Source organism: Acidovorax sp. LjRoot74, from assembly GCF_964254355.1.
Taxonomy (GTDB): Bacteria; Pseudomonadota; Gammaproteobacteria; order Burkholderiales; family Burkholderiaceae_C; genus Acidovorax.
In genome coordinates, this window is sequence record NZ_CAXUTI020000001.1 from 167,686 (window position 1) to 278,523 (window position 110,838).

Consider the following 110,838-nt stretch of genomic DNA (forward strand, 5'->3'; position numbering starts at 1 on the left):
GCGGCTGAGCGGGTTGAAAAGCTACAAAATCCATAGCTATCCAGGCATGCTGGACGCGCGGTAACGGCCATTTTGTTTGATTTTTTGCATGGCCGCACTGCTGGATCAGGCCCAAACCACTTGAGCACCAGCGGCGCTGCGGTGTGACTCCCTCTCCCCCCGTGGGAGAGGGGGGGAGAGGGGGCCTGTGCCAAGGGGCTGTGCCTTATCACCCCCTCTCCCCGGCCCTCTCCCGCGAGGGGAGAGGGAGTGTTCGGGGGCGCCATGAAGGAAGCGGGATGCACCAAGCAGCCCGCCCCTCCACCCGTCAGTCCAGCTTCGCCCCCGACGCCTTGATCAGCCGCTCCCACACCGGCCGCTCCTTGGCAATCGCGGCGGAGAACAGCGCGGGCGAGCTGTTCTGCACATCAAAGCCCATGGCCGCAATGCGCTGCGCCACGTCGGGCAGCTGCGTGGCCTTGCGCACCTCCTCGGCAATGCGTTCCTGGATGGCGGGCGGCGTGCCTGCGGGCGCACCAAACGCCAGCCAGCCCGCCACGCGGTAGGCCTCGTCGTTCAGGCCCTGCTCGGCCAGGCTGGGCACATTGGGCAGCGTGCCCATGCGGCGTTCGCCACTCACGCCGATGGCCTTGAGCTTGCCCGCCTCGATGTGGGGCTTGGCCTGCAGCGCGCTCGCAAACGCGATCTGGATCTGGCCGCCCAGCAGGTCCTGCACCATGGGTGCTTCGCCCCGGTAGGCCACGTGGCTCATGTCGGCGTTCTGCGTGAGGCTCATGTAGGCCCCGGCCAGGTGCGGATACGCGCCGGTGCCATACGAACCATAGGCCACCTTGCCCTTGTTGGCGGCCACGTACTTCAGCAGCTCGGGGCCGGTGGCCACGGGCACGCTGGGGTGGGCCACCAGCACCAGGGGCGCGATGGCGATCTGGTAGATGGGCGCAATGTCCTTCTCGGGGCTGTAGGGCAGCTTGGTGTAGAGGAACTGGTTGGTGAGCATGGAGTTGCTCAGGCCCAGCAGCAGGGTGTAGCCGTCGGGTGCCGCCTTGGCCACCGCGTCGGTGCCGATGATGCCGGCCGCGCCGGGTTTGTTGTCGATGACCATGGGCTGGCCCAGGCCCACGGCCATCTTCTCGGCCAGCACGCGCGCCAGCACGTCGGTGGCGCCGCCGGGGGCAAAGGGCACGACGATCTTGATGGGCTTGTTCGGGTAGGCCTGCGCGAGGGCAGAGGTGCCGGTGCAGGCGGCGGCCAGGGCGGCTGCGCCCAGCCAGGTGCGGCGGTTCATCAGGCGGGAAAAGGGCATGGTTTGTCTCCTGTCATGGTTATCAAAATTCGCTCAGCGGCTGCGCCATGCATGGTGGCGGGCCGGGGCCTGGCTGTCACGCCATGGGCTTATGGGGTGGCGGGGCTCCCTGCGGCGGGGCCGGTGGTGGTGTGGACGGTGAGGGGCAGGGGCGCGAGCAGTTCGCGCAGGCGGGCAGCCAGCGCGTCAGCGCCCGGGCCGGGGGCCACGGTCACCCGCACTGCGTTGTCGCCCTCGGGCTGCACCTGCGGCCGGGGCTGGCCCAGGGCGTCGGCGGCGCACGCGCCATCGACCAGCGCCTGCACCGTGTGGCAGGCGGCGCGCTGGCGCAGCTCGGGCTTGTAGATCTTGCCCACGTTGGTCACGGGCATGGTCTCGATCACCTGTACCCAGCGCGGGCGGGCCACGGCCTCGTCCACGCGCTCGGCGGTGAAGGCCAGCAGCTCGGCCTCGGTCACCGGGGCGGCACCGGGCACCAGCGTGGCATAGATCATGGGCAGCTCGCCCGCATAGGCATCGGGCGCGCCCACGGCGGCGCACAGCTGCACGGCGGGGTGGGCGCCCAGTGCGTCCTCGATCACCTTGGGGTCGATGTTGTGGCCGCTGCGGATGATCAGGTCCTTGGAGCGGCCGCTCAGGTGCAGGCGGCCCTGCTCGTCCACAAAGCCCAGGTCGCCCGTGGCCAGCCAGCCGTCGTGCGTGAAGGCCTTGGCCGTGTCGGCTGCGTCCAGGAAGCCCGAGAACAGGTTGGGCGATTGGAAAAGCACCATGCCCGGCTGGCCGGGCGGCATGTCTTGGTCGGATGCATTGCCATGCGCATCCAGCGCCACTACGCGCAGTTGTGTGTAGGGCAGCCGCCAGCCCACGCAGCCTGCGGGCGCGTTCACGCCGGGTGGGGTGATGGTGGAGATGCCCGCCATCTCCGTCATGCCCAGGCTTTCGTGGATGTGCAGGCCAAACAGGCGTTCGAACCGCGCCGCCAGCTCAGGCGCCAGGATGGCCGCGCCCGTGCGGCAGTAGCGCAGGGTGGAAATGTCGGCGCCGTCCAGCGGCACATTGGCCAGCGCGGCCAGCACCGTGGGCACGGCCGAGAGGTAGGTGCAGCGGTAGCGCTCCACCAGGCGCCAGTAGTTGGCAATCACCTCGCGGTTGCGGAACAGGCCGGTGGTGGGGATGAGGGTCTCCACCCCCGCCGACAGCGCCGCCAGCGAGCCCGGCAGCACGCCCGCCACATGGAACAGCGGGTAGCCGTTGATGCCCACGTCGCCCGGCGCGATGCCCTGCATCTGCACGCTGCCCCAGGCGGTGAACACCTGCGCACCATGGCTGTGGCGCGCCAGCTTGGGCGCGCCCGTGGTGCCACCGGTGTGGAAGTACGCGGCGATGTCGCTGGCCACAATGCGGCGGCCGCTCACCAGGTGGTCGCCAGGGTACTGGTGGCGCGTGGCCAGGTCCTGCACGCCTGCGGGCAACGGGCCTGCCGCACCGGGGCTTGCGTTGTGCGGGGCCACGCGCAGCACAGTGGTCAGTGTGGGCACCAGGGCGCGCAGACGCAGGGCCTTGCTCCAGTAGCCCAGGTCGCCCTCGCCGCCATAGGCAATCAGCACCTTGGCGCGGGCCAGGGTCATCATGGCCGCGATCTTTTCGTCGGTGAGCATGGGGTTGAGCGGCTGCACAATGCCCGCCGCCTCGCCGCCCCACAGGGCCAGGTGGTATTCCAGGCAGCCGGGCAGCAGCACGGCCACGGCGTCTTCAGGCCCCACGCCCAGGTGGTGCAGCAGGTTGGCCGTCTGGTGAATGCCGGTGAGCAGCTGCGCGTACGACCAGCGGATGGGCTCGGCCGCCGGGTCGGCCGTGGGCAGAAAGGCAAGCGCCGTCTTGTCGCCAAACGCCGCCGCCGCGTTCACAAAAATTTCGTAGGTGCTCTGCACCGGCAACGCCTCGGCCAGGGGGCGGGCTTCGAGCCGCTGCACGTCCTGCAGGCTGCGGATGGGGGCGGACCGGGTGAACGGGGGGTGGAGAGGGGGGAGCGATTGCAAAGCAGGGGTCGTGGCCATGGACGCATCAGGGGGAGCAGAACACCCATTGTTGTGGCGACAGGATTTCTTGACAATCCCATGAAGCATTGACACTCTGTATGAAAAATTTTGACAAACCACCGGCTGCCGACCGCCTGGACCTCTCTGCCCTGACCCTGCTGGTGGAGATCCTGGACGCGGGCAACCTCAGCCTGGCGGCGCGCAAGCTCAAGATGAGCCGCGCGAATGTGAGCTACCACCTCGCCCAGCTCGAAAAGTCGGTGGGCGTGCAGCTGGTGCGCCGCACCACGCGGCGCGTGGAGCCCACCGAGGTGGGGCTGCGCCTGTATGACCATGGCCGCAGCATCGTCAACGAGATCCTGGCGGCGCAGGAGACCATCGCCACCCTGGGCAAGAGCCTGCAGGGCCGCGTGGGGCTGAGCATGCCCGTGGGCTACGGCCAGGTGGTCATGGCCAGGTGGCTGATCGAGTTCAAGCGCCTGTACCCCGGCATCCTGCTGGAGGTGGTGTTCGAAAACCGCGTGAGCGACCTGGTGCGCGAGGACGTGGACATCGCCATCCGCATCATGACCGAGCCCCCGCCCACGCTGGTGGCCCGCCCGCTGGGGGCCGTGCGGTATGTGGTCTGCGCCTCGCAGGCGTATGCCAGGGCCCAGGGCCTGCCCCGGCAGCTCAGCGACCTGGGCGCGGTGCCGCTCATCTCCGCAGGTTTTATCGGCCGCGAGCTGCGCGTGGCCGCCTACCGCAACGGCCAGCGCGAAGAGGTGCTGCCCCGGTCCACGCTGCTGTCCGAAAACATGCTCTTCCTGCGCGATGCGGTGCTGGAGGGCCTGGGCATGGGCCTGATGCCCGACTACGTGGTGCAGGACCTGGTGGACCAGGGCGACCTGGTGACCGCGCTCGATGACTACCGCCTGAGCGTGTTTGGCACGCAGATGTTTCTGCTCTACATGCCCAACCGCTACCAGACCAGCTCGGTGCGCACGCTGATCGATTTCATCCTGGCCAAGGTGGGCGAAGGCGGCGTGGCCCCCCCGGCGGCGCGCCCATAATGCCGTTGATGTCCACTGCGCGCACCACAGCGCCCCTTTCATGAACACACCCAACCCCCCCAAGCGTTTTTCGATGATCCGTGAGTTCCACCTGGCGGACTGGTTCACGCTGGGCAACGCGTTCTGTGGCGTGGGGGCGTTGTTCTCGGTGATGTCGTACCTGGAGACGGGCGACATCGTGCACATCTACTTTGCCTGCGCCCTGGTGTTGGCCGCGCTGGTGTTTGACGTGCTGGACGGCCGCATCGCCCGCTGGCGCCAGAAAAGCTCGGCCATGGGCCGCGAGCTGGACTCGCTGGCCGACGTGATCTCGTTCGGCGTCGCCCCGGCCATCATTGCCTACGGCTGCGGCATGCAGGGCATGTACGACCGCATCGTGCTGGCCTACTTCGTGGCCTGCGGCGTGTCGCGCCTGGCGCGCTACAACGTCACGGCCGAAACGCTGTCGGAAGGCACGGGCAAGGTGAAGTATTTCGAGGGCACCCCCATCCCCACCTCCATCGTGCTGGTGGGCCTGATGGCGCTGGCGGGTGCAATGGGCGCGGTGCGCGAGCACCTGTGGTTTGGCAAGGTGCTGATCGGCGGCTTCACGCTGCACCCGCTGGTGCTGGTGTTTGCGGTATCGGGGTCGCTGATGATCAGCCGGATCCGGATTCCGAAGCTGTGAGCCGATCGGAGCTTGGCACGATGCTTGTCGAGCACATTTCTTGTGGTGATTACCCATGAAGCCGACCGCTGACAAAGCCAAGCATGTTCCCAATCGCTTTCGCCGTGAGCACTTGGTCGGGAATGTTGCGCTGGCTATTTGTCTTGTCGTATTTGGTGTGGCGGCGGTGTATTCCAACCAGTTAAAGCTATCGGCAGGCAGGGGCCGCTCGCTGGTTGTGTTGAGCGATGGGCCCCTGTGGCTTGCGCTTGGAGCAATGGCTTGCGGCGTGCTCGGGCTCCTGTCGGTGGTCGTGGACCACCTTGATCGCCGGGACAACGAGCCCTTGTATGCGGCGTTTCGATGGATCGCGTTGCGGTTGGGTGGGGTTCTGCTGGCCTCCGCGCTCATTGTTCATTTTTGCGTCACGCTGCTGCGGTGATTTCTGTTGCAGCGACTGTGCTGTGTGACAGCCCTCTCCCCTCCTCCTTCTTTTTTCGTCAAAACCATGGCACTCCAGAAGATTGCTGCGTTCTCCGACGGCACCCAGGGCGGCAACCCCGCCGGCGTGTGGATCGGTGACCAGCTCCCCACACCCGCCGACATGCAGCGCATCGCTGCCGAGGTCGGTTTTTCTGAAACCGCGTTTGCCGCCCCGCTGGGTGGCGCCCGCTGGTTGGTGCGCTATTTCTCGCCCGAGAGCGAGGTGCCCTTTTGTGGCCACGCCACGATTGCCCTGGGCGCCGCACTCGCGCAGCGCGAGGGCGACGGCGTGTTTGCGCTGTCGCTGAGCCAGGCCGAGATCACGGTCGAAGGCCGCCGCGCGGGCGATCTGGTGCAGGCGGCGCTGCAGTCGCCTCCCACGCGCAGCGGGCCCGCGCCTGCAGGGCTGCTGGCCGATGCGCTGGCTTTGTTTGGGCTCGGCGCAGCCGATCTGGACCCGCGCATTCCGCCCGCGCTCATCCACGGCGGGGCCGACCATCTGGTGCTGGCCCTGCGCAGCCGCGCGGCGCTGGCGGCCATGCGCTACGCGCTGGACGCGGGCCGCACGCTGATGGTGAACGCCAAGCTCGTCACCATCGTGCTGGTGTGGGTGGAGTCTGACCGGCTGCTGCACACCCGCAACGCTTTTGCCTCGGGCGGAGTGCTGGAAGACCCGGCCACCGGCGCCGCCACGGCCGCGCTGGCGGGCTACCTGCGCGACCTGGGCTGGCCGCACGGTGGTGCCATTGACGTGGTGCAGGGCGAGGACATGGGCATGCGCTCGCGCCTGCGGGCCGAGATCGGGCCGCAGGCGGGCAGCTCCATCCGCGTGTCGGGCACGGCGCGGTGGATGGGTGACGGTGAGTGATTTGCGTTTGCTATTAAAAATATAGCTAATAACGCATACTGAATGCGCGAAGAGGGCAGTTTTATGCTTGAACGGTGCGTGCGGGGTTGGGTGCGGAAGGCCCCGGGGCGTTCATGGCGTCCTTGAGCCATTGCACCAAACGCAGCGTCTCCGGCGACGGGTCCGGGGCCGTGCCGAAGTAGTGCCGCGTGAGCGGCAGCCGCAAGCCGGGCAGCGGCGACACCAGCCGCCCCGAGGCCAGGTCGTGGGTGATCAGCGACACCGGCGCCACGGCAAAACCCAGCCCATCCACGGCGGCTTGCAGCACAAAGTGCAGGTGGTCAAACTGCAGGCAGCTGGCGGGCTGCAGCGCGGGCGCGTTCACCAGTTTCTTCCAGCTCTCCCAGTCCTTGCTGCGCGACTTGGACAGCAGCAGCACGTGGGCCGACAGTGCCTCGGGCTGCGCCACCGGGCGCTGGGCGAACAGGGCGGGTGCGCCCACCACCAGCGCCTCGTCCTCCAGAAACGGCTGCACCTGCATGCCCGGCGGCCACCCGCGCGGGCCGCGCCGCAGGGCCAGGTCGAAGGTTTCGGTGGCATGGTCTGGCGCCAACGTACTGGTGATGACCTGGGGTTCGATGTCCGGGTGCTGGGCCACAAAACCCGGCAGCCGGGGGATCAGCCAGCGCACCGCAAAGCTGGGCCGCACATTGATCTTCACGCTGCGCAGCCCGGCATCGCCGCGCAGCGCCTGGGCGGCGGCGCCGATCTGCGCGAGCGCAGGGCCCACCTGTGCGTGGAACTGGTGCCCCGCCGCCGTGAGCAGCACCTGCCGCGTCTTGCGCTCGAACAGGTCCACGCCCAGGTGCTCCTCCAGCGCCTTGATCTGGCGGCTGATGGCGCTGTGGGTGACATGCAGCTCCAGCGCAGCGCGCGTAAAGCTCTGGTGGCGCGCCGCCGCCGCAAAGGCGCGGACGGCGTTGAGCGGGGGCAGACGGGGTGACATGCGTGCAATTTTGTCACGCATGGGGCGCAGCAATATCGTTTGTCGCCACTGTTGCCGCCGCGCACCATGCGGGCCATGCCACAGCCCTCAGCCAACACCTCAGCCTCAGACCACCACTCACGCCGTGCTGCCCTGGCGCTGGGCCTGGCACTCCCCGGCGACACGGTGCTCTACCTGCTGCTGCCCATGTTTGCCCCGGCGTTTGGCGTCACCCTGTTCGAGGCGGGCCTCCTGCTCGCGGCCAACCGCCTGGTGCGCATCGCGGGCTACGGGGCGGTGGCGCGGTTCTATGCCCGCCATGGCGAGCGGCTCACCTGCTCGCTGGCGGTGCTGGTGGCCGCCGGGTGCGCGCTGGGGTATGCCACCCTCAGCGGGTTCATCGCCCTGTTGGGCCTGCGGCTGTTGTGGGGCCTGGCCTTTGCGGCGCTCAACCTCGCCACCCAGGCGCTGGCCACGGCCGAGCCCATGGGCGCTGCGCGCCGCGCCGGGCAGTCGCGCGCGTTTGCCGCGCTGGGGCCCATGCTGGCCCTGCCTGCGGGGGGAGTCTGTGCGCTGTGGTTGGGGCCCCGGGCCATCTTCTGGGTGTTTGCGGTCGTCGCGGTGTGCGCGCTGCTGGCCACGCGGCACCTGCCCGCCCAGCCACATGCCTTACCGCCGCCACCGCCCAAGCGTTGGGGCAGGCTGCCGGGCCGCCTGGACCGTTTTTCGTTTGTCGAGGGGCTGGTGCTGGACGGCCTGTTCATCATCGGCCTGTCCTACCTGGGGCGCGATGTGCTGCCGGGCCATCCGGTGGTCGTGGCGGGGCTGTTGCTGTCGGTGCGCTACCTCGCCGAGATCGTGCTGAGCGCGGTGGGCGGCGACCTGGCCGAGCGCTACGGGGCCGAAGTGCTGCTGGTGGGTTTTGCGGTGCTCACGTCGGTGGCGCTGGTGGGCTTTGGCCTGGGGTGGCTGTGGAGCAGCGCGCTTGCCATCGTGGTCTTGCGGGCCCTGCTGCTGCCACTGCTGCCGCCCCTGGTCGCGCGCCGCACACCGGGGCCGGGGCGCATCCAGGCGCTGGCCACGCGCTCGGTGTGGCGCGACCTGGGCGCGGGTGCGGGCCCGGTGCTGGCGGGTGTGCTGCTGCCACTGGCACCGTCGGCCTGGGTCTATGGCGGGGCGGCGCTGCTGCTGTCGGCCACGGCCATCGCCTGCTGGGCGCCGCGCCGCGATGGATGACGTGCGCCCCGGCTATGCCCCCGTTTCACCCGCCTTTCCATCCGTTCGGAGAACTCCCTTGAACATCCACACCACCCTGATCCGCTGTGCCGGTGGCACGGTAGACCTGCCCGCGCTGCCCATGAACCACCGCAGCGATGGCGGGCATGTGCTGGTCCACCCGCCGCGCCCCGTCTGGGAACGCAGCGAGCTGACGCCCCAAGAGCTGGCGCATTGGTCCTGCCTGGTGGCGGCCACGGGCCGGGCCATGCTCGACACCCTGCCGCAGCTCGCCGGTGGCTGCCTGAACTACTGGGAGGCGGGCAACAACGCGCTGAACCCGCTGGCCCATCCCTAGAGCCTGTTCAAAGTCTTTTTGGAGATCGCATTGGAGTGCAATCGGGAGGAGTGGATGCTTCGGACGCGCCGCATGGGCTCATGCCCATGCAAGCAGTCGAGGCGTCCAATCGCCCGATTTCACTCCAACCCTTCGGGCAAGTGCCTTGTCGGGCGGTCTGCGGCGTTGCGGCGCTTGTGGATAGCCGGGCTATCCACTGCGCACCGCGCCTTGCATCCCATCCCGACAAGGTACTTGTGCGACTCCAAAAAGACTTTGAACAGGCTCTGAGGCCCAAAACCCCCGCGCTGCACCGCAAGATGCACCTGCATGTGTTCGGCCGAAGTCCCCGGGCCACCCACCCGGACTGGCTGTGGGGCGAGCCGCCCCGGTTTCCGGCATTTGTGCAGTCCGAGGCCTGGACCCGGCAGTTCACGCGGCTGGAGGACGGTGAAGGTGTGGCGCTGGGTGCGCGCATTCAGGAGCTGCTGGGCACGCGGTACGCGCTGGGTTTGCTGGGCTGATGGTGCGCGCCACCGGGCTGTGCAGCGGTTTACTATCAAATAAATAGCTTAAAACGCATGCTGATAAGGCGGTAAGTGCCTTTTTTATGCTGATATTTCTTGCGCGAAGGTCACGCCGCTGCAGGCCGCCGGTTCACCAGCACAATGCCCGCCGCCACCAGCACCAGCGCCGCCACCAGCCCGGGCGTGACCGGTTCGCCCAGCCACAGCGCACCAAACAGCAGCGCAAACACGGGCGTGAGAAAAACGAACACTGAGATCTTGGTGGCTGGGTAGTGCGCCAGCATCCACATCCAGGCCAGGTAGCTCACAAACGCGCCCACCAGTGCCTGCACCAGCAGCGAGCCCCAGGCAAACGCGCTGAACTGCCAGACCCAGGCTTCGCCCAGGCCCAGCGACAGCACCGGCAACACCGCAGTGCTCACCGCCACTTGATAGAAAAGTTGCTTGGCAGGCGCCACGCGCGCCAGCGGGGTGGTGCGGATGACCACCGTGGTCAGCGCCCACATCAGGCCCGCCGCCAGCCCCAGCAGGTCGCCCAGCCAGGCCTGGGGCAGGGCGGCATTGGCGGGGCCCAGCAGCCCGTCACCCAACGCCAGCCCCACGCCCACAAAGGCAGCGCCCAGGCCCAGCCACTGCCAGCCCTGCAGGCGCTCGCCAGGGACAAAGCGCGGCAGCAGCAGCGCCACCCAGAAAGGCGATGCATACAGGAAGACGGTCAGCCGCGAGGCACTGGTGTACTGCAGGCCCAGGTAGATGCACGCAAACTCGCCCGCAAACAGCGCCCCCGCCAGCAGCCCGGCGCGTGCCGCCCCGGCGGGCTCGCCCGCTGCCGACAGCCGCACGCCCCGCCACAGGCACCAGGCGGCCACCGCCACCGTGGCCAGCGCAAAGCGCACAAAGGCCTGGAACACCGGCGCCACCTCGGCCACCGTGGCCTTGACCAGCACCTGCTGGAAGCCCCAGAACATGCAGCAGGCAAGCAGCAGGGACACAGCCAGGGCATCGAGGTGGGGCTTGCGGGCAATCACCATGGGGGCGTGGGGGGCAAACCTGGTGATCAGGCGCAAACCAAGGTGCCGTTGGTGCGTGCGAACATGGTGCCGCCGTACACCAAGGCATTCCCGTCGCTGGCCAACGCCCAAGGAGCCCAACCCCCCACCAGGCCGTCGAGGGCGATCGCTGCCTGGCCTTGGCGCTGCCAGGCACCGTTGTCGCGGGCATACAGAGCGATGCCGTACACGCTGGAGGCCGCGGCCACGCTGCACAACATGAGGTTCTGCCCATTGGAGGCGTGGACTGCCAGCGTGTTGCCGTCGCTGGACAGGGCCATGGTTCCGTATTGAACCGCGCCCGAGAAGGGCTGATACACGGCCAGCTTGGCGGGCAGGCGATCTTGCAGGACCCAGGTGCCATTGCCGTTCTGGGCCAGAACCAGTACCGGGGGCGTCGCCGTAGTCAGCTGCGGATCGCGGGCGCTGACGGCGAGGGTGCTTCCATTGCCGGACAGGGCCATGGCGGCAATGACAGGGCCCTCCGCATTCAATGACGCCTGGGGCGCCCAGCCGGTCCCCGTGCGGGTGTATGTGAACACTTCGCTGGATGCTGCCGCGCCACCTTGGGCGGATGGAGTCGTTGCAGAAAGGGCCAGCAGGCCGCCATCAGCAGACAGCGCCATGTGCTCGGCCAGCTCGGCCTGGCAGGGTTGGGTGCATGCCGTGGGTGGGTTGCTCGTGTCCAGGCGGGCCTGCTGGGTCCAGCTGTTGCCGGTGCGCTGATAGACGAGCACAGCGTCCGTGACAACACGGGTGCCCTGTTGCCCCGAGATCTGCTTCATCGCGCGCGCGGCCAAGGTGCTGCCATCGGACGAGAGGACAAAATGGTCTACCGCATAGTCACTGGCGCGCAGCGAAGCCTGCTGCACCCAAGGTTGGGTTGCGCTGCTGCGGCCAAACACCAGCACGGTCGAGTTCGCGCCCCCCGTGACAGCGCGGATGGCCAAGGTGAGGCCGTCCCGGGAGACCACGGGTTGGAGGCGATAGGCCTCCGAGTTGGTTGTAAGCGGGCTGTATCCCGAAGCAAACCCATAGCTTATGCCTTGGGTGATGTCGAAGGCCTGTGGATTCGTGAAGGCGCCGCACCCCGTGCTGTCGCACGCGCGCAGGCGGTAGGTGGCGTTGAGTCGTACAGACGGCTCTGTATAGGTATTGAGAATACTGCCGGTGAACCCGCCGGAATCGTCCTGCACATATCTGAAGCCGCGTGGGGACGCGTTGGTGTAGTCGTCCAGCTTGGCTTCGGGCAGAGGACCCTGGCCGTCCGGGTCTGCGTACAGCTCGTAACGTGTGGCGCCCGGCGTGGTGCTCCAGCGCAGAGCTTCGACGCCCCCATACACGGCCGTGACCTTGAAATTGGAGGGGGCCGCGAGTTGAGGGGCTGGCGCCGGTGCGGGAGCCGGAGCCGGAGCCGGAGCGGGTGCATCGGCCGAGTCGCTCCCGCCGCATCCTGCCAACAGCAGCGCGGTGCAATACGCGGCCCAAGCCGCGCGCAAAGGCATCCGTGTGCGCAACTGTCCTGGGGGGGTTGGGATGGGGGCATTCAAGGCATTCAACATTAGTGCTCGTCCTTGCAGTTGAGGAGGTTGGAGAAATCGTGCGTGTCACGCCCGTGAAGGCTGCCCGGGTGGTGTGGGCGCCACGAGCATGGCCTGCTGCTTTGCGCGAAGCATTATCAGAGGTCACCGCCGCGCAGGAAGCCAGGTATGGCATTTGTCCTACACAAGCAGGTTGCGGGCATATGTCATCGGGCTGTCAGATCGTGGTGGCTAAGGATGTGCCCTGGTGGGTGAAGAGGCACGGGCCCGGGTTGCGTGGGCCACTGAATACCGAACTGCTGTACCACCACCTCGTTTGCCCGGCGGCCTGGGCCTTTCTCGATGTCGCGCTTCTCGCCGAAATTCGGCCCGGCACCCTGCCCGGGGCAAGCCGTGATGCAAGGTAGGCAGGCATCGCGATGGAGCTGCTACCGTTGGGTACTGTCCCTGCGCTACCTGTGGTCTGGTGTGAAGTCCTCACGCCGTGTGCAGCGGCAGGCTGTCCAGGACAGCCTGAGACAACCTCATTGCCTTGTCCTGGCGTGGCGCAATCGGCCCCGGCGCAGGCCCACGGTACACTTTGCGGCTTCTAAGTTCGGTACCGCGCTTCTTCCCGCACTCCCCTTCCATCCATGGCCCTTACGACGGCGGCCCAGGCCCGCACCAGCTTTGACCTCAAGAGCGCTTCGCTGCCCGTGGTGGCTGTGCTGCTCAAGACCACCGACGCCGCGCAGTTCGCGGCCGACCTGGCGGAACGTGTGGCCGACGCCCCGGGCTTCTTTGACAACGACCCGGTGCTGATCGACCTGGCCCCCGTGCGCGAGTCCGAAGACACCATTGACTTTGCCTCCATCGTGGCCGAACTGCGCCGCCACAGCACCCTGCCCGTGGCCGTGCGCGGTGGCAGCCCCGCCCAGATGGACGCTGCGCGTGCTGCAGGCCTGGCCGCCGCGCCCGATGCGCCCCCCGCGCGTGCCGAGGCACCCGCGCCAGTGCAGGAAGTGGTGCGCGAGGTGATCCGCGAGGTCGAGGTCGAAGTGGTGCGCGAAGTGCAGGTGCCCATGCCCGGCCCCGGCACGGTGGTGGTGGACAAGCCCTTGCGCTCCGGCCAGCAGGTGTATGCGCGCGGCGCCGACCTGGTGGTGATGGCGGTGGTGAGCTTTGGCGCAGAGGTGATTGCCGACGGCAACATCCACGTCTATGCCCCGCTGCGCGGCCGCGCGATTGCCGGTGCGCGGGGCAACACCGAAGCCCGCATCTTTTCGACCTGCCTGGAGCCCCAGCTGGTTTCCATCGCAGGCATCTACCGCACCACCGAGACCGAGCTGCCCGCCGAGGTGCGCGGCAAGCCCGCCCAGGTGCGGCTGGAGGGCGAGAAGCTCCTCATCGAGCCGCTGGCCTGATCCCTTCATTCCCCATTCGTATCAACCCACAGAGAATCAGCAACACATGGCCAAAATCGTCGTCGTGACCTCCGGCAAGGGTGGCGTGGGCAAGACCACCACCAGTGCCAGCTTTGCCACCGGCCTCGCCCTGCGCGGCCACAAGACCGCCGTGATCGACTTTGACGTCGGCCTGCGCAACCTGGACCTCATCATGGGCTGCGAACGCCGCGTGGTGTATGACCTGATCAACGTGATCCAGGGCGAGGCCAATCTGAACCAGGCCCTCATCAAGGACAAGCAGTGCGACAACCTGTTCGTGCTGGCCGCCAGCCAGACGCGCGACAAGGACGCCCTGACCCAGGACGGCGTGGAGAAGATCCTCAAGGACCTGGCCGAGATGGGTTTTGAGTACATCGTGTGTGACTCGCCCGCCGGCATCGAAAGCGGCGCCCTCATGGCCATGCATTTTGCCGACGAGGCGCTGCTGGTGACCAACCCCGAGGTGTCCAGCGTGCGCGACTCCGATCGCATCCTGGGCATGCTGGGCAGCAAGACCAAGCGTGCGATTGAAGGCGGCGAGCCGATCAAGGAGCACCTGCTCATCACGCGCTACAACCCGAGCCGGGTGGAAGATGGCCAGATGCTGAGCCTGGAGGACATCCAGGACATCCTGCGCATCAAGCTCATTGGCGTGATCCCGGAGTCGGAAGTGGTGCTGCAATCGTCCAACCAGGGCACGCCCGCCATCCATGCGCAGGGCACCGATGTGTCCGAGGCCTACAAGGACGTGATCGACCGCTTCCTGGGCCAGGACAAGCCGTTGCGCTTCATCGAGGCGGAAAAACCTGGTTTCTTCAAACGCCTGTTCGGGAGCAAATAAGCCATGGCTTCTTTCCTCTCCTTTCTCCTCGGCGAAAAGAAAAAAACGGCCAGCGTGGCCAAAGAACGCCTGCAAATCATCCTGGCGCACGAACGCAACGGCCGCAATGCTGCCGAGCCTGACTACCTGCCCGCGCTGCAACGCGAGCTGGTGGCCGTGATCTCCAAGTACGTGAAGATCAACCCCGACGACCTCAAGGTGCACCTGGAGCGCCAGGACAATCTGGAAGTGCTCGAAGTCAAGATCGAGCTGCCCGATACGGTGCGTTGAAGCGCGGCGAGTGACGCGTCGTGCGAAAGGCCCTGCCATGCTGTCCCATGTGTTCATCGGCGTGAACGACTTTGACCGGGCGATGGCGTTCTACAGCCCCGTGCTGGAACGCCTTGGGCTGGTGCTGCGTTTTACCGAGCCCGCCCGCCCCTGGGCCGGGTGGCAGACCGCTGGGGTGGCGCGCCCGCTGTTTCTTGTTGGCCGGCCTTTTGACGGCCAGCCTGCCGTGCCGGGCAATGGGGCCATGAATGCGCTGCTGGCCGCCGATCGCGCCACGGTGGCCGCCGTGCACGCGCTGGCTCTGCAGCACGGCGGCCGTTGCGAAGGCCCGCCCGGCCTGCGGCCCGAGTACCACGCGAACTACTACGGCGCGTACTTTCGCGACCCCGAGGGCAACAAGCTCTGCGTCTGCTGCCACGGTGACGCCTGAGCCTTCCCGGCAGCTGTTGTCCTCAGCGTGCGTGTTTGGCGAACTTGCCCGCAAACGCCTGCGCAATGCTCAGTCCGCGCTGCCCGGGCACCACGGTCCCAGTCTGTCCGGCGGCAAGGGTGCCGGGCCGGTCCACCGCCAGGTAGTAGCCGCAGCAGCCCGCCACCGCCATCGCGCGGCCCGCCTGCGCAAACCCCATCACGGCGGTGAATTTGAAGCAGGGCTCGCGCGGCGCGGTGACGCGCAGCACGCAGTCGGGGAAATGCCACTCGTCGCCCACAAACACCTCGTGCTCCAGCGGTCCGTCGATGGTGAGGTTCTCGCCCAGAAAACCCGGAGGCAGTGCTTCGTCGAACAGGCTCACGCCCCGTTCGCGGCGCTGCGCCTGCCAGAACGCGTAGTGCGCGGCGGGGTAGGCGTACACCGCCTTGGCCAGGCCACCGTGCACGCTCAGGTCAGCCTGCTCGTCACCCGCCAGGCCCAGCGGGCCCACGGCCACGGGGCCGGTGGCGGGCGTCTTGCCAATGGCGCTGAGGATGGAGCGTTCGCCCATCTTCAGGCGCCGGGCCGCGCCGATGTTCACGTGGCGCACGGCCACGGTGGCGGTGGTCACAACGGGTGCTCGGTGTAGAACTTGCCGCCGTGGTACAGCAGGGGCGGTGCGCCCTCGCGGTGCTCGCAGCGTTCGACCTCACCCACAAAGATGGTGTGGTCACCCTCCTTGTACTGGCTGCGGTTGAAGCACTCGAAGGTGGCAGCGGCACCGGCCAGCAGCGGGGCGCCGCTGATGCCGGGGCGGTGTTCCAGCCCGGCCCAGCGGTCGATGCCGCGTGTGGCAAACCGCTCGGCCAGGGCTTTCTGGTCGGCGGCCAGCACATGGATGGCGTAGTGCGAGCCATCAGCAAAAGCGGGCAGGCTGCTGGCGCCATGCGACAGGCTCCACAGCACCAGCGGGGGTTCCAGCGAGACCGAGTTGAACGAGCTGGCCGTGAGCCCCACCAGCTCACCCGCCGCATTGCGGGCGGTGACGATGGTCACGCCCGTGGCGAACATGCCCAGCGCATTGCGGAACTCGCGCGTGGAAAAGCTCGGGGGCAGGGCGAGGGCGGGGCGGGGAGGCGAGGGGTTCACGAAGAGCGGCGCCCGCAGGGGCAGCAATGGGGGCAATGGAAGGGAGCAACTATTATCAGGCGGCTCCCACCACCGCGCTGTTGCGGGGTTTACTGGTTCCACACCGCATGGCCGTCCTTCCTACCTTCACCAGCCTGGGCTCGGGCCCCACCGTGCTCATGCTGCACGACGCCGATGGCGACCACCTCACGTTTGCTCCGCAGGTGGAGACCCTGGCCACCGCTGGTTACCGCGCCGTGGCCTGGGACATGCCCGGCTATGGCCGCAGTGCCCCTGTGGAGCCCTACACCTTCAAGGCGCTGGCGCAGAGTTGCCTGGCCCTGATCGATGCGCTGCAGGGTGGCCCCGTGACGCTGGTCGGGCACGGCATGGGTGCCATGGTGGCGCTGGAGGCGGCCGTGCGCGACCCCTCCAAGGTGCGCCGCATGGTGCTGTGCGCGGGCGGCCCTGCGCTGGATGCGCAGGCGGTGGAAGACTGGGTGGCACCCCGGCTGCGCGCCCTCGCGGCACTGGACACCGGCGGCAGCATGGAGCAACTGGCGCAGACGCTGGTGCCGCAGTTCATCGGCACCGGCGCGCTGCCCGAGGGCGTGCGGCTGGCCAGCCACGCGCTGGCCCAGGTCTACCCGGGGGCCTATCGGCGCGCGCTGGAGGCCTTGCCCATGTTTGACCGGGGCGCGGCCGCCTTGGCGCAGCTGGCCATGCCGGTGCTGCTGGTGGGCGGCGATCTGGACCGGTGCACCCCGCCGGTGGCCCTGCAGGCGCTGGCCCAGGTGCTGCCCGATGCAACAACACTGCAGCTGCCCCATGTCGGGCACTGGCCGCAGCTGGAAGACCCCGAAGGGTTTGACGCTGCACTGCTGGACTTTCTGGCCCAGCGCCGCTGGCTGCACTGACCGGCGGGAGGCGGCAGCCCCGGCCGGTACCGGCCGCTGCGTGCTGGCATGATCGCCGCCTCGGATGTGACCCCTATGCTGTTTGCCCTCAAAAAAATCCTGTCCGCGCTGCTGATGCCGCCGGTGTTCAGCATCCTGCTCGCGTTTGTGGGCCTGTGGCTGGCACGTTTTCACCGCCGAACGGGCCTGGCCGTGGTGGTGCTGTCGCTGCTGTCTGTGCTGGCGCTGTCGTGGCCGCCCGTGGCCGATGCGCTGGTGCGCAGCCTGGAGCGTCACCCTGCCGTGGTGCCCCAGCAGCTGCCCCAGGCGAAAGTCCAGGCGATTGTGGTGCTGGGGGGCGGGGCCGACACGGTGGCCCCCGAGTACGGTGTGGACGTGCTCAGCCGGGGTGCTCGCGAGCGCGTGCGTTACGCCGTCTACCTGCAGCAGCAGACGGGGCTGCCCATCCTGGCCACCGGCGGATCGACGGGGGGCTTGCGCGCCGAGGCGCTGGTGATGAAAGACGTGGTGGAGCGCGAGTTCAAAGGCAAGGTGCGCTGGACCGAGGTGGAATCGCTCGACACCCGCAACAACGCCGAAAAATCAGCGCTGCAGCTCAAGGCCGCAGGCATCGAGCGCATTGCGCTGGTCACCCACGCCTGGCACATGGTGCGCGCGACCCGGGATTTTGAGCGCGCCGGGCTGCAGGTGCTGCCCGCACCCACGGGCTTCAAGGGCGGGCAGGCGCGCAAGCTGTACCGGTTGCTGCCCCGGGCCTCCGCGCTGGCCGACAGCAGCCTGGCGCTGCACGAATGGCTGGGCATCCTGGCCCAGCACTGGTCGCTGGATGCCTGAGCGGGCTATGCGGCGGATGGGGCACTGAAAAAATCGCTGACCGCTGCGACGGCCTGCGCATCGGCCTGCACCGCCCCCGGTGGCCCGCCCTTGCCCCACAGGGCGCCGCCCCAGGTCATCGACAAAAACTGCGCGCACAGCGCCACCGAATCGATCATGGGCTGGGCCTTGGTGCGGTCGCCGCTGGTGGTGATGAGCGCCAGCGTCTTGGCGCCCATGGGCTCCTTGAAGGCCAGGCCCGGCACACGCATCCAGGCGCTCCAGTGGTCCAGGTAGGTCTTGAGGGGCGAGGGGATGCTGTACCAGTAGACCGGAGCGACAAACACAATGTGCGTGGCCGCCAGGGTGGCATCGAGCAGTGTTTTCATGTCGCCCTCGGGCGGCGCATAGGTGCCTGTGGTGTGGCGCTGGTCCACAAAAGGCGGCAGGTCCATGCGCGCCAGGTGGTGCCAGGTCTGCTGGGTGCCTGCAGGCAACGCGGCGGCGGCCTGGCGGGCCAGCCACTCGGTGTTGCCGACATGGCCCGGTTCGCGGGTGGAGGTGGTGAGGAACAGGTAGTGGGGTGCGGTGGGCGTGGTCATGGTCCCATCGTAGCGCTGGCCTGCACGGGCTGCAGGTACACCAGGCACAACGCGACCAGTGCATCTTCAAACTCTGCACTGTCCAGCAGCGGTGACTGTTCCAGCGATGCGGCCCGCACTGACACCAGAATGGTCGCGCGGTAGTCCCGCTTCCACGATAGGCGGGCCAGGGCCCGCAGCTCTTGCGGCCCGCTGCCAAACGCCTGCAGGTAGTGCCGCACATAGCGGCGTACCTGCTGCTCGGGGGCCAGCCCCCGGCGCCGGCCTGGGTGGCGGCCCTGGTGCTGGGGGTGTTGGCAGGGGGCTTTCGGCGCCTCGAAGTCCTGTTGGCCACCAGGCCCGGTGTTGCACCGGGGGCTGGCTGAGGGAGGCTTGCTACCGGTGGCACCCCGGACGCCGGGGCGCCAGCGCGGATGTCGCTCAAGCCACCTTGGCCGTCAAGGTGCGGTTGCCTTGTTCCATGCCGCAGAACCCGAAGTTCATCGCAGGCACCTGCCCGCTGATCAGCTCCGCCAGCGCCTTGCCCGAGCCCGCACCGTGCGTCCAGCCCAGCGTGCCGTGGCCCGCGTTGACCCACAGCTTGCCCACGCGCGTGCGGCCGATGAAGGGGATGTTGGTGGGCGTGGCGGGGCGCAGGCCGGTCCAGTACTGGGGGTTGCCGCCTTCCTCGGGCGTGCGGGTGTCGCACACGCCGGGCAGGATGGCCTCGATGCGGCGCGAGAGCATGTGGCAGCGGGCTCGGGCCAGGCTGCTGTCGAGTGTCAGGTCCCAGCCGTTGAGCTCGATGGTGCCTGCCACGCGCAGGTGGTTGCCCAGGCGGCTCATGGCGATCTTCTTGCCGTCGTCGATGGTGGAGACCATGGGCGCGCCCTCGGGCTTGAGCAGCGGGAAGGTCGCGCTGTAGCCCTTGCCGGGGTAGATCGGCAGGTCTACGCCCACGCTGCGCAGCAGTGGCGCGCTGTAGGAACCACAGGCCACCACGATGGCATCGGCCTTCAATATGAAGTCTTTTTTGCCGTTTCCGCCCGACTGGCGTGCCATGACAGCTACTGAATCAATAGCATTGCCAATCTTGTTGAGGCGCAGCACATCGTGGCCGTACAGGAACTGCGCACCCCGTGCGATGCAGCGGCGCGCCAGCTCTTGCGTGAAGACGCGCGCATCGCCGCTTTCGTCGGTGCTGGTGTAGGTGCCACCGGTGATCTTGTCGCCGTAGGCCTTGAAGGCGGGTTCGATCTGCAGCAGCTCGTCGCGGCTCACCAGGCGGCGTTGCACGCCGTGCTTGCGCATCAGCTCCACGGCGTGGCCTGCGGCGTCAAACGACTTCTGGTCGGTGTAGAAGTGGGCAATGCCACGTTCGAGCCGGTTGTATTCGATGCCGGTGGTGCTGACCAGGTCCTTCAGCGCTGCGTGGCTGTAGGCGCCCAGCGCCACGATCTGCGCCACATTGCGCTCGAAGGCCGCGTCGTTGCACTGCGCGAGGAACTGCAGGCCCCAGCGCCATTGCTGCCAGTCCATCTGTGGGCGAAACAGCAGCGGCGCCTCTTTGTCGAACATCCACTTGAGCGCCTTGAGCGGCGCCTCGCGGTTGGCCCAGGGCTCGCAGTAGCTCACCGAGATCTGCGCCGCGTTGGCAAAACTGGTTTCGAGCGCCGCATCGGGCTGGCGGTCGATCACGATGACATCATGGCCGCGTTCCAGCAGGTGCCAGGCCGTGCTGATGCCGATGATGCCGGCGCCGAGAACAATGGTTTTCATATGCGGAATGCCTTGTGAGCCTTTGCGTGCCACACGCCCCAGTGCAGGACACGATGGGGCGCAGTGTGCGCGACATTGCATTCAACTAAAAGCAAAATTAAACTTACTCCAAAAACATCAGAATGCCTAATAAAGTACGCACTCTGGCACCGCCTTGTTGGAGACTTGAACCATGAGCACCTACGACCCTGCCGCTCTCGAATGCCTTGCCGCCATCGTTGAAGAGGGCGGCTTCGAGCGCGCCGCGCAGCGCCTCAACGTCACGCAGTCCGCCGTGTCGCAGCGCCTGCGCGCGCTGGAGGCGCAGGTGGGCTCGGTGCTCATCGTGCGCAGCCGCCCGCTGCGGCCTACGTCGGCCGGGCAGCTGCTGCTCAAGCACACCAAGCAGATGCGCCTGCTGCGCGCCGACCTGGAGCGCGACCTGCAGGAGCTGGCGCCCAGCGCGCCCGGTGGCACGCGCGAGGACGAGCGCATCTCGATTGCCATCAACGCCGACAGCATCGCCACCTGGGCCATGGGCGCCTTGCACGACCTGGTGCGCGAGCGCCTGCCGCTGGAAATCATCGTGGACGACCAGGATTTCACGCAGGAATGGCTGCGTTCGGGCCAGGTGCTGGGCTGCGTGACCACGCTCAAGCAGGCGCTGCGCGGCTGCAAGATGGTGCCGCTCGGGGCCATGCACTACGTGGCCGTGGCCTCGGCCAGTTACGCAGAGCAGCATCTGCCGCAGGGGCTCACGCCACACAACTTCCGCGATGTGTCGTTTTTGTCGTTCAACCGCAAGGACGACATGGCGGCCGAGTTTGTGGCGCGGGCCTTCGGGCTCAAGCGCGTTGCGCTGAACCACCTGTTTGTGCCCGGCTCCGAGGCCCAGATGCGTGCCGTGGCCGCAGGCTGGGCCGTGGGCGTGGTGCCCGAGCTGCTGGCGCGGGGCCCGATTGCCGACGGCAGCATGGTGGATTTGGCGCCCGGTCGCTCCCTGCCCATCCAGCTCTACTGGCATTGCTGGAACCTGGAATCCGAGCTGCTTGATGCGCTGTCGGCCGCGCTGACGGGTGCTGCAGCCCAGTCGCTGGTGTCCTGAACGTACCTCCGCGTGCACTCCCTAGGCGCACGGCGGACGGCACGCTTTGTGCTGGCTAAAACGTGAACGACGTAGTTGCATTACAACTTAGTCATTTATTTTTTTACTGCAATGTATAAAATATAGGCCATGCAAACCCAGCCCCCCAAAGTTTCGTTCAAGGAGCAGATGCACCAGGCGCGCGAGGAGGCCATCCTCCAGTCGGCCTGCCGTCTGCTGGGCGAAAAGGCCTTTGACGCCATGACCATGGACGATGTCGCCAATGCCGTGGGCATTGCGAAGGCCAGCCTGTACAAGCACTTCTGCAGCAAGGAAGAACTGTGCAGCGCCGCCATGGTGCAGATCCTGGGGCGTGTGCAGGCCTATCTGGCGGGCTTGCCCGCCGACATGCCGCCGCTGGACAAGCTGCGCTCGCTGGTGCGCTGGTCGCTGGAGCGCCTGCTGACCAACGAAATGCCGCTGCTGCCCAGCCGCAACTCCACGCTGCGTGCGGTGCTGATGGCCAACAAGGACTACCTCAACGGCCTGGTGGGCGTGAGCGACCAGATCGGCGAATGGATCACCGAAGCCCAGGCCCAGGGCGTGATCAGCTCCAGCCTGCCACCCATCGTGGTGCTCTACACCCTCTATGCACGCGCCTGCGATCCGGTCGTGAGTTTTCTCAAGGAAAGCGGCCAGTATTCAGACGCGGAGATCGTGGACCTGGTGGTGCGCACCTGCTTTGACGGACTGGCGGCACGCTAAGAAGTCCCCCGGGGTTTTTTCCCGGACCCGACCAAAAAGAAAGCCCGGCATGCCGGGCTTTTTTGCGTGGAGGCCATCGCCCCGGGGATCACTTGGGCAGGATCACCTTGTCCACCACATGGATCACGCCGTTGCTGGTGAACACGTCTGCCGCCGTGATGTTGCTGGTGCGCATGTTCTGGTCGGTGATCACCAGGCTGGTGCTCACGGTGAAACTCTGGCCCTGCACCGTGGTGATGGCTGTGTTGGTGGGCACCTCGGCCTTGAGCACGCGCGCAGGCACAACGTGGTAGGTCAGCACCTTGGTCAACAGGGCGGTGTTGGCCAGCAGGTCGGCCTTGCTCACGCCCAGCTCGGTCAACAGCGCAGCAAAGGCGGCGTTGGTGGGGGCGAACACGGTGAACGGGCCGGTGCCCTGCAAAGTGCTCACCAGCCCTGCGGCCACCACGGCCTCGACCAGGATGCTGAAGTCCGGCAGGGCCGAGGCCGTGGCCACGATGTCCTTGTCGGCGGGCAGCAGCACCTTGTCTACCAGGTGCACCACGCCGTTGCTGGCCTGGATGTCGGTGCTGGTGATGGTGCTCACGCGGTTGCGGCCGTCGGTGATCTTGAGGCCGTTGTTGGATTCGATCTTGAAGAAGCCGCCCGACACCGGCGTGATCGCCTTGCCCAGTGGCACATCGGCCCGCATCACCTTGGCGCCCAGCACGTGGTAGGTCAACACGGCGGTCAGCAGCGGCTTGTTGGCCAGCAATGCGTCCTTGGTCACGCCCAGCTCGGTCAGCAGCGCAGCGAAGGCGGCATTGGTGGGTGCGAACACGGTGAGCGTGCCGGTGCTCAGTGTGTTGGCCAGCCCGGCGGCCGTGACGGCCTCGACCAGGATGCTCAGGTCGGGGGTGTTCTGCGCCAGCTCGACGATGTTGCGCTGGGGCTCGTCGTCGCTGCCCCCACAGGCTTGCAGCAGGGTGGTGCTCGCGCCCAGGGCGGCGGCCATCAGGACGGTGCGGCGGTTGAATGTGGTGTTCATGGGTCGCTCCTCTCGGTTTCGATGGAAATGACACGCCAGGATGGGCGTGGCGCGAATGTATAACCAAATGGTATTAAAGTAAACCAATTGGTCATTCAGAAACCATACGGTAATCATGGGCGAAAAAAAAGCCCCGCAGACGCAGGGCTTGGCGGGATGGCGCCCGAAGGCGCCGGTGGGTTAACGCACGATCAGCAGCGGCACCTTGCTGTAGGCCAGCACCTGGGTGGTGACCGAACCCATCACCAGGGTGGCGATCGCGCCGTGGCCGTGTGAGCCCATGACCAGCAGGTCGAACTTGCCGGTGTCGGCCACCTTGGCAATGGTTTCGCCCACCGTGCCCACTTTGACGCTGCGCTTGGCGTCCACGCCATGGCGGCCCAGGAATTTGCACACGGGCGCGAGGATCTTTTCGGCTTCTTCGGCGTGGTAGGTGTCCACCACTTCCTTGCCCAATGCCGCACGCGCGCGCGCGGGCAGCGGAGCCTGCACGGTCAGCACGGTGTAGGTATGGGTGCCGCCCAGCAGTTCTTCGTGGGTGGCCAGGTAGGCCAGCATTTTCTTGGTGTAGGCGCTGCCATCGACAGCAAGCAGGATGTTCATGGTGTTCTCCGAGAAGGGATAAGGCAGACTACTCTGCGCAGGTGCCTGTTGTCTTGACCTGGGTCATGCTTTTTTGCCTGGCGCGTGGCGAATTCACAAGAACCGCGTGTTGATCATACGGTGACCGTCCAGCAAGGCCGGAAGGTGGCCTGCTCCCCCTTGCGCGCATAACCCAGCGGGTTGGCCACCACGCGGCACTTCCAGGCAGAACCATCGCCATGCAGGCCTTCTGCGATGTAGTCGCTGGGCGCATGCAGGTGGCCATGCAGCCACAGCTGCGCATGGGCCAGCAGATGGTCCAGCGCGTTGCAAAACCCGGCCGTGCCGGGCACCAGGCCGTAGCGTGGGTCGGCGCTTTTCAGGCTGGGCGCAAAGTGGGTGACGGCCACCGTGGGGCCGTCAAAGCGCTGCTGCAGTGCAGCGGCCAGCCATTCCTGGCAGGCCAGGGCCTGTTCGCGCAATGGCTCGGCCAGGAACGGCTCGCCAAACCGCGTGCCACCGGTTTTGCGCAGGTAAAAGTTGGCGGCGCGGAATGCCTTGTCGCGCAGCTTTAGCCGCCGGGCCAGGTCGGTGCTGCCCTCATGGTCTGCCAGGGCATCGAAGTCGCTCCAGAGTGTGGTGCCCACAAAGCGGGTGCCCTGCAGCACCAGGGTTTCGCGCTCCAGCCAGGCAATGCCCAGGCGGTCGCAGGTCTGGCGCAGGCGCAGGTGCGCGGCGTCGAAGTCCTGCGCATCGTATTCGTGGTTGCCGGGCACAAACAGCACCGGGGTGGGCCAGCCAGCGTGCTGGGGCAGGGGAGAAAAGCGCACCAGGCCGAAGTCGTCGTCGGCCAGCTGTGAGCCGCTCTGGTAAGAGCCCACGTCCCCTGCCAGCACCAGCACATCGGCACCGGGGGCGGGTTCAGGAGCAAAGTGGGGATGGGCCTCCAGGTGGAGGTCGGACAGGAGCTGGATGTTCATCGACTGCGCAGTCTACGGTGTCTGCTGCGTGTCCTGCTCCGGGAAGGTGCGCCGGGCCGAGCGCGCCAGCGCATTCAGCAACCAAGTCATGGCCGCCTGCTGGGGGCCGCGCCTGCGCCACAACGCATCCACGTGCACGGCCGGCACATCCAGTGGCAAGGCCCTTTGCACCAGCACATCGGCAATACCAGTCACCGGCACAAAGTGGCGTGGCAGCACGGTGAGCAGGTCCGAGCCCGACACCACCCGCCCGGCCGTGAAGAACTGGTTGACCGTGATCACCACCTTGCGCTCGCGCCCGAGCGATGCCAGCGCTTCGTCGATGAAGCCAAATGGACGGCCCGAAAAACTGACCAACATGTGCCGGGCCGCGCAATAGGCGTCCAGCGTGAGGGGCGCGCTGGCCAGCGGGTGCCCCTGGCGCATCACACATACATATTCGCCGTCATACAGGCGGCGGCTCTCAAAGGCCACCACACCGCCCGACTGGGCGCGGGCCGTGAGGTCGGCCAGCGCCGCCGGAAAGTAGCCCACGGCCATGTCGGCGGCTTCTTCGTCCAGCAGGCGGCGGGGGTCGCGCGTGGTCAGCGGCAGCACCCGGATGGAAATGCCGGGCGCCTCGCGCTCGATGATCTCGACCAGGGCGGGCACCAGGGTGGCGGCCGTGGCATCGGCCATGGCCAGCACAAAGGTGGACTCTGCCGTTGCGGGCTCGAAGTGCCCGGGGGCCAGGGACTCCTGCAGGTGGGCCAAGGCCTCGCGCACCGGGGGCCACAGCGCCAGCGCCCGGGGGGTGGGCTCCACCCCCTGGCCGCTGCGCACCAGCAGTTCGTCCCCCAGCACCTCGCGCAGACGCCGCATGGCGTTGCTCACCGCAGGCTGGGTGATGGAGAGCTTGTGCGCCGCACGGGTGAGACTGCGCTCCGCCATCACCTCGTCAAAAACGCGCAGCAGGTTCAGGTCCAGGGAGCGGAAGTTCAAGGGAGTCACGGCGGCCTCAGGGTGTATTTATCACCATTGTGAATATCCATGATTCAAAATATAAACTTGAATGCGCAAAGGGTAAACCCTAATATCACCCCATCGCCCGGCAATCTCGCCACAAGCGTTAGAAAAGGGAAACCGAAATGACCGCCTTTGCACACGTTGAATACCCCACCGAACACCCCGGCGTTGTCCGCGCCGAAAACGCCGCTGCAGCGCTTAAGGGCGTTGCTGCCCGCTTTGATGGCGCCCGTGGCGCTGCGTCCCTCCTGCTGGCGGCCGTGGTGTCCGCACTGCTGGTGGTGGCCAACCAGGTGATCGACACCTGGAGCGAAGGCCACCTGCTGGCCGCCTGGATGGTGCTGTGGCTGGTGGCGTTTGCTGCCCTGGCCCTGCTCACCGCCCCCGCACGCCGCGCTGGCGTGGCCCTGCGCAGTGGCGCACAGGCCTGGGCCGAGAGCCGCCGCCGCACCGCTGAAGACGAGCGCACCTGGCAAGTGGCTATGAAGGACCCCCGCATCATGGCCGAACTGAACCACGCAATGGGCATCCCCACCGTGGACAGCATCCGCAAGTACTACTGACCGCTGAACCCGTCGCGCTGGTGTGCGGCGGGGAACAAGTCGATTGAAAGCCGTGGCCAGCCACGGCTTTTTTTATGCCCGTCTTTGCAGCTGCCGGGGCTGGCCGCTCATGCAAGCCCTTGCCGCACATGAAAAAAAGCCGCCCTGCCAAACGGCAGGACGGCTTTGAGGGGGAAGCTTTCGATCTCAGGACGGGAGCAGCATCAGGCCGCGAGGCGCTTTTCGAGCGCAGCCTTGGTGTCCAGCAGGGCCTTGGGCAGGTGGTAGGCCAGTTGCTCGAAGTGTGCGTCGTGCAGCTTGAACTCTTCGGCCCATGCGGCCTTGTCGATGCTGGTCACGGCGTCGAACTTCTGGGCACTGAAGTCCAGGCCCGTCCAGTTGATTTCGGCGTACTGCGGGGCCACACCGAACATGGTTTCCTGGCCTTGGGCCTGGCCTTCAATGCGGTCGATCATCCACTTGAGCACGCGCATGTTGTCGCCGTAGCCGGGCCAGACGAACTTGCCTGCTTCGTCCTTGCGGAACCAGTTCACGCAGAACACCTTGGGCACGGCCTTGCCGGTGGCGGCGATCTTGTCTTCCATGCTGAGCCAGTGCTGGAAGTAGTCGCTCATGTTGTAGCCGCAGAACGGCAGCATGGCGAAGGGATCACGGCGCACCACGCCTTGGGCGCCGAAGGCGGCAGCTGTGGTTTCCGAACCCATGGTCGCTGCCATGTACACGCCTTCCGTCCAGGTGCGGGCTTCGGTCACCAGCGGTACGGTGGTCGAGCGGCGGCCGCCGAAGATGAACGCGTCGATCGCGACGCCGTTGGCGTCATCCCATTGCGCATCGAGCGCGGGGTTGTTGCCTGCGGCCACGGTGAAGCGCGAGTTGGGGTGGGCGGCCTTGGCGCCGGTTTCCTTGGCGATCTGGGGCGTCCAGTCCTTGCCTTGCCAGTCGATCAGGTGGTCCGGCAGCTTGCCGGTGTCCTTTTCCATGCCTTCCCACCACACGTCGCCGTCGTCCGTCAGGGCGACGTTGGTGAAGATCACGTCCCTGTCCAGGCTCTTCATGCAGTTGGGGTTGGTGTGCATGTTGGTGCCGGGGGCCACGCCAAAGTAGCCGGCTTCGGGGTTGATGGCGACCATCTTGCCGTCGGCGTTGGGCTTGATCCAGGCGATGTCGTCACCGATGGTGGTGACCTTCCAGCCGGCAAAACCTGCTTCGGGCGGCACCAGCATCGAGAAATTGGTCTTGCCGCAGGCGCTGGGGAAGGCCGCTGCCACGTGGTACTTCTTGCCGGCGGGGTTGGTCACGCCCAGGATGAGCATGTGCTCGGCCAGCCAGCCCTGGTCGCGGCCCATGGTGGAGGCGATGCGCAGGGCCAGGCACTTCTTGCCCAGCAGCGCATTGCCGCCGTAGCCCGAGCCGTACGACCAGATCTCGCGCGTTTCGGGGTAGTGCACGATGTACTTGACCTTGGGGTTGCAGGGCCAGCTGGTGGTGTCCTTCTCGCCTTCGGCCAGGGGCGCGCCCACGGTGTGCATGCAGGGCACGAACTCGCCTTCCACGCCCAGCACGTCGTAAACGGCCTTGCCCATGCGGGTCATCAGGCGCTGGTTCACGGCCACGTAGGCGCTGTCGGTCAGCTCCACGCCGATGTGGGCGATGTGGCTGCCCAGCGGGCCCATGCTGAAGGGCACCACGTACATGGTGCGGCCCTTCATGCAGCCGTCGAACAGGGGCTGCAGCGTGGCGCGCATTTCAGCGGGGGCCATCCAGTTGTTGGTGGGGCCTGCGTCTTCCTTGGCGGCCGAGCAGATGTAGGTGCGGTCTTCCACGCGGGCCACGTCCGATGGGTCGGACCAGGCCAGGAAGCTGCCGGGGCGCTTGGCGGGGTTGAGCTTCTTGAAGGTGCCGGCATCGACCAGTTGCTGGCACAGGCGGTCGTACTCTTCCTTCGTGCCATCGCACCAGTAGATGCTCTCTGGCTTGCACAGGGCAGCCATGTCGGCCACCCAGGCGAGCAGCCGGGCATTCTTGACGTAGGTGGGGGCGTTGAGATTCAGGCCCTGCATGGTGGGTGCGTTCATCGGGGGAGCTTCCTAAGTTGAAAAACAGTTTTTTCAAAGGAAGCGGACCGGGCGGAACGCGGCAAGGCCTGGCGCAGTTGCGGTGCTGAGCGCTGCCTTTGAAAAAACGGCTTTCGTGCTCAGTCGGCGGGCGGGTGCGTGTGTCAGCCCCACGGTATGGAGGCTATTCCACGGATTCCGCGGGTCGGCTGGGATTTCAATTTTATGAATCTGCCGCCGGTTTGTCTGTCAGACAGGGGTCAAAACCATGCAAAAAAAACATGAGGTTATGCATAGGGTCCGGTGCCCTTCGCCCCCTTTGGACCTTGGGGGCTAGGTGCCCGCGCCGCTCCAGCGCTCAAAGCCCGCCTTGCGCAATGCGCAGGCCGGGCAGGTGCCACAGCCATAGCCCCAGGCATGCAGCGCATCGCGCACGCCGTGGTAGCAGGTGTGCGAGTCGTTCACGATCAGATCGACCAGCGCCTGCCCGCCCAGGGTCCGTGCCAGCTCCCAGGTGTCGGCCTTGTCCAGCCACATCAGCGGCGTATCGAACGTGAAGCGCTGGCCCATGCCCAGCGACACCGCCACCTGCAGCGCCTTCAGCGTGTCGTCGCGGCAGTCGGGGTAGCCCGAGAAGTCGGTTTCGCACATGCCGCCCACCAGCGTGTGCAGCCCCCGCCGGTAGCCTACGGCGGCGGCAAGCTGGAAGAACAGCAGGTTGCGTCCCGGCACAAAGGTGTTGGGCAGGCCGGCGGCGGTCATCTGGATCTCGGTGTCGCTGGTCAGCGCCGTGTCGCTGATGTGGCCCAGCACGGCCAGGTCGAGCATGTGGTCCTCGCCCAGGCGTGCATTCCACTGCGGAAACTGCGCGCGCAGCGACGCCAGCACTGTTTGCCGTGCCTGCAGCTCGATGTGGTGGCGCTGGCCGTAGTCAAAGCCGATGGTTTCCACGTGGGCGAAGTGTTCAAGCGCCCAGGCCAGGCAGGTGGTGGAGTCCTGGCCTCCAGAAAAAAGAACAAGGGCGTGTCCGGGTCGCATGGGGACTCCTGGTCGGAAGGGGAAAGGGGGAGGGCGGATAGAAAGGACAAAAAAAAGCCCCGCAGCGCGGGGCGTTTTGTTTGCCTTGCGGGCAGATCAGGCCATGAACACGGCGATGAAGGCCAGCAGGAAGATCAGGACGCCACCGACCACGGGGAGCACCATGGGCATCATGGGCACGATGTTTTCCACTGGGTCGTGCGATGCGGTCTGAGGGGCGTGCGAAGTGTTGTGGTCGGACATGGTGGGGCTCCAGATGCTGAAAACTTGCGCAATTCTAGCCGCCTGCGCGCCGAGGCGGCCAGCAGGGCATGGTGCTCACATCAGCGCGGCCTCCATGCCGGCCGCGCGCAGCCGCTCCAGCACCTCGTCCACATGGGCCTTGCTGCGGGTCTGCAGCACCAGTTCGATCTCCACGTTCTGCGCGGCCAGCATGGTGAAGGCGCGCTGGTGGTGCACCTCGCCGATGTTGGCGCCCGCGTCGGCCACGGTGGCGGTGATGCGTGCCAGCACCCCCGGCACATCGCGTGCGCTGACCTTGATGCGGGCCAGGCGCCCCGAGCGCACCATGCCCCGTTCGATGATGGCCGCCAGCAGCAGCGGGTCGATGTTGCCGCCGCACAGCACCAGGCCCACGCGCTTGCCCTTGAAGCGTTCGGGGTAGCGCACCAGCGCGGCCAGCCCAGCGGCGCCCGCGCCTTCGACCAGGGTTTTTTCAATCTCCAACAGCATCAGCACGGCCTGCTCGATATCGCCTTCGTCCACCAGCACCAGGTCATCCACCAGGCGCTTGACGATCTCTTGTGTGATCTTGCCCGGCGTGCCCACGGCAATGCCCTCGGCGATGGTGGAGGTGCCCTGCGGGTGGTGCGTGCCCTTCACCGCGTTGACCATGGCCGGGAAGCGTGTGGTCTGCACACCCACGATTTCGATGCCCGGCTTGATGGCCTTGGCGGCCGTGGCCACGCCCGAGATCAGCCCGCCGCCGCCCACGGCAATCACCAGCGTGTCCAGGTCGGGCACGGCCTGCAGCATCTCCAGGCCCAGCGTGCCCTGGCCCGCAGCCACGCCCTCGTCGTCATAGGGGTGGACAAAAGTCAGGCCCTGCGCGTCGGCCAGGGCATAGGCGTGGGCGCGGGCTTCTTCCAGCGTGTCGCCGTGCAGCACCACCTCGGCGCCAAAGCCACGGGTGCGCTCCACCTTCACGGCGGGCGTGAAGCGCGGCATCACGATCACCGCGCGCAGGCCCAGGCGCTGTGCGTGGTAGGCCACGCCCTGGGCATGGTTGCCCGCGCTCATCGCCACCACGCCCCGGGCGCGTTCGGCGTCCGACAGCAGCGTGAGCCGGTTGCAGGCGCCGCGTTCCTTGAACGAGGCGGTGAACTGCAGGTTCTCGAATTTGAGGAACACCTGCGCGCCCACGATCTGCGAGAGCGTCTTGGATTCGACACAGGGGGTGTCCAGCACCTGGCCTTGTAGGCGGGTGGCGGCGTCGCGGATGTCTTGGAGGGTCAGCATGGCGCCATTGTGGCGCACGCTGGTGGCGGGCTGCCACAGCGGTTGTACGGGGGGCGTGGCGCGGCGCCGGGGCTGCGGTGTCGTCAGTTTCTAAGACTAAAAACGGTTTCTCCGCGCGGTGGTATTACCTTTATTGCAATCAAAATTGCAGCATATTCTGCTTAAACAGTGCGGTGGCCGTGTGGCGGTCTCTGGCACGCGCCGAGTCAACCAACTGCCCGTGCACGCCTGTAATGGCTACCCCGCGCGCGCCACGCGCAGCACATCCGCCCCGTATGCCTCCAGCTTCTTCGCCCCCATGCCGCTGATGCCCTGCAGGTCGTCCAGCGTGCCGGGGTTGCGTTCGGCAATGGCGGCCAGCGTGGCGTCGTGGAAGATCACGTAGGCCGGCAGGTTGTGCTCGCGCGCCACCTCGGCGCGCCAGGACTTGAGGTTGATGAAGCGCACCTGTGCATCCGGGCCCAGGTTGGCGGCGGCGGCGGGTGGCGCGCTGCCCGTGCCCTTGCGGGTGCGCGCGCGTTTGGCGGGTGCGGCGGCGGTCGATTCGCGCAGCTGCACCGGCACCTCGCCCTTGAGCACGGCGCGCGAGCCTTCGGTGAGGCTCAGTGTGTCAAAGCTGTGGCCGCTCTCCAGCATCACCTTGTGCAGGCCCACGGCGCCTGTGGCCAGCAGCTGGCGCAGCACGCCGCGCAGCTGCGCTTCGGAATACTCCTTGCCCACGCCAAAGGTCGAGAGCTTGTCGTGCCCGAACTGCTGGACTTTCTCGGTGTCCTTGCCGCGCACGATGTCCATGATGTGGCCCGTGCCAAAGGTCAAGCCGCTGGCCACGTGCACGCGGTAGATGGTGGACAGCAGCTTGCGCGCGGCGTCCGTGCCATCCCACACAGCGGGCGGGTTCAGACAGTTGTCGCAATTGCCGCAGGGCGTGGACTGCTCGCCAAAGTAGGCCAGCAGGCGCACGCGGCGGCAGTCGGTGGCCTCGGCCAGGGCCAGAAGCGCGTCCAGCTTGCCGCGCAGCGCCTGCTTGAATTCTTCGCCCGCTGGGCTCTCGTCGATCATGCGGCGCTGGTTGACCACGTCGTTCAGGCCGTAGGCCATCCAGGCGTCGGCGTTCAGGCCGTCGCGGCCCGCGCGGCCGGTCTCCTGGTAGTAGCCCTCGATGTTCTTGGGCATGTCCACATGCGCCACAAAACGAACATCGGGCTTGTCGATGCCCATGCCGAAGGCGATGGTGGCCACCATCACGATGCCTTCCTCGCGCAGAAAGCGGTCCTGGTTCTTCTGGCGCACCTTGGTGTCCAGCCCCGCGTGGTAGGGCAGGGCGGTAAGGCCCGCATCGCACAGCGTGGCCGCCAGTTCTTCCACCCGCTTGCGCGACTGGCAGTACACCACGCCCGCCTCGCCCGCATGCTCGCGCTCGATGAAGCGCAGCAGCTGGGTGGTGGCGTCCTTCTTTTCTTCGATGCGGTAGCGGATGTTGGGCCGGTCGAAGCTGCTGATGAACAGCCGCGCGTCTTCCAGCTGCAGCCGCTCGACGATGTCCTCGCGCGTGAGCGCATCGGCTGTGGCCGTGAGCGCGATGCGCGGCACCTGCGGGTAGCGCTCGTGCAGCAGCGTGAGCGCGCGGTACTCGGGGCGGAAGTCGTGGCCCCACTGGCTCACGCAATGCGCCTCGTCAATCGCAAACAGACTCAGGTGGCCGCCGCTGTACAGGCTGTCCAGCAGGCCCAGAAAACGCGGTGTGTTCAGCCGCTCAGGGGCGGCGTACAGCAGCGTGATGTCGCCGGTCTGCAGGCGCAGCTCCACATCCTGCGTTTCTTCATAGCTGAGGGTGGAGTTGAGAAACGCTGCGCTGACCCCCGCCTCGTGCAGCGCGCCCACCTGGTCGTGCATCAGCGCAATCAGTGGCGAGATCACGATGCTCACCCCGCGCCCCTGCTGCTGGCGCACGATGGCGGGCACCTGGTAGCACAGGCTTTTGCCGCCCCCGGTGGGCATCAGCACCAGCGCGTCGCCGCCATTGCTCACATGCGTGACGATGTCCGCCTGCGCACCCCGGAAGGCCTTGTAACCGAAGACTTCGTGCAAAACGGCAGAGCAGGCCGACAGTGTCTCGCCTGGGGCAGAAATTTCGATCACATTCATCCCCGGTATTGTCCATGAGTGCGAATGCGGCCCAGGGTGCGCGCGGCATCATCGATGGCATCGGGCGTGAGGGCCGCAAAGCCCAGGCGCCAGCCCGCGATGGCCGGTTCCGTGTGGTACAGCGCGCTCAGGCTGGGGGTGGCAATGCCCAGGTCTGCGGCCTGGCGGGTATGGGCCTGCTCGCTCCCTTCGGGCAGGCGCACGGCCATTTGCAGGCCGCCCCGGCTGTCCAGGGGCGTGGCCCAGGGCAGGTGGCTGTGCAGCGCCTGCAGCAGGGCGTCGCGGCGGCTGCGGTAGAGCTGCCGCATCAGCCGCAGGTGGGCCGCAAAATGCCCCTGGTCCATGAAGTCCGCCGCCACCGCCTGCATGGGCTGCGAAGGGTGGCCGTCGTAAATGGTGCGCGCCGTCACCAGCGGTGCGACCAGCGCCTCGGGCAGCACCATGTAGGCCAGCCGCACCGACGGGAACAGCGATTTGGAAAACGTGCCGATGTAGATCACCTGGCCCGGGTCGTCCAGCCCCTGCAGCGCCGGGGTGGGCTGGTGGTCGTACAGGAACTCGCTGTCGTAGTCGTCCTCGATGAGCCAGGCCCCCGTGGCCCGCGCGTGGGCGATGAAGGCCAGCCGCCGCGCCAGCGACATGGCCTGGCCCGTGGGGAACTGGTGGGAGGGCGTGAGGTAGATCAGCCGGGGGGTGGGGCGTGCCGCGTCCAGCGTGGCGCCTTCGCCGTCCAGGGGCATGTCCACCAGGCGGGCGCCGCTGGCGCTGAAGGCCGTGCGGGCGCCAGCGTAGCCCGGGTCTTCCATCCAGACGGCGTCGCCGTCGTCGAGCAGCGTGGCCGACAGCAGCTGCAGCGCCTGCTGCGAACTTGTCAGCACCAGCACCTGCCCGGCGTGGCAACGCACCCCGCGCGATGGGCCCAGGTAGCGCGCAATCGCCTCGCGCAGCGCGGGCAGGCCCTGAGGGGCGCCATAAAACATCAGCTCCGCCGCATCTTGCCGCAGCCGCCGCTGCAGCAACTGGCGCCACAGGCTGGTGGGAAACGCCTGCAGGTCGGGGCTGCCCGCCACAAAGGCGCGTGGGCGATCCGGCTCATGGCAGCCCCCGGTGTCCACCATGCGCTGGCCCCGGGCCGACAGCCGCTGGTGCGCCCCCACAGCGTCCGCCGGGCGGAGCGCGCCGCTGGCCCCGCGCGGCGCGGCGGAACCCATGTCGATCGCCACAAAGCTGCCCTGGCCCACCTGGCGGCGCAGGTAGCCCTCGGTTTCCAGCTGGGCATAGGCCGCCTCTACCGTTACGCGCGACAGGCCCAGGTCTTGCGCGAGGTGGCGGCTCGACGGCAACCGCTCGCCCAGCGTCGCCTGGCCGCTGCGCACCGCCTCGCGCAGGGCGGCACACAGGCGCGCCCGCCGCCCGCCGGTGGCCTGGGTCTCCATCAGTGCGAGCAGAAGGCGGGGCTTGATGGTGGCCATGGAATTGGATTGGTCTTATTTGAGTGAAGAAATTGGACTTATTTATAAGGCCAAAACAGCCCACACTGGCATGGCATCTGCCGCACCACCCCAAGGAACCCCATGACCCATCCCGCCCCCACCTCCAGCGTTCTGGCCTTTCCCGCCCCCACCCCCGCGCAGTCGTGCGACTACATGGCCGCCAAGCTCAGCTTTCATGCCGATGCCTGGGATGTAGCCGAAGACCTGCGCAACGGCGTCGATGCCATCGTGGTGATCGACACCCGCTCGCCCGCGCACTACGAACAAGGCCATGTGCCTGGCGCCGTGAGTTTTCCCCACCGCACCATGGACGCGGACAGCACGGCCCACCTGGACCGCAGCAAGGTCTATGTGACCTATTGCGACGGCATCGGCTGCAACGGCTCGACCAAGGGCGCCTACAAGCTCGCGCGCCTGGGCTTCACGGTCAAGGAGATGCTGGGCGGCCTGGACTTCTGGATCCGCGACGGCCAGCCCGTGGCCACCGGGCCCGAGCGCGGCACCATGCCTGCCGCCCGGCCCGCCATCGAATGCGCATGCTGACCCCTCCCGTGCGCCGCCTGCCACCGGCGGGTTGGGTCTTGCGGCCCGCACTGGCCGCCGATGCCGGGGAGCTGGCCCGCCTGTGCGCAGCGCATGCTGCCTACGAGCAGATTCCCCATGGCGCCGACGGCCACGCCGAGCGGCTGGCGCAGGCGCTCGAAGCCGGGCGGCTGAATGCCTGGCTGGGTTATCTGCATGGGCATGCGGTGGGCTACGCCAGTGCCACCCTGGACTACGCCACCCTGACCGCGCGGCCCTTCTTGCACCTGGACTGTCTGTACCTCGACCCGACGGCGCGCGGCCTGGGGCTGGGCCCCGCGTTGCTGGATGCCGCCGTGTGCCGGGCGCGCGCCCTGGGCTGCGAGCACTTGCAGTGGCAAACCCCCGTGTGGAACGAAGGCGCGATCCGCTTCTACGACCGGCTGGGCGCCACACGGCTGGCCAAGCAGCGTTACACCCTGGCGTGTGCCGAATGGGCCGAAACCCCTTTGGGGCTTCGCTGCTGACCGAGTTTCTACAATCGGGGGATGAAAACGCCTGCCTACACGCGCGCCGCGCAACTCCCCGACATTCTTGCCCAACGCATCGTCATCCTCGACGGGGCCATGGGCACCATGATCCAGCGCTTCAAGCTGGGCGAGGCGCAGTACCGGGGCGAGGGCTACAGTGGCCCGGGCGCAGCAGGCGAGCGCTTCAAGGACTTTGCCTACGATGTGAAGGGCAACAACGAGCTGCTCTCGCTCACCCGGCCCGACGTGATCACCGACATCCACGAGCGCTACCTGGCTGCGGGTGCCGACCTCATAGAGACCAACACCTTTGGCGCGACGACCATCGCGCAGGAGGACTACCACATGGCCGACTTGGCGCGCGAGATGAACCTGCGCTCGGCCCAGCTGGCGCGCGCTGCCTGCGACAAGTATTCGACGCCCGACAAGCCCCGCTTTGTGGCCGGTGCCCTCGGCCCCACGCCCAAAACCGCCAGCATCAGCCCGGACGTGAACGACCCCGGCGCGCGCAACATCGACTTCGAGCAGCTGCGCGCCGCGTACTACGAGCAGACCGAGGCGCTGGTCGAAGGCGGCAGCGATGTGCTCTTGGTCGAAACCATCTTCGACACGCTGAACGCCAAGGCCGCGCTGTTCGCCATCGACGAGTATTTTGAGAACAGCGGCCAGCGCCTGCCCCTCATCATCAGCGGCACGGTCACCGACGCCTCGGGCCGCATCCTGAGCGGCCAGACCGTGACCGCCTTCTGGCACAGCGTGCGCCACTCGCGCCCGCTGGCCATCGGCCTGAACTGCGCCCTGGGCGCCACGCTGATGCGCCCGTACATCCAGGAGCTGAACCGGGTGGCCGAGGACACCTTCATCAGCTGCTACCCCAACGCCGGCCTGCCCAACCCCATGAGCGACACCGGCTTTGACGAAACGCCCGAGATCACCAGCCGCCTGGTGCACGAGTTCGCAGCCGAGGGGCTGGTCAACATCCTGGGCGGCTGCTGCGGTACCACGCCAGACCACATCGGCGCGATTGCCAAGGCGGTGGCCGATGTGCCCACGCGCAAGATGTTCTACCCGGCGGAAGCCTGAAAATTTGAACAAAATTGGCCGTTTGCGCGCGACCAGTAAGCGTTTATAGCTATTGAATATGTAGCAAACAGTGCGCCACTGCTCTGCGGTGGCGCATTGCCGGGTGCGTGACTCTGCGGCACCCTATGCCTTTTGCTGTTGACACCTTTTCGTCACCTTTGCCCGACCCGGCTTGTTCCCCATGCCCGCCACCGCCACTTTGCCCGACACCCCCGTGGATGACCCAGCCGCAGATGCTGCTGCCGCCGCCGAGAAAGCCGCCGCCCATGCCGCGCTCAAGCTCGAAAAGCGCCTGGTGCGCCAGGTGGCCCAGGCCATCACGGACTTTGGCCTCATCGAAGACGGCGACAAGGTCATGGTGTGCGTCTCGGGGGGCAAGGACAGCTACGGACTGCTTGACGTGTTGCACAAGCTGCAGCAACGCAACGGCCACAAGTTTGAGCTGATCGCCGTCAACCTCGACCAGAAGCAGCCCGGCTTTCCGGCCCATGTGCTGCCCGAGTATTTGACGAAAGTGGGCGTGCCCTTCCACATCGAAACGCAGGACACCTACAGCGTTGTCAAAGAGCACATCCCCGAAGGCAAAACGATGTGCAGCCTGTGCAGCCGCCTGCGCCGGGGCATTCTGTACCGCGTGGCCGATGAGCTGGGCTGCACCAAGATTGCGCTGGGCCATCACCGCGACGACATGCTGCAGACCTTCTTTTTGAACATGTTCTTCGGCGGCAAGCTCAAGGGCATGCCACCCAAGGTGCAGAGCGACCGGGGCGACCACCTCATCATCCGCCCGCTGGCCTACGTGGCCGAGGACGACCTCACCCGCTGGGCCGAGATCCGCAACTTCCCCATCATCCCCTGCACCCTGTGCGGCAGCCAGGAGAACCTGCAGCGCAAGCAGATCGGCCAGATGCTGCGCGACTGGCAACAGCTGTACCCCGGCCGCATCGAGAACATGGCCGTGGCGCTGCGCAACCTGGTGCCCTCGCACTTCATGGACCCGCGCCAGTTCGACTTCAAGGGCCTGGTGCCCAACGGCGTGCAGGACGCGGATGGCGACAAGGCGTTTGATGCCGAAGAATTTCCTGCGCAGGCCGTGGGCATGTTGGGCGGCTTGCCGCTGATGCCCCGTTGAACCCGACCCCCGACGATTTTTAGATTGGGCCACCCCATGACCATGCTCAAAGCCCCCGAACTCCTCTTGCCCGCAGGCTCGCTCGACAAGATGCGCGCTGCCTACGACTTTGGCGCCGACGCGGTGTACGCCGGCCAGCCGCGCTACTCCTTGCGCGCGCGCAACAACGAGTTCCGCCTGGAGCAGATCAAGCAAGGCATTGACGAGGCCCACGCACGCGGCAAGAAGTTCTTTGTGACCAGCAACCTGATTGCGCACAACGACAAGATCCGAACCTACCTGCGCGACATCGAGCCCGTGATCGACTGCAAGCCCGACGCCCTCATCATGGCCGACGCGGGCTTGATCATGATGGTCAAGGAAAAGTGGCCCGAGCAGGTGGTGCACCTCTCGGTGCAGGCCAACACCACCAACTGGGCGGCGGTGAAGTTCTGGCAAAAGATGGGGGTCGAACGCGTGATCCTCTCGCGCGAACTCAGCCTGGACGAGATCGAAAAAATCCGCCAGGAATGCCCTGACATGGAGCTGGAAGTGTTCGTGCACGGCGCGCTGTGCATTGCGTACTCGGGCCGCTGCCTGCTCAGCGGCTACTTCAACCACCGCGACCCCAACCAGGGCACCTGCACCAACGCCTGCCGCTGGAACTACGCCACCCACGACGCCGACATCGACCCCACCACGGGCGAAGCCATCGCGCAGAAGATGGAGGGCGACTTCAACTTCGAGGCCGCGCAGCAAAATGCCGAGCAGGCCTTTGCCTCCACCACCGGCAACGGCGAGCGCCATCCCAAGGCCGACAAGGTCTACCTGATCGAAGAAGCCGGCCGCCCTGGGCAGATGATGCCCATCATGGAAGACGAGCACGGCACCTACATCATGAACAGCAAGGACCTGCGCGCGGTGGAGCATGTGGCGCGCCTGGCGCAGATCGGCGTGGATTCGCTCAAGATCGAAGGCCGCACCAAGAGCCTGTACTACGTGGCCCGCACCGCCCAGGTGTACCGCCGCGCGATTGACGACGCCGTGGCGGGCCGCCCCTTCAACCCCGAGCTGCTGATTGAGCTGGAAGGCCTGTCGAACCGGGGCTACACCGGCGGCCTGCTGGAGCGGCGCCCGAGCAACGACTACCAGAACTACATCAACGGCCACTCGGCCACGCAGCGCAGCCAGTATGTGGGCGAGGTGCTGGGTGCTGAAGGCCAGGCCGATGTCGGCCTGGACGGCGATTGGGTGCTGGTGGAAACCAAGAACCACTTCGCCGTGGGCGACCTGATCGAGGTGGTGCACCCCAGCGGCAATACCCAAGTGCGCCTGCAACAAATGCGCAACGTGGAAGGCCACCCTGTGCAGGTCGCACAGGGCAGTCCCGTGCGCGTGTGGATTCCGCTGCCCGCGCGCTACAGCGGCGCGCTGCTGGCGCGGGTGGTGGAGGCCCAGGCGGGCGATGCGAAGGCAGAGCCTGCACTGACCGCGTGAGCCAACGCGCCGCGGCGCGCCTGGGTCAACCCCGCAGGGAGAGCACGTGCTCGATGAATGCGTGGCAAGAATGGGCCGGGTTGGCGAGCACATCCGTTTTGACCAGCACGCCAAGAGGCCCCACACCCTGGGGTCTCCACGATAGAACAGCCAGTTCCTTGCGTTGTACCAACGGCCGCAGAAGGCTTGCTGGTGCGCAAACGAGCATGTCGCTCTCGGTCAGCATGGCGTAGATGATTTCTGTCGAGCGGCTCGACACCCTGCACAGTTCGGGCACGCCGCCCAAATCGTCGAACAGGCTATCAACCTGTTGAGGGCCCAACCCTGTGAGCGGCGGTGCCAGCCAGCGTTGTGACAGCAGATCTGCGCCCGTGACGGATGTCTGTTGGGCCAGCGGGTGCCTGGGACGGCAGGCAACGACAAATTCATCCTGGAGCGCGGCATGAAACTCGAACCCCTGCGGCAGCGGGGTGGGTTCGCGGCAGATCGCCAGGTCCAGGGTTCCTTCCTGAATGCTTTCCAGCAGGTTGTCGATGGTGACTTCGTGGACATCGATGGCGGCGCTCGGGTGCAAGGCGCAGTAGGCCGGAATGGCGGCGGTCAGCAACCCATTGATGCCCGCCGCAATGCTGCCGATGCGGATCAGCGCGGACGCGGCGCCTTGCTGCATCAATGCTGCATTGCCAGCAGCTGCCTGTAGAGGCACCAGCGAAGCGCGCAGCAGCGGCAACACCACATCCCCCAGACTGGTCAATCGCATGCCCTTGGAGTGCCTCTCGAACAGGGGGCCGCCCAGAGAGCTTTCCAGCTCGACCAGCGCATGGGTCGCTGCGGGCTGGCTCAGGCCAATGGAAGAGGCCGCACGGTGCAGGCTTTGCAGGTCGGCAATCGCAATGGCCAGCTGCAGGTGCTTGAGACGCACGCGCCCCAGGATGCGGTTGAACAGGACCGAGGGCGTCAAGTCTGGCATGGGCTATTCAAAAAATGAATTCAATTGAAAAAGAAGCATTGGCCTTGCTGGGACCGTTGTGGAACGATTTCGGGGCCAGTAGGGTGCAAGCCCATGCTGGACTCATTCAACTAACGAATCTTATTCCCGCACCAGCCCGCCGCTGGCTGAGCGGGAGCTCAGGAGACAAAACCCCATGCCATCGCCTCAGCGCCGCCCTGCGCGCACGATCACCTTGCGCCCCACCCGCTTCCTGCTCGCCCCGGTCGTGGGCGCCATCCTGGCCATGGGCCAGGCGCAAGCCGCCGACACGCTGGACACAGCCTGCAAAACCACCGCCGAGTGCCAGGCGCAGGTCGCCAAGATCCAGGGCACGGTCAAGGGCGATGCCACCAGCGCCTTGTCCAAGTCGCAGGACACTTTCTACTGGTTTGGCCGCATCAACATGGCATCGACCGTGGTGAATGTGGAGCAAGGCATCATCCCCAAGGCCCAGGCCGGGCGCATCGCGCGCGGGGTTGAGTTGTCGATCACGCAAGCGAGCACTCCGGGTGGCAAGCGCCCCACCGATGTGCTGCAGGTCGAGAAGATCATCACCGACGCTGTGGGCCCCGAGGCCACGCTGATCCACACTGGGCGCAGCCGCCAGGACATCCACTCCACCTTGAACGCCGCGCAGTTGCGCCTGGAGATGCTGGACTTTGCCGATGCCCTTGACCAGGTGCGCGCACGGCTCATCACCATTGCGCAGGCGCACACCGCCACCTATGTGCCCGCCTACACCAACGGCGTGCAGGCCATGCCCATCAGCTACGGGCACTACCTGATGGCGTTTGCCGATTCGTTTGCGCGCGACTCGGCACGCATCCGCGAGGCCTACGCGCGCATCAACCTCAGCCCCATGGGCACGGCCGTGCTGGCCAACTCCAGCTGGAGCATCAACCGCGAGCGCCTGGCGCAACTGCTGGGGTTTGACGGGCTGATCGTCAACTCGCTGGATGCGGGGCAGATCAGCACCTACGACATTCCCATCGAGGCCACCTCCATCGCCAGTTCCACGGCCATCCGCGTGGGCGCCTTCATGCAGGATGTGCACACCCAGTACCACCAGACCCGGCCGTGGCTGCTGCTGGCCAGCGGCAAGACCTACACCAGCAGCGCCATGCCACAAAAGGCGAACCCGGGCATCATCCAGAACACCCGCGCCAAGGCCAGCGATGTGGTGGCGTCGGCCCAGGCATCGCTGTGGCGGGCCCATAACGTTACGCCCGGCATGATCGACTACAAGAACACATGGAGCCCTGCCAGCGCCAAGACCTTTGTGCAAGGCGTGGAGATGCTGCAGCAGTTTGCCGATGTGCTGGACTCGCTGCGCATTGACCCAGCACGCGCGCTGGACGAACTCGAATCCGAATGGACCACCTCGATGGAACTGGCCGAAACCCTGCAGCGCACCCATGCCATTCCGTTCCGGGTGGGCCACCACTTTGCGTCGGATGTGGTGGTGTATGCCAAGGAGCGGAACATCCGGCCGAAGGATTTTCCGTATGCCGAGGCCGTGCGCATCTACCGCGAAGCGGGCAAGAAATACGACCTCAAGGACCAGCGCTTGCCACTGGGTGAAAAGGAATTCCGCCGGGCGTTGTCGCCCGCAGAGATGGTGGCGACCCGCACCGGAACAGGCGGACCGCAGCCCCAGGAAGTCACGCGCATGGCGGCCGCTGCGAAGGACACGCTGGCCAAAGATCGCGTGTGGTCGGGCGAAGCACGGCAGCGCTTGCTGGCCGCAGAGGCTGCGTTGAATGCGGCGTTTCAGGGTGTGAAGACGTTGCCTTGAAGACAGGTTGAACGGGGGCGCCTGGCGGCTCATGGCTCCGCTTTTTGGGAATGGACATCTGGGCAAAATTGGGCTGTTGCGCTCTTTTCCATTGGGCTTGTAGCTATGTATTTGGTAGTGATTGATGGCGACTGATCCCTTTGTGCCCATGAGGGTCAAAGGCTTGGCGTATCGCAAAGGACGGGAAGGCCACGCGCCAAGATGCGCTGTTCGCGCTGCGTGAATCGCGACAGAATCCCAGCATTCATTCCACTGGATGCTGGGCATGGCCTTCCCCATCGACTCTTCCCGCAGCGTGCTACCGCCCGTGTCCCGTTTTCTCTCTGGGGCAGCCTTGCAACGGCAGTCTGCGTTTTGGAGTTTCCAAAGACAGACATCCATTGCCGCGCCCGCTCCGCTGCCAGCGGGCAACCCTTTCACGCCGCAGGTTCGTCTGCAATGGGCGACCCGCCCTGACTTGCCCCAGGGCGTTGCCAGCCACGGCCGCATGGCAAGCATGAGGGCCTGGCCCCGCGCCCTGTGCATCGTGGCCGCTCTTGCTGCCTTGGGCCCTGGCGCCTGGGCGCAAGGGCCTGCAGCTGCTTCGTCGCCGCAACTGGCCCCCGCCAAACTGCGCTACGTGCAGGGCGCGTGGGTCAACCTGAGCGAGTCGGCCCAGTCGCAGGCGCGCGTTGTGGCCCAGGTGCCCGCCAACACCGTGCTGCAACAGCTCACCGAGCGCGACGGCTGGTGCGCCGTGCTCTATGCGGGCGATGCGCGCCTGGGCCCGCCTTTGCCTGAGCCCCTGCAAGCCCACGTGGCCTGCAACCTGCTGGCCGACCAGCCCCTTACCCTGGCCCAGGCGGGCAAGGACGCGGCCCGCGCCTTCTGGGTCGCGCCGTCGGCCAACCGCATGCGGGCCTATGGCAACGCCTTGCCGCGCCCGCCCGAGCTGCAACTGGCGGCATTGATCAAGAGCCACCCGCCCGAGATGCCTGTGCAGTACCCCCTCCGAGCCGAGTGGGAGGCCGCCAAAAAACTCATGCGTGCCGGTGTGCCACTGCGGCCTGAACAAGAAATCGACCGGGGCCGTCCCGTCAACCCGCTGGACAATGTGAAACTGGCCACCAGTGCCCGAGACAACATCCCCGCAGTGGCCCCATTGGCCAGCAAACCGGTGTTGCCTGCCCTATCGCCGTCGTACTTTCGCAACCACGCCAGCGTGGCCCTGCTGCATGAGACCGGTGCCGATGGCCTGACCGCCGTGGCAGGCGCCCGCATCAGCGTCATCCCCACCAAAGTGCCCTACGGCAGCTTCAACCGGCACAACGGACCGGAGATCGAGTTCGTGACCGGCTTTTGGGATGTGGGGGAGGCCAACCTTGCCTTTGCCCCGGCGCTCACGCTGTATGCCATCACGCACCAGGGCCTGGTGGGCGCCCGCACCTTGGGCCTGCGGTACTGGGACATCAGCAATGCCGACCACTATTGCGGCGGCCACTACCCGGGCAAGGGCTTTGACGACCCGCGCAACGACGAGACCACCGCCGTGCGCGGCTATGCCAAGGTGTCAGAGTCGGCCGAAGTGCTGGTGCGCCTGGTGCTGCCCGGCAAGCTGCCGCCCGATGCGGTGAAGGTGAAGACCCAGCGCTATGCCACCAGCTGGATGATCCCCGCCGAGCCACCTGAGCGGCCCAAGCCCCAACGCAAGGCGTCTGCGGTGCTGGTGCATGAAATCGATCTGGACCGCGACGGCGTGGCGGACATCCTGCGCATCGATACGCCCTCGCCAGGGGGCATGAGCTTTGAGCCCATCTTTGAATGGCGCTGGTACCTCAATATCAACGGCCAGTGGTTTCCGGCGGGGCATTGGGTGGACCAGGAGTGCACTTGATTGGCCCGGTGATGCCCCCGTGAGACGGCCCGTTGTGGCCGCCTGCCGCGCTGCCAACGGCCTGCCAAGCCATTCTCCCGGGTGGTTTTGGGTAGCATGGTTTCCGAGATCGCCACGCGCTTTGCTCTGCAGCGGGCCCGTGCCACCTGCGGCGCCTGGTGTGCACGCTGCCAGCGCCTGGCACGCAATCCCGTCTCCACGAAAGGCCATCCCATGTCCGCTGAATCCCATCCCGTCTGCGTGCGGGAACTGCGCCAGGTCCTGCTGTGGCCCCTTCGCCTGATGCCGGTGCGGGGCTCCGAGGGGCGACACGCCAAGCCCTGGGAGGTGCTGGCGGACATGGGCGAGGCCTCGCCCTGGCGCGAGGTGGTGGATGAATTCACAGGCGACAGCCAGCGCTTTCACGAACGCCACTACAACGAGTTCGTGACCTTCTTGCCCTATGTGCAGCGCTTTCTGTACGGCGAGGGCCGCAGCCAGAAAGGCGGCAGCGCCACGGGCTCGCCCATGCGTGTGTTCCGGCGCAGCGATGTGAGCGCCGTGCGGGCGGTGCTGCACCCCGGCGCGGCGCCGATCACGCTCGACATCGTGCATGTGGACCTGTACTTTTTTCTCGACCTGGATCTGGTGCTGCTCAATGTCGAGGTCAGTGCCCGCGACCTGGCGCTGCCCCAGGCGCAGGAGCTGCTGTACCGCTTTGGCCGTGGCTACCCGGCCAGCTGGGACGCGGACGGCCATGCCCAGCATTGCCTGTTCAGCGCCGAATGGCTGGACGCCGCCGGGCAGGTGCTGGCCCAGTCCGACGCCAACCAGCGTGACCTTTTCATGGCCCATGTCAGCAGCCACCGCGCCCCGCGCATTGCTGCCCACTGGGCCTGGCTGCTGGAGCCGCTGGTGAGTGACCACTCGGAGCGCAGCGGCCCCCTGCGCTACCGGCAGATCGAGTACTACCGCATGCCACAGCTGGCGTTTCTGGCGCTGGACGACCCGCGCGCCTTGAGCCGCAGCGACTTTGTGCGTCTCGGGCTGGTGACCGGGGCGGCCCGGCCGGGCGACGACGCCTGCCTGCCGTATGCCGAAGAACACCTGGCCGACTTTGAAAAGCGGTTCTGCTACGACCGGTTCTGGAGCAGTAGCGGCGCTGCCCCCTACACGCGCTATTTGTGCAGTGGCCATTCGCTGCTGGTGCTGGGTGATGCCAACAGCCCGTTTTATGTCTGCCGCGACCGGGGGGTGCTGGCGCAGTTCCGACACCAGCATTTTTTGCTGTTCCTGATTGCGCATTTCCAGAAGGCGGCGCTGCTGATGTTCTCGGACCGGCTGGCCGAGGCGCTGAAGAACCTGGACATTGCCGACGCCGCCAGCGTGCGCCGCTTCAAGCGCACCATCCGCGACAGCTTTGCCAGTTTCTTGCGCTTCACGCACCGGTACTGGTTCCACGAGGTCTCCGAGCAGGCCCAGGTGCGCGCCCTGTTTCGCCTGTGCGCCAACCACCTCGGGCTGGACCCGCTGTACACCGAGGTCAAGGAACGCATCGGCGAAATGAACCAGTACCTGGACGCCGACAGCCTGCGCCGCCAGGCCAACACCGTGGTGAGGCTGACGGTGGTGACCATTTTTGGCCTGATCGGCACCGTGACCACAGGTTTCCTGGGCATGAACCTGCTGGCCGAGGCCGATGCGCCCGTGGGGAAGAAGCTGGGGATTTTTGCGGTGGTGTTTGTGCTGACCACCTCGCTGACGGTGTACACCATGGTCAAGTCCAAGCGCTTGTCGGACTTTCTGGACGTGCTCTCGGACGAACGCGCCAGTGCCTGGCAGAAGGTCAAGGCGCTGGGGCTGGTGTGGCGGCGCACGGGGGAGTGATGCGGCGCGCGCCCGGCCGCTGCATGCGACGGCCGTCGGCCCTTATCGCCCGCCCGGCTGCCGCAGCAGCGCCGCCAGCACCAGGGCCTCGGCCACCACCTCCAGCGCTTCTTCGAGTGTGGCGAGCAGCGCGGGCAACTCCGGCAGCCACGGCAGGTGGGGCTGCACTCCGGGCCACTGGTCCACGGCAATCGCCACCAGGCCCACGGCAAACCCGGCCCACAGCAGGCAGCGGGTGCTGCGGTGGCTCAATGCGCGGTGCAGCCAAGCCAGCGTTCCAAACCCCACCACGGCCACAGCCAGCAAGGGCGCTTCGCGCACAGCGCTCCAGCGGCAGGCATCGGTCCATTCGTGGCAGCGGAACTTCCACAGCTCATGCAGCATGAACTGCTCGTCCAGCGCCAGCACAAAAAACGAGAGCGCCAGCCAGGCGCCCAGCCACCGGGGCAGGGCGCGGTCGCCCACCATCCGCAAGGCAGTGATGCTGAGCGCGAGCAGCAGCGCCCCCGACAACCACGCGGCCGGGGAGTGGTCGGAGCGGAAGGCACGTTCCCAGTTCGGTGCCAGCAACCAGGCCCCCAGCAGCAAGAAGCCCACCACCGCACACAGCAGGACCGGGGCCACCCCCCGGTGCGGCGGGGGTGGGGCGCCCAGCAAGGGCGCAGAAGTGGAGCGGAGCGAGGGCATGGTGGGCGTGCGACCGGCGGGCGGAGCTTCTGGGCCCCAGATTCTGAGTCAAAAATGGCCTTTGCGCGCGATAGGCATGCCTTATAAGCTATTAAAAATATAGCGAATGAGTCCCGGGTACCGGGGCTGTTCATACCGGGGGAATGGCTCCAGAATCCGGCATCTCCCTGCTCGTCTGGTATGGCCCTTCCCATCGACCCTTCCCGCAGCGCGCTGCCCCCCGTGGCCCAGTTTCTGGCCGAGGCGGCGCTGCAGCGGCAGACGGCGCTGCTGGGGCTGGACAAAAAGCCCGGCGTGGCCCCTGCGCCGCTGCCACCGGCCGATGCCAGCGCCCCGCCGCCCACGGCCACATCGCCCAGCCCAGCCGCCGGGCCGCTGCCTGCACCCGCCGACAAGGCCAGCATCTCGCTCCAGGCGCGTGAGCAGCTGGGCGCCGGTTTTGAGCCCCGGCGCGAAGGGGCGGGCCCGGGGGCCGGTGCCGTGGGTGCCGCGCCGGGCGCGCGGGCGGGTTCGGCTCCGCGCGGGCCTGTATCACCCCCGCCACTGCCTGTGGGAGCACCCGCAACGGCAGCGGGTGCCGCAGCCGCTGTGCGGGGTGCGGACTGGCCCACCACCGGGCTTGGTGCGCCCCAGATGGGCATGGTGCGTGCGCTGGTGGAGCAGCTCACGGCAGGCAGTGGCTCCCCCCAGCGGGTGGTGGCCGCCCAGCCCTGGCCTGTGGGGCTGGCGCAGGCGCTGGAGTGGGGTGCGCTGGATGCCGACGCCCCGCCGCTGCAGACCTGGCTGGTGCGCCAGGGTGCGGTGCTGACGCCCGAGGGCCCCCGCAGTTTTGCGCTGACCCTGCGTGTGCCGGTGCCCTGGATCGCGGCGCAGCAGCCCGCGCCTGCCGCTGCGCAGGGGGCAGCGGGCCCGTCGGGGGCCCTACCGCTGCAGGCGCCGTTTGCAGGCCCCGCGCAGGCGCTGCAGTCGGGGGTGCTGGCGCTGGTGCTGCAGGGGGCCGATGCGGCGGCGCCGCGCACCAGTGCGCTGCTGGTGCTGGACTTTCAGCCGCAGCTCGCAGCCACCGTGTATGGCCGCGACATGCTGCAGCAAGCCACCGGCCGCCTGGACCCCTGGACACAGATGGCCGTGCTGCAGGCCAGCGGACAGGTGCCCCGCGAGGAGGACCGGGCGCGCAACGGCGCATCGGGTCTGTGCGAAACGGTGGGCTGCCCCTATGCCGCGCGGGCGGCCTGTGTGCAGCCGTTTTGCCTGGCGATGCGGGGTGTGCTGCCGCCCGAGCCGGTGGGGCCGGTGCCTGGTGCTTGATGGGCAGGGGGCCACAGGCAGGCTTTTGCACCCGGTTTTTCGCACGGCCATTTGCAGCCAGCGGCCTGTATGGGTTCCAATCCGGCAACGCTTCGTGTCTTGTGAATCGAACGGAGAATCGGATCCATGCGTGCGCTTCCCCTCTCCCCGTCCAACCCTTCCTTCCCCATCGATTTTGTGCCGCTGGGTGGCACGCCCCGCGACTGCGAGGACTGCGGTGCGGCCGTAGGGTTGGGGTTTCAGTTTGACTACGCCTACCAGCCCATCGTGGACGTGGAGTGCCGCACAGTCTTTGCACACGAAGCCCTGGTGCGGGGGCCCAACGGCGAGGGGGCAACCTCTGTGCTGTCGCAGGTCAACGACCTCAACCGCTACCGTTTCGACCAGGCCTGCCGGGTCAAGGCCATCAAGGGTGCGGCCGCGCTGGGGCTGACGCAGCCAGTGTCGATCAACTTCCTGCCCAATGCGATCTACAAGCCCGAGGTGTGCATCCGCACCACGCTGGAAGCAGCCCGGGCGCATGGCTTTCCGCTTTCGCAGATCATCTTTGAGGTGACCGAGGGCGAGCGCATCGAGGACGGCCCCTGGTTCGCCCAGATCCTGCGCGAATACAAACGCTGCGGGTTCCAGACTGCCATCGACGACTTTGGCGCGGGTTTTGCGGGCATGAAGCTGCTGTCGGACTTCCAGCCCGACATCATCAAGATCGACATGGACCTGATCCGCAACGTGGACACCAACCGCGCCCGCCAGGCCATCGTGCGCAATTTGGTGCGGCTGTGCGAGGAGATGGGCATCCAGGTCGTCGCCGAAGGCATCGAGACACCTGCAGAGCGCGACTTTCTGGTGGATGTGGGCATCCGCCTGATGCAGGGCTACCTGTTTGCCAGGCCCGCATTTCGCTCGGTGGCGGCGGTGGATGCCGCAGCGCTCGACCTCCGGCCCCGCTGAGCGTTTGCGAACAGGCCCTGAGAGCGGCTGACAAAACTCAGCGAAGCGATTCTGGCTAGGCGCTGCGTCGCAGGCAGTACGAGCAGTACGGCAAGACGTGGCAACGACGCCAGAAGAGTTTTGTTAGCCGCTCTACGCCGCCACCACGCGGTTGCGTCCAGACCTCTTGGCGGTGTACAGCGCTGCATCGGCGCGGGCGAGAAAGCGGCTGGCACTTTCCGCCTCCTGCAAGGTGGCCGCACCAATGCTGATGGTGGTGGGCTGGCTCAGCCAGCTTGCCTGGGCCACAGCGGCGCGCATGCGCTGGGCGACCTCGTGTGCGCCCTGTGCGCCGGTGTGGGGCAGGATCACGGCAAATTCTTCACCGCCCACCCGCGCCACGATGTCGATGATCCGGACGCAGCCGCCCAGCACCTGGGCGATGGACCGCAGCACCTTGTCCCCGGCGTCGTGGCCGAAGCTGTCATTGATCTGCTTGAAATGGTCCACGTCCAGCACCAGCAGGCTCAGGGGCGAGCGCGTGCGCTCTACGGCGGCTATCTCTTGCCCGAGGCTGTCGTCAAAGGCACGCCGGTTGCGCAAGCCGGTGAGCGGGTCGGTCCGGGCCAGCTCGTGGAGGGCCAGGTTCAGCTCATCCACCTTGCGCAGCTGTTGCACCAGCTGCTGGTTGAGCGCCTCGGCGTCGTGCAGTGCCCGGCGCAGCCGGATCTCGCGCATGGCGGAGTGGGCCAGCTCCTGCAAAATTTCGATGTCCTGCGTCGTCCACCGCTTGGCCTTGAAATCCACCGCGCAAAAACTGCCTAGCACCTGCCCCGCCTCGGTGGTCAGGGGAATGCCCGCATAGGCCCGCACCCCCAGGGACGCCACGGTGGGCACGTCGCGGAACACTGGCAGCTGTGTGGCGTCTTCCAGCACCAGGGGCCCCTCCGACACCAGGGAATAGTGGCAGAAGGTTCGTCCCGTGAGCTGCCGCAGGGTGTTCAAAGGCCCGTCCAGGCCGAAGGTGCTTTTGTAGAAGTCACGGTGCGCGTCCAGCAGCGACACAAAGGCGACGGGCGCTCCGGTGATCTTGGATGCCAGCCGGGTCAGCCGGTCAAAGCTCTCTTCCGCAATGCTGTCGAGCAAACCGGTGTCATGCACCGCTGCCAGCCGCTGGGGATCGGTGAGCGCCGCCTGGATGCGGGCATTGTCAGCGGGCAAGGGAGGATGCCATTCCTTCATGGGTGTGGTGTGGGGAACGGGGGTTGAGCTGGCCGAAGGTACACGATCCGTCCCGGCGGCGGGGCCCGCTCGTGCAAAGACCCTCCATGTCGGCTCTGCGCCGGGCGCGCCTGCGCCGAAGGGGCTTTCGCCCGACGGCCAACTGCAGCAGGCCGACGCTGACACACTTGGCGTTTTGGAGACACCCATGCTGATTCAACTGATTTACGCGAGCCGGTCCTCGCGTGTGCTGGGGCCCGCAGACGTCAAAGACATCCTGGGGGCATCGCAGCGCAACAACACCCGCGCTGGCATCACGGGCGCGCTGTGCCTGCACAACGGCATCTTCTTGCAGCTGCTGGAGGGTGACCGTGCTGCGGTCAACGTGCTGTACCACCGCCTGCTCAAGGACAGCCGCCACCGCGACACGGCCGTGCTGGATCTGAGCGAGATTCCCTACCGGCGTTTCACGGGCTGGTCGATGGGCCTGATTGCGTCGGTTGAATCCAACCGCCAGCTGTTTCTGAAGTACTCGGGGACGGCGGACTTTGACCCCTACAACATGTCGGCCGCCACCTTGCGCAGCTTTTTCGACGAAGTTCTGCAGAACGTTCGCTGGCTGGAATGAACGGGCGGCCTGCAGGGGTCAGCGCATGCCGGTGTGGCCCCGAATCTCTGCGTGGCGCGACCGTGTGATCGGATACGCCAGCAGCAGCGGAATCGCCAGCACCAGGCACAGCCCGGGCAACACGCCCGTCATCAGAGTGATGCCCTGCAGCGCATCGGCCGACTGCGCCACGTTGGGCACATAGCCCGTCATGTCCAGCATGCCCGCCACGAGCACCGTGGCGAGTGTGCGCGCCAGCTTGTCCATCAGGCCGTAGAGCCCGTAGTACATGCCCGTCTGGCGCTCGCCGGCCTGCATGTGGCCGTGGTCGATGGTGTCGGGCACCATGGCAAATGGCACGATCCAGTGCGCGCCCATGCCGATGCCCACCACCACCAGGATCGCCGTCATCAGGCGCTGATCGCCAGGTTGGACCCAGTACAGCGCCAGCAGCCCGGCCGCGCACAACACCAGCCCGAGGATGTAAGCCCGGTTCTTCTCCCAGCGGTCCACCACCACCTTCCATACGAACAGCGACAGCCCCACCACGCCCAGCAAGGTGCCCATGTAGCGGGGCAGGTCGCCCTTGTCGCCCTGCAGCTGGTAGATCACGAAGTAGGCCAGCGAGGCCTGCACCAGCGTGAAGCCCAGGCGCACCAGGGTGGCGGCGCTCATCAGCAGCAGAAAGGGGCGGTTGTGCAGCGTGGTGGCCAGCGTGGCGCGCACGCTGCTCCAGAGGGGTGGTGCATGGGCCTCGGCGGCCGGTGGGGCACTGGCTGCGGGCTCGCGCACGCGCCAGGCCACCACGGCCACGGCCACGCCCGCCACCAGCCCAAACACGGCGCCCGCCAGCGCGTAGCCCGTGCGTGCATCGGGCGCGGCCCGCACCAGCACGGGCATGAGCACGCTGCCCGCAAAAAAGCCCAGCAGTGCGCCCATGGACGCAAAGGCCGTGAGGCTGGTGCGCTCGTCATAGTCCTGCGTCATGTTCGCGGCCATGGCCTGGTAGGGCAGCTGCACCAGGGTCATCATCGTGTCGAACACGGTGTAGGTGATGGCGATCCACAGGAAGGCGGCCACGTGCGAGAGGCCCGGCGGCACCATCCACACGGCGGCCGCCGCCAGCCCCAGCGGGATGGCGCCATAGATCAGGTACACCCGGTGGCGGCCGTGGCGCGAGCGGGTGCGGTCGGTCATCCAGCCAAACAGCGGGTCGTTGATGGTGTCCCACACCTTGCCCACCAGCAGCGCGGCGCCTGCCACGGCGGGTGGCACCAGGGCCACGTCGGTGTAGAAGATCATGAGCAGAAAACTCATGGCGGCAATCAGCATCTGCAGGCCGACATTGCCCACGGCGTAGCCGAGTTTGGTGCCCAGGCTCAGGCGGGTCGCGGAGGGGCTCATGGGTGCGCGGTTGCGGGTTGGCCGGTGATGTGGTCAGCAGCACCCAGTGATGGGGTCTGGGAAGCGTGGGTGCGGGGCGGTGCGGCCTCCAGCATCAGGCGCACTTCGCGGCGCAGCATCTTGTTGAGGAAGCTGCGCGGGATCTCGGGCACCACACGCACATCGTCGGGCTGCATCTCGGCGGGCAGGTGCTGCACCAGGAACTCGGCCAGGTCGTGTTCGAGCGGCTGCGTGCTGCGGTCGGTGCGCCAGCTTTGCCGCAGGCTCACCACCAGCACGGCGGCGCTGCCGTGCTGCACCAGACAGGCTTCCTTCACGGCGGGGTGGCAATGCGCCACTTCCTCGATCTCGCGCGGGTTCAGGGCGTGGCCGTTGCGCACCACGCGGTCGGCGCTGCGGCCCAGCACGTGCAGGTAGCCTGCAGTGTCGAAATAGCCCACGTCGCCCATCACCACCCAGCCGTCGCGCAGGGTTTCGCTGGTCTTCTCGGGGTCGAGCCAGTAGCCCTCGAACCGCACGGGCGTCATCACGGTGATCAGGCCCATCTGGCCCTGGGGCAGCGGCACAAACTGATCGTCGCGGATGACCACATCTACCCCCGGCATCACGCGGCCCACGGTGGAGAGGATGTCGTTGCCTAGCGGTTGGCCCTGCGCGTCCACATGCTCGTGGGGCAGCAGCCAGGTGATGGGGGGCAGGGCCTCCAGGCAGCCGTAGCCCTGCTGGAAGATGGGCCCGAAGCGGCGGATGGCCTCGGCGATCTTGGGCGCGGGCATCATCTCCGAGCCATAGGGCACGTGGGTCAGGGACGACAGGTCGTACTGGTCCAGCGTGGGCTCGTCCAGCAGGTCGATGATGGCCGAGGGCGAGAGGAACGCGCGCGACACGCGGTGCTTCTGGATCAGCCCGGCCAGTGTGGTGGCGCGAAAGTCCTCGGGCATCATGAGCGCCGCACCCGCCAGCAACGTGGGCAGCACCAGGCCCGAGCCCGGGCCGGTGAGCGGCAGGCCCAGCATGTTCACGTCCGGCCCGTTCGCTGGCGGCTTGAAGTCGATGGCGCGGGAGATCAGGCGCACGCTGTCCAGGTACTTGCGGTTGCTGTAGCCGATGGACTTGGGCAGGCCGGTGGTGCCCGAGGTCATGTGCAGTGCAAACACATCGTCCTCGTGCACGTCGGCCGTGCCCGCTGCCGGGGCGTGTTGCGCCAGGGCCTTTTCGTACTCATCCCCCAGCGCCAGCATGCGCAGGCCGGGCAGTTGCTCGCGCACGGCCTGCAGGATGGGCGCGCTCAGCAGCGGGTCGTGGATGAACACCGTGGGCTTGACGCGGCCCATCGTGGTCAGCGCCGCATCGGCCGGCAGGTGCTTGTGAAAGCTCGCAAAGATGGTGCCGTTCTCGAACGTGGCCAGCCGGGTTTCGTACTGCTCACCGGTTTCGGGCAGCCAGGTGAAGACCACGTCCCCTTTTTTAACGCCCTGGGCCTGCATCCAGGCCTGCAGGCGGTACACGCGGTCTTGCAACTGCGCGTAGGTGAGGGTGCCGCGCCGGTCGATGAGCGCGGGCTTGTGGGCATGGCGGCGGTAGGCCAGGCGCGCTACCGAACGTGCGGTGCGCAGGCGGTTGAGAAGAAAACGCGCCACCAGGCTGCGCAGGGATGGAAAAGCCATCGGAGTCTCCCGGGAGAGGGCTTGTAGAAGCGAAGTCCAGGAAGTTTTTCACGCCGTCGCGTGTCAAGACATGACCATTTGTATGTGTACGTATCTTTGTGTTTCGGATTCGCCTGCGCGGTCGTTTTGGCTCCCCGAACGGCGGGCACGCACCGGGGCCCGCGTCGCCGCAGCACAACAAATCGCGGTTCGGCCACCGGATGCCTGGCGATGTACCGGCCAGAAAAAACCGCCAGGGCTGGATCGCAGCGGCTGGCGGTGGTGTGACGGCCTGCCCCGGGTCGGGGCGTGCCGAAGGTGTGGGCGATGGCTTATGGGTACAGGCCGCGCATTTCGCGGGCGTGCAGGATGCGCTGGCAGGCCACGATGAAGGTGGCAGTGCGCAGGCTCACCTTGTGCTCTTGCGCCACCTGCCAGATGCCCGCAAAGGCCTCTTGCATGATGCGCACCAGGCGGGCGTTGATTTCGTCCTCGCTCCAGAAGAAGCTGGAGAAGTCCTGCACCCACTCAAAGTAGCTCACCGTCACGCCGCCGGCGTTGGCGATCACGTCGGGCAGCACCAGCACGCCCTTCTCTGTCAGGATGTCGTCGGCCTCGGTGGTCGTAGGGCCGTTGGCGCCTTCGATCACGAGCTTGGCCTTGATCTGGTTCGCGTTGTCCTTGGTGATCTGGCCTTCCAGAGCGGCAGGGATCAGGATCTCGCAATCCACGCCCCAGAACTCTTCGGCCTTCATCACGTCGGCGCCAGCAAAGCCGCCCACGCCGCCACGGGCCTTCACATGCGCCAGCAGCGCGGGCACATCCATGCCCTTGCTGTTGAAGATGGTGCCGGTGTGGTCCTGCACAGCCACCACCTTGGCACCCGCTTCGGCAAACAGCTTGGCGGCAATGCCCCCCACGTTGCCAAAGCCCTGCACGGCCACGCGGGCACCGTCCAGCGCCAGGCCGGTCAGCTTGGCGGCTTCCACGCCCACGGTGAACACGCCCCGGCCAGTGGCTTCGACGCGGCCCAGCGAGCCGCCCAGGTCCACGGGCTTGCCGGTGACCACGCCGGTGGCGGTGGCGCCCACGTTCATCGAGTACGTGTCCATCATCCAGGCCATGACCTGGCCGTTGGTGTTCACGTCGGGCGCGGGGATGTCCTTGGACGGGCCGATCAGCAGGCCGATTTCGCTGGTGTAGCGGCGCGTCAGGCGCTCCAGTTCACCCATCGACAGCTTCTTGGGGTCCACGCGGATACCGCCCTTGGCGCCGCCGTAGGGCACGTTCACCGCCGCGTTCTTCACCGACATCCAGGCCGACAAGGCCATCACTTCCGACAGCGTCACGTCCTGGTGAAAACGCACGCCACCCTTGCCGGGACCCCGGCTCAGGTTGTGCTGCACGCGGTAGCCTTCGTAGTGGGCGATGGTGCCGTTGTCCAGCTCGATCGGCACGTCCACGATCAGGATGCGCTTGGGGCGCTTGAGCGTTTCCACCCAACGCGCCAGGCTGCCCAGGTAAGGGGTGACGCGGTCCACCTGCTGCAGGTAGTTGCCCCAGGGGCCGAGGTGGTCGGCCTGCAGGTACGAGGGCAGGGAGTGGGTGGTGCTGGCAGCGCCAGTGGGTGAAGACATGGTGAATTCCTTGTGGGATCAGTTCAAGCCGCGAAGCTTATGCCTGCGGTTGCACGCTGTCTAAGGCCGGAGTGTTTGACTGCTATGCAAATAATGCATAACCAGCGGAAAGCGCCCATTCATGCGGCACTGCAGCAAAAAATGGGGCCCCGGAGTGCGCCGGAATGCGCATGGCCTGCCCCCGCGCAGGGGCCGCTCGGGCCCTGCTTGGCAGGCCTATTCGACGGTGAAATGCGCCAGCGCCGGGTCGCCCGCCGGGTAGCGCAGGTCTAGGCCTTGCAGCACGGCGCGCAGCACCGTGGCAATCATCAGGTTGCGGTGCGTCTTGGAATTGGCGGGCACGATGGTCCAGGGCGCCCAGGGGGTGTGGGTGGCGGCCAGCAGCGTGTTGTAGGCGCGGCGGTAGTCGGCCCACCGCTTGCGCGCGTCGATGTCGCCCATGCTGAACTTCCAGTGCTTGGCCGGGTCGTCCAGCCGCACCTGCAGGCGCTCGCGCTGCTCGTCCTTGCCGATGTGCAGCAGAAACTTCAGCACGATGGTGCCCGTCTCGCTCAGCATGCGCTCAAAGTCGTTGATGTGCGCCAGCCGCTGCTGGTGCTGCTCGGGCGTGATCCGGCCATTGACCACGGGCACCAGCACGTCCTCGTAGTGGCTGCGGTTGAACACCGCGATGTCGCCCGCCTGCGGCACCTGCTGGTGGATGCGCCAGAGGTAGTCGTGGGCGCGCTCGGTTTCGGTGGGCGCCTTCCAGCCCACGGCGTGTACGCCCAGCGCGCTCATGCGCCCGAACACGCCCCGGATCGTGCCGTCCTTGCCCGAGGTGTCGGTGCCCTGCAGCACCACCAGCAGTTTGTAGCGCTTGTCGGCGTAGAACAGGTTCTGCAGCGCATCCAGCTCCACCGCCAGCTCTTCCACCGCTGCCTTGTCGCGGGCCTTGTCGCCCAGCGAGAACGGCTTGGCACCGGGGTCAATGTCGTCCAGCGACATGTGCTTGCCCGGCGGTTGCCAGGGCTGCAGGCGCTGCAAGAGGGAAGACGGAGCGGTGGCAAACGGTGAAGGCACGGGCGGGCTCCTGGCAGGGCGGCGCCATGCGCCGGGGGTTTCAACAGGTCCTCAAAGATACCCGCTGTGCGCAGGGGCCTGCTGCCATTGGTCGTGCAGGCCGTCCACCCGCACCACGGCCAGGCGCGCGAGGTCTTCGTCCGCCAGGCCATCGATGCAGCCCACATTCACGCCATACATCTCGCCCATGGGCGTGTCGGTGCCGTGGCCAAACACGCGCACGCCGCAGTGGCGGCAGAAGTAGTGGTGGTTCTTGTGGCTGCCAAAGGTGTAGCGCGTGAGGTCATCCTGCCCCTGCACGATGCGAAAGCCGCCCGGCAGCGCCACGGAGGGCCAGAAGCGGGTGCGGCGGCAGATGCTGCAGTTGCAGCGGTAGGTGGGCTGGGCCAAGTCCAGCGTGGCTTCGACGGCAACGGCGCCGCAATGGCAGGTGGCGGTGTGGGTGGAGGCGGTCATGGCGTGAGTCCTGTGGTGGCGCTGTGGGGGTGGATGGGCATGGTGGCAAACCTTGCGCCCGGCGGCATCCTTTGGGTGAACGATGCCGCGCCCCCCGGTCGGCTGTCAATCCGGGGGCTTCAGCCATGGGCCAGGCGATAGGCCAGCGGCGTCTGCCCCGTGGCCTGCTGAAACGCGCGGTGCAGGCCCGCCTCGCTGGCAAAGCCCAAATCTTCGGCAATGCGCTTGAGGGGCAGGGACGTGTCGCACAGCGCCTCGCCCACCTGGCGCAGCTTGATGCGCCGCATCCACAGCCCGGCCGACAGCCCTGTGTGCGCCTGCACCCGCCGCGCCAGGGTGCGGGGCGACAGGGCCAGCGCCTCGGCCAGCGCGGGCAGGCGCAGCGCGCTGGCAGGGCAGCGCTGTACCCAAAGCAGCGCGCGGCGCAGGGTGGGGTCGGTCACGGCCATCAGGTCGTGCTCGGCGAACGCGGGGTGGGTGGTGCGTGGGCGCGGCAGCATCAGCAACGACTGCAGGTCGCCCAGCGCGGTGGCATCAAGCCGCTGGGCCAGCGCGTGCAGCATCAGCGGCAGGTGGCCGTTGGCGCCTGCGGCGGTGGTGGTGGGGCCGTCTTCCACCAGCGGCTCGTCAAAGCGCCAGTGCACGGCGCCAAACTGCTGCGCCAGCGCCGCGCGCAGCCACCAGGTGGCCGTGGCGCCACGCCCGCGCAGCCGCCCGCTGGCGGCGGCCAGGGCCACACCGGCGCAGTAGCTCCACACCCGCGTACGGCGGGGCAGGGCGCGCAGCGCCGCCACGGCGTGCGCCAGCTGCTGCTGCAGCGCAGGGGCCTGCCAGCCGTCGGGGGAGGACAGCCACAGGCCGGGCACCAGCACTGCATCCACCTCGGCCTGCGCCAGCGCCACGCCGGGCTTGAGGGCCGGGCCCTGCCAGGTGGGCACGGGCTGCAGGTCCACCCCCGCCCAGCAGGTGGTGACCACGGCGCGCTGCGCGCGCAGGTTGGCGGCCCGCGCCAGGTCGGCCGTGGCAAACAGGCCGGCGGGCATGCAGCCGGGGTACAGCAGCAGGGCCAGACGCAGGGGAGGCAAGGATGGCGGGGGCATGGTGACGGTGAGGTGGCAGAAATTGGAAAGAAGTTGTCTAGGCTGGCCATTCTCGCCGCGCCTGCAAATCCCAACAATCCATGGCATCCCCACTGGCTTTGGAGCCCCGCCATGCAGATCACCCAATTGCGCAATGCCACCGTGTTGCTGGAATTCATCTCCCCCGAAGGCCGCCCCGTGGGCCTGCTGGTGGACCCCATGCTGGCGCCCCGGGGCAGCCTGCCTGCGCTGCGCTACCTGGGCGCGGGGCGCCAGCGCAACCCCATCGTGGAGCTGCCCGAGGGCACAGATGCACTGCTGCAGCGCGTGACCCACGCCCTCATCACGCACTGCCAGCGTGGCCACTTCGACCACCTGGACCGGCCGGGCAAGCGCTTTCTGCGCGAGCGGCAGATCCCCGTGCTGTGCATGCCGCGCGATGCGGGTTACCTCGCGCAGCGGGGCCTGCAGGTGCTGCCTCTGGCGGGCACGGGGCGCCAGCCGCTGGTGCTGGGCGGCCACATCACGCCCATCCCCTGCGTGCATGGCCAGGGCTGGGTGGGCCGCCTCATGGAACACGGCCATGGCTACCTGCTGGAGCTGCCAGGCGAGCCCAGCGTCTACCTGGCGGGCGACACCGTGCTCACGCCCACGGTGCGCGACTGCCTCGCGCGCCTGCAGCCCGATGTGGCCGTGCTGCCCGCCGGTGGCGCGCGTTTTGACCTGGGGGCAGAAATCCTCATGGACGCGGCCGACATGGCCGAGGCCGCGCAGCACACCCGGGGCGCCATCGTGGTCAACCACCTGGAGGCGCTGGACCACTGCCCCACCACCCGCACCGCCGTGCGCCAGCGGGCGGAGGATGGTGGCTGGGCCGACCGCCTGTGGGTACCCGAGGACGGCGAGCGCCGCGAATACGCGGCTGTGTAAGCGTAGTTTGCTATGTAAACAATAGCTATAAAGGTATGGTGGACGCGTGGAGAAGCCGCTTCTGACCCATATCTTTCGCCTTCAGCGCGTCACCGCGCCGCCCCTTCCAGCGTGGCGCTGTCCCGCATCAGCGCCACAAACCGCGCCGCGCCCAGGCCCAGGGGCCGCTCCTTGGACCACACCACATCCACCCACAGCGCCGTGCCGTTGCTGAGGTTTTCAAACGGCATCTCCACCAGCGTGCCCGCCGCAATGCGCGGCTGCACCAGTGCACGCGGCTGCCAACCCCAGCCCAGCCCGGCCTCGATCAGGCCCAGCGCCGCCAGGTGGTTGTCGGTGCGCCAGTGGTGGCGGGCGAACACAAAACGCGGGTCGGTCTGCCCCAGGTCGCGGCTGGCCACCACGATCTGGCGCGTGGTGGTGAGGTGCTCCTCTCGCAGCATGGCGCCCTCGGGGGGTTCGCCGCGCGCCTGGGCGGCGGCGCGGGCCCCGGCCAGTACGGGGTGCCCTGGCGCGATCACGGCCACCAGGGTTTCGGTGCCCACCTCCTGAAACCCCTCGCGCCCGTCGATGCTGGGCCGTTCAAACACCAGCGCCAGTTGCGCGCGGCCGCTGTGCAGCAGCGCCAGTGCGTCCACCTGCGGCGCGGCCAGCACCTCAACCTGCAGCAGCGGGTACTCGTGCGCCAGCGCCGCCAGCGGGCCGCGCCAGCGCGCGGCCAGCAGCTCGGGGGCAATGGCCAGGGTCAGGCGCTCCTCCAGCCCCTGGGTGAGCGCCAGCGCCTGGGCGTTGAGCTGCTGCAGCTGCTGGGCCAGCAGCCGCGCCTGGGGTTCCAGCGCGCGGGCGGCGGCGGTGGGGCGGGGCTCGCGGCCGCTGCGGTCAAACAGCTGGATGTCCAGCTCGGCCTCCAGATGCGCCATCGTCATGCTCACGGCCGAGGGCACGCGCGACAGCGCCCGCGCGGCGGCCGAAAACGAGCCCTGGTCGAGCACGGTCAGAAACACCTGCACGCTGTCGGAGTTGAAGGCCATGGCGGTTTGATCTATCAATAAAACTGAAATAAGCTGACTTTATGTGTCAGTGTGGCGAATATAAAGTACCGGCCATGGACAAGACACCCACTCTTTTTGGCCTGCAAGGCGTCAAGCGCCGCGTGATCTACGTGACCCTGTACGAACTGATCGCCATCGGCGCCGCCACGGTGGGCCTGGCGCTGCTCACGGGCCAGGGCGCGGGGCATTCGAGCGTGGTGGCGGTGGCGGCCTCGGTGATTGCCATCGTCTGGAACATCGTCTTCAACTGGGCCTTCGAGCGCTGGGAGGCGCGCCAGCCGGTGCGCGGGCGCAGCGTGGCGCGGCGTGTGGCGCACGCCATCGGGTTCGAGGGCGGCCTGGTCTTCACGCTGGTGCCGCTGTTTGCCTGGTGGTTCGGTGTGAGCCTGTGGCACGCGTTCGTGATGGACCTGGGGCTCATCGTGTTCTTCCTTTGCTACACCTTCGTCTTCAACTGGGTGTTTGACCACCTGTTCGGCCTGCCTGCATCGGCCATGGCAGCGTCGTAGCAACAGCCAGGGCGCGCTTCTTCAAACAATGTCAACCGCCTGCGGGCGGAGGCAGAAGCGCTCAGCCGCCACCCATAATCGGCCCCATGCGAGGGCCGTTTTTATTGCTGCTGCTGCGGGGATTGCCGGGTCGGTGGGCTGGCGTGGCGGTGTCCTGCTGCGTGTTGGCAGGCTGTGCCAGCAACGCCCCCACGCCGCGTGGCGAGGTGAAAGGCGCGCCCACCCAAGCGGCCGAGCTGGCCCAGTCCGACGCCAACCGCATGGCCACCCTGGCCATGCAGGAGAACCTGGACGGCCTGCTGCGCCTGGCCGACAAGCTCTACCGCCGCAACCCCGCCGAATGGCGCAAGGGCACCGCCACCAGCCGCGAGCAGGCGCTGGAGCAGCTGCGCACCGCCGTGTTGCAGCGCCAGCCTTGGGCCCCGCTGCAGGGCCGCCGCGACATCGCTGCCATGGCGCAGGCCCTGGCGCCCGAGTTCGCGGGCGACCGCGTGGCGGCCTTCATTTACGCCACGGCAGACATGGTCATCACCGCCCATGGCGGCAAGACGGAGTTCTTCTTGCTCGACGGCGTGGACGCCCAGCACCTCTACAACGCCGCGCGCAACGTGGAGACCGCCGTCTGGCTGCTCGCCCAGCGCCGCAATGCCCAAGGCCAGCCCCTGCTGCTGGCCGACGAGATCGGCGCCCAGGGCCGCAACCTGAGCTTTGAGCGCGAGTTCGGCAAGATCATCGCGCGGCTGGACCTGCTGGCTGCCTTCACCACCGAAAAGTACCGCCGCGCCGCCATCAGCTATGTGCAGGGCATTGTGGGTGGCACCTTCCTGCAGTTCCTGCCTGTGCGCTGACCCGGTAAAATCCGGGCCTTGCCCAAGGAGCGTTGCAGCGGCCCCACCGCCATGGTGAGGCCGTCAGGCTTGGGCACTCCACAAGCTATTCAAGCCCCACCGCAACGACGCTCACCTGTTTTTCTGCTGCCCCTGCACAGGTGAGTCCTATGTCCGCGTCTGCCCCGTCCCTGCCCCCCATGAAGCTGTCCGGCCTGGAGCCCGTCTCCATTGGCGAGGGCACGCTGTTCGTCAACATTGGCGAGCGCACCAACGTCACCGGCTCCAAGGCGTTCGCGCGCATGATTTTGAACGGCCAGTACGAAGAAGCCCTGGCCGTGGCGCGCCAGCAGGTGGAAAACGGCGCGCAGGTCATCGACATCAACATGGACGAGGCCATGCTCGACAGCAAGGCGGCCATGGTGCGGTTTCTGCAGCTCATCGCGTCCGAGCCCGACATCGCCCGCGTGCCCATCATGGTGGACAGCTCCAAGTGGGAGGTGATCGAGGCCGGGCTGCGCTGCATCCAGGGCAAGGGCATCGTCAACTCCATCAGCATGAAAGAGGGCGTGGAGAAGTTCAAGCACGAGGCGCGCCTCGTCAAGCGCTACGGCGCTGCCGCCGTGGTGATGGCGTTTGACGAAGTGGGCCAGGCCGACACCTACGCCCGCAAGATCGAGATCTGCGAGCGCGCCTACCGCGTGCTGGTGGATGAGGTGGGCTTCCCGCCCGAAGACATCATCTTCGACCCCAACATCTTCGCCGTGGCCACGGGCATCGAAGAGCACAACAACTACGCGGTCGATTTCATCGAAGCCACGCGCTGGATCAAGCAGAACCTGCCCGGCGCCAAGGTGTCGGGCGGCGTGTCCAACGTGTCGTTCAGCTTCCGTGGCAATGACCCCGTGCGCGAGGCCATCCACACCGTGTTCCTGTACCACGCCATCCAGGCGGGTATGGACATGGGCATCGTCAATGCGGGCATGGTGGGCGTGTACGACGACCTGGAGCCCGTGCTGCGCGAGCGCGTCGAAGACGTGGTGCTCAACCGCCGCCCCGACGCGGGCGAGCGCCTGGTGGAGATTGCCGAAACCGCCAAAAGCGGCGCCAAGGACGAAAGCAAGAAGCTCGAATGGCGCGGCACGCCCGAAGCGCCCAAGACCGTGGGCGAGCGCCTTTCCCACGCGCTGGTACACGGCATCACCGACTTCATCGTCGAAGACACCGAAGAGGCCTACCAGGCCATCGTTGCCAAGGGCGGCCGCCCGCTGCATGTGATCGAAGGCCCGCTCATGGACGGCATGAACGTGGTGGGCGACCTGTTCGGCGCGGGCAAGATGTTCCTGCCCCAGGTGGTGAAAAGCGCGCGTGTGATGAAGTCCGCCGTGGCCCACCTGATCCCCTACATCGAGGAAGAAAAGCGCCAGGACGAGCTGGCCGGCCGCGACGTGCGCAGCAAGGGCAAGATCATCATCGCCACCGTCAAGGGCGACGTGCACGACATCGGCAAGAACATCGTCACTGTTGTGCTCCAGTGCAACAACTTCGAGGTGGTGAACATGGGCGTGATGGTGCCCTGCCACGAAATTTTGGCGCGTGCCAAGGTCGAGGGCGCAGACATCGTGGGCCTGTCGGGCCTGATCACCCCCAGCCTCGAAGAGATGCAGTACGTGGCCGGCGAAATGCAGAAGGACGACCACTTCCGTATCAAGAAGATCCCGCTGCTCATCGGCGGCGCCACCACCAGCCGGGTGCACACCGCCGTGAAGATCGCGCCGCACTACGAAGGCCCCGTGGTCTACGTGCCCGACGCCTCGCGCAGCGTGAGCGTGGCGCAGAGTCTGCTGGGCGATGGCGTGGACAGCTACGTGCAGGAACTCAACGCTGACTACGACAAGGTGCGCACCCAGCACGCCAACAAAAAGCAGACGCCCATGTGGTCGCTGGAGAAAGCCCGCGCCAACCGCACGCCCGTCAACTTCAGCACCTACGTGCCGCCCACGCCACGCCTGCTGGGCCGCCGCGTGTTCAAGAACTTCGACCTGGCCGAGCTGGCCAAGTACATCGACTGGGGCCCGTTCTTCCAGACCTGGGACCTGGCAGGCCCGTACCCCGCCATCCTCACCGACGAGGTGGTGGGCGTGGAGGCCACGCGCGTGTTTGCCGACGGCCAGGCGATGCTGAAAAAGCTCACCGAAGGCCGCTGGCTCAGCGCCAGTGGTGTGCTGGCGCTCTACCCCGCCAACAGCGTGGGCGACGACATCGAGTTCTACACCGATGAAACCCGCACCCAGGTTGCCATGACCTGGTACGGCATGCGCCAGCAGACCGAAAAGCAGATGATCGACGGCGTGATGCGCCCCAGCCGCTGCCTGGCCGATTTTGTCGCGCCCAAGGACAGCGGCATTGCCGACTACGCAGGTCTGTTCGCCGTGACCGCAGGCCTGGGCGTGGAGAAGAAGGAGCAGGCCTTTGTGGATGCGCTGGACGACTACTCCGCCATCATGCTCAAGAGCCTGGCCGACCGCCTGGCCGAAGCCTTCGCCGAATGCCTGCACCAGCGCGTGCGCACCGACCTGTGGGGCTATGCGGCGGGCGAGCAGCTGAGCAACGACGAGATGATTGCCGAGAAGTACGCAGGCATCCGCCCCGCGCCCGGCTACCCCGCCTGCCCGGACCACAGCGCTAAGACCGACCTCTTCAGCCTGCTGCAGTGCGAAGAGATCGGCATGGGCCTGACCGAGAGCCTGGCCATGACCCCCGCCGCCAGCGTGAGCGGCTTCTACATTGGCCACCCCGACGCGGTGTACTTCAACGTCGGCAAGATCGGCGAAGACCAGCTGCACGACATGGCCGAGCGCCGGGGCATGGATGAGAAGGTGCTGGAGCGGCTGCTGGCGCCGAACCTGTAGCGCTATTGATTGGATAGCTGCCAGCGCTTGGTGGATGGGCGGTGGCGGCCTATTTAATTCAAATTTTCTGGGCCGTCAGCCCTGGCTGTCCGGCAGCTTCGCAATCACCTTGATCTCGAACTGAAAGCCGTACAGCCAGGTCACGCCGATGCCCGTCAGCGTGGGGTAGGGCGCCTCGCCCCAGAACTCGGGCACGACGCCCCAGACGGTCTCGAAGTTCGCCTCGGGGTTGACCACAAACATCGTCACGTCCACCACATCGTCAAACGTGCAGCCTGCTGCCTGCAGCACGGCATTGAGGTTGCTGAACGCCAGGCGCACCTGAGCGGCCAGGTCGGGCTCGGGCGAGCCGTCCTCGCGGCTGCCCACCTGGCCCGAGACAAACAGGAAACCGTTGGCACGCACGGCGGGCGAATAGCGGTTGCGTTCGTACAGCGCCTGGCGGCCTGCGGGGAAGACAACATCACGGTGGGGCATGGGATTCCTTTCGTTCTGCAGGGCAGATGATTGCGATGAAGGCACTGTAGAAGCGCGCGTTGTTCTGATAAACAGGCTAATCTGCGCACCACTGTTCCTGATCACCAAACAATGGTGGGCGTGTTGGTGCTTCAACATGCCTCAACGACCTACATGCCATGGACCGTTTTGACGCCCTGCAGGCTTTTGCCCGCGTTGTGGAATCCGGCAGCTTCACCAAGGCCGCCCTCACCCTGCACCTGAGCCGCACCACCGTCACGCAGCTGGTGCAGCAGCTCGAAGCCCGTTTGCGCGTGAAGCTCCTGCACCGCACCACCCGGCGCGTGCAGGTCACCCCCGATGGCGCCGCCTACTACGAGCGCGTCGTGCGCCTGCTGGCCGACCTGGACGACGCAGACACCAGTGTCTCCACCGCCGCCGCTGCGCTCCGGGGCCGCCTGCGGGTGGATGTGCCCAGCCCCCTGGCGCGCCTGGTCCTCATCCCGGCGCTGCCCGCGTTCCACGCGCAGTACCCCGATATCCTCTTGCACATGGGCGTGAGCGACCGCCCCGTGGACATGGTGGGTGACAACGTGGACTGCGTGGTGCGCGGCGGCGCAATCACCAACCCCGCGCTGGTCGCACGCCATGTGGGCGATCTGCAATTGCGCGTGTACGCCGCCCCCAGCTACCTGCAGCGCGCGGGCACGCCCGAGCACCCGCAGGCGCTGGAAGGCCCGCACCACCGCACCGTGGGCTTTTTGTGGGCACGCACCGGCCAGCCCCTGCCGTTCGAGATGCGCCGTGGCACCGAACACGTGCGCGCCCAGGGCCACGATATTTGCGCCGTGGACGACGGCAACGCCTACCTGGCCGCAGGCCTGGCGGGCCTGGGCGTGCTCTGGCTGCCTGACTACATGGCCCGCCCCCACGTGACCACCGGCGAGCTGGTGCCCCTGCTGCAGGATTGGACGCTGGCGCCTATGCCGCTGTACGTGGCCTACCCACCCCAACGGCATGTGAGCGCCAAGGTGCGGGTGTTCATCGACTGGGTGGCGGGGTTGATGGCGCTGCATGCACCGGTGGTGGGCCGTGGCAGCAAAATGCTATTGAATAAATAGCTAACAAAGGTTGCTGGACAGGCGCGAGGCCGTGTTTTGAGTCAAAAAAAATGCACGGGGCAAAGTGCAAAGACCTGCGACCCACCCTCATCCACGCCACGCAGCTTCAATCGCCGCCACATCAATCTTGCGCATGCCCATCATCGCGTCAAAGGCCCGCTTGGCCGCTGCGCGGTCGGGGTCATTGATGGCCTGTGTCAGCACCCGTGGCGTGATCTGCCACGACAGCCCCCACCGGTCCTTGCACCAGCCGCAGGCGCTCTCCTGCCCGCCATTGCCCACAATCGCGTTCCACAGCCGGTCGGTTTCGGCCTGGTCCTCCGTCGCGATCTGGAACGAAAACGCCTCGCTGTGCGCGAAGGCCGGGCCGCCATTCAACCCCAGGCAGGGGATGCCCAGCACCGTGAACTCCACCGTCAGCACATCGCCCTGGTGCCCTGCAGGGTAGTCGCCGGGCGCATGCATCACCCGCCCCACGGCGCTGTCGGGAAAGGTGGCCGCGTAGAAAGTCGCCGCCTCCAGCGCCGTGCCGTTGAACCAGAGGCAGAGGGTGGTTTTGGGGGACATGGGGTACTCCTGTTGGTCAGGTTGGAATAGGCCCGAATGCGGGGCCAGAACTCTCAGACGCGAAAGCGGTCACCGGTAAACCTTCTGACCAGCCCGAAATCCGGGGTTGGTATCTATTTGCCGTTCCAACAATGGTGCAGAAGTGCAGAGTTCCGTGCTGGGGGCTGCATCGATATAGTCTGGAGAATGTACGGTGAGCTCCCGTCCCAGACACTCTGGAAAGCAACTAATGTCCATACCTTCGTACTTCGCTAGGGCATTTAAGCCTCCATCAAGATTGCGCTTCAATCGGGTTGCAAGCGTCCAATTCCTTTTCACAGCCGTTGGTCCTATTGGCATGTGGTTGACTCTTCTCTTTGATGAGATTCCAACTAGATGGGCCCATCTGACGAATGCTGCGCAGATGCTTACGCTCATTTTTGCGGCGCACGAACAGTGGTGGATTTTTGCCTTGCGAGTTCTGTTGCCAGTAATTCTGCTCGGGCTGGCTGTGATGCACTGGCGCAGAGTGGACCAAGATGTGCCACGGAGAATGTGGCTCACTGGGCTAGGGTTGGGCGCTTCGGTGGTTGCCTTGTTGGTCATCCATTGGTCCATAGGCCTATCTGCGGTTTTGGCGACGTACTATGGGTACAAAGGCGTTCAAACTGCAACCAGTCCGTAGAAGCCTGCGGGTTAGTCAGACCAATGCATGCTGCGCGCCAGTTGGACTGTGGATGATTGGCGTAGCCGACCTTGACAGACAAGTCTTTAATCGCCGCCCATAGCCGCGTCTTCTATTGCCCTTCAGCGCGACCCCGCCCCACCCGCGCTCTCCGCCATCTCCAGCTGCATCATCACCATGTTGACCAGCGTGTGCACCGACGGCCGCCCGGTCTCGATCACGTAGTGGGCGGTTTCGCGGTACAGGTGGTCGCGCTGGGCGTAGAGGTCGCGCAGCTTGTCCATGGGGTTGCCGCCTTGCAGCAGGGGGCGGGTCTTGTCGTGTTTGACGCGCTTGAAGATTTCTTCGGGCGAGGCACGCAGGTACAGCACGTTGCCGAACTGGCGCAGCACCTCGCGGTTTTCGGGGCGCAGCACGGCGCCGCCGCCGGTGGACAGGACCATGCCGCCGGGCTGGCAGGCCACGTCGGCCAGCACCTGGGATTCGATGTCGCGAAAGCGGGCTTCGCCTTCGGCCTCGAAGAAGCTGCGGATGGTGGTGCCCAGGGTCTGTTCCAGCCGGTGGTCCAGGTCGATGAAGGGCACGCCCGCGCGGTGGGCCAGTTGCCGGCCGACGGTGGATTTGCCCGAGCCGGGCATGCCGACCAGTGCGCAGCGAATCTGCATAGGTTCAAGAAAGAGGTCTGGGGGACGGGCTTGCGCACTGCGGGTGGGGCTGTGTCGCGTGCCGTGACTGGGCGTTGAGTGTAAGCCTGCCCCCGCGCACCCCATGTCCGGCACGGCCTTAGCAACTGGCGCGACCCAGACCAGTGGACGCCGAGCAAGGGCCGCCCCGCAGCGAGGGCGTCGTCCCCCTGCCCGCGCGCAGCGCGAGAGTGGGGGGAAGCGGCAAAGCCGCTCAGGGGGGCCTAATCACAATGCCGCATACACCAGCGCCGGATACAGCTCGCACAGATACCGCAGCTGGCCGGGCGCCTGCGTGAGCAGGATGGCGAACAGGTCTTCCGCAGGGTCCACAAAGAAGAAGGTGCCGCCCAGGCCGCTCCAGCTGTAGTGCCCGGCCGATCCCGGGCGGGTGGCCTGGCCGGTGGCGGTGCGCACGGCCACGCCCAGCCCAAAGCCGTAGCCGGTGGGCAGGATGTCGCCCGCCACGGGCAGGTTGCCCAGGTGGTCGGCGGTCATGAAGTCCACTGTGGCGCGGCCCAGCAGGCGAATGGGAGCGCCAAGGCTGTCCGGCCCGGGGGCGGTGCCCCGGCCCAGCATGAGCTGCAGAAAGCGCGCGTAGTCGCTGGCGGTGGACACTAGGCCGCCCCCGGCCGACTCGAACACGGGCGGGGCGGTCACGTCGATCAGCGGCATGCCGATGCCGGTCTGCGGGTCGCGCTCAAAGGCCTCGGCCAGGCGGTGCTGCTGCGCGGCGGGCACCGAGAAGCCCGTGTCGTGCATGCCCAGCGGGCCGAACACGCGGCGCTGCAGGATGGCGCCCAGGCTTTCGCCCTCGATCACTTCCAGCACCGCGCCCAGTACGTCGGTGGCGCGGCTGTATTCCCAGCGGGTGCCGGGCTGGTGGACCAGGGGCAGGGGGCCCAGCGCCGCGACCAGGTCCGCATTGCTGTGGCGGCGCGAGCCAACGCGGGCGGCGCGGTAGGCGTCGGGCACGGTGCCGACCTCCCAGGCGTAGCTCAGGCCGGCGGTGTGGCGCAGCAGGTCGTGCACCGTGGCCTCGCGCTGCACGGGGGTGGTGGTGCCGGTGGCTGCGTCGTACACGCGCTGGCCGGCAAACGCGGGCAGGTAGTGGGCCACGGGGTGCGACAGCAGCAGGCGGCCTTCTTCCATGAGCATCATCGCCACCAGCGAGGCGATGGGCTTGGTCATGGAGTAGATGCGGAACACCGTGTCGGGCGCCATGGCGGGCACCGCCGATTCGGCGCTGGGCGGGCGCTGGTGGCCAACCGCCGCGTGCAGCACCGTGTGGCCCTGGTGGTGGACGAGGGCCACGGCACCGGGCAGCAGGCCCTGGTCCACATGGGTTTGCAGCACGGAGCGCAGGCGGGCGAGGGCGGTGGGGTGCATGGGGTGGTGAAGTCTTGAGGTTTTTTTGCCGTTTGCGCGCGACAGTCAAGCGCTGTTAGCTATAAAAATAATAGCTATTGCATGAATTGCCATGTGCTGTGGGTCAGGCCGCAGCACCGGCGGCGCGGCTGCGCTCCTGCTCCTGCAGCTCGCGCCACTGCACCTTGCCCGTGCCGGACTTGGGCAGGCTGTCCACCAGCTGCACGATGCGCGGGCTTTTGTAGGCGGCCATGTGTTCGTGGCTCCAGTCGATGATGGACTGCTCGCTCACCTGGCCCTTGAAGGTGTCGCGCAGCACGACCAGGGCCTTCACCGTCTCGCCCCGGCGCGCGTCGTGCGCCGCGATCACGCACACCTCCTGGATGGCGGGGTGGGCGTACATCATGGCCTCGACCTCGGCGGGCCAGACCTTGAAGCCCGACGCATTGATCATGCGCTTGAGCCGGTCCACCATGAAGAAGTAGCCGTCCTCGTCCACCTGCGCCAGGTCGCCGGTGCGCAGAAAGCGCTTGCCGTCCAGCGTCACAAAGCTGTCGGCCGAGGCCTGCGGGTTGTTCCAGTAGCCCAACATGACCTGCGGGCCATGCACCACGATCTCGCCGATTTCGCCCGGGGGCAGTTCGGCGAACGTGGCCGGGTCCACCACGCGCGCATCCACGTCAAACACCGGGATGCCCAGGCACTGCGGCTTGGGGCGGTGGGGCGGGTTGATGTGGGTGGCGGCCATGGTTTCAGACATGCCGTAGCCCTCCACGTAGTCGAGCCCCGTCAGGTCCTTCAGGCGCTGCGCCACGGCCTTGGGCATGGCCGCGCCGCCGCCGCGTATGGCCTGCAGGCTGCTGATGTCGTAGTCGGCAATGCGCGGGTTGGCCAGAAAGTCCACCACCATGGTCGAGATGGCCTGCCAGATGGTGACCCGGTAGCGCTGGATGAGCTGGGCGGCCGCGTCGCGGTCCCAGCGCGGCAGCACGACCACGGTGGCGCCCACAAACAGCGGCCCGTTCATGCTGCCCGACAGGCCGGTGACGTGGAACAACGGCAGCACCGTGAGGTAGGTCGAATCCTGCGTGCGCGCAAACCACTGCACGCCGCCCACCAGCGTGCTCATGGCGCTGCGGTGGGTGTGCATGCAGCCCTTGGGGTGGCCGGTGGTGCCCGAGGTGTAGGGCATCACGCACAGGTCGTCCGGCCCGGTGGTGATGGGGCCCGGGGTGCGCTGTTGCGCCAGCATGTCGCTCCACAGCGTGACGCCGGGGGCATCAATGGCCTGGCGCGGTGCGCTGACGAACGCGGGCACGGGCAGGTCGGTGGGCACCTGCAGGTAGTCGCTGTAGGCGGCTACGATCAGGTGCTTCAGCTTGCCTTCGCCGCCCGCCACATCCACCAGCGGCTGCGCCTGCGCATGCAGGTCCTGCGGCACAAAGGCCACGGTGGCACCGCTGTCGTGCACGTAGTGGCGCAGCTCGTCGGTGAGGTTCATGGGGTTCACCGGCACCACCACCGCATTGGCGCGCAGGATGCCGTAGAACGCCAGAATCCACTGCGGGCTGTTCTGCATGTACAGCAGCACGCGGTCGCCCGCCTTCACGCCACACACCTGCTGCAAGAAGCCCGCAATGTGCTCGGCCTGCTGCTGGAACTGGAGGAAGGTCACCAGCGTGTCGTAGAACACCAGAAAGGGTTTGTCTGGGTAGCGCGCGGCCGACACCTCGGCGTTGTGAAACAGATGCGTCTGCGGCAGCGTGAGGTGGCGGGGCAGCCCCGGCGGCCAGTGGGCCAGGTGGCGGTCGGACATGGGGGAAGCTCCTTGGGGTCAGGCATCGTCGGGCGGGCGCGGCAGGGCGCCCGCCGTCATCATCATCATGCGCGCTTCAGGTGGCGCGCCAGTTCGTCCTTGGCGATGGCGTTGCGGTGCACCTCGTCGGGGCCGTCGGCAAACCGCAGGGTGCGGGCCTGGGCATAGGCAGCGGCCAGCGGGAAGTCGTCGCTCACGCCGCCGCCGCCATGCACCTGCATGGCCCAGTCGATCACCTGGCAGGCCATGGCGGGTGCGGCCACCTTGATCATCGCGATCTCCTTGCGCGCAACCTTGTTGCCCACGGTGTCCATCATCTGCGCGGCGTTGAGCACCAGGAACCGCGCCTGGTCGATGAGGATGCGGGCATTGGCAATGCGCTCGCGCGTCACGCCCTGGTCAGCCACCGGCCGGTGGAAGGCCACGCGGCCCAGGGCGCGCTGGCACATCAGTTCCAGGGCGCGCTCGGCCACGCCAATCAGGCGCATGCAGTGGTGGATGCGCCCGGGGCCCAGGCGGCCCTGGGCGATCTCGAAGCCGCGCCCCTCGCCCAGCAGGATGTTGGACACCGGCACGCGCACATTCTCAAAACTCACCTCGCCGTGGCCATGGGGCGCGTGGTCGTAGCCGAACACGGGCAGGGCGCGTTCCATGGTCACGCCGGGCGTGTCCATGGGCACGAGGATCATCGACTGCTGCTGGTGCCGGTTGGCATGGTCGGGGTCGGTCTTGCCCATGAAGATCAGGATCTTGCAGCGTGGGTCGGGCGCGCCCGAGGTCCACCACTTGCGGCCGTTGATCACGTAGTGGTCGCCGTCGCGCTCGATGCGGGCTTCGATGTTCGTGGCGTCGGACGATGCCACATCGGGCTCCGTCATGGCGAAGGCCGAGCGGATGGTGCCGTCGAGCAGCGGCAGCAGCCAGCGCTGCTGCTGTTCGGGCGTGGCGTAGCGCGCCAGCGTCTCCATGTTGCCGGTGTCGGGCGCCGAGCAGTTGAAGGCTTCGGGCGCAATGTGCGAGCGGCCCATGATTTCGCACAGGGGCGCGTACTCCAGGTTGGTCAGGCCCGCGCCCAGGTTGGATTCGGGCAGGAACAGGTTCCACAGGTTGGCGGCCTTGGCCTTGGCCTTCAGGTCTTCCATCACCTGGGTGGGCTGCCACGGGTTGCCCGCCTTGCGGTTGGCGGCCACCTCGTGGTGGTACACCGATTCGGCAGGGTAGATGTGTTCCTCCATGAACGCCGTCAGGCGCTGCTGCAGGGCTGTGACCTTGGGGGAATAGGTGAAGTCCATGGGAATCCTTGGCGGTGCGATCGGGGGCCGGACGGGGTCAGATCAGGCTGGCGCCGCCATCGACCACGATGGATTCGCCCGTGATGTGGCGCGAGGCGTTGGACGCGAGGAACACCACCGCGCCCTTGAGGTCCTCTTCGCCGCCGATGCGGCGCAGGGGCGTGCGCTCGATCATGGCGGGGCCCAGTTTTTCGATGAGGCCGCTGGCCATCTTGCTCGGGAAGAAGCCGGGGCAGATCGCATTGACGCGAACGCCGTAGTGCCCCCATTCGGACGCCAGGGTGCGCGCAAAGTGCAGGGCCGCCGCCTTGGAGGTGTTGTAGGCAATCGTGTTCATGCCCGGGGGCGTGCCCTTGAGCGCGGCCACCGAGGCCGTGACGATGATCGAGCCCTTGCCGCGCGGGATCATGCAGCGCTTGCCCACTTCGCGCGACAGGAAAAACGGCGCGCTCACGTTCAGGTCCATCACCTTGTGCCAGGCGGCGTCGGGGTAGTCCTCGGCCTTGGCACCCCAGGTGGCGCCCGCGTTGTTCACGAGGATGTCGATGGTGCCAAAGCGCTCGACCACCTGGTCCACCAGGCCGGGGATGTCCTCGGTCTTTTGCAGGTCGTTCACCACGGTCAGTACCTCGTAGCCCTGCGCTTCGAGGTGCTTCTTGGCCTCGGCCAGCTCATCGGCCTTGCGCGCGGTGATGGCGAGCTTGGCGCCCATTTCGCCAAGGGCTTCGGCCATCTGCAGGCCCAGGCCGCGTGAGCCGCCGGTGACCAGGGCGACCTGGCCGGTGAGATCGAAGAGTTGCTTGACGCTCATGGAAAAAACGCTTTCGTGCAGAGAGTGGGGTGAAGGTGAATGAATGCCCAACCCGGGTCCCGGTGGCTCGTGGCGCGCCGGGTGGGGCGAAGGGGTGCGGGAAAGGCGGCGGTGGCCGCCGTGCAAGCTGGTCGGTCAGCGCTTCATGCTAGCCCTGCGTCCGCCCGGTGTAAAACCGCCGCTGTCACCTTTGAAACTCTGCGCGCTGCCGCCTGCCCGCCCCGTGTGGGATGGCGCCTACCCGCACTTGCGGCCACGGCGGATGGACGGATGCGCGCCCCGGCCCTAGGCTCGCGGGGATGAACGAGTCTTCCCCGCCCCTGGCGACAACCACCCCCAGGCTTGCCCGCATGGCCCAGCCCCTGCAGCCGCTGTGGCGCCTGGTGCAGCCGTTCTGGCGTGCGGCGCAGATGTGGCTGGACGCCGACGGGCTGCGCATGAGTGCGGCCATGTCGTTCTACGGCATGCTGAGCCTCGCGCCCCTGCTGCTCTTGCTGGTGGGCGTGCTGGGCTGGTGGGTGGACCGTAGCTACCTGGAGAGCAGTCTGGTCGCCCAGGTACAGTCGGTGATGGGCCAGCAGGTGGCCGACGTGGTGCGCCAGGCGCTGGCCAGCGCGCAGGCGCCGTCCGAGGGGCGGCTGGCATCGGTCATCGGTTTTGGGGTGCTGGTCTCGGGGGCCACCGGGGTGTTTGTGGAGCTGCAGTCCGCGCTCGAGCGGCTGTGGCGCCGGGACGATGACACGCCGCCCCAGCGCGCCGCATGGTGGCGCATGGCGTCGCTGCGGCTGCGGGGGTTGGCCTATGTGCTGGCGCTGGGGTTCTTGCTGCTGGTGTCGCTGGCGCTGTCCACCTTGATCCACCTGCTGGCGGGCTGGGCCGGGCAGCATCTGGCCGCAGGCCACCTGCCTGTTTTGGCGCCGCTGGCGCCGCTGCTGCAGCTCGTCAACGAAGCCATTGCCTTCGGGCTGGCCGTGGCGCTGTTTGTGGGGCTCATGCGCATTGGCGCGGGCCCCAAGCCGTCGCTGCGCTACCTGGTGATGGGCGCCGTGGTGGGGGCCTCGCTGTTCACGGTGGGCAAGCAACTGCTGGCCTGGTATCTGTCCACTGCGGCTGTGGTGTCGGCCTACGGCGCGGCGGGCTCGCTGGTGGTGCTGCTGATGTGGATCTACTTTTCGTCGGCCATCCTGCTGTTTTCTGCCAGTTGCGCGCAGGCGCTGGAGGATGCCTTGCATTCCGGCCCGCGCCGCCCAGCGGCCTTGGCGCGCTGGGCCGCATCCGCCCGGGCGCGGGTGCAGGAGCTGTAAATGTTGGCAACAGCGCGCACGATGCCGATTCCATTGCTCTGCCCAGCCCAGAGCGGCCGCCACGACGGGGCTCATTGCGCTGCCAGGATGCGTCCACAAAGGCAGCGTGGCTGGGCTGTGGTCGCAAATGCTGCCAAAAGAGGTTTACCGCTGCTTACTGCCGCTTACAAACCGGCCACATCGCAGCGCCCGCCGCTGTGTACCTTCGGGCCATCCGGTCCGTTGAAACACCACGGCTCCATCCCGTAGCGGGCGCACAGCGCTTTCTTTGCACACCCGCCCCCTGCGGACTTCTCCGATACGAACAAGGAAATGACCATGAACCTGACGGTTTCTTCTCCAACTCCGCCTGCTGCGATCCCCGCTGCGGCCCCCGCCGGCCAGGCCCTGAAATGGATGTGGGCCGCCATTGGCGTGCTGGGCGTGAGCGTGCTGGCACTGGGCGCCACCCTGGTGTGGCAGCAGCGCACACCCTCCGCGATCAGCGCCCCGGCCGTGGCCCCCGCGCAGCTGGCCGCTGCACCCCGCACGCCAGAATCCGAAATCATTGAAGAAAAAAGGCCTTCTGCGCGGGACCAGTATGCCCAGCCAGCTATCGATAGCGTAGCAAATGGCCGAACGCCCCAGGGCCAGGCTGCGCAGCGCCCTGCAGAGATGCCGGGCAGCCCGGGCGCGCCCCTGGGCGCAGGCCCTGCGCAGCCCGTGCGGGCAGCCGCACCGGTGTGCCGCAGCTGCGGCCGGGTCGAATCCGTGCAGGCGGTGCAGCAGGCCGCGCCCGCCACGGGCGTGGGGGCCGTGGCCGGTGGCGTGCTGGGTGCCGTGGTGGGCAACCAGATCGGCAAGGGCAGCGGCCGCACCGCCGCCACCGTGCTGGGCGCAGTGGGCGGTGGTTACGTGGGCCACAAGGTTGAAGAGCGCACCCGCACCCACACGGTGTACCAGGTGGCGGTGCGTATGGAAGACGGCTCGCTGCGCCACTTCCAGCGCGCAGAACCCACGGCCGTGGGAACGCCCGTGGTGCTGCAAGGCAAGGGCTTCCGCGTGGACCAGGGCGGCTCGGCCCGTGCTGCAGATCCCTATGCACAACCGCAGCCCCAGCCGGGTACGGTGCGGGTGTCGGACACTTACTGAGCCAGTCGTTTTCCCCAGAAAAAAGCCCGCAAACGCGGGCTTTTTTTGTCGCTGCTGGTGACTGACTAGCGGGTTACAGCACCACCGGAATCTCGGTCGCAGGCGGCGTGTTGCGGCTGCGGCCGCAGCGCACCAGGCCGTCGATCATGACCATGCCAATGCCCGGGATGTCGCCCAGCTGAACGCTCTCCAACAGCGTGGCGCCCGCAGTGTGCTGGGCCCGGTCCATGAACACAAAGTCGGCCGCGCGGCCCACTTCGACCAGGCCACAGTTCAGGTTGCGGATGCGCGCCGTGTTGCCCGTGGCAAAGCAGAACACCAGCTCGGCGGGGATGTCGGCAAAGCTCGAAATCAGCGCAATCATGCGCAGCATGCCCAGTGGCTGCACGCCCGAGCCCGCTGGCCCATCGGTGCCCAGAATCACCCGGTGCGGGCACTTGAGTTCGATGGCCGCGCGCGCGGCCTGGATGGCGATCTTCTCGTTGCCGTTGTGCACCAGCTCGATAGCGCGGGACGACTTCTCGCACAGCTCGCACACATGTTTCCAGGGCAGCGAGGTGTGGCCACCGTTGATGTGGCCGATCACGTCGGCATCGGCCTCCAGCACCACGTCCTTGTCGATCAGCCCCGAGCCCGGAATTGACGGACCACCGGTATGGATGGTGCTCTGGATGCCGTGCTTGCGCGCCCAGGCCACCATCTGCTGGGCCTCGTAGCCCGCCTTGACGGAGCCCAGGCCCACTTCGCCCAGCAGCGTCACGCCCGCCTCGGCCAGGTCCTTGAAGTCCTGCTCGGTCATGCCTTTTTCGATGACTGGGGCGCCCGCGATCACCTTCACGCCACCGGGGCGGAAGTTGTCGAACGAACGCTGCGCGGTGATGGCCAGGGCCTTGAGGCCCACGATGTCCTTGGGGCGGCCGGGCAGGTGCACTTCACCTGCCGAGACCATGGTGGTCACGCCGCCGTTCATGGTCGAGTCGATCCAGCCGATCTGGTTCTGGCGCGGCGTCCAGTCGCCAAACACCGGGTGCACGTGGCTGTCGATGAGGCCTGGCGCCACGCAGGTCTGGCGCGCGTCGATCACGGTATGGGCGTGGTCGGTGTCGCAATCCTTGTAGCGGCCCACGGCCACGATGAGGCCGTCGTTCACCACGATGGTGTCGGCGTCGAGGATGGGGCGGTCCAGGTCCCCCGACAACAAAAGACCGATGTTCTGGATGACGACCTTGCCTGACTTGCCGCCGGCTGCTGCTTCTGCCATGGATTCTCCTCGTGGGGTGATGGGCGGGGCGCCGCGCGGCACTCCGCAGGGAAAAATCTCTTGTCGATTCAGGCCGCTACTGTCACCTTGCCCTTGGGCAGGTGGGGGCCGGGCGCCACGGTGCGCAGCACGCTGTCGATGACGAACGACTCCCAGTGCGCCAGGGCCTCGGGCGTTTCCAGGTCTTCGCCCAGAAAGGCCGACAGCGTGTGCCGGTTGGACATGTAGAAGTAGCCGGTGGCGGCGATCAGCAGGTACACGTCGCGCGCCGACACATCCTTGCGGAACAGGCCCTGCGCTTGGCCGCTTTCGAGCACGCGGCGGATGACCTCGATGGCGGGCGATGAGTATTCGCGGGCCCGCATCGACTTGGAGATGTGCTTGCCCTTGTGCAGGTTCTCGGTGTTGAGCAGCGTGATGAACTCAGGGTTCTTGCGGTAGTAGCCCACCACGAAGCGGATCACGGCCTGCAGCGCCTCCACCGGCTTGGCGGTGTCCAGGTCCAGTTTGGATTCCGCATCGTTCATGCGCCGGTAGGTTTCCTCCAGCACCTCGATGAACAGGCCTTCCTTGCTGCCGAAGTAGTAGTAGATCATCCGGTCGAAGGACTTGGCCGCCTTGGAGATCTTCTCCACGCTGCCGCCTTCGTAGCCGTAGCGGGCGAACACCTTGGTCGCCGCTTTCAGGATGTTGTCGCGCGTGGTCTGTGCGGCCTGCTCGCGCACGCCCGTCTTGCGGGCAGAGGCTGCGCGGGGGGACGCGGTCCGGGTCTTGGTGGGAGTGGCAGACATGGCGGGTCCTGGTGGATGAGGCGGGCCCCCAGGGCGGGGGCCGCCGGGGATCACTGCTCTGCGAACGCGCGTTCGATCACGAAGTCACCCGGCTTCGTGGTGTTGCCTTCCTTGAAGCCGCGCTCTTCCATCATGTGCTTGAGGTCGCGCAGCATCTCGGGGCTGCCGCAGATCATCACGCGGTCTTCAGCGGGGTTGAGCGCGGGCAGGCCCAGGTCGCGGGCGAGCTGGCCGTTTTCGATCACGGTGGTCACGCGGCCCTGGTTCTTGAAGGGCTCGCGGGTCACGGTGGGGTAGTACTTGAGTTGCTTGCTCACGATTTCGCCCAGGAACTCGTGCTTTGGCAGCTCCTCGGTGATGTAGTCGTGGTAGGCCAGTTCCTTCACCTCGCGCACGCCGTGCACCAGGATGACCTCTTCGAACTTCTCGTAGGTCTCGGGGTCGCGCATCAGGCTCAGGAACGGGGCCACGCCCGTGCCGGTAGAGAGCATGTACAGCCGCTTGGCGGGCAGCAGGTAGTCGATCAGAAGCGTGCCGGTGGGCTTTTTGCCCACCACGATGGTGTCACCCACCTGGATGTGTTGCAGGCGCGATGTCAGCGGGCCGTCCGGCACCTTGATCGACAGGAACTCCAGGTGTTCTTCGTAGTTGGCGCTGGCAATGCTGTAGGCGCGCAGCAGGGGTTTGCCGTTCTCGCCGCGCAGGCCAATCATCGTGAAATGGCCGTTGGAGAAGCGCAGGGCGGTGTCGCGTGTGGTGGTGAAGGAGAAAAGGCGGTCCGTCCAGTGGTGGACGGACAGGACGCGTTCTTCGAGAAAGGCGCTCATGGTGATTTCGTCGGCTAAAAGTTGAGAAATGAGGCGAAAAAGCTGGCTGAAAGGCTGGGGCTGGAGGCGTCAGGGCGCGATGTTCAGCCCGGAAAGCTTGTGGCTCACAACCCTCCATTGTTCCGCATCTGGCAAAGCCGCTTTTCTTTTGGTGATTGGGGGCAGAGCGGGGGCCTGCTTTTTGTTGAATTCCAGGAAGATTTCCATGCCCTCTGGCAGGTCGTCCTCGGCATAGATCGCGTTCACCGGGCATTCGGGAATGCACACCGCGCAGTCGATGCATTCGTCGGGGTCGATCACCAGGAACTCTGGCCCCTCCTTGAAGCAGTCCACAGGGCACACATCGACGCAGTCGGTGTACTTGCACCGAATGCATGCGTCCGTCACAACGTGCGTCATTTTGGGGCTCCTCGTGCACCGTTTTTGGGGGTGCGAAAACACCATTGCAGAGTCTGGTTGATTCCGCTACATTGGCATGAAATGTAGTGTTCACAACATTTAAGTTAAGTGAATGCTACACAAAATGCAATGCGTGTACAAGCGCTTGCAACAAAGCAATGAATGGGTCGCCACGATGACTGAACACACCAAGACCGATGGGCTGCCGGGCATGGATGCGCCAGATCTGCCGCAGGTGCTGGAGCGTGCCCGGCCGCGCAACGAGCGCATGAACGCTGCCAAGGTCGAGTGCAATGCGTGCCCGGTGCTGTGCCAGATTTCCGAAGGCCGCGCAGGTGCGTGCGACCGTTACGCCAACCAGGCGGGCGTGCTCGTGCGGCTCGACCCGGTGGTGTTGCTGCGCAAGACGCTGGAGGCGGGCGAGGCCACGCTGGTGCCATTTGCGGGCCGCGCCGAGGCTGCAGAAGGCGCTGATGCCGACGTGGCTCCAGAACCCGCATGGAATGGCGATCTGCTGCTGTCTGAAGAGGTGTTTGTGACGGGTGTGGGCTCGTCCACCACCTACCCGGACTACAAACCCGCGCCCTTCATCGTGGGCTCCCAAACCGACGGCGTGGACATGGTCACCGTGGTCACCGAGGGCATCTTCAGCTACTGCAGCTTCAAGGTGAAGATCGACACCGACCGCTTCCTCGGCTCCGAGCAGGCCAACGTGCGCTGCAAGGGCGAGGTGGTGGGCCATGTGACCACGGCGGAGTACGGCTCGCAGATGCTGTCGCTGGGTGGTGTGCACCACCTCACGGGCGGCACCAAGAAGGAAGGCCGCATCACCGCCGAGATGATGCAACTGCTGGGCAACAAGCAGGCCGTGGAGTTCACCATCGATGGCGGCTCGCAGCTCGTGATCCAGGCGGGGCGCGCGCCCATCGTCAACGGTGTGGCCGAGCAGCGCATGCGCGTGGGCTGCGGCTCAGCGGCCATTGGCATCTTTGCGCGCCAGTTCTTTGGTCATGCGGACGAGGTGGTGGTGGTGGACGACCACATCACCGGCGTGCTGACCGAACACCAGGCGGGCCGCTGCCTGGACATGAAGCCCTCGGGCATCCAGATGCGCGGGCGCAAGTCCACGCCGGGACGCTACTTTCAGGTGGCGAACCCGGGCACCGGCTGGGGCGGCACCGACATTGCCGACCCGCTGTCCATCATCGAGGGCTGGGACGAATCCGTGGCTTGGCCGGGGCTGCGCCTGTTGATGACCTCCACCACCGGGGAGCACGCCTCCTGGTACGTGCTGGACGCGCAACTCCACCCGGTGGAGGCCGAGATGCCCGCCGAGGTGCGCCGCATCGTGGACCGCATCGGCGAAAACTGCGAGCCCTCGCTGGCCTCCGTGCTGTTCCTCGGCGGTGCAGGCGGCAGCCTGCGCGCAGGGGTGACCGAGAACCCGGTGCTGCTCACCCGCTCCATCAAGAACGCGCTGGTCAATGTGACCTGTGGCGGTGCCCCCGCCTATGTGTGGCCGGGCGGCGGTATCACCGTGATGGCCGACGTGCTGCGCATGCCGGACAACAGCTTTGGCACCGTGCCCACGCCCGCCATCGTGGCGCCCATCGAGTTCAGCATGCGCCGTGCAGACTATGAAGCGCTGGGCGGGCACACCGAACAGATCCGCAGCCTGCGCGAAGTGCTGGAGCGCGGTGCGTGGCACAACGACGGTGCACCGCAGGCGCGCGTGTGGCAAACCTTGCCCGCTGCCAACCCGTGGCCGCTGGGTCGCTCACCTCTGCTGGGTTGAGTGGATCGCGCCGTGAACGCTTGCCGCAAGCTCCTGTCCGACGGCCGCTGGCATTTCCAGCATGGCCCGATGGACCTCATCCTCCAGGCCGAAGGGGCGCGCGACGCCGTGGCACTGGCGCATGAGCGTGCGTGGCAGCGTTTTGAAGGCCTACTGCTGGAGCTGGTGAATGAACTCCTGGGCCTGCGAGCGCCGGTGAATGAGCGTTGCGCCTTGCAGGGCGGGGTGGCGCGCCGCATGTGGGCCGCCTGCAGCCCTTATCGCGCAGGTTTCATCACATCGATGGCGGCGGTGGCGGGCGCGGTGGCGCAGGAGATTCTGACCTGCTACGAACAGCCGGGCATAGACCGCGCCTGGGTCAACAACGGCGGCGACATTGCGCTGCACCTGGCGCCCGGCCAGTCGGTCACGGTGGGGGTGTACGCTGACATTGCTGCGCTGAATGCTGCACAGTTGCGCAGCGGCCTGGTGCTGGATGGGCAGATCCGCATCGACAGCGCCATGCCAGTGCGCGGTGTGGCCACCAGTGGCTGGCGCGGACGCAGCCAGTCGCTGGGCATTGCTGACAGCGTGACGGTGCTGGCGCGCACGGCGGCGCAGGCCGATGCAGCGGCAACCATCGTGGCGAACGCGGTGGATGTGGCCGATGCGCGGATTGTCCGCAGGCCCGCGTGGCAAGTGCGGGACGACAGTGACCTGGGTGCCATCCCCGTCACCGTGGATGTCCCCGCCTTGCCCAAAGAGCTGGTGGGCCGGGCCTTGCACCAGGGGCTGCAAAAAGCGCAAGAATTGCAGTCCAGCGGCCTGCTGTGGTTTGCACTGCTGGCATGCCAGGGCCAGTTGGTGGCGACGTCGGCGCCCCAAGCCCTAACGGGAGCGGCATTGCTGCGGGGGGTAGTGATGGAATCGGAAGTTGGTTCAGTATTTGCTTAACGAATTGCACAGGTCTCCAGAATGATCCAGATACGACGCGTTTTTACCCATCTTGAGGAAATCCGGCACGAATTCGGGCCGGTGGCTGATGTGCCGCTGCTGCGTGGTGCCATCGGCGCGGTGCTGGCCAACCCGTTTGCGGGCCGGTACGAACCCGACATCCTCCCCATGATGGACGCGCTGCAGGATGTGGGGCTGGATATGGCCCAGCGCCTCCTGAAGGCCATGGGCGTGCCCGCCGAGCGCATCGAGACCTATGGCAAGGGTGCCATCGTGGGCGCGGCTGGCGAGTTGGAACACGGCGCGCTGTGGCATGTGCCCGGTGGCTACGCCATGCGCGAACTGCTGGGCTGGAAGGGTGACCGCAACGCCTACGCCAAAGGCCAGGCCGAGGAGAAGACCGGGCAGCCCGCCAACGCGTTGTCCATCGTGCCCTCCACCAAGAAAGTGGGCGGCCCCGGTGCCGCGCTGGATGTGCCCCTGACCCATATCAACGCCAGTTATGTGCGCAGCCATTTCGACGCGATCGAAGTGCGGGTTCCGGGCGCGCCCTCTGCCGATGAGATCGTGTTCATACTTGCCATGACCACGGGTCCGCGCATCCACGCCCGCGTCGGTGGGCTCAAGGCGGCAGACATCAGCCAGTGGAACGGCCTGCGCTGAGCCGCACGCCAGCTCGCACACCATCGAACAAGACAAGATCGCAAGGAGCCAAAAAATGCCAGCCAAGATTCGAAAGATCATCGTCCAGACCGACGAAGTCCGCGTGGAAATGGGGCGTGACGTTCAACCCCCGGTGCGCAAGGCACTGGCCATGGCCGTGATCGAGAACCCCTGCGCAGGCCGCTATGTGGAGAACCTCGACGAACTCATCGCCATCGGCGAAGAGCTGGGCGGCCTTCTGGGCGCCCGCTGCGTGCAGGCCCTGGGCATTGAGCCCGGCCAGGCCCAGAGCTACGGCAAGGCCGCCATCGTGGGCGAGGCGGGCGAGTTGGAGCACGCTGCCGCCATCCTGCATCCCAAGCTGGGTGCCCCCCTGCGTGTGGCGGTCGAGAAGGGCGCCGCTCTGGTGCCATCCAGCAAGAAAATGGGCGGCCTGGGTACAGCCATCGATGTGCCCCTGGGCCACAAGGACGCCGCCTATGTGCGCAGCCATTTCGACGCCATGGAAGCCCGTGTGGCCGATGCCCCGCGGGCCAATGAAATCGTGGTGGCCGTTGTCGTGACGGACAGCGGGCGGCCGTTGCCACGTGTCGGCGGCCTCACGGCCTCTGAAATCAAGGGTGTTGACGGCCTGCGCTGAGCCCGGCGCGCGCACAACACTCACCTGTTCTGTCTTACCCCCGTTCGATCTCTCTCCAACCATCCTTCAGGAGTCTCCCCATGACGATGCGACGAAACCTCATGCGTGCCACGGCTGCGGCTGCATTGGCCCTTACCCTGGCCCCAGTGTTTGCCCAGGGCGTGATCAAGATTGGCGAGGTCAACAGCTACAAGGCACAACCTGCTTTCCTGGAGCCCTACAAGAAAGGCATGGAGCTGGCGGTCGATGAGATCAACGCTGCGGGCGGCGTCAATGGCAAGAAGATCGAACTGATCACGCGCGACGACAACGCCAACCCTGGCGACGCCGTTCGCGTGGCCGAAGAGCTGGTGTCGCGCGAGAAGGTCGATGTGCTGGCCGGCACCTTCCTGTCGAACACCGGTCTGGCGGTGGCCGACTTCGCCAAGCAGAAGAAGTTTTTCTTCCTGGCTGGCGAGCCGCTGACCGACAAGATGACCTGGCAAGGTGGCAACCAGTACACCTTCCGCCTGCGCCCCGGCACCTATATGCAGGCCGCCATGCTGGTGCCCGAGGCCGCCAAGATGAAGAAGAAGCGTTGGGCTGTGGTCTACCCCAATTACGAATACGGGCAGTCTGCCGTGGCTGCGTTCAAGCAACTGCTCAAGGCCGCCCAGCCCGATGTGGAGTTTGTGGCCGAACAAGCCACGCCACTGGGCCGGGTGGATGCTGGCAGCGTCGTGCAAGCGCTGTCCGATGCCAAGCCCGACGCCGTTTTCAACGTGCTGTTTGGCGCGGACCTGTCGAAGTTCGTGCGCGAAGGCAACACGCGCGGCCTGTTCAAGGGCATCGAAGTGGTCAGCGTATTGACGGGCGAGCCCGAATACATGGACCCCTTGAAAGACGAGGCCCCCAACGGCTGGCTGGTGACCGGCTATCCCTGGTACGGCATCAACACCCCCGCACACAAGGCGTTCGAGCAGGCGTACCAGGCCAAGTTCAAGGACTACCCGCGCCTGGGCTCGGTGGTGGGCTACAGCATGATCAAGTCGGCCGCGGCCGGTATTGCCAAGGCCAAGAGCACCGACACCGACAAGCTGGTCGCAGCCTTCAAGGGTCTGCAGGTGGACACCCCATTCGGCAAGATCACCTACCGTCCTGAAGACCACCAGGCCACCATGGGCGCGTTTGTCGGTCGCACCAAGAACGAAGGCGGCAAGGGCGTGATGGTGGATTACGTCTACCTGGATGGCGCCGATGCCAAGTACCAGCCGTCCGCAGCCGACGTGAAGAAGTCGCGAAGCGCTGATTGATTCCCTCTGAGGTCTGAGGCGCCTGCCGCGCCTCGGCCCCAGCAGGCGCTACCTGCAGTCCGGCACCGCCCGGTTCTGCGGGTGTTGGCTGGAGCACGGCCGGCTTCTTTCATGGCCTTCGCGCTGGCAAAAACAGTGTGAACAGGCCCTACAGGGTGTATCGAACATGAGTTTTTCGGGTTTCATCGTCCAGCTCATCAACGGGCTGGCGAGCGCGTCGTCGCTGTTCCTCGTGGCGGCGGGTCTGTCGCTGATCTTTGGCGTGACCCGCATCGTGAACTTTGCCCATGGCTCGTTCTTCATGGTGGGCATCTATGTTGCGTACTCGCTGGTCGAGCGCCTGAGCGGTGCCCTGGGCTTCTGGGTGGCCTTGCCACTGGCCGCGCTGATCGTTGGCGTGCTGGGGGCGCTGATCGAAGTGGTGCTGCTGCGCCGCATCTACAAGGCGCCCGAGCTGTTCCAGCTGCTGGCCACGTTTGCACTGGTGCTGGTCATCAAGGACGCGGTGCTGTGGCTCTGGGGCCCCGACGAACTGCTGGGCCCGCGCGCGCCGGGCCTTTCAGGTTCCGTCAGCTTGCTGGGGCGGCAGTTCCCCAGCTACGACCTGTTCCTCATCGTGGTCGGTCCGCTGGTGCTGGGCGCAGTCTGGCTGCTGCTCACGCGCACCCGGTTTGGCACGCTGGTGCGTGCCGCCACGCAAGACCGCGAGATGGTGAGCGCCCTGGGCGTCAACCAGGCCTGGTTGTTCACAGCCGTGTTTGCGCTGGGCGCGATGCTGGCCGGGCTGGGTGGCGCATTGCAGCTGCCCCGCGAGCCCGCCACGCTGGAGATGGACCTGCACACCATCGGTGCCGCCTTCGTGGTGGTGGTGGTGGGGGGCATGGGCTCCATCCCGGGCGCGTACGCCGCAGCCCTGCTGATCTCCGAGATCAAGGCCATCTGCATCTGGTTGGGTGTGGTTGACGTGTTTGGCCTGAGTGTTTCTTTTTCCAAGCTGACGCTGGTGGTGGATTTTCTGGTGATGGCGGTGGTGCTGGTCTGGCGCCCGTGGGGCCTGTTCGGCCGGCCGCAGGCACCCAGCCGCTACGTGGGCATGCAGGAGGAGCCGCTGCGTCGCCCGGGCAAGGCTTACCTGGTGGCGGCTGCGGTGCTGGGCCTGCTGCTGGCAGCAGCGCCGGTGCTCACCGCCCAGTCGCCGTACACCACGGTGCTGCTGATCGACCTGCTGATCGCCGCGCTGTTTGCGGCCAGCCTTCACTTCATCATGGGGCCTGCAGGCATGCACTCCTTCGGCCATGCTGCCTACTTCGGGCTGGGCGCCTATGGTGCGGCCCTGCTGGTGCGCTCGCTTGGGCTGCCCATGGAGGTCGCACTGGTGGTGGCGCCGCTGGTGGCGGCCGCCGGGGCGTTTGTCTACGGCTGGTTTGCGGTGCGGCTGTCGGGTGTGTACCTGGCCATGCTGACGCTGGCCTTCGCCCAGATCACCTGGGCCATCACCTACCAGTGGGACAGTTTCACGGGTGGCAGCAACGGCCTGACCGGTGTCTGGCCTGCGGCGTGGCTGGCAGACAAGCGCATGTATTACTGGCTCACGCTGGCACTGGTGGGGGCAGGGGTGTGGTGGCTGCGCCGCGTGCTGTTCTCGCCGTTTGGCTATGCGCTGCGCGCGGGGCGCGACTCTGTGCTGCGCGCCGACGCCATCGGCATCGACGTCAAGCGCATGCAGTGGGCGGCGTTTGTGGTGGCGGGCACGGCTGCAGGGCTGGCAGGGGCGCTGTATGCGTTCTCCAAGGGCAGCATTTCGCCGGAGTCGCTGGCCGTGGGCAAATCGGTGGACGGGTTGGTGATGGTGCTGCTCGGCGGCATCCAGACGCTGGCGGGCCCCGTGGTGGGTGCGGTCACCTTCACCTGGCTGCACGACACCGTGGCGCGCAACACCGACTACTGGCGCGCCATGCTGGGCGCCATCATCCTCATCCTGGTGCTGCTGTTTCCGCAGGGCATCGCGGGCACCATCAAGCAGATTTTTGACAACATGCGCGACGCCAAGAACACCAAGGAGGGCACGGCATGAGCCTCCTCAAAGTCACCGGTCTGGGCAAATCGTTCGGCGGCGTGAAGGCGGTGGATGGCATCCACTTCGAACTCGCTGCGGGTGAGCTGCTGGCACTCATCGGCCCCAACGGCGCGGGCAAGTCCACCACCTTCAACATGGTCAACGGCCAGCTGCCCGCTGACGCCGGCTCCATCCAGCTCAACGGCCAGGAGCTGGTGGGCCGCAAGCCGCGCGACATCTGGCGCATGGGCGTGGGCCGCACCTTCCAGATCGCCGAAACCTTTGCATCGCTGACGGTGGTGGAGAACGTGCAGATGGCACTGATCTCCAACGACGGTCTGCTGTTCTCCCTGTGGCGCAGGGCTGCCGACCACAAACGCGACGAAGCCCTGGCGCTGCTCGACCAAGTGGGCATGAAGTCGCAGGCCGACCGCCCCTGCAGCGTGCTGGCCTATGGCGATGTGAAGCGTGTGGAGCTGGCGATTGCCATGGCCAACTCGCCCAAGCTGCTGCTGATGGACGAGCCCACGGCCGGCATGGCGCCCAAGGAGCGCAACGAGCTCATGGCGCTGACCAAGCAGCTCGTGATCGACCGCCACATGGCCGTGCTCTTCACCGAGCACAGCATGGACGTGGTGTTTGCCTACGCCGACCGCATGATCGTGCTGGCGCGCGGGCGCCTGATTGCCGAGGGCAAGCCGCTGGAGCTGCGCGACCACCCCAAGGTGCAGGAGGTGTACTTCGGCACCGGCAAGACGTTTGAGAAGAAAGCCGCAGCCCCTGCGGAGGCGGCATGACCATGACGACCCACAACCCCAAAGAACTGCTGCTCCAGGCCAAGGGCCTGCAGGCCTGGTACGGTGCCGCGCAAATCCTGTACGACGTGGACCTGGACGTGCGCCGGGGCGAAGTGGTTGCGCTGATGGGCCGCAACGGCGCAGGCAAATCCACCACGCTCAAGACGCTGATGGGCATGCTGGCCAAGCGCAAGGGCAGTATCCAGTTCATGGGCAAGGACCTGTCCAAAACCGATCCGCACGACGCTGCCCGCCTGGGCCTGGGCTTTGTGCCCGAAGACCGCCGTGTGTTCACCGACCTCACGGTGATGGAGAACCTGGAAGTGGGCCGCCAACCCGCGCGCCACTGGCCCGACGGCACGGCCGCCCCGGTGTGGACGCCCGAGCGCCTGTTCAAGCTCTTCCCCAACCTGGGCGAGATGCCACAGCGCCCCGGCGGCCGCATGAGCGGTGGCGAGCAGCAGATGCTGACCGTGGCCCGCACGCTCATGGGCAACCCGTATTTGGTGCTGCTGGATGAGCCTTCTGAAGGCGTGGCCCCTGTGATCGTGGAGCAGATGGCGCACATGATTCTGGAGCTGAAGGAGCAGGGCGTGAGCATCCTGCTGTCCGAGCAGAACATGCACTTTGCCGAGCTGGTGTCCGACCGCGCCTATGTGCTCGAAAAGGGCCAGATTCGCTACCAGGCCAGCATGGAAGAGCTGGCCGCCAACGACGAGGTGCGGCGCGCCTACCTCAGCGTCTAAAGAAGAAGTTCCCCGGCCCTGGCCCTACCGGGCTGTGGCCGACGTGTCAGTGCGTTCCCAACCGGAGTGTTCACCATGCAAACTGCGCAACGTCGTCGCTTTCTTCTTCAATCGGCCGCGCTCACCGTGGCCGGGGTCAGCTTCCCTGCCAGCTGGGCGGCAGGCAAGATCAAACCCGGTGAGCGAGCGGCGCTCATCGTGGTCGATGTGCAGAACTGCTTTGTCCCCGGCGGCACGCTGCCCGTGGCCAAGGGGGATGAGGTGGTGCCCGTCATCAACCGCATTGCCACAGCGTTTGAAAACGTGGTGGTCACGCAGGACTGGCACACCCAGGGCCACGCCTCGTTTGCCAGCACCCATGCAGGCAAGAAGCCGTTTGAAACCACGCAACTGAGTTACGGCCAGCAGGTGCTGTGGCCCGACCATTGCGTGCAGGGCACTGACGACGCCGCCCTGCACAAGGACCTCAAGGTGCCCAAGGCCCAGGTGATCCTGCGCAAGGGCTTTCACCAGCATGTGGACAGCTACTCGGCCTTTGAAGAGGCTGACCGCAAGACCTCTACCGGCCTGGCGGGCTACCTCAAGCAGCGTGGCATCAAGACCGTGTTTGTCACGGGCCTGGCCACCGACTTCTGCGTGGCGTGGACGGCGCTCGACGCCAAACGCCTGGGCTTCGAAACCTATGTGGTCGAAGACGCCACCCGCGCCATCGACCTCAACGGATCGCTCGACGCGGCCTGGAGGAACATGAAGGCCAAGGGCGTCAAACGCATCCAGTCCAGCGATATCGACGTCGCCTGATGGCGCACTGCCCCGGTGCTTCGGCGCCGGGGTTTGACGGATTCACAACACCCCGCAGAAATGGTTGCGCTGCCGCTCCGCTTGCAGGGAAACTTGCGCACTTGATGTAAGGAGCGTTTCATGAAATTTCGTGGGATGGAGGAGGGGGGCATCGACCGCCGTGCGGTGCTGATAACACTGGCCGCCGCTGCTCTGGGGGCCGCAGGCCCGGCAGCCGCCGAGACCGGGGTGACAGACACCCGCATCAAGGTAGGGCAGTCGGCCGTGTTCACCGGCCCGGCCCAGGATTTCGGGGTGGATTACAAGGCCGGCATTGCGCTGGCGTTCGACAAGGTCAACAAGACCGGCGGCGTGAACGGGCGCACGCTGGAGCTGGTGTCGCACGACGATGCCTACGAGCCCAAGAAGACGGCCGAAAACACGGCCAAGCTCATTGACGAAGACAAGGTCTTTGCCCTGATCGGCTACGTGGCCACCGGCAATCTCATCGCCGCCATGCCCCTGGCGGAGAAGGCGGGTGTGCCCATGTTTGCGCCGCTGGTGGGCACCACGTCCTTCCGCACCACGCACAACCGCTACCTGTTCCACGTGCGCGCCAGCTACGAGACCGAGCTGCGCAAGATCGTGGGGCACCTCGCCACGCTGGGTATCAACAACATCGCCGTCATCTACCAGAACAGCGCGTTCGGCAAATCCAACCTCGACACCTGCCTGCAGATCGCCCAGGGCCTGAAGGTCAAGGTGGTCGATTCCGTGCCCATGGAGATCGCCGCCACCGACGCCAAGCCCCAGGTCGCGCAGCTCACCAAGGCCCAGCCGGGTGCGGTGGTGATGATCATGGCGGGCAAGATGGTGGAGGTGTTCCTGCGCGACTACCGAGCCGCAGGCGCAGCCTCGCCGCTGTACACCATCTCGGTGGGCATCACCGACGCACCGGGCTCTGCGCAGCGCCTGAACGGTGGCATCGAAGGCCTGGTCACGGCCAGCATCGTGCCCTCGCCGCAGGCCAGCCGTCTGGCCATCGTGGCCGACTACCGCAAGGACCGCGCGGACGCGGGCGAGAAGATCGACAGCTACACCATGCTGGAGGGCTACATCGCCGCCCGTGTGTTTGTAGAGGGCCTCAAACGCGCAGGCAAAGCGCTCACGCGCGAAGGCTTCATCAAGGCCATGGAAGACATGGGCACCACCAAGATCGGCGACTTTCCGCTCGTGTATGGCCCGAACAACCACAATGGCTCCAACTTTGTGGACCTGGAGATGTACACGCGCAGCGGGTCGCTGCGACGCTGACTGAGAACAATCCACCGAGACATGCACGCGCCCGCTTCACTCTCCCCGGTTGTCGTCAATGGCCAGCCGTTGGCCCTGCCGCAGAGCACCTTGGCCAGCGCCACGCTGCTGCACGTGCTGCGCAATGACTTGGCCCTCAACGGTCCCAAATACGGCTGTGGCCTGGGGCAGTGCGGCGCCTGCACGGTGCTGGTGGACGGCGTTGCCGCGCGGGCCTGCGTGATCCCGGCGCAGGGCGTGGCAGGCCGCGAGGTGACCACGCTGGAGGGGTTGCCCCGGCGTTGCAGCCGCACCGAGCGGCTTCACCCGGTGCAGCAAGCCTTTGTGGATGAACAAGCCGCGCAATGCGGCTATTGCCTCAACGGCATGGTGATGATGGCCGTGGCCCTGCTGGAGCGCAACCCTGACCCCGACGAAGCAGCCGTGCGCCGCGAGCTGTCGGGCAACCTGTGCCGCTGCGGCACACATGTCGAAATCATCCGCGCCGTGCTGCGCGCGGCACAGCTGATGCGCGAGGCCCAGGCATGAGCGCCACACCTGACAACGCTGCACCCCTGCGCGCCCACAGCCCGCTCACCCGCGCCGACTTCCATGCCGCCCATGGCGTGCTGCTGGTGGTGCGCAACCCACCGCCTGCACCGCCACCCGTCAAGGGCCAGCCCGCGCTGGTGGCGGGCAACCCGGCCGAGGGCGTAGAGATACTGATCGCCGTGTGGGACGACGGCAGTGTGACCGCACTCAACGGCCACGTGGACCTGGGCACCGGCATCCGCACCGCACTCGCGCAGATCGTGGCCGAAGAACTCGACGTGCCGCTGGCCCGGGTGAACATGGTGCTGGGCGACACCACCCGCGCGCCCAACCAGGGCGCCACCATCGCGAGTGCATCCATCCAGATCCACGCCAAGCCCCTGCGCATCGCCGCCGCACAGGCGCGCCACTGGCTGGTGGCACAGGCCGCAGAGCGACTGGGTGTGCCGGTGGATCAATTGCAGGTGCGTGCCGGTATGGTGCAGGTCGCCTCAGACCCGTCGCGCCACGTGGCCTACGGCGCGCTGCTGGCGGGCGCACACACCACGCTGGAGCTGGCCGATGCCACGGCCACCAAGGCCGCTGCCGACTACACCGTGGTCGGCCAGTCCGTGCCACGCGTGGACATCCCCGCCAAGGCCAGCGGCGAGCTGGTGTTTGTGCACGACATGCGCGTGCCCGGCATGCTGCACGGCCGCGTGGCGCGCCCGCCGTATGCGGGGGCAGACCATGGCGACTTCATCGGCAACACGCTGGAATCGGTGAACCAGCAGTCCATCGCCCACATCCCCGGCGTCCGCGCCGTGGTGGTGATCCGCGACTTTGTGGGCATCGTCGCCGAGCGCGAGGAACAGGCCGAGCAGGCCCTGCGCGAGCTGACAGTACGCTGGAAGGACTGGCCCGGCTTCCCGCGCCAGGACAGCGCCGAGGCGCTGGAACAAGCCATCCGCGCCAATCCCGCCACGCAGCGCCGCCTGGTCGATGAAGGCGATGTGGAGGGCGCCCTGGCCGCGTTGTCTGCCGACGGCCAGCCCATGCCGCGCACCTATGTGTGGCCGTACCAGATGCATGGCTCCATCGGCCCGTCCTGCGCGGTGGCCGAATGGCGCAGTGATGACAGCACGGGCCGACCGCGCATGACCGTTTGGGCGGGCACGCAGAACCCGCACGTGCTGCGCGCCGACCTGGCCCGCCTGATGGGCCTGCCCGATGTGGACATCGACCTCATCCGCATGGAGGCCGCAGGCTGCTACGGCCGCAACGGTGCCGATGACGTGGCGGCCGATGCCGCACTGCTCTCGCGCGCCGTGGGTGCCCCGGTGCGCGTGCAGCTCACCCGCGAGCAAGAACATTTGTGGGAGCCCAAGGGCACGGCGCAGCTCATGCAGGTGCGCGGCGGGCTCAAGGCCGATGGCACCGTGGCGGCGTACGACTTTGAAACGTCCTACCCCTCCAACGGCGCGCCCACGCTGGCCCTGCTGCTCACCCGCACCATCGAGCCCGTGGCCCAGGCCTACGAGATGGGCGACCGCACCGCGCGCCCGCCTTACCAGTACGACAATCTGCGCGTGGCCGTCAACGACATGCCGCCCATCGTGCGTGCATCGTGGCTGCGCGGCGTGTCAGCGCTGCCCAACTCGTTTGCGCACGAGTCGTATGTGGACGAACTGGCCACGGCGGCGGGTGTGGACCCGGTGCAATTTCGCCTGCAACTGCTGAACGACCCGCGCGCCGCCGAGCTGGTGCAGGCCACGGCCGAAAAGGCGGGCTGGATTCGCCGCACCGGCCCGCAGCAGCGACCGCTGGAGGGTGACTGGGTGCAAGGCCAGGGCTTTGCCTACGCCCGCTACATCCACAGCAAATGGCCCGGCTTTGGCGCCGCCTGGGCGGCCTGGGTGGCCGATGTGGAGGTCAACAAGAAGACCGGCGAGGTGCATGTGCGCCGCGTGGTCGTGGGGCACGACGCGGGCCTGATGGTGAACCCAGCAGGCGTGGAGCAGCAGGTGCACGGCAACGTGCTGCAGACCACCAGCCGCGCGCTCAAGGAGCAGGTGACGTTCGAGCCCGTCAAGCAGGCCGTGGACAACCGTGAATGGGGCAGCTACCCCATCCTGAGCTTCCGCGAAGTGCCTGTCATCGAGGTCATGCACATGCCCCGGCAGGACGAGGCGCCGCTGGGCTCCGGCGAGTCTTCGTCCGTGCCGGGCACGGCGGCCATTGCCAACGCGATTTTTGATGCGACCGGCGTGCGCTTCCGCGCGCCTCCGTTCACGCCCGAGGTGGTGCGCGCTGGGCTCAACCCCCTGCCCGGTGGCGCAGGCGAGGCCGCAGCAGGCAGTCCCCCACCCGCCGAGCAGGCCGAGGTTTTGCCCACGCTAGAACTCCCCGCACCCACCGTGCCCGCCGGCGCCACATGGCCCGCAAAACGCAGTCCCTGGGCCCGCGCGCTGGCCCTGGTCGCTGGTGGCATCGCCATGGGCGCCGCGCTGCTGGGCTGGCGCCCCTCCATCGCGCCCGTGGTGCAGACGGCGGGCGCGTCGGTCTACAACGCCGCCACCATCGAGCGGGGCCGCCTGCTGGCCGCTGCGGGCGACTGCGCGGTGTGCCACACCGCCCCCGGCGGCACGCCCAACACGGGCGGCCGCGCCATGGAAACGCCCTTTGGCAAGGTCTACACCACCAACCTCACACCCGACGCCGAGACCGGCATCGGCCAGTGGTCCTTCAGCGCCTTCCAGCGCGCCATGCGCGAAGGCATCTCGCGGGACGGCAGGCACCTGTACCCCGCCTTCCCCTACACATCGTTCGCCAAGATGAGCGACGACGACCTCACGGCGCTGTACGCCTACCTGATGGCGCAGCCCGCCGTGGGGGCCGAGGTGCCGAAGACCCAGTTGACCTTCCCCTTCAGCGTGCGCCCGCTCATGGCGGGCTGGAACGCGCTGTTCCACGACGCCACGTCGTTCAAGCCGGACCCGAATCGCCCGCCCGAATGGAACCGGGGCGCCTACCTGGTGCAGGGCGTGGGCCACTGCGGCGCCTGCCACACGCCGCGCAATGCGCTGGGGGCCGAGTTGGGTGGCGCTGCGTTTCTGTCCGGCGCCATGATTGATGGCTGGGAGGCGCCTGCGCTCACCGGCCTGTCGAAAGCGCCCGTGCCGTGGACGGCCGATGCGCTGTATGGCTACCTGCGCCACGGCCACAGCCCGCAGCACGGCAGCGCCTCCGGCCCCATGGCGCCCGTGGTGCGCGAGCTGGCCCACTTGCCTGACGAAGACATCCGCGCCATGGCCAGCTACCTGGCCTCGTTCACCGCGACAGACGCTGCTACCCAGCCAGCCACAGAGCCTGTGTCTGACCCGCAGCAGCGCGCACAAACCGCCGTGGCCCAGGCCGCAGCACTCGCGCCGCAGCCCGGCCAGACCCAGCGCCTGTTTGACGGCGCCTGCGCCGCCTGCCACCACGACGGCGACGGCCCGCGCCTGCTGGGCGTGAACGTGCCCCTGGCGCTCAACAGCAACCTGCACAGCGACCGGCCCGACAACCTGCTGCAGGTCATCGTGCACGGCATCCGCGAGCCCGCCGCGCGGGACATCGGCTTCATGCCCGGCTTCGGCCACGCGCTCAGCGATGCACAAATCACCGAGCTAGCGGGCTACATGCGCCAGCGCTACGCACCGGGCCGCCCGGCGTGGCGCGATGTGCCGGAGGCGCTGGCCCGTGTGCGGGCGGGGCCTGCACATCCGTGATTTGTAGGTTTTTAGGCCGTTTGCGCCTGATGGGTAAGCGCGAATAGCTATGAAAACAGGAGCAAATGGTGCCAACGCGATGCCACGGCCAAGGGCTGCAAATGTGCTCCCCGCGCGGCACCCACACCAAACAGCGCCGCCATTCCCCCTCACATCACACCATTAACCCTGCGCTGCGTGGGCACAGTGGCATGGGGCTTGGTCCATGGAGGGGCAGGCCCGGGCGCCTGCCTCTTTTTTCGGGGTGGCAGACGCCCAAGTCACCGGCCAGCCCGTGCGGCGGCCGCCCACTGTCGCTCAAGGAGAAGACCATGCCCGCTGGTGAACTGGAAATCCACGAGATCGTGCTGCGCATGATGCGCGAAGGCTATGCCGCCCTGACAGCGGCGCAACGAAGAGTTGTGGATGCGCTGATGGCCGTGTGTTGACAAGGTGCTGCGCTGGCAGCTGTTTGCCCCACGCGGCGGCCCCTGAAGGTCTTCCGGTGGTTGCGGCCGCTGGCACTGCGCATTGGCGTGCCGCTATGCCCAATGCAGCAAAGCGGCATCCGCCCCCATCGCCTGCGCAATCAGGCGCATGTCGTGGTCGCTGATGGCAAACAGCCCAAAGCGGAACTTGCCGCCCCAGCGCTGGCGGTCGTCCACAAACTCGAAGTCGTCCAGCAGCGGCGCAATCGCTGCCTCGCGTGCGGGCACATAGGCTACGTCCCGCCGCGACGGCACAAACCCGCCGCCCATGTCAAACGCATACGGTGCGCCGGGCTGCACGATGCCGATGGAGACAAACGCCTGCAGCCGGTCCTTGCCACCCATCGTGATGGTGGGCGCGTAGTACGCCACGCGGTCGCCGGGGCGTATGCGCTGCAGCGGCGCCACCTTGCCATGGCACACCTGCATATAGCCCGCGCCCGGCGTGGCGCAGCCCCGGCGGGCGTGCTGGGCGCAGGCCACGGCGATCCAGTTGCGGCGCGCCATGGTGGCAGCGGTTGCCGCTGGCTCGGACATACGCACAGGCTTGGCATCCGGCCAAAGGGTGGTTTGCAGCACGGCATCGGTCATGAAAAAAGCCCCGGGGAAATGAAGCCCTGATGGTGCGGATGCGCTGCTGACACCGCAGTGTCAGTACCTTTGCAGCATTGCCTTGTGGGTCGCGCAGCCCCTCCAACGGATTGGTGCGTCTTCTATCTGGACCGTTCGGGCTGAGCTTGTCGAAGCCTCGCGCGGCCGTCCGACCAGCGCAGCGCGAAAGGACTGTTGGTCCGCTGACCGGTATCAGACCAGCTGCCCCCACTGCCACAGCGCAAACCCGCCCAGCAGCAATGCCGACGCCCGGTTGATGCGCTGGCGCCACGCGGGCGTAAAGCGCTGCCGCTGGTAGGCAATCGCGCTGGTCAGCAGCAGCCACCAGGCGGCAGAGCCCACCAGCACGCCCGCCACCATCCACAGCGGCGACGGCAGGCTGGGCCGGCCGCCGCCCAGCGAGCCAAACACCGCAATGAACGACACGATGGTGGCCGGGTTGGCCAGCGTCAGCGCAAACGTGCCCGCCGCCAGGCCCAGCAGGCCCCGCGCATCGCGCGCCGGGGCGACGGTGTGGGCCACGGGCGCGTGCCAGGTGCGCCAGGCCAGCACCAGCAACAGTGCGCCGCCGCCCAGCGCCAGCGGCGTCTTGGCCTGGGTCAGTCCGTCAATGAGCCAGCGCACGCTGAAAGCGCCCACGGCGCCATACACCGCATCGGCCGCAGCGGCGCCCAGGCCGGTGGCCAGCCCGGCGGCCAGGCCCCGCTCCAGGGTGCGTTGCATGGTCAGCAGGCCGATGGGGCCCACAGGGGCCGCGATGAGCACGCCGATGACGGCGGCTTGCAGAAACACGGTGAGTGCGGTGAAGTCCATGCACCGATGCTAGGGCGGCGTCTGGCGGTAGAGAATGCAGAAAATTCGGCGAATCCCGCATTGGGTTTCGTTTTTTTCTGTGCCAATCGATAAAGGCTTGTATGGAAGTCGATGACAAAGCCTGGCGCCTGATCAGCGCGCTGCAGGCCGATGGCCGCGCCTCGCTCAAGGAACTGGCCGAGGCCGTGGGCCTGTCGGTGCCCGCCACGCTCGAGCGCCTGCGCCGCCTGCAAGAGGCGGGCGTGGTGCGCGGCGTGCATGCCGACATCGACCCCGCCAAGGTCGGCTACGGTGTGCGCGCCGTGGTGGGCATCAACGTGCCGCAGCCTGGCAAGAAGGCGCTGATCGACAAGCTGCGCCAGTCGCCCCAGGTGCTTGAGTGCCACCATGTCAGCGGCAACGACTCGTATGTGATGCAGGTCGTGGCGCGCGACCTGCCCGATCTGGAGCGGTTTCTGGGCGACATCAATGGCTATGGCGAAACGCGCACATCCATCGTGTTCTCCACGCCCATCCCGCTGCGTGGACTGGCCCGTCCTGAGGCGGGCTGACCCACACGTTCAGAACGTGATCTTCACCGACGCCGCACTGCGCTGCGCGTCGCCATGGAACACGGCCTCGATGTTGTTGCCATCCGGGTCCAGCACAAACGCCGCGTAGTAGCCGGGGTGGTACGGCCGCTCGCCCGGTGCGCCGTTGTCCTTGCCGCCGTGGGCCAGCGCGGCGCGGTAGAACGCATCCACCATCGCCCGGTCCTGCGCCTGAAAGGCCAAGTGCGTGCGGCCGGTGAGGTGCCCCTGTGCGGCCACGCTGTCGGCGGTGGAGATGAACAGCTCATCCGCCCAGAAGTAGTCCTCGGCCGTGCCGCCCATGGGCACGTTCAGTGCGTCGAACACCGCCGAATAGAACGTCCGACTGGCGGCGAGGTCGCGCACCACGAGCTGAATGTGGTCGATCAGCCGGCCTCGGTGCAGTTCCTGTGCTTCCATGGGGAGTCTCCTTTCGCGATGAGAGAGGGATCAATCGGGCGCATGCAGCCCGACACGGTTGCCATCCAGGTCATGGATGTGCGCAAAGAACCCCATGCCCGGCGGCAGCGCTTGGCGCGGCAGGGCCACGCGGCCGCCTTGGGCCACCGCGCGCTCCAGCGCTGCGTCGAGCGAGGGCGATGCGTCCAGGTACACCAGCGTGCCGTTGCCCGACACCTGGGGCGCCGTGGGGCCCATCATCAGCGCGCCGCCCGCGCCATCTGCCTCGGGGTCGTAGGCAAACACGGCGCCTTCGCTCGGGCCCATGTTCTCGCGGCGCATGGGCTGGCCCAGCACGGCTTCGTAAAAGGCCTGGGCGCGGTCCAGCTGGGTGGTGGGGATCTCAAACCAGGCGATGGCGTTTTTCATGAAAGGCTCCTTGTCGTTCAATGGGTGATGGAAAGAAAGAAGCCCCGATGGTGAGCGGGGGCTGCTGACAGCGGCGTGTCAGCAGCCTGTCACGCGTCATCACATTGCCTGTGCGGGCGCCGATGCCGCCACCTGCGCCCGAAACGCACGCGGCGACAGCCCCGCATCGCGCGTGAAGGCGCGGGTGAAGTACGCCGGGTCGGCATAGCCCAGCGTGTAGGCAATGGTGGCCACGCCCAGGTGGGTGTAGGCCAGGTTGCGCCGCGCCTCGCGCATCAGCCGCGCCTCGATCAGCCGCTGGGCCGACACACCCGTGGCAGCCCGCGCCACACGGCTCAGGTGCGTGGGCGAAACGGCCAGCGCCCGCGCGTAGTCGGCCACCTGCCAGTGCTCCAGAAAATGCGCCTCGATCAGCGCCTCCAGCCGCTGCACCAGGCTGGACTCTGGCGCTGCCGCATCGCCCGGGCTGTGGTCTTCCATCGCACGCGCCACCCAGCCCAGCAGCGTGGCGCTCAGGCCCCGCAGCACCAGCGCACGCGCCTTGGCGCGGCCCGAGAACTCCTTCCAGACCTGACCCATGGCCTGGTGCAGCTGTGGCGGCGCGGGCGCCACGGCGGGCCGCGCCAGGTCGCGCCGCACATCGCCCACGCGCACAAAAATCTCGTCCATCAATTCATCCGCCAGCGTGGCCACCCAGCCCTGCGTGTGCTGCGTGAAGCGGAATGCATGCACATGCCCCTGCGGCACGTTGATGAGCGCACCCGCAAACAGCGGGACCCGCTCGCCGTCCAGGTGCGCCACGCCCCCACCCGAGGTGATCAGCAGCACCTGGTGCAGCCGCGTGTGCCGGTGCGGGGCCAGCTCCCAGTCGTGCAGCGCCGACCGCTCGGCAATCGTCTCGCAGTGCAGCACATCGGGCAGGTGCTGCGACTCGCCAAACAGGCTGTACGAGCGGATACCGTCGATGTTCGAAAAGTGCATGTTCTGGCTCCATCCGTCCATTCAACGCGGCGACTGTGCCACGTATCTTTGGGTGGTCCGTTTGACCCATGTCATGAACGCACTAACCACACCAGGAGACACCATGAAAACCCAGGTTTGCATCATCGGCGGAGGTCCCTCGGGCCTCATGCTCTCGCAGCTCTTGCACCTCAAGGGCATCGACACCATCGTGCTGGAGCGCCAAAGCCGCGAATACGTGCTGGGCCGCATCCGCGCCGGCGTGCTGGAACACGGCTTTGCCGCACTCATGCGCGAAGCCCAGTGCGGCGAGCGCATGGACAAGGAAGGCGAGATCCACGACGGCTTCATCATTGCCCACGACGGCCAGATGGACCGGGTCGATTTGCACAAGTACAGCGGCGGTAGCTCGGTGGTGGTGTACGGCCAGACCGAGCTGACGCGCGACCTGTACGAAGCGCGCGACCGCATGAAGGGCGTCGTCATCCACAACGCCGAAGACGTGCAACCGCACGACCTGAAAAGCGCCAACCCGTATGTGACCTACCGCAACGGCGACGAGGTGGTGCGCATCGACTGCGACTTCGTCATCGGCGCTGACGGCTTCCACGGCGTGAGCCGCAAGTCCATCCCGCGCGACGTGCTCAAGGAGTATGAAAAGGTCTACCCCTTCGGCTGGTTGGGCGTGCTCTCGCGCACCAAGCCAGTCTCGCCCGAGCTGATCTACGCCAAGCACGAACGCGGCTTTGCGCTGTGCTCGCTGCGCTCGCAAGTGCTGAGCCGCTACTACATCCAGGTGCCGCTGACGGACAACGTGGAAGACTGGTCCGACGAATCCTTCTGGGCCGAGCTGAAACGCCGCCTGCCCGCCGAGGTTGCCGCCCAACTCATCACCGGCCCCTCCATCGAAAAGTCCATTGCCCCCCTGCGCTCCTTCGTGGCCGAACCCATGCGCTACGGCAACCTGTTCCTGGCGGGCGACGCCGCCCACATCGTGCCGCCCACCGGAGCGCGGGGCCTGAACAGCGCGGCATCCGACATCTACTACCTGTACCACGCCATGGTCGCGCACTACAAGGATGGCGACAGCACCGGCCTCGACAAATACTCCGAAAAGGCCCTGGCCCGCGTGTGGAAGGCCCAGCGCTTCTCGTGGTGGATGACGACCATGCTGCACACCTTCCCTGAGTCGCTGGCGTACGACCAAAAGCTGCAGGACACGGACCTGGCGTACCTGTTCTCGTCCGAGAAGGCGCTGGGCTCGCTGGCGGAGAACTACGTGGGGTTGCCGTTCTGAGCATCCGGCATTAGTACTGCCACCCAATCAAAGGCTTGCATGGGGTTCCCTCATGCGGGCCTTTTTGGTGTGCGCCCGGTCGGCGTTGCGTACAACCTGTGATCCGTCCGTGCACTCTCGGCGTGACCTATAGCCTGCTCACTGCGACCCGCATGAAAATTCCGCATTCCATGCAGCCGCCCTGCACGGTAATCTCCATCTGCTACGGAAAATTTAGGTAAAACTGATGCTTACACCCGCACAGCGGGCCCGATAGCATCACACCAAGTTTTCAGATCATTTGCCCAGTGTTGTCGATGTGCGATTCGACGATGGGTTGAACACGATAGAGCTGCTGACGCAGCGTTTTGAGGCAGTGCACTGCGCGGTAGTGAGTGCCCATCAACAGCCAGGAAAATCTCCAAGATGGATTGGGTCCCGATAGTCTTCATTGTCTTCAAGGTGGCCGTGTTCGGCACCGGCATGTTCTTTGCCATCAAGTGGCATTACGACCAAGGGAAGAAGGCGAAAGAAGAAGCCAGCAAGCGCCAAGGTGTGGCTGAACGGGTACGGGAAGCTTCAGAGTAGTTCCTGATTTCTTGCGACGGTCTCGGCTGCATCAGTCCAACTGCGCGCGAATCACCCCACCCTGGAGTTCAGCTCTGCCGAGGTCTTTGTTTAGCGGGACCTCACTACTGTGAGTTGACTGGCTCGATGGCGTAAATTGATCTATTCGGATGTGTGGCGAGGTGCACGGCGAGGCAGGTACTTGGGAATGGCGGCTTCAGGCTGGGTTTGGAGCAATCACAAGAAAATGCGACTCCGGTGACTGCGAACTCGCTGTGGTGTATCTGAATCTCGATGAATTCAACCGAGTCAACGACGATCTAGGGCACTCTGTTGGAGGTGAAGTGCGAACAATCGCTAGTCAGTACATGCAATCCTTTCTGAACGATGAAGACACTTTGTCGAGCATTGGCGGGGATGGTGTGCGTTGCTACCAATGCTGCCTTATCGGTGGTTCCGTTAGGGAGCCCTGTGCGGCCCATTGAAATCCACCAGCTTGACGGAAAAAGTATCTCTACAACCCAAAACTGGTCACGTTCAGTGGCATCTAACACTTGGTGTCAAGTCATTGGCTGGCCGCTGGCGTCTGTCGCTGTCCTTGGTGATTTTGGAACCACAGCGTTTTAAAACTCCGGGGCAATGTCCTCACGCTCAAGGCGGCTCTACTGAACACTGCACCCTATAGAACAAGGATGCGAGTTTTTAGAAAATCAAGGCGCCAACTCCATCGTGTGGTTCTGAGCGCATGCACGGATGTGCCAAAAGTGCCCCCACTTAGAGCGGCTAAAAACTCTTCTGGCTTCGTTGCCGCGTCTCGTCGTACCGTTAGTACTGCCTGCGACGCAGCGCCTAGCCAGAACCGCTTTGCTGAGTTTTGTTAGCCGCTCTTAGTCCATGCTTAGTCCACTCAGCGGCCGCTGCAGGCCATGACGCTCCATGCGATAACGCAAAGTGTCTCGGGTGATATTCAGCAGTCGGGCAGCACGAGTGACATTCCAGTGCGCTTGCTGTAGGGCGCGCAGCAGCAAGTCGCGCTCAGCGGCTTCCAGGGGACGCGACGCCGCAGGATTGAGTGGGGTAGCGTTCGTCGACTCGTTGATGTTTGGTGAGTGAGCAGTTTGAGCGGGGGAGGCGGCCATAGCGTTCAGCCAATGCAGGTCTGCTGCGGACACTGTGTTGCCTTGCAGGAGCAATATGGCACGCTCCATCACATTGCGCAGTTCACGTACGTTGCCTGGCCAAAGATGGGCTCGCAAGACATCGCAGGCACTGCGATCCAGGCCTGCAACGACCTTTCCGTATCGCGCAGCACACTGTGCTGCAAACTGCTCGGCCAGTTCCAGAACGTCATCGCCTCGGTCCCGCAGAGGCGGTACCTGCACATGGAACACTTGCAGTCGGTAGAGTAGATCGCCACGGAAACGCTGCGCCTGCACCATCGCATCCAGTGGCCGGTTGGTGGCGGCCACGACACGTACATTGACCTGACGTTCAGCCACGGCTCCGAGGCGGCGCACCCGCATGTTTTCCAGCACGCGCAGCAACTTGGCCTGCAGGCCAAGGTCCATTTCTCCGATCTCGTCAAGAAACAGAGTGCCTCCATCGGCGGCTTCGATCAACCCCAGCTTGCGCGCTTGAGCGTCGGTGAACGCACCTTTTTCGTGGCCAAACAACTCCCCTTCAATCAAAGCAGCCGGCAATGCGGCGCAGTTCACTTCTACGAACGGGCCTGCCGCGCGGGCGCCTGCGTAGTGGCAGGCTCGTGCCACCAGTTCCTTTCCCACACCGGTTTCGCCCTGGATCAGCACCGGTGGCGGAACACTGCCATCCTGCGGCTCGCTGCTGGCAATTGTGCGCAAAAGCGACTTGAGTGCCTGCATGGCTGGGGAGTGGCCCACCATCGCATCAAGGGTGGAATGATCGGCCTCGCGCCGCTGGTAGTAAGCCAAGGCCTTGCGGGCACTGCGCTCCACCAGCGCGCGCTCGACCACGGCATCCAGCGTGCTCAAGGCGACGGGCTTGGTGAGCAGGTCCATGGAGCCTGCCTTCATCGCATCCACGGCCACATTCACACTGGCGTGGCCGGTGACCATGATCAGGCGTACATCCGGGTCGCTGGTGCGGATGGTGCGAATCACCTCCACCCCGTCCATGCCAGGCAACTGAAAATCGACGATGACGACATCAGGGTCCGTGCGCGCAGCCAGCGCGACACCCTCACGGCCAGTGCCTGCCACATCCACTTGGTGGCCTTTGGCCTGAAAGTAGCGCGCAATGTTCTTGGCCAGAGCCGCTTCGTCTTCAATGATGAGAATGTTGGCCATGGCGTTTCAATGGTGCGGAGCCAAGGGCAGTGTAAGTTCTACCAACGTACCTTTGCCACCAGCACCCGGATGCAGGTGGATGGCCCCGCCCCACTGGCCCAGCATGCGGCGCGCCAGTGCAAGGCCAATCCCCAGCCCGCCGCTTTTGGTACTGAAAAAGGGGCGAAACACCTGCCCGGCCTGCGCGGGCTGGACCCCATGACCGGTGTCCGCAATATGCAAAATGCCCAGGCCCGCCTGGTCACGGATATCCAGGCGAAGCGAGCCGCCATCGGGCATGGCCTCCAGGGCGTTGGCCACCAGGCTGAGTACCACCTGCCGCAGCATCGCGGGGTGGGCCAGTACATGCACGGTATCCACCGCAGGCGCGGTCCACGCCACACCGCAGCGTTTCATTTCAGAGGCCATTTCTTCCAGGCAGCTGCAAGCCACGGTATGCAGGGAGACTGGCTCCTGCTGCAGGTGCTGGGCTTGGGACACACGCACCAGTTCGGTGATCCAGCGGTCAGCACGGTCGACGGCCTGAGTGATGTCAGAGCAATACTCCGGCACATCTGCGGCAGACCCACCGTCCGCCTGCAGCTGCAACATCTCTGCCGACACGCGCACTGTGGCCAGGGGGTTGCGCAGGTTGTGCGCCACGGCGCCAGCCAGATCCACAGCGGTCATCAGGCTTTGCGCCTCGGCCAGTTGCCGCTGCTGGGCGCGCAGCACCGTGTCCGCACGGGCCACTGTCCAGTACAAAGCCATGAACAGCAGCCCGGCAGACGCGGCGCACGCCGCCCACAGCTGCAGTAAGGCTTGCTGGATGGTGTCGTTCAACTGCAGAGGCACCTTGTAGAACTCCATGACTCCCATCACCTCCCCGCTGGCAAGGTCACGCACGGGGATGTAGCTTTCCACGAAGTAGCTGGTCAGTCGCGCCAGCCCTTCGTGCTCCGCCTTGCTGGTCTGCTCATCCGACACGCGCCCCGAGTGGACGACCAGCGCCCCACGAAGGGCATCATCCAGCTCATCGTTGACCGGGTAGCGCCGCCCGATCAGCGCAGGATCGGTGGACCACAGCACCGTGCCGTCAGCCCTGTAGGCATTGGCGCGCACCGGCTCACGCATGCCCTTGATGTGCTCCATGGAGGTCAAAAAACGCTGCTTGAGTTCCGCGTTCTCAGGCTCACGCAGAAAGCGTGCAGATTGGTCCGTGCCCAGAAGATTCTGGATGAACTCCATGGTGACCTCTCCCTCGCGCTGCAACATGCGCTGGGCGAGCATGTGCGACAGCAGCCACCCCAGCCCCAGGGCAATCGCCAGGATGGTGACGAGGCTGCGCACCGCAAACCGGCGCTTGAGATTGAGTGCGGGCTCTGCGCCGAGCAGGGCTGCTTGGAACAAGGGCATGGGCGGCACCTTTGAATATGGCCTGCCCACCATGTTAGGGCTTGCGCCCTGCGCGTGGCTGACGCGCACCGCTATACGCCAGCGTTTCAGAAAGATCGAACCCACGACACAGACACCTGCCGGTAGTGGTTGTTGAACACCCGGATGCCAGAACGATTCAACGCCTGGTTCCACTCCACGCGCAGGGCGGCCTTGTCGGGCAGTGGCCATTGCACGCTTGCATCCAGCATGTGGGATCGGTCGCGGCGAAGCGAATCGCCAGCAAACACGCTGCCGTCAAAGCGGGCTCGCAGCGCGCTGAGCCTGAGCGTCCAGTCCCAGCCTGAGCCGCTGCCCTCCACTGCGGCGCTGAACAAGATCTGCCGGTACGACAGCTCGTCAAAACCCCGCGCATTGCGCTCACGCCCTGCCAAGGCCGACAGTGTGACGCCCTCCAGCCAGTGGGCCCCCTCCTCACCAATGTCCCAGCGGCGCATCACCATGAGAGACTGGGCGCTGGCGTCCAGATCCGCCAGAGGGCCTTTGTGCCGATAGCGGCCCAGATCCACCACTGCCGTCCAGAACCCATGCTCCTGCGGCAACACCCAACTCGCCTGCACTCCGGACACATCCCGGAAATGCGAGCCGCCCACCGCGATGCGCTGCAGCGTGGCCCCCAAGCCCCAGCCGGCGCCTGCCGCGCTCCAGTGCCAGGTAGGCTGCGCCTGCCAGCTTTCCATGTCAAAACCCGGCGATGCTGGTGAGCGCTTGACCATCCATTCAAGCCGGGTAGACAGGCTCTGCCCCTCGGGCAGTGCCATGTGGGTTTGGGCCTCCAAGCGTGCCAGGGCATGTGTGCCGGAACGCCGCTGCAAGCCCGGAAGATAGACCACCGAACTCTCAGGCGTCACCTGAAAAAGCGGTGAGGATTGGGACTCGTGTCCCAGCCCTGTCTGCACGCTCCATCGCAATGCAGGGGGCGCCTCAGACTCCTGCGCAAAAGCAGGCCACACTGCGGCAGACATTGCCAAGCACCCGGCAACGACCAGCGCTCTGCTTAACCCGCCATGCGGGAGCAGCACCAGTCGGTGCCTTGGCCTTGGGCTCATACGCCCTTGTAGCAAACCTGGGTGTACTTCACAGTGCCATCGGCTTGCGGAACTGCTGCCGTGTAGCACTTGATGCCATGACCAACGCTGCGCGAGCTGCTGCCTTCGCGCGCCTGTGCCAAGGTGGGTGCCAACGCAGCCAGGGCAAAGGCTGCAGCGACAACGGAAACAGTGCGAATGGAACGGATGGAAGTCATGGATAGCTCCTGATGGCCAGGTTGATGAACTGCCCCCCGCTGGCCGCCGAGGAGCACCATCGCTAACGCACAAGCCGTGCCAACAAAAAAAACTTATTAATCAATTGCTTAGCAATTTTCTTGTCCGCAACAACTGCCCAAACTTCGGTGAAGTTCCCCCAGTTTGGGGGAAATGCCCCATTCACCGAAAGCAGTCAAACGAATACACGACCGCTGCACTTCTGCGTCTTGATCCAACCCCGCAGTGGGCTGTTCCTACATTTCCACCGCCTCATCAAAGATCATGCGCTTAGGGCTGACTGGTGAAGCGAGCGAGGAGTTGGGACACCGGTCAGTGCAGCACACTCGCCGTTGATGTTTCGCACGTTGAGCCGCGCGCTCGGATGCCGCTATGGCGGGGTAAGCACCGACAGCGATCCGCACAGCTGACACAGCGACAGCGCAATCAATGACGGCTTCCTGACCCAAACCCTGCCCCCGGGAACCTGCTCAAGATGACCGCAACCGCTGAAAAGCCCGACACCAGCCGGGCTTTGTACTCTCAGTGCTGTCATCACTTGCAGCTGAAACTGCTCGCGCTCTCCACACCCCCATGCCGTTGTTGCGCGCTACCTTGGGGTATACGCACAGCGGCCTGGTGTGGTTGGCGGACCAGCTGGCGGGCTGCTCGGTGTTGAGCACGTTGGCGTCTGCGCCACGTGCCTTAGGGGTCACGCTGTCGAGTGCCTTGCCCTATTTCACCCAGGTGATCACGGAGACGTCCGCACCCATTTCTCCACCACCTGTCACATCGCCCTCACATCACCCGTCTTGTGAGCAGGAGGTCGCCATCGCCCTCCGACCAACATTCAATGTGAAGGAACTGCTGTATGAATCGCGCTGTCTGGTTCAACGTATCGCCCGAGGGGGCCAAGGCCATCGGGACGCTGCACCACTTCGTCACCCAGGGCACGGGCCTGCCCAGCTTGCTGACGCACCTGGTCTTCCTGCGCGTGTCGCAGATCAATGGGTGCGCGCACTGCATTGACATCCAAACGCGTGACCTGCTGGCCGAAGGCATGTCGGTGGAGAAGGTGGTGCTGGTCCCTGTGTGGCATGAGGCGGCGTATCTGTTCTCCGAGCAGGAGCGCGCCGCGCTGGCCTGGGCCGAGGAGGTGACGCGCGTTAGCGAGACCCATGCCTCCGATGAAGCCTATGCGGCCGCGCTGGCCGTTTTTGGCGAGAAGAACCTGGTGGACCTGACGCTCACGATTGCCACCATGAACGCCATCAACCGCATGGGTGTCAGCTTTCGCATGAAGCCTCGCGCCAAGGCGTAAAAAGAAAAGGGAAGCCCGGCTTGCGCCGGGCTTCCCGCTTTTCAAGCGCAGATCACTTGCAGCTGAAACTGCTCGCACTCTCCACATCCCCCGTCCCGTTGTACCGCGCCACCTTGGGGTACACACACAACGGCCGGGTGCGGTTGGCAGACCAGCTGGCGGGCAGCTCGGCATTCACCACGTTGGCGCCTGCGCCGCGCGCCTTGGCGGTCACGCTGTCAGGCGCCTTGCCCTGTTCCACCCATGCCACCAGCGGGGCCAGCATGTCGAACTGGTCGGTGGCGGGGCCGCCGGAGCAGTGGTTCATGCCGGGCACCAGGAACAGGCGGGCAAAGGCATCGGCCTTGCCGCTGTGGTTGGCCTGCAGGCGGTCCATCCAGTTGGCGGTGTCCAAGGGCGAGAACACGCCGTCGGCCACGCCGTGGAAGACGATCATCTTGGCACCCCGGTTCTTCAGGGTGCCCAGGTCAGCTTCGTTGGGCGGGGTCATGTACGACCAGGGCGACTCTGTGTACGTGGTGTTGGTGGCGAACATCTTGGGGTAGTCCGTTTCCATGCTGAAGTTCAGCGCGTACTGCATGCCGGGGATGGCGGTGAACGCTGCCACGCTGGATGGGGGCGAGGTGAAGATGAAGGCCACTGCACCTGCGTCACGCGTCGCGGGCGAGCCAAAGTGCCACGACGCAAAGTTGGCGCCTGCAATGCCGGGGTCGAACCAGGTGCCGGTGTACAGCGCTTCGCCCTTGCTGTTCTTGGGGCCTGCAAATACGCTGGCCAGCACGCTCTTTTGTTCGCTGGTGATGCACGAGCCGTCGCGCGAGCCGGTGCAGGTGGGCACGTCGGTCTGCAGGTTGAAGGCGGCCTGGCAGGCGGCCACGTCGTTGACCTGGCCGTCGGTCGCGCCGTCCAGTGCGTCGCACTTGGCGACGATCTTGCTGCTGATGAGCTTGAACTCGGCGGGTGTCACTGCTGACGTCAGGTCGGGCTGGCCGGCCGAATCGGTGGTGGTGCTGACCTTGGCGTATTGCTGCGCCTTCCACAGCTGCGTGGTGGCGGCCTTGGGCAGGTGGAAGCCGGGGTTGCCCGCCAGGATGCCGTCGTACTGGTCGGCATAGCGCGATGCGCCCACCATGGCGTGGCGGCCACCGTTGGAGCAGCCGGCCAGGTACGAGCGGTCGGGCGCCTTGCCGTAGGCGCTCTTGATGAGGTTCTTGGCCATGGGGGTGAGGGTGCCCACGGCCTGGTAGCCGTAGTCCAGCCGGGCCTGCGGGTCTACGCCAAAGAACGGGGTGGGGGCACCGTGGCCTGCGTCAGAGCTGAGCACGGCAAAGCCCTGTACCAGGCCGGGGGCTACCGGGGCGGCGCCGCTCACCGAGCCCAGTGCAAGCACCACGCTGCCGTCCAGCCCGCCGTTGGCCTGGTGCAGAAAGCGGCCGTTCCATTCCACGGGCAGGCGCATTTCAAACCCGATGGCGTAGCTGGCGCCGTCCACGGGGCCGGTGCGCTCTTTCATCTTGCCTTTGACGAGGCAGTGTGCGGGCGCCTGGGTGGTCACGTTCTGCAGCGTCAGCGGGCCAGCGGGCACCTGCTCGGCCGAGGTGATGCGTGTGTCGGGCAACGCCAAGCTGCTGGCCAGCGTGGCGCACGACTGCAGGGTGGCCGGTGTGGCGGCGGAGAGCTGGGGCAGGGCGGCATCGGACGAGCCGCCGCAGCCCATGAGCAAGGCGGCGGCGACGGCCGAGAGTGCCAGGGGTTGGTGGGCACGCATCCGGTTTCTTCTCATCTTCAAGCGCATGGTGTCGTCTCCAGTGGTTTTTTTGAGGCGCAAGGAAACCCGCAACGTGGCCTCAACACGCTGTGGGAGATGGGGTGGGGGAATTGGTTGTTTGCTACGAAATTGGTAGCTATTGGTGCTTATCCATCAGGCGGTGGCAGCCATTTTTGGTCTGGCTTCCAGCGCCCGGGCAATGCGTTGGCGCAGCATCGCGGCGCGCATGTCGAATTCGGGCAGCACCCACTGGGCCAGTGCCTGGGCCGGGATGGTCCAGCGTTCATCCTTGGCCACGGCGCCGATCTCGCCCCACGCCCAGTCCAGCAGCACCAGCGCCACGGCGCGCAGGTAGTCGTCGGCCACCCAGTAGGGCAGTTCGGGGTCGGTCTGCGCGGCAATGGCCAGGGTCTGTGTGATCTCGACCAGCGCATGGCGGCGTGCGCTGGCGGCGGGGCTGGGCGCTGCGCCGGGCAGCGCGGCCAGCAGTGCTGTCAGGCCCTGGCCGCCATCGGCCAGCACCTTGCGCACCAGCAGGTCGATGGCCTGGATCTCGTTGGTGCCCTCGTAGATCATGGCCACGCGCACGTCGCGCACGATCTGCTCGATGCCCCATTCGCTCACATAGCCGTGGCCGCCAAACACCTGCAGGCAGGCGCTGGCGCCATGGAACCCTTGGTCGGTGAGCGCAGCCTTGAGCACGGGGGTGACCAGCGCGCACCAGCGCTGCGCGGCGGCGCGTTCGCCCGCGTCGGCGCTGTGTTTTGCCACATCCAGCTGCAGAGCCGTGTGGTAGGCCAGCACGCGCCCGCCGTCGATCCAGGCGCGCTGGGTCTGCAGCGTGCGGCGGATGGCGGGGTGGTCTTGAATGAGGCTGGTGTCCTTGGCGCCGGGGGCGCGCATCTGGCGGCGCTCGGCGGCGTAGGCGCTGGCCTTTTGCCACGCGGCCTCCAGCAGGCCGATGCCTTGCAGGCCCACATGCAGGCGCGCGGCGTTCATCATGACGAACATGGCGTTCAGGCCCTTGTTCGGTTCGCCCACCAGCCAGCCGGTGGCGTCGTCAAAGCGCATCACGCAGGTGGGGCTGCCGTGCAGGCCCATCTTTTCTTCGATGCGTTCGCAGACCACGGCGTTGCGGCTGCCGTCGGGCAAGACTTTGGGCACCAGGAACAGCGACAGGCCCTTGGGCCCCGCAGGTGCATCGGGCAGGCGCGCCAGCACCAGGTGCACGATGTTGTCGGTCAGGTCGTGTTCGCCGCCCGAGATAAAAATCTTGCTGCCGTTCACCCGCGCGCTGCCGTCGGGCTGCGGCACGCCGCGTGTGCGCACCAGGCCCAGGTCGCTGCCCGCGTGGGCTTCGGTGAGGCACATGGTGGCCAGCCATTCGCCGGTGGCGACTTTCTCCAGGTACTGCGCCTTGAGGGCATCGCTGGCGTGGTGCTTGATGCATTCGTACGCACCGTGCAGCAGGCCGGGCGCCATGGTCCAGCCGTGGTTGGCACCGGCCAGCCATTCAAACAGCACACATTCGAGCACCGCAGGCAGGCCCTGGCCGCCGTCTTCGGGTGCGCAGGCCAGTGCGGGCCAGCCGCCTTGCCAGAAAGCCTGGTACGCATCGCGGAAGCCGGGGGGCGTGTGCACCTGGCCTGCGTCAAACCGGCAACCCACTTCATCGCCCGTGCGCTGCAGCGGGGCCACGGCGGTGTCCACAAACTTGGCGGCTTCTTCCAGCACCTGCGCTGCCAGCTCGCCATCGGTGTCGGCAAACGGCGCCAGCGCCTGCCACTGCGCAGGGGCTTGCAGCACCTCGGTCAGCAGGAACTGGATGTCGGTGAGGGCCTGGCGTGCTTGCATGGATTGCTCTTGTTTTGATAGCTATTGGCGCTTGATGGACGCGCGGTAACGCGCTGTTTTCTTCTACATTTCGCCGGAGGAGGCCTGGGGCGGTGTGCGCCCTGGCTTCGACAGGCTCAGCCCGAACGGGTGGGGTGGCGCAACGCCCACGCGTCTCGAAGGCGCCACACGTCGATACCGGCGCGACCCCAGGCCAGCGCCACCGCGGAACTGGCTTTGCCAGGCCACGGGTGGCGTCCCCCTCAGGGGGAAGGCGCGCCAGCGCCTCAGGGGGAATCAAGAATCTGCGGTGAAGCCGATCTTCTTGATCAGCGGGCCCCAGGTGTCGTACTCCGCCTTCTGCCAGCGGGCTTGTTCTTCGGGCGTGGAGCCGTGGGGCATCAGGCCCACGATGGCCAGGCTGTCGATGACCGACTTTTCCTTCAGCGCGGCGTTGATGGCGGCGTTGGCAGCAGCAATCACCGGCTTGGGTGTGGCGGCCGGGGCGTAGAAGCCAAACCATTCTTCGGTGGTCAGCTCGGGGAAGCCCTGCTCGGCAAACGTGGGCACGTCTGGCACATAGATGGAGCGCTTGGGGCCCGAGGTGGCCAGGATGCGCAGCTTGCCCGCCTTGTAGTTGGCGATGAAGTCACCGTGCGGCGTGACCATGGCAGCCACCTGGCCGCCGACCACGTCCGTCACGCCAGGGATGGAGCCACGGTAGGGCACATGGCGCAGGTCCACGCCGCTGTTGATGCCCAGCAGCGCGCCCAAAAAGTGGGGCGTGGAGCCCGCGCCGGGCGAGCCGTAGCTCGCATCCTTGGGGTTGGCCTTGGCCCAGGCCAGGAAGTCCTTCACCGTCTTGACGCTGGCGGGCACCATGGGGCCCACGGCCAGGCCGTGGTGCATGATGGCAGCGATTGACACGGGCGCGAAGTCCTTGTCGGTGTAGTTCATCTTGCTGTAGATGTGCGGGTAGTTGGCCAGGGCCGACACCTGCGCCACGGCCAGCACCGAGCCGTCGGCGGGGGCGCCCTTCAGCGTCTCCAGTGCAATGCGGCCGCCTGCGCCGGGCTTG

The 110,838-nt window shown here is 66.5% G+C and carries 105 protein-coding genes and 1 riboswitch (2 of these 106 cut by a window edge); of the genes, 52 read left to right on the plus strand and 53 right to left on the minus strand.

Features of this window, described 5'->3' with window-relative positions; genetic code table 11:
* On the plus strand, positions 1-36 hold the 3' end of the coding sequence (locus tag ACSQ3O_RS00765; RefSeq protein WP_436137511.1) for an acetoacetate--CoA ligase. It extends 2,040 nt beyond the left edge of the window; 36 of the gene's 2,076 nt are visible here — the last part of the coding sequence; the start codon falls outside the window, past its left edge; its stop codon occupies positions 34-36.
* A 271-nt stretch (positions 37-307) separates the two neighbouring features.
* Here the strand turns inward: ACSQ3O_RS00765 and ACSQ3O_RS00770 are convergent, their stop codons facing one another.
* Both ACSQ3O_RS00770 and ACSQ3O_RS00775 read right to left on the minus strand, forming a co-directional pair.
* Positions 308-1,303 (minus strand): Bug family tripartite tricarboxylate transporter substrate binding protein, encoded by a 996-nt coding sequence (locus ACSQ3O_RS00770; protein ID WP_436137512.1) that lies wholly within the window; start codon positions 1,301-1,303, stop codon positions 308-310.
* Positions 1,304-1,392: 89 nt separating this feature from the next.
* A complete protein-coding gene (locus ACSQ3O_RS00775; protein ID WP_436137513.1) occupies positions 1,393-3,360 on the minus strand; it encodes an AMP-binding protein in 1,968 nt (655 codons plus the stop codon).
* Positions 3,361-3,476: 116 nt separating this feature from the next.
* Here ACSQ3O_RS00775 and ACSQ3O_RS00780 point away from each other — a divergent pair, with 116 nt between their 5' ends.
* From ACSQ3O_RS00780 to ACSQ3O_RS00795, 4 genes are all read left to right on the plus strand, one after another.
* Entirely contained in the window at positions 3,477-4,394 is a 918-nt protein-coding gene (locus tag ACSQ3O_RS00780) for a LysR substrate-binding domain-containing protein (RefSeq protein ID WP_436141053.1), read from the plus strand.
* 40 nt (positions 4,395-4,434) lie between these two features.
* Complete coding sequence (gene pssA, locus ACSQ3O_RS00785) at positions 4,435-5,061, plus strand: CDP-diacylglycerol--serine O-phosphatidyltransferase (protein WP_298451499.1); 627 nt, start codon at positions 4,435-4,437, stop codon at positions 5,059-5,061.
* A gap of 55 nt (positions 5,062-5,116) precedes the next feature.
* Positions 5,117-5,482: a hypothetical protein gene (locus ACSQ3O_RS00790; protein WP_137747312.1), complete on the plus strand. Its 366-nt coding sequence runs from the start codon at positions 5,117-5,119 to the stop codon at positions 5,480-5,482.
* A gap of 66 nt (positions 5,483-5,548) precedes the next feature.
* Positions 5,549-6,391: a PhzF family phenazine biosynthesis protein gene (locus ACSQ3O_RS00795; RefSeq protein WP_436137514.1), complete on the plus strand. Its 843-nt coding sequence runs from the start codon at positions 5,549-5,551 to the stop codon at positions 6,389-6,391.
* Positions 6,392-6,452: 61 nt separating this feature from the next.
* Here the strand turns inward: ACSQ3O_RS00795 and ACSQ3O_RS00800 are convergent, their stop codons facing one another.
* Complete coding sequence (locus ACSQ3O_RS00800; RefSeq protein ID WP_436137515.1) at positions 6,453-7,376, minus strand: LysR substrate-binding domain-containing protein; 924 nt, start codon at positions 7,374-7,376, stop codon at positions 6,453-6,455.
* 66 nt (positions 7,377-7,442) lie between these two features.
* Between ACSQ3O_RS00800 and ACSQ3O_RS00805 the strand changes: the two genes are divergently transcribed.
* The 3 genes from ACSQ3O_RS00805 (at position 7,443) to ACSQ3O_RS00815 (ending at position 9,431) form a co-directional block, all read left to right on the plus strand.
* Positions 7,443-8,591, plus strand: coding sequence for an MFS transporter (locus ACSQ3O_RS00805; RefSeq protein WP_375708154.1), 1,149 nt, complete (start codon positions 7,443-7,445; stop codon positions 8,589-8,591).
* Positions 8,592-8,649: 58 nt separating this feature from the next.
* The gene (locus ACSQ3O_RS00810; RefSeq protein WP_436137516.1) at positions 8,650-8,928 is read left to right on the plus strand and encodes a hypothetical protein; all 279 of its coding nucleotides are present in this window, start codon (positions 8,650-8,652) and stop codon (positions 8,926-8,928) included.
* Between the two features lie 236 nt (positions 8,929-9,164).
* Positions 9,165-9,431, plus strand: coding sequence for a hypothetical protein (locus tag ACSQ3O_RS00815; protein ID WP_436137517.1), 267 nt, complete (start codon positions 9,165-9,167; stop codon positions 9,429-9,431).
* A 110-nt stretch (positions 9,432-9,541) separates the two neighbouring features.
* Here ACSQ3O_RS00815 and ACSQ3O_RS00820 read toward each other — a convergent pair whose 3' ends face one another.
* Both ACSQ3O_RS00820 and ACSQ3O_RS00825 read right to left on the minus strand, forming a co-directional pair.
* Entirely contained in the window at positions 9,542-10,465 is a 924-nt protein-coding gene (locus tag ACSQ3O_RS00820; RefSeq protein ID WP_436137518.1) for a DMT family transporter, read from the minus strand.
* A gap of 26 nt (positions 10,466-10,491) precedes the next feature.
* The gene (locus tag ACSQ3O_RS00825; RefSeq protein WP_436137519.1) at positions 10,492-11,988 is read right to left on the minus strand and encodes a hypothetical protein; all 1,497 of its coding nucleotides are present in this window, start codon (positions 11,986-11,988) and stop codon (positions 10,492-10,494) included.
* A gap of 668 nt (positions 11,989-12,656) precedes the next feature.
* On the opposite strand from ACSQ3O_RS00825, the gene minC reads away from it, so the two are divergent.
* The 4 genes from minC to ACSQ3O_RS00845 are packed head-to-tail and all read left to right on the plus strand — an operon-like array spanning position 12,657 to position 14,989.
* A complete protein-coding gene (gene minC / locus ACSQ3O_RS00830; protein WP_137747305.1) occupies positions 12,657-13,427 on the plus strand; it encodes a septum site-determining protein MinC in 771 nt (256 codons plus the stop codon).
* Positions 13,428-13,473: 46 nt separating this feature from the next.
* A complete protein-coding gene (gene minD, locus ACSQ3O_RS00835) occupies positions 13,474-14,289 on the plus strand; it encodes a septum site-determining protein MinD (RefSeq protein ID WP_298451522.1) in 816 nt (271 codons plus the stop codon).
* 3 nt (positions 14,290-14,292) lie between these two features.
* Entirely contained in the window at positions 14,293-14,559 is a 267-nt protein-coding gene (gene minE, locus ACSQ3O_RS00840) for a cell division topological specificity factor MinE (RefSeq protein WP_024813570.1), read from the plus strand.
* 37 nt (positions 14,560-14,596) lie between these two features.
* Positions 14,597-14,989 carry a VOC family protein gene (locus ACSQ3O_RS00845; RefSeq protein ID WP_436137520.1) on the plus strand — a complete coding sequence of 131 codons (393 nt, stop codon included), beginning with the start codon at positions 14,597-14,599 and terminating at the stop codon, positions 14,987-14,989.
* 22 nt (positions 14,990-15,011) lie between these two features.
* Here ACSQ3O_RS00845 and ACSQ3O_RS00850 read toward each other — a convergent pair whose 3' ends face one another.
* Positions 15,012-15,602, minus strand: coding sequence for an MOSC domain-containing protein (locus ACSQ3O_RS00850; RefSeq protein WP_436137521.1), 591 nt, complete (start codon positions 15,600-15,602; stop codon positions 15,012-15,014).
* Positions 15,599-16,120 (minus strand): flavin reductase family protein, encoded by a 522-nt coding sequence (locus tag ACSQ3O_RS00855; protein ID WP_436137522.1) that lies wholly within the window; start codon positions 16,118-16,120, stop codon positions 15,599-15,601. The genes ACSQ3O_RS00850 and ACSQ3O_RS00855 overlap by 4 nt, the downstream gene beginning before the upstream one ends.
* Positions 16,121-16,227: 107 nt before the next feature.
* Here ACSQ3O_RS00855 and ACSQ3O_RS00860 point away from each other — a divergent pair, with 107 nt between their 5' ends.
* Complete coding sequence (locus tag ACSQ3O_RS00860; protein ID WP_436137523.1) at positions 16,228-17,016, plus strand: alpha/beta fold hydrolase; 789 nt, start codon at positions 16,228-16,230, stop codon at positions 17,014-17,016.
* Positions 17,017-17,091: 75 nt separating this feature from the next.
* Positions 17,092-17,850 carry a YdcF family protein gene (locus ACSQ3O_RS00865; RefSeq protein ID WP_436137524.1) on the plus strand — a complete coding sequence of 253 codons (759 nt, stop codon included), beginning with the start codon at positions 17,092-17,094 and terminating at the stop codon, positions 17,848-17,850.
* A 5-nt stretch (positions 17,851-17,855) separates the two neighbouring features.
* Here ACSQ3O_RS00865 and ACSQ3O_RS00870 read toward each other — a convergent pair whose 3' ends face one another.
* The 3 genes from ACSQ3O_RS00870 to ACSQ3O_RS00880 form a co-directional block, all read right to left on the minus strand.
* Positions 17,856-18,431, minus strand: coding sequence for an NAD(P)H-dependent oxidoreductase (locus tag ACSQ3O_RS00870; protein WP_436137525.1), 576 nt, complete (start codon positions 18,429-18,431; stop codon positions 17,856-17,858).
* The gene (locus ACSQ3O_RS00875) at positions 18,428-18,652 is read right to left on the minus strand and encodes a hypothetical protein (protein ID WP_436137526.1); all 225 of its coding nucleotides are present in this window, start codon (positions 18,650-18,652) and stop codon (positions 18,428-18,430) included. Before ACSQ3O_RS00875 ends, ACSQ3O_RS00870 begins: the two co-directional genes overlap by 4 nt.
* Positions 18,653-18,851: 199 nt before the next feature.
* On the minus strand, positions 18,852-20,189 hold the full coding sequence (locus tag ACSQ3O_RS00880; protein WP_436137527.1) for a D-amino acid dehydrogenase: 1,338 nt from the start codon (positions 20,187-20,189) through the stop codon (positions 18,852-18,854).
* Positions 20,190-20,361: 172 nt separating this feature from the next.
* Here ACSQ3O_RS00880 and ACSQ3O_RS00885 point away from each other — a divergent pair, with 172 nt between their 5' ends.
* Together ACSQ3O_RS00885 and ACSQ3O_RS00890 are read left to right on the plus strand one after the other, a co-directional pair.
* Positions 20,362-21,273 carry a LysR family transcriptional regulator ArgP gene (locus ACSQ3O_RS00885; protein WP_108616285.1) on the plus strand — a complete coding sequence of 304 codons (912 nt, stop codon included), beginning with the start codon at positions 20,362-20,364 and terminating at the stop codon, positions 21,271-21,273.
* 129 nt (positions 21,274-21,402) lie between these two features.
* Complete coding sequence (locus tag ACSQ3O_RS00890) at positions 21,403-22,017, plus strand: TetR/AcrR family transcriptional regulator (RefSeq protein ID WP_436137528.1); 615 nt, start codon at positions 21,403-21,405, stop codon at positions 22,015-22,017.
* A gap of 88 nt (positions 22,018-22,105) precedes the next feature.
* Here the strand turns inward: ACSQ3O_RS00890 and ACSQ3O_RS00895 are convergent, their stop codons facing one another.
* The 4 genes from ACSQ3O_RS00895 to ACSQ3O_RS00910 all read right to left on the minus strand — a co-directional run bounded on the left by ACSQ3O_RS00895 (position 22,106) and on the right by ACSQ3O_RS00910 (position 25,596).
* Positions 22,106-23,044, minus strand: coding sequence for a fasciclin domain-containing protein (locus ACSQ3O_RS00895; protein ID WP_436137529.1), 939 nt, complete (start codon positions 23,042-23,044; stop codon positions 22,106-22,108).
* 180 nt (positions 23,045-23,224) lie between these two features.
* Positions 23,225-23,647 carry a universal stress protein gene (locus ACSQ3O_RS00900; protein ID WP_436137530.1) on the minus strand — a complete coding sequence of 141 codons (423 nt, stop codon included), beginning with the start codon at positions 23,645-23,647 and terminating at the stop codon, positions 23,225-23,227.
* 113 nt (positions 23,648-23,760) lie between these two features.
* Complete coding sequence (locus ACSQ3O_RS00905; RefSeq protein WP_436137531.1) at positions 23,761-24,606, minus strand: metallophosphoesterase; 846 nt, start codon at positions 24,604-24,606, stop codon at positions 23,761-23,763.
* A gap of 12 nt (positions 24,607-24,618) precedes the next feature.
* Positions 24,619-25,596: a LysR family transcriptional regulator gene (locus tag ACSQ3O_RS00910; RefSeq protein ID WP_436137532.1), complete on the minus strand. Its 978-nt coding sequence runs from the start codon at positions 25,594-25,596 to the stop codon at positions 24,619-24,621.
* A gap of 137 nt (positions 25,597-25,733) precedes the next feature.
* On the opposite strand from ACSQ3O_RS00910, the gene ACSQ3O_RS00915 reads away from it, so the two are divergent.
* Positions 25,734-26,174 carry a hypothetical protein gene (locus ACSQ3O_RS00915; RefSeq protein ID WP_436137533.1) on the plus strand — a complete coding sequence of 147 codons (441 nt, stop codon included), beginning with the start codon at positions 25,734-25,736 and terminating at the stop codon, positions 26,172-26,174.
* A 203-nt stretch (positions 26,175-26,377) separates the two neighbouring features.
* Here ACSQ3O_RS00915 and ACSQ3O_RS00920 read toward each other — a convergent pair whose 3' ends face one another.
* The 6 genes from ACSQ3O_RS00920 to ACSQ3O_RS00945 all read right to left on the minus strand — a co-directional run bounded on the left by ACSQ3O_RS00920 (position 26,378) and on the right by ACSQ3O_RS00945 (position 34,401).
* Complete coding sequence (locus tag ACSQ3O_RS00920; protein ID WP_436137534.1) at positions 26,378-28,249, minus strand: phosphoenolpyruvate carboxykinase (GTP); 1,872 nt, start codon at positions 28,247-28,249, stop codon at positions 26,378-26,380.
* Between the two features lie 312 nt (positions 28,250-28,561).
* The gene (gene queC / locus ACSQ3O_RS00925) at positions 28,562-29,266 is read right to left on the minus strand and encodes a 7-cyano-7-deazaguanine synthase QueC (RefSeq protein WP_298451567.1); all 705 of its coding nucleotides are present in this window, start codon (positions 29,264-29,266) and stop codon (positions 28,562-28,564) included.
* Positions 29,267-29,362: 96 nt separating this feature from the next.
* Positions 29,363-29,509 carry a hypothetical protein gene (locus ACSQ3O_RS00930; protein ID WP_298451570.1) on the minus strand — a complete coding sequence of 49 codons (147 nt, stop codon included), beginning with the start codon at positions 29,507-29,509 and terminating at the stop codon, positions 29,363-29,365.
* Positions 29,510-29,584: 75 nt separating this feature from the next.
* Positions 29,585-30,784, minus strand: a complete 1,200-nt coding sequence (locus tag ACSQ3O_RS00935) for a threonine ammonia-lyase (protein ID WP_436137535.1) — start codon at positions 30,782-30,784, stop codon at positions 29,585-29,587.
* A 237-nt stretch (positions 30,785-31,021) separates the two neighbouring features.
* Complete coding sequence (gene recQ / locus ACSQ3O_RS00940) at positions 31,022-32,929, minus strand: DNA helicase RecQ (RefSeq protein WP_436137536.1); 1,908 nt, start codon at positions 32,927-32,929, stop codon at positions 31,022-31,024.
* The gene (locus ACSQ3O_RS00945) at positions 32,926-34,401 is read right to left on the minus strand and encodes a PLP-dependent aminotransferase family protein (protein WP_436137537.1); all 1,476 of its coding nucleotides are present in this window, start codon (positions 34,399-34,401) and stop codon (positions 32,926-32,928) included. The genes recQ and ACSQ3O_RS00945 overlap by 4 nt, the downstream gene beginning before the upstream one ends.
* Before the next feature lie 102 nt (positions 34,402-34,503).
* On the opposite strand from ACSQ3O_RS00945, the gene ACSQ3O_RS00950 reads away from it, so the two are divergent.
* From ACSQ3O_RS00950 to trhP, 5 genes are all read left to right on the plus strand, one after another.
* Entirely contained in the window at positions 34,504-34,965 is a 462-nt protein-coding gene (locus tag ACSQ3O_RS00950) for a rhodanese-like domain-containing protein (RefSeq protein ID WP_436137538.1), read from the plus strand.
* The gene (locus ACSQ3O_RS00955) at positions 34,959-35,471 is read left to right on the plus strand and encodes an N-acetyltransferase family protein (RefSeq protein ID WP_436137539.1); all 513 of its coding nucleotides are present in this window, start codon (positions 34,959-34,961) and stop codon (positions 35,469-35,471) included. Before ACSQ3O_RS00950 ends, ACSQ3O_RS00955 begins: the two co-directional genes overlap by 7 nt.
* Before the next feature lie 21 nt (positions 35,472-35,492).
* On the plus strand, positions 35,493-36,557 hold the full coding sequence (locus tag ACSQ3O_RS00960) for a homocysteine S-methyltransferase family protein (RefSeq protein WP_436137540.1): 1,065 nt from the start codon (positions 35,493-35,495) through the stop codon (positions 36,555-36,557).
* A gap of 181 nt (positions 36,558-36,738) precedes the next feature.
* Positions 36,739-37,689 (plus strand): tRNA 2-thiocytidine(32) synthetase TtcA, encoded by a 951-nt coding sequence (gene ttcA, locus ACSQ3O_RS00965; RefSeq protein WP_436137541.1) that lies wholly within the window; start codon positions 36,739-36,741, stop codon positions 37,687-37,689.
* 36 nt (positions 37,690-37,725) lie between these two features.
* Positions 37,726-39,165, plus strand: coding sequence for a prephenate-dependent tRNA uridine(34) hydroxylase TrhP (gene trhP, locus ACSQ3O_RS00970; protein ID WP_436137542.1), 1,440 nt, complete (start codon positions 37,726-37,728; stop codon positions 39,163-39,165).
* 25 nt (positions 39,166-39,190) lie between these two features.
* Here the strand turns inward: trhP and ACSQ3O_RS00975 are convergent, their stop codons facing one another.
* Positions 39,191-40,135, minus strand: a complete 945-nt coding sequence (locus ACSQ3O_RS00975; RefSeq protein WP_436137543.1) for a LysR family transcriptional regulator — start codon at positions 40,133-40,135, stop codon at positions 39,191-39,193.
* Between the two features lie 175 nt (positions 40,136-40,310).
* Here ACSQ3O_RS00975 and ACSQ3O_RS00980 point away from each other — a divergent pair, with 175 nt between their 5' ends.
* From ACSQ3O_RS00980 to ACSQ3O_RS00990, 3 genes are all read left to right on the plus strand, one after another.
* Positions 40,311-41,951, plus strand: a complete 1,641-nt coding sequence (locus ACSQ3O_RS00980; RefSeq protein ID WP_436137544.1) for an argininosuccinate lyase — start codon at positions 40,311-40,313, stop codon at positions 41,949-41,951.
* Between the two features lie 487 nt (positions 41,952-42,438).
* The gene (locus tag ACSQ3O_RS00985; RefSeq protein ID WP_436137545.1) at positions 42,439-43,824 is read left to right on the plus strand and encodes an SH3 domain-containing protein; all 1,386 of its coding nucleotides are present in this window, start codon (positions 42,439-42,441) and stop codon (positions 43,822-43,824) included.
* Positions 43,825-44,037: 213 nt separating this feature from the next.
* A complete protein-coding gene (locus ACSQ3O_RS00990) occupies positions 44,038-45,690 on the plus strand; it encodes a hypothetical protein (protein WP_436137546.1) in 1,653 nt (550 codons plus the stop codon).
* A gap of 42 nt (positions 45,691-45,732) precedes the next feature.
* Here ACSQ3O_RS00990 and ACSQ3O_RS00995 read toward each other — a convergent pair whose 3' ends face one another.
* Entirely contained in the window at positions 45,733-46,377 is a 645-nt protein-coding gene (locus ACSQ3O_RS00995) for a hypothetical protein (protein WP_436137547.1), read from the minus strand.
* Positions 46,378-46,557: 180 nt separating this feature from the next.
* On the opposite strand from ACSQ3O_RS00995, the gene ACSQ3O_RS01000 reads away from it, so the two are divergent.
* Both ACSQ3O_RS01000 and ACSQ3O_RS01005 read left to right on the plus strand, forming a co-directional pair.
* Positions 46,558-47,685: a hypothetical protein gene (locus tag ACSQ3O_RS01000; protein WP_436137548.1), complete on the plus strand. Its 1,128-nt coding sequence runs from the start codon at positions 46,558-46,560 to the stop codon at positions 47,683-47,685.
* A gap of 126 nt (positions 47,686-47,811) precedes the next feature.
* Positions 47,812-48,636, plus strand: coding sequence for an EAL domain-containing protein (locus ACSQ3O_RS01005; RefSeq protein ID WP_436137549.1), 825 nt, complete (start codon positions 47,812-47,814; stop codon positions 48,634-48,636).
* Between the two features lie 132 nt (positions 48,637-48,768).
* Here the strand turns inward: ACSQ3O_RS01005 and ACSQ3O_RS01010 are convergent, their stop codons facing one another.
* Complete coding sequence (locus tag ACSQ3O_RS01010; protein ID WP_436137550.1) at positions 48,769-49,857, minus strand: sensor domain-containing diguanylate cyclase; 1,089 nt, start codon at positions 49,855-49,857, stop codon at positions 48,769-48,771.
* A 187-nt stretch (positions 49,858-50,044) separates the two neighbouring features.
* On the opposite strand from ACSQ3O_RS01010, the gene ACSQ3O_RS01015 reads away from it, so the two are divergent.
* Complete coding sequence (locus ACSQ3O_RS01015) at positions 50,045-50,464, plus strand: BLUF domain-containing protein (RefSeq protein WP_298451619.1); 420 nt, start codon at positions 50,045-50,047, stop codon at positions 50,462-50,464.
* A gap of 18 nt (positions 50,465-50,482) precedes the next feature.
* On the opposite strand, the gene ACSQ3O_RS01020 is transcribed toward ACSQ3O_RS01015, so the two are convergent.
* From ACSQ3O_RS01020 to ACSQ3O_RS01045, 6 genes are all read right to left on the minus strand, one after another.
* Entirely contained in the window at positions 50,483-51,847 is a 1,365-nt protein-coding gene (locus tag ACSQ3O_RS01020) for an MFS transporter (RefSeq protein WP_436137551.1), read from the minus strand.
* Positions 51,844-53,514 (minus strand): class I adenylate-forming enzyme family protein, encoded by a 1,671-nt coding sequence (locus ACSQ3O_RS01025; protein ID WP_436137552.1) that lies wholly within the window; start codon positions 53,512-53,514, stop codon positions 51,844-51,846. The genes ACSQ3O_RS01020 and ACSQ3O_RS01025 overlap by 4 nt, the downstream gene beginning before the upstream one ends.
* Before the next feature lie 311 nt (positions 53,515-53,825).
* On the minus strand, positions 53,826-55,130 hold the full coding sequence (locus tag ACSQ3O_RS01030; protein WP_436137553.1) for a Glu/Leu/Phe/Val family dehydrogenase: 1,305 nt from the start codon (positions 55,128-55,130) through the stop codon (positions 53,826-53,828).
* A gap of 216 nt (positions 55,131-55,346) precedes the next feature.
* Positions 55,347-56,192: a PPK2 family polyphosphate kinase gene (locus ACSQ3O_RS01035; protein WP_436137554.1), complete on the minus strand. Its 846-nt coding sequence runs from the start codon at positions 56,190-56,192 to the stop codon at positions 55,347-55,349.
* 51 nt (positions 56,193-56,243) lie between these two features.
* Positions 56,244-56,648, minus strand: a complete 405-nt coding sequence (locus ACSQ3O_RS01040; protein ID WP_436137555.1) for a GFA family protein — start codon at positions 56,646-56,648, stop codon at positions 56,244-56,246.
* A gap of 119 nt (positions 56,649-56,767) precedes the next feature.
* Positions 56,768-57,748, minus strand: coding sequence for a helix-turn-helix domain-containing protein (locus tag ACSQ3O_RS01045; protein WP_436137556.1), 981 nt, complete (start codon positions 57,746-57,748; stop codon positions 56,768-56,770).
* Positions 57,749-57,859: 111 nt separating this feature from the next.
* Between ACSQ3O_RS01045 and ACSQ3O_RS01050 the strand changes: the two genes are divergently transcribed.
* Positions 57,860-58,657: an MBL fold metallo-hydrolase gene (locus tag ACSQ3O_RS01050; protein WP_436137557.1), complete on the plus strand. Its 798-nt coding sequence runs from the start codon at positions 57,860-57,862 to the stop codon at positions 58,655-58,657.
* Between the two features lie 89 nt (positions 58,658-58,746).
* Here ACSQ3O_RS01050 and ACSQ3O_RS01055 read toward each other — a convergent pair whose 3' ends face one another.
* Positions 58,747-59,688: a LysR family transcriptional regulator gene (locus ACSQ3O_RS01055; RefSeq protein WP_436137558.1), complete on the minus strand. Its 942-nt coding sequence runs from the start codon at positions 59,686-59,688 to the stop codon at positions 58,747-58,749.
* Positions 59,689-59,762: 74 nt separating this feature from the next.
* Here ACSQ3O_RS01055 and ACSQ3O_RS01060 point away from each other — a divergent pair, with 74 nt between their 5' ends.
* The 3 genes from ACSQ3O_RS01060 to metH all read left to right on the plus strand — a co-directional run bounded on the left by ACSQ3O_RS01060 (position 59,763) and on the right by metH (position 63,957).
* Positions 59,763-60,218 carry a PACE efflux transporter gene (locus tag ACSQ3O_RS01060; RefSeq protein WP_056057131.1) on the plus strand — a complete coding sequence of 152 codons (456 nt, stop codon included), beginning with the start codon at positions 59,763-59,765 and terminating at the stop codon, positions 60,216-60,218.
* Positions 60,219-60,304: 86 nt separating this feature from the next.
* Positions 60,305-61,066: a hypothetical protein gene (locus ACSQ3O_RS01065; RefSeq protein WP_298451649.1), complete on the plus strand. Its 762-nt coding sequence runs from the start codon at positions 60,305-60,307 to the stop codon at positions 61,064-61,066.
* Positions 61,067-61,084: 18 nt separating this feature from the next.
* Positions 61,085-61,186: riboswitch (S-adenosyl-L-homocysteine riboswitch) on the plus strand.
* Positions 61,187-61,206: 20 nt separating this feature from the next.
* Complete coding sequence (gene metH, locus ACSQ3O_RS01070) at positions 61,207-63,957, plus strand: methionine synthase (protein ID WP_436137559.1); 2,751 nt, start codon at positions 61,207-61,209, stop codon at positions 63,955-63,957.
* A gap of 75 nt (positions 63,958-64,032) precedes the next feature.
* Here metH and ACSQ3O_RS01075 read toward each other — a convergent pair whose 3' ends face one another.
* The gene (locus ACSQ3O_RS01075; RefSeq protein WP_436137560.1) at positions 64,033-64,434 is read right to left on the minus strand and encodes a RidA family protein; all 402 of its coding nucleotides are present in this window, start codon (positions 64,432-64,434) and stop codon (positions 64,033-64,035) included.
* 158 nt (positions 64,435-64,592) lie between these two features.
* Here ACSQ3O_RS01075 and ACSQ3O_RS01080 point away from each other — a divergent pair, with 158 nt between their 5' ends.
* Positions 64,593-65,534, plus strand: coding sequence for a LysR substrate-binding domain-containing protein (locus tag ACSQ3O_RS01080; RefSeq protein ID WP_436137561.1), 942 nt, complete (start codon positions 64,593-64,595; stop codon positions 65,532-65,534).
* An 87-nt stretch (positions 65,535-65,621) separates the two neighbouring features.
* Here ACSQ3O_RS01080 and ACSQ3O_RS01085 read toward each other — a convergent pair whose 3' ends face one another.
* The 6 genes from ACSQ3O_RS01085 to ACSQ3O_RS01110 all read right to left on the minus strand — a co-directional run bounded on the left by ACSQ3O_RS01085 (position 65,622) and on the right by ACSQ3O_RS01110 (position 72,735).
* A complete protein-coding gene (locus ACSQ3O_RS01085) occupies positions 65,622-66,101 on the minus strand; it encodes a VOC family protein (RefSeq protein WP_436137562.1) in 480 nt (159 codons plus the stop codon).
* Between the two features lie 786 nt (positions 66,102-66,887).
* The gene (locus ACSQ3O_RS01090; protein WP_137747256.1) at positions 66,888-67,430 is read right to left on the minus strand and encodes a shikimate kinase; all 543 of its coding nucleotides are present in this window, start codon (positions 67,428-67,430) and stop codon (positions 66,888-66,890) included.
* A gap of 246 nt (positions 67,431-67,676) precedes the next feature.
* A complete protein-coding gene (locus ACSQ3O_RS01095; RefSeq protein WP_436137563.1) occupies positions 67,677-68,837 on the minus strand; it encodes a serine hydrolase domain-containing protein in 1,161 nt (386 codons plus the stop codon).
* Between the two features lie 103 nt (positions 68,838-68,940).
* On the minus strand, positions 68,941-70,632 hold the full coding sequence (locus ACSQ3O_RS01100) for a long-chain fatty acid--CoA ligase (protein ID WP_436137564.1): 1,692 nt from the start codon (positions 70,630-70,632) through the stop codon (positions 68,941-68,943).
* A gap of 65 nt (positions 70,633-70,697) precedes the next feature.
* Complete coding sequence (locus ACSQ3O_RS01105) at positions 70,698-71,924, minus strand: acyl-CoA dehydrogenase family protein (RefSeq protein ID WP_436137565.1); 1,227 nt, start codon at positions 71,922-71,924, stop codon at positions 70,698-70,700.
* A gap of 37 nt (positions 71,925-71,961) precedes the next feature.
* Complete coding sequence (locus ACSQ3O_RS01110) at positions 71,962-72,735, minus strand: SDR family oxidoreductase (RefSeq protein ID WP_056742279.1); 774 nt, start codon at positions 72,733-72,735, stop codon at positions 71,962-71,964.
* 299 nt (positions 72,736-73,034) lie between these two features.
* On the opposite strand from ACSQ3O_RS01110, the gene ACSQ3O_RS01115 reads away from it, so the two are divergent.
* Together ACSQ3O_RS01115 and ACSQ3O_RS01120 are read left to right on the plus strand one after the other, a co-directional pair.
* Entirely contained in the window at positions 73,035-74,039 is a 1,005-nt protein-coding gene (locus ACSQ3O_RS01115; RefSeq protein ID WP_436137566.1) for a YihY/virulence factor BrkB family protein, read from the plus strand.
* Between the two features lie 318 nt (positions 74,040-74,357).
* Positions 74,358-75,170, plus strand: coding sequence for a glycine zipper 2TM domain-containing protein (locus ACSQ3O_RS01120; RefSeq protein WP_436137567.1), 813 nt, complete (start codon positions 74,358-74,360; stop codon positions 75,168-75,170).
* Between the two features lie 73 nt (positions 75,171-75,243).
* Here the strand turns inward: ACSQ3O_RS01120 and ACSQ3O_RS01125 are convergent, their stop codons facing one another.
* The 4 genes from ACSQ3O_RS01125 to fdxA all read right to left on the minus strand — a co-directional run bounded on the left by ACSQ3O_RS01125 (position 75,244) and on the right by fdxA (position 78,448).
* On the minus strand, positions 75,244-76,431 hold the full coding sequence (locus ACSQ3O_RS01125) for an amidohydrolase family protein (RefSeq protein ID WP_436137568.1): 1,188 nt from the start codon (positions 76,429-76,431) through the stop codon (positions 75,244-75,246).
* A 68-nt stretch (positions 76,432-76,499) separates the two neighbouring features.
* Entirely contained in the window at positions 76,500-77,222 is a 723-nt protein-coding gene (locus tag ACSQ3O_RS01130; protein WP_436137569.1) for a TetR/AcrR family transcriptional regulator, read from the minus strand.
* A gap of 50 nt (positions 77,223-77,272) precedes the next feature.
* Complete coding sequence (locus tag ACSQ3O_RS01135) at positions 77,273-78,049, minus strand: ferredoxin--NADP reductase (RefSeq protein ID WP_108618860.1); 777 nt, start codon at positions 78,047-78,049, stop codon at positions 77,273-77,275.
* A gap of 69 nt (positions 78,050-78,118) precedes the next feature.
* The gene (fdxA, locus tag ACSQ3O_RS01140) at positions 78,119-78,448 is read right to left on the minus strand and encodes a ferredoxin FdxA (RefSeq protein ID WP_137747249.1); all 330 of its coding nucleotides are present in this window, start codon (positions 78,446-78,448) and stop codon (positions 78,119-78,121) included.
* A gap of 175 nt (positions 78,449-78,623) precedes the next feature.
* On the opposite strand from fdxA, the gene ACSQ3O_RS01145 reads away from it, so the two are divergent.
* The 12 genes from ACSQ3O_RS01145 (at position 78,624) to ACSQ3O_RS01200 (ending at position 93,744) form a co-directional block, all read left to right on the plus strand.
* Positions 78,624-80,243: a 6-hydroxynicotinate reductase gene (locus ACSQ3O_RS01145; RefSeq protein WP_436137570.1), complete on the plus strand. Its 1,620-nt coding sequence runs from the start codon at positions 78,624-78,626 to the stop codon at positions 80,241-80,243.
* A 12-nt stretch (positions 80,244-80,255) separates the two neighbouring features.
* Entirely contained in the window at positions 80,256-81,176 is a 921-nt protein-coding gene (locus ACSQ3O_RS01150; RefSeq protein WP_436137571.1) for a UPF0280 family protein, read from the plus strand.
* Between the two features lie 21 nt (positions 81,177-81,197).
* Positions 81,198-81,839 carry an amino acid synthesis family protein gene (locus tag ACSQ3O_RS01155; protein ID WP_436137572.1) on the plus strand — a complete coding sequence of 214 codons (642 nt, stop codon included), beginning with the start codon at positions 81,198-81,200 and terminating at the stop codon, positions 81,837-81,839.
* A gap of 55 nt (positions 81,840-81,894) precedes the next feature.
* Positions 81,895-82,479: an amino acid synthesis family protein gene (locus tag ACSQ3O_RS01160; protein ID WP_060985033.1), complete on the plus strand. Its 585-nt coding sequence runs from the start codon at positions 81,895-81,897 to the stop codon at positions 82,477-82,479.
* An 80-nt stretch (positions 82,480-82,559) separates the two neighbouring features.
* Entirely contained in the window at positions 82,560-83,771 is a 1,212-nt protein-coding gene (locus tag ACSQ3O_RS01165; RefSeq protein WP_015012054.1) for an ABC transporter substrate-binding protein, read from the plus strand.
* Positions 83,772-83,937: 166 nt separating this feature from the next.
* Positions 83,938-85,845 (plus strand): ABC transporter permease, encoded by a 1,908-nt coding sequence (locus ACSQ3O_RS01170; protein ID WP_436137573.1) that lies wholly within the window; start codon positions 83,938-83,940, stop codon positions 85,843-85,845.
* Positions 85,842-86,624: an ABC transporter ATP-binding protein gene (locus ACSQ3O_RS01175; protein ID WP_436137574.1), complete on the plus strand. Its 783-nt coding sequence runs from the start codon at positions 85,842-85,844 to the stop codon at positions 86,622-86,624. Before ACSQ3O_RS01170 ends, ACSQ3O_RS01175 begins: the two co-directional genes overlap by 4 nt.
* A 2-nt stretch (positions 86,625-86,626) precedes the next feature.
* Complete coding sequence (locus tag ACSQ3O_RS01180; protein ID WP_436141054.1) at positions 86,627-87,370, plus strand: ABC transporter ATP-binding protein; 744 nt, start codon at positions 86,627-86,629, stop codon at positions 87,368-87,370.
* Positions 87,371-87,445: 75 nt separating this feature from the next.
* Positions 87,446-88,171 (plus strand): bifunctional nicotinamidase/pyrazinamidase, encoded by a 726-nt coding sequence (pncA, locus tag ACSQ3O_RS01185; protein WP_436137575.1) that lies wholly within the window; start codon positions 87,446-87,448, stop codon positions 88,169-88,171.
* Positions 88,172-88,291: 120 nt separating this feature from the next.
* The gene (locus ACSQ3O_RS01190; protein WP_436137576.1) at positions 88,292-89,464 is read left to right on the plus strand and encodes an ABC transporter substrate-binding protein; all 1,173 of its coding nucleotides are present in this window, start codon (positions 88,292-88,294) and stop codon (positions 89,462-89,464) included.
* A gap of 21 nt (positions 89,465-89,485) precedes the next feature.
* Positions 89,486-89,992 carry a (2Fe-2S)-binding protein gene (locus ACSQ3O_RS01195; protein ID WP_436137577.1) on the plus strand — a complete coding sequence of 169 codons (507 nt, stop codon included), beginning with the start codon at positions 89,486-89,488 and terminating at the stop codon, positions 89,990-89,992.
* Complete coding sequence (locus ACSQ3O_RS01200; RefSeq protein WP_436137578.1) at positions 89,989-93,744, plus strand: molybdopterin cofactor-binding domain-containing protein; 3,756 nt, start codon at positions 89,989-89,991, stop codon at positions 93,742-93,744. The genes ACSQ3O_RS01195 and ACSQ3O_RS01200 overlap by 4 nt, the downstream gene beginning before the upstream one ends.
* A 521-nt stretch (positions 93,745-94,265) precedes the next feature.
* Here ACSQ3O_RS01200 and ACSQ3O_RS01205 read toward each other — a convergent pair.
* Both ACSQ3O_RS01205 and ACSQ3O_RS01210 read right to left on the minus strand, forming a co-directional pair.
* Complete coding sequence (locus ACSQ3O_RS01205; RefSeq protein ID WP_436141055.1) at positions 94,266-94,718, minus strand: EVE domain-containing protein; 453 nt, start codon at positions 94,716-94,718, stop codon at positions 94,266-94,268.
* Between the two features lie 297 nt (positions 94,719-95,015).
* Entirely contained in the window at positions 95,016-95,636 is a 621-nt protein-coding gene (locus ACSQ3O_RS01210) for a LysE family translocator (RefSeq protein ID WP_436137579.1), read from the minus strand.
* 101 nt (positions 95,637-95,737) lie between these two features.
* On the opposite strand from ACSQ3O_RS01210, the gene ACSQ3O_RS01215 reads away from it, so the two are divergent.
* Positions 95,738-96,187 carry an Lrp/AsnC family transcriptional regulator gene (locus tag ACSQ3O_RS01215; protein WP_015012065.1) on the plus strand — a complete coding sequence of 150 codons (450 nt, stop codon included), beginning with the start codon at positions 95,738-95,740 and terminating at the stop codon, positions 96,185-96,187.
* Positions 96,188-96,196: 9 nt separating this feature from the next.
* Here the strand turns inward: ACSQ3O_RS01215 and ACSQ3O_RS01220 are convergent, their stop codons facing one another.
* From ACSQ3O_RS01220 to ACSQ3O_RS01230, 3 genes are all read right to left on the minus strand, one after another.
* Positions 96,197-96,625: a VOC family protein gene (locus tag ACSQ3O_RS01220; RefSeq protein ID WP_436137580.1), complete on the minus strand. Its 429-nt coding sequence runs from the start codon at positions 96,623-96,625 to the stop codon at positions 96,197-96,199.
* A 30-nt stretch (positions 96,626-96,655) separates the two neighbouring features.
* A complete protein-coding gene (locus tag ACSQ3O_RS01225) occupies positions 96,656-97,033 on the minus strand; it encodes a VOC family protein (RefSeq protein ID WP_056742240.1) in 378 nt (125 codons plus the stop codon).
* A 99-nt stretch (positions 97,034-97,132) separates the two neighbouring features.
* Positions 97,133-98,014 (minus strand): helix-turn-helix domain-containing protein, encoded by an 882-nt coding sequence (locus ACSQ3O_RS01230; protein ID WP_436137581.1) that lies wholly within the window; start codon positions 98,012-98,014, stop codon positions 97,133-97,135.
* A gap of 103 nt (positions 98,015-98,117) precedes the next feature.
* Between ACSQ3O_RS01230 and pobA the strand changes: the two genes are divergently transcribed.
* From pobA to ACSQ3O_RS01245, 3 genes are all read left to right on the plus strand, one after another.
* Positions 98,118-99,290 carry a 4-hydroxybenzoate 3-monooxygenase gene (gene pobA / locus ACSQ3O_RS01235; protein ID WP_436137582.1) on the plus strand — a complete coding sequence of 391 codons (1,173 nt, stop codon included), beginning with the start codon at positions 98,118-98,120 and terminating at the stop codon, positions 99,288-99,290.
* A 405-nt stretch (positions 99,291-99,695) separates the two neighbouring features.
* Complete coding sequence (locus tag ACSQ3O_RS01240) at positions 99,696-99,857, plus strand: hypothetical protein (RefSeq protein WP_436137583.1); 162 nt, start codon at positions 99,696-99,698, stop codon at positions 99,855-99,857.
* 149 nt (positions 99,858-100,006) lie between these two features.
* On the plus strand, positions 100,007-100,321 hold the full coding sequence (locus ACSQ3O_RS01245; RefSeq protein WP_436137584.1) for a diguanylate cyclase domain-containing protein: 315 nt from the start codon (positions 100,007-100,009) through the stop codon (positions 100,319-100,321).
* Positions 100,322-100,723: 402 nt separating this feature from the next.
* On the opposite strand, the gene ACSQ3O_RS01250 is transcribed toward ACSQ3O_RS01245, so the two are convergent.
* The 4 genes from ACSQ3O_RS01250 to ACSQ3O_RS01265 all read right to left on the minus strand — a co-directional run bounded on the left by ACSQ3O_RS01250 (position 100,724) and on the right by ACSQ3O_RS01265 (position 104,840).
* A complete protein-coding gene (locus tag ACSQ3O_RS01250) occupies positions 100,724-102,160 on the minus strand; it encodes a sigma-54-dependent transcriptional regulator (RefSeq protein ID WP_436137585.1) in 1,437 nt (478 codons plus the stop codon).
* Between the two features lie 6 nt (positions 102,161-102,166).
* Complete coding sequence (locus ACSQ3O_RS01255; RefSeq protein ID WP_436137586.1) at positions 102,167-103,555, minus strand: sensor histidine kinase; 1,389 nt, start codon at positions 103,553-103,555, stop codon at positions 102,167-102,169.
* Between the two features lie 86 nt (positions 103,556-103,641).
* Positions 103,642-104,355 (minus strand): hypothetical protein, encoded by a 714-nt coding sequence (locus tag ACSQ3O_RS01260; protein WP_436137587.1) that lies wholly within the window; start codon positions 104,353-104,355, stop codon positions 103,642-103,644.
* A 284-nt stretch (positions 104,356-104,639) separates the two neighbouring features.
* Positions 104,640-104,840, minus strand: a complete 201-nt coding sequence (locus ACSQ3O_RS01265) for a hypothetical protein (RefSeq protein ID WP_436137588.1) — start codon at positions 104,838-104,840, stop codon at positions 104,640-104,642.
* Between the two features lie 869 nt (positions 104,841-105,709).
* On the opposite strand from ACSQ3O_RS01265, the gene ACSQ3O_RS01270 reads away from it, so the two are divergent.
* Positions 105,710-106,159, plus strand: coding sequence for a carboxymuconolactone decarboxylase family protein (locus tag ACSQ3O_RS01270; protein WP_436137589.1), 450 nt, complete (start codon positions 105,710-105,712; stop codon positions 106,157-106,159).
* A 52-nt stretch (positions 106,160-106,211) separates the two neighbouring features.
* Here the strand turns inward: ACSQ3O_RS01270 and ACSQ3O_RS01275 are convergent, their stop codons facing one another.
* The 3 genes from ACSQ3O_RS01275 to ACSQ3O_RS01285 all read right to left on the minus strand — a co-directional run.
* Positions 106,212-107,927, minus strand: coding sequence for a tannase/feruloyl esterase family alpha/beta hydrolase (locus tag ACSQ3O_RS01275; protein WP_436137590.1), 1,716 nt, complete (start codon positions 107,925-107,927; stop codon positions 106,212-106,214).
* Positions 107,928-108,080: 153 nt separating this feature from the next.
* On the minus strand, positions 108,081-109,781 hold the full coding sequence (locus ACSQ3O_RS01280; RefSeq protein ID WP_436137591.1) for an acyl-CoA dehydrogenase family protein: 1,701 nt from the start codon (positions 109,779-109,781) through the stop codon (positions 108,081-108,083).
* Positions 109,782-110,057: 276 nt separating this feature from the next.
* Positions 110,058-110,838: the 3' portion of a Bug family tripartite tricarboxylate transporter substrate binding protein gene (locus ACSQ3O_RS01285; protein WP_137747228.1), read on the minus strand. It continues 209 nt past the right edge of the window; the window shows 781 of its 990 coding nt (coding positions 210-990); the start codon falls outside the window, past its right edge; its stop codon occupies positions 110,058-110,060.

Coding starts and splice junctions, on each gene's coding strand:
- ACSQ3O_RS00845 (WP_436137520.1), top strand. CDS start 14,597: ATGCTGTCCCATGTGTTCATCGGCGTGAACGACTTTGACCGGGCGATG.
- ACSQ3O_RS01230 (WP_436137581.1), bottom strand. CDS start 98,014: ATGCACTTTTCGAACATCGACGGTATCCGCTCGTACAGCCTGTTTGGC.
- ACSQ3O_RS01050 (WP_436137557.1), top strand. CDS start 57,860: ATGCAGATCACCCAATTGCGCAATGCCACCGTGTTGCTGGAATTCATC.
- ACSQ3O_RS00790 (WP_137747312.1), top strand. CDS start 5,117: ATGAAGCCGACCGCTGACAAAGCCAAGCATGTTCCCAATCGCTTTCGC.
- ttcA (WP_436137541.1), top strand. CDS start 36,739: ATGCCCGCCACCGCCACTTTGCCCGACACCCCCGTGGATGACCCAGCC.
- ACSQ3O_RS01125 (WP_436137568.1), bottom strand. CDS start 76,431: ATGGCAGAAGCAGCAGCCGGCGGCAAGTCAGGCAAGGTCGTCATCCAG.
- fdxA (WP_137747249.1), bottom strand. CDS start 78,448: ATGACGCACGTTGTGACGGACGCATGCATTCGGTGCAAGTACACCGAC.
- ACSQ3O_RS01245 (WP_436137584.1), top strand. CDS start 100,007: ATGTGTGGCGAGGTGCACGGCGAGGCAGGTACTTGGGAATGGCGGCTT.
- ACSQ3O_RS01205 (WP_436141055.1), bottom strand. CDS start 94,718: ATGGCGCGCCGCAACTGGATCGCCGTGGCCTGCGCCCAGCACGCCCGC.
- ACSQ3O_RS01015 (WP_298451619.1), top strand. CDS start 50,045: ATGCTGATTCAACTGATTTACGCGAGCCGGTCCTCGCGTGTGCTGGGG.
- ACSQ3O_RS01250 (WP_436137585.1), bottom strand. CDS start 102,160: ATGGCCAACATTCTCATCATTGAAGACGAAGCGGCTCTGGCCAAGAAC.
- ACSQ3O_RS00865 (WP_436137524.1), top strand. CDS start 17,092: ATGCTGTTTGCCCTCAAAAAAATCCTGTCCGCGCTGCTGATGCCGCCG.
- ACSQ3O_RS01270 (WP_436137589.1), top strand. CDS start 105,710: ATGAATCGCGCTGTCTGGTTCAACGTATCGCCCGAGGGGGCCAAGGCC.
- ACSQ3O_RS01170 (WP_436137573.1), top strand. CDS start 83,938: ATGAGTTTTTCGGGTTTCATCGTCCAGCTCATCAACGGGCTGGCGAGC.
- ACSQ3O_RS01095 (WP_436137563.1), bottom strand. CDS start 68,837: ATGCACCCCACCGCCCTCGCCCGCCTGCGCTCCGTGCTGCAAACCCAT.
- ACSQ3O_RS01165 (WP_015012054.1), top strand. CDS start 82,560: ATGACGATGCGACGAAACCTCATGCGTGCCACGGCTGCGGCTGCATTG.
- pncA (WP_436137575.1), top strand. CDS start 87,446: ATGCAAACTGCGCAACGTCGTCGCTTTCTTCTTCAATCGGCCGCGCTC.
- ACSQ3O_RS01255 (WP_436137586.1), bottom strand. CDS start 103,555: ATGCCCTTGTTCCAAGCAGCCCTGCTCGGCGCAGAGCCCGCACTCAAT.
- ACSQ3O_RS01265 (WP_436137588.1), bottom strand. CDS start 104,840: ATGACTTCCATCCGTTCCATTCGCACTGTTTCCGTTGTCGCTGCAGCC.
- ACSQ3O_RS00920 (WP_436137534.1), bottom strand. CDS start 28,249: ATGAACGCACCCACCATGCAGGGCCTGAATCTCAACGCCCCCACCTAC.
- ACSQ3O_RS01055 (WP_436137558.1), bottom strand. CDS start 59,688: ATGGCCTTCAACTCCGACAGCGTGCAGGTGTTTCTGACCGTGCTCGAC.
- trhP (WP_436137542.1), top strand. CDS start 37,726: ATGACCATGCTCAAAGCCCCCGAACTCCTCTTGCCCGCAGGCTCGCTC.
- ACSQ3O_RS00985 (WP_436137545.1), top strand. CDS start 42,439: ATGGCAAGCATGAGGGCCTGGCCCCGCGCCCTGTGCATCGTGGCCGCT.
- ACSQ3O_RS01260 (WP_436137587.1), bottom strand. CDS start 104,355: ATGGCACTGCCCGAGGGGCAGAGCCTGTCTACCCGGCTTGAATGGATG.
- ACSQ3O_RS00890 (WP_436137528.1), top strand. CDS start 21,403: ATGCAAACCCAGCCCCCCAAAGTTTCGTTCAAGGAGCAGATGCACCAG.
- ACSQ3O_RS00800 (WP_436137515.1), bottom strand. CDS start 7,376: ATGTCACCCCGTCTGCCCCCGCTCAACGCCGTCCGCGCCTTTGCGGCG.
- ACSQ3O_RS01105 (WP_436137565.1), bottom strand. CDS start 71,924: ATGGACTTCACCTATTCCCCCAAGGTCACAGCCCTGCAGCAGCGCCTG.
- minC (WP_137747305.1), top strand. CDS start 12,657: ATGGCCCTTACGACGGCGGCCCAGGCCCGCACCAGCTTTGACCTCAAG.
- ACSQ3O_RS01030 (WP_436137553.1), bottom strand. CDS start 55,130: ATGTCTTCACCCACTGGCGCTGCCAGCACCACCCACTCCCTGCCCTCG.
- ACSQ3O_RS01100 (WP_436137564.1), bottom strand. CDS start 70,632: ATGTCCGACCGCCACCTGGCCCACTGGCCGCCGGGGCTGCCCCGCCAC.
- ACSQ3O_RS01020 (WP_436137551.1), bottom strand. CDS start 51,847: ATGAGCCCCTCCGCGACCCGCCTGAGCCTGGGCACCAAACTCGGCTAC.
- ACSQ3O_RS01155 (WP_436137572.1), top strand. CDS start 81,198: ATGATCCAGATACGACGCGTTTTTACCCATCTTGAGGAAATCCGGCAC.
- ACSQ3O_RS01060 (WP_056057131.1), top strand. CDS start 59,763: ATGGACAAGACACCCACTCTTTTTGGCCTGCAAGGCGTCAAGCGCCGC.
- ACSQ3O_RS00895 (WP_436137529.1), bottom strand. CDS start 23,044: ATGAACACCACATTCAACCGCCGCACCGTCCTGATGGCCGCCGCCCTG.
- ACSQ3O_RS01135 (WP_108618860.1), bottom strand. CDS start 78,049: ATGAGCGCCTTTCTCGAAGAACGCGTCCTGTCCGTCCACCACTGGACG.
- ACSQ3O_RS01225 (WP_056742240.1), bottom strand. CDS start 97,033: ATGAAAAACGCCATCGCCTGGTTTGAGATCCCCACCACCCAGCTGGAC.
- ACSQ3O_RS00950 (WP_436137538.1), top strand. CDS start 34,504: ATGACCCATCCCGCCCCCACCTCCAGCGTTCTGGCCTTTCCCGCCCCC.
- ACSQ3O_RS00915 (WP_436137533.1), top strand. CDS start 25,734: ATGACCGCCTTTGCACACGTTGAATACCCCACCGAACACCCCGGCGTT.
- ACSQ3O_RS00935 (WP_436137535.1), bottom strand. CDS start 30,784: ATGCTGACCCTCCAAGACATCCGCGACGCCGCCACCCGCCTACAAGGC.
- ACSQ3O_RS01115 (WP_436137566.1), top strand. CDS start 73,035: ATGAACGAGTCTTCCCCGCCCCTGGCGACAACCACCCCCAGGCTTGCC.
- ACSQ3O_RS00860 (WP_436137523.1), top strand. CDS start 16,228: ATGGCCGTCCTTCCTACCTTCACCAGCCTGGGCTCGGGCCCCACCGTG.
- ACSQ3O_RS00930 (WP_298451570.1), bottom strand. CDS start 29,509: ATGTCCGACCACAACACTTCGCACGCCCCTCAGACCGCATCGCACGAC.
- ACSQ3O_RS01195 (WP_436137577.1), top strand. CDS start 89,486: ATGCACGCGCCCGCTTCACTCTCCCCGGTTGTCGTCAATGGCCAGCCG.
- ACSQ3O_RS01240 (WP_436137583.1), top strand. CDS start 99,696: ATGGATTGGGTCCCGATAGTCTTCATTGTCTTCAAGGTGGCCGTGTTC.
- pssA (WP_298451499.1), top strand. CDS start 4,435: ATGAACACACCCAACCCCCCCAAGCGTTTTTCGATGATCCGTGAGTTC.
- minE (WP_024813570.1), top strand. CDS start 14,293: ATGGCTTCTTTCCTCTCCTTTCTCCTCGGCGAAAAGAAAAAAACGGCC.
- ACSQ3O_RS01190 (WP_436137576.1), top strand. CDS start 88,292: ATGAAATTTCGTGGGATGGAGGAGGGGGGCATCGACCGCCGTGCGGTG.
- ACSQ3O_RS01130 (WP_436137569.1), bottom strand. CDS start 77,222: ATGTCTGCCACTCCCACCAAGACCCGGACCGCGTCCCCCCGCGCAGCC.
- ACSQ3O_RS00995 (WP_436137547.1), bottom strand. CDS start 46,377: ATGCCCTCGCTCCGCTCCACTTCTGCGCCCTTGCTGGGCGCCCCACCC.
- ACSQ3O_RS01175 (WP_436137574.1), top strand. CDS start 85,842: ATGAGCCTCCTCAAAGTCACCGGTCTGGGCAAATCGTTCGGCGGCGTG.
- ACSQ3O_RS00945 (WP_436137537.1), bottom strand. CDS start 34,401: ATGGCCACCATCAAGCCCCGCCTTCTGCTCGCACTGATGGAGACCCAG.
- ACSQ3O_RS00905 (WP_436137531.1), bottom strand. CDS start 24,606: ATGAACATCCAGCTCCTGTCCGACCTCCACCTGGAGGCCCATCCCCAC.
- ACSQ3O_RS01090 (WP_137747256.1), bottom strand. CDS start 67,430: ATGCAGATTCGCTGCGCACTGGTCGGCATGCCCGGCTCGGGCAAATCC.
- ACSQ3O_RS00820 (WP_436137518.1), bottom strand. CDS start 10,465: ATGGTGATTGCCCGCAAGCCCCACCTCGATGCCCTGGCTGTGTCCCTG.
- ACSQ3O_RS00870 (WP_436137525.1), bottom strand. CDS start 18,431: ATGACCACGCCCACCGCACCCCACTACCTGTTCCTCACCACCTCCACC.
- ACSQ3O_RS01000 (WP_436137548.1), top strand. CDS start 46,558: ATGGCCCTTCCCATCGACCCTTCCCGCAGCGCGCTGCCCCCCGTGGCC.
- ACSQ3O_RS01065 (WP_298451649.1), top strand. CDS start 60,305: ATGCGAGGGCCGTTTTTATTGCTGCTGCTGCGGGGATTGCCGGGTCGG.
- ACSQ3O_RS00795 (WP_436137514.1), top strand. CDS start 5,549: ATGGCACTCCAGAAGATTGCTGCGTTCTCCGACGGCACCCAGGGCGGC.
- ACSQ3O_RS01145 (WP_436137570.1), top strand. CDS start 78,624: ATGACTGAACACACCAAGACCGATGGGCTGCCGGGCATGGATGCGCCA.
- ACSQ3O_RS01275 (WP_436137590.1), bottom strand. CDS start 107,927: ATGCGTGCCCACCAACCCCTGGCACTCTCGGCCGTCGCCGCCGCCTTG.
- ACSQ3O_RS00990 (WP_436137546.1), top strand. CDS start 44,038: ATGTCCGCTGAATCCCATCCCGTCTGCGTGCGGGAACTGCGCCAGGTC.
- recQ (WP_436137536.1), bottom strand. CDS start 32,929: ATGAATGTGATCGAAATTTCTGCCCCAGGCGAGACACTGTCGGCCTGC.
- ACSQ3O_RS00900 (WP_436137530.1), bottom strand. CDS start 23,647: ATGAACATCCTGCTTGCTGTCGATGGCAGCGCCTACACCAAGAAAATG.
- ACSQ3O_RS01120 (WP_436137567.1), top strand. CDS start 74,358: ATGAACCTGACGGTTTCTTCTCCAACTCCGCCTGCTGCGATCCCCGCT.
- ACSQ3O_RS01080 (WP_436137561.1), top strand. CDS start 64,593: ATGGACCGTTTTGACGCCCTGCAGGCTTTTGCCCGCGTTGTGGAATCC.
- ACSQ3O_RS01040 (WP_436137555.1), bottom strand. CDS start 56,648: ATGACCGCCTCCACCCACACCGCCACCTGCCATTGCGGCGCCGTTGCC.
- queC (WP_298451567.1), bottom strand. CDS start 29,266: ATGCGACCCGGACACGCCCTTGTTCTTTTTTCTGGAGGCCAGGACTCC.
- ACSQ3O_RS00880 (WP_436137527.1), bottom strand. CDS start 20,189: ATGAAAACCATTGTTCTCGGCGCCGGCATCATCGGCATCAGCACGGCC.
- ACSQ3O_RS01200 (WP_436137578.1), top strand. CDS start 89,989: ATGAGCGCCACACCTGACAACGCTGCACCCCTGCGCGCCCACAGCCCG.
- ACSQ3O_RS01025 (WP_436137552.1), bottom strand. CDS start 53,514: ATGGCTTTTCCATCCCTGCGCAGCCTGGTGGCGCGTTTTCTTCTCAAC.
- ACSQ3O_RS01010 (WP_436137550.1), bottom strand. CDS start 49,857: ATGAAGGAATGGCATCCTCCCTTGCCCGCTGACAATGCCCGCATCCAG.
- ACSQ3O_RS01075 (WP_436137560.1), bottom strand. CDS start 64,434: ATGCCCCACCGTGATGTTGTCTTCCCCGCAGGCCGCCAGGCGCTGTAC.
- ACSQ3O_RS00805 (WP_375708154.1), top strand. CDS start 7,443: ATGCGGGCCATGCCACAGCCCTCAGCCAACACCTCAGCCTCAGACCAC.
- ACSQ3O_RS00770 (WP_436137512.1), bottom strand. CDS start 1,303: ATGCCCTTTTCCCGCCTGATGAACCGCCGCACCTGGCTGGGCGCAGCC.
- ACSQ3O_RS01215 (WP_015012065.1), top strand. CDS start 95,738: ATGGAAGTCGATGACAAAGCCTGGCGCCTGATCAGCGCGCTGCAGGCC.
- ACSQ3O_RS00825 (WP_436137519.1), bottom strand. CDS start 11,988: ATGCCTTTGCGCGCGGCTTGGGCCGCGTATTGCACCGCGCTGCTGTTG.
- ACSQ3O_RS00775 (WP_436137513.1), bottom strand. CDS start 3,360: ATGGCCACGACCCCTGCTTTGCAATCGCTCCCCCCTCTCCACCCCCCG.
- pobA (WP_436137582.1), top strand. CDS start 98,118: ATGAAAACCCAGGTTTGCATCATCGGCGGAGGTCCCTCGGGCCTCATG.
- ACSQ3O_RS00975 (WP_436137543.1), bottom strand. CDS start 40,135: ATGCCAGACTTGACGCCCTCGGTCCTGTTCAACCGCATCCTGGGGCGC.
- ACSQ3O_RS01085 (WP_436137562.1), bottom strand. CDS start 66,101: ATGTCCCCCAAAACCACCCTCTGCCTCTGGTTCAACGGCACGGCGCTG.
- ACSQ3O_RS00955 (WP_436137539.1), top strand. CDS start 34,959: ATGCTGACCCCTCCCGTGCGCCGCCTGCCACCGGCGGGTTGGGTCTTG.
- ACSQ3O_RS01180 (WP_436141054.1), top strand. CDS start 86,627: ATGACGACCCACAACCCCAAAGAACTGCTGCTCCAGGCCAAGGGCCTG.
- ACSQ3O_RS01005 (WP_436137549.1), top strand. CDS start 47,812: ATGCGTGCGCTTCCCCTCTCCCCGTCCAACCCTTCCTTCCCCATCGAT.
- ACSQ3O_RS01210 (WP_436137579.1), bottom strand. CDS start 95,636: ATGGACTTCACCGCACTCACCGTGTTTCTGCAAGCCGCCGTCATCGGC.
- minD (WP_298451522.1), top strand. CDS start 13,474: ATGGCCAAAATCGTCGTCGTGACCTCCGGCAAGGGTGGCGTGGGCAAG.
- ACSQ3O_RS01160 (WP_060985033.1), top strand. CDS start 81,895: ATGCCAGCCAAGATTCGAAAGATCATCGTCCAGACCGACGAAGTCCGC.
- ACSQ3O_RS00885 (WP_108616285.1), top strand. CDS start 20,362: ATGAGCACCTACGACCCTGCCGCTCTCGAATGCCTTGCCGCCATCGTT.
- ACSQ3O_RS01045 (WP_436137556.1), bottom strand. CDS start 57,748: ATGCCCCCGCCATCCTTGCCTCCCCTGCGTCTGGCCCTGCTGCTGTAC.
- ACSQ3O_RS01220 (WP_436137580.1), bottom strand. CDS start 96,625: ATGGAAGCACAGGAACTGCACCGAGGCCGGCTGATCGACCACATTCAG.
- ACSQ3O_RS01110 (WP_056742279.1), bottom strand. CDS start 72,735: ATGAGCGTCAAGCAACTCTTCGATCTCACCGGCCAGGTCGCCCTGGTC.
- ACSQ3O_RS01280 (WP_436137591.1), bottom strand. CDS start 109,781: ATGCAAGCACGCCAGGCCCTCACCGACATCCAGTTCCTGCTGACCGAG.
- ACSQ3O_RS00980 (WP_436137544.1), top strand. CDS start 40,311: ATGCCATCGCCTCAGCGCCGCCCTGCGCGCACGATCACCTTGCGCCCC.
- ACSQ3O_RS00960 (WP_436137540.1), top strand. CDS start 35,493: ATGAAAACGCCTGCCTACACGCGCGCCGCGCAACTCCCCGACATTCTT.